This is a genomic window from Paenibacillus sp. B1-35 (assembly GCF_050474385.1).
GTDB classification, from domain to species: Bacteria; Bacillota; Bacilli; order Paenibacillales; family Paenibacillaceae; genus Paenibacillus_B; species Paenibacillus_B alvei.
Window position 1 is genome coordinate 1 of sequence record NZ_JBCHVJ010000009.1, and the last position, 115,343, is coordinate 115,343.

At 46.7% G+C, this 115,343-nt stretch carries 90 protein-coding genes, 2 tRNA genes, 1 other RNA gene and 1 pseudogene (1 of these 94 running past the window's edge); 34 read left to right on the plus strand and 60 right to left on the minus strand.

The window, feature by feature from the left end:
• From ACQ5BJ_RS23835 to ACQ5BJ_RS23845, 3 genes and pseudogenes are all read right to left on the minus strand, one after another.
• On the minus strand, positions 1-11,737 hold an 11,737-nt coding region (locus tag ACQ5BJ_RS23835; RefSeq protein WP_430113421.1), incomplete at its 3' end, for an amino acid adenylation domain-containing protein.
• 431 nt (positions 11,738-12,168) lie between these two features.
• Positions 12,169-12,318, minus strand: a pseudogene (locus tag ACQ5BJ_RS23840) (transposase); the annotation flags it as partial.
• A 1,228-nt stretch (positions 12,319-13,546) separates the two neighbouring features.
• Positions 13,547-16,636, minus strand: coding sequence for an adenosylcobalamin-dependent ribonucleoside-diphosphate reductase (locus tag ACQ5BJ_RS23845; RefSeq protein WP_430112701.1), 3,090 nt, complete (start codon positions 16,634-16,636; stop codon positions 13,547-13,549).
• A 334-nt stretch (positions 16,637-16,970) separates the two neighbouring features.
• Here ACQ5BJ_RS23845 and ACQ5BJ_RS23850 point away from each other — a divergent pair, with 334 nt between their 5' ends.
• The 3 genes from ACQ5BJ_RS23850 (at position 16,971) to ACQ5BJ_RS23860 (ending at position 21,343) form a co-directional block, all read left to right on the plus strand.
• Positions 16,971-18,773 (plus strand): DEAD/DEAH box helicase, encoded by a 1,803-nt coding sequence (locus tag ACQ5BJ_RS23850; protein WP_430112820.1) that lies wholly within the window; start codon positions 16,971-16,973, stop codon positions 18,771-18,773.
• Positions 18,774-18,796: 23 nt separating this feature from the next.
• Positions 18,797-19,936, plus strand: a complete 1,140-nt coding sequence (locus ACQ5BJ_RS23855) for a YqhG family protein (protein ID WP_430112703.1) — start codon at positions 18,797-18,799, stop codon at positions 19,934-19,936.
• Between the two features lie 180 nt (positions 19,937-20,116).
• Entirely contained in the window at positions 20,117-21,343 is a 1,227-nt protein-coding gene (locus ACQ5BJ_RS23860) for a hypothetical protein (RefSeq protein WP_430112705.1), read from the plus strand.
• Between the two features lie 68 nt (positions 21,344-21,411).
• On the opposite strand, the gene ACQ5BJ_RS23865 is transcribed toward ACQ5BJ_RS23860, so the two are convergent.
• Positions 21,412-21,720 carry a YqzE family protein gene (locus tag ACQ5BJ_RS23865; protein WP_005546164.1) on the minus strand — a complete coding sequence of 103 codons (309 nt, stop codon included), beginning with the start codon at positions 21,718-21,720 and terminating at the stop codon, positions 21,412-21,414.
• Positions 21,721-21,906: 186 nt separating this feature from the next.
• Between ACQ5BJ_RS23865 and ACQ5BJ_RS23870 the strand changes: the two genes are divergently transcribed.
• Entirely contained in the window at positions 21,907-22,716 is an 810-nt protein-coding gene (locus tag ACQ5BJ_RS23870) for an N-acetylmuramoyl-L-alanine amidase family protein (RefSeq protein WP_244965984.1), read from the plus strand.
• 317 nt (positions 22,717-23,033) lie between these two features.
• On the opposite strand, the gene ACQ5BJ_RS23875 is transcribed toward ACQ5BJ_RS23870, so the two are convergent.
• A complete protein-coding gene (locus tag ACQ5BJ_RS23875; protein ID WP_005546157.1) occupies positions 23,034-23,441 on the minus strand; it encodes a hypothetical protein in 408 nt (135 codons plus the stop codon).
• A 710-nt stretch (positions 23,442-24,151) separates the two neighbouring features.
• Here ACQ5BJ_RS23875 and ACQ5BJ_RS23880 point away from each other — a divergent pair.
• Positions 24,152-24,388, plus strand: coding sequence for a DUF6953 family protein (locus ACQ5BJ_RS23880; protein ID WP_268598813.1), 237 nt, complete (start codon positions 24,152-24,154; stop codon positions 24,386-24,388).
• Positions 24,389-24,448: 60 nt separating this feature from the next.
• Here the strand turns inward: ACQ5BJ_RS23880 and ACQ5BJ_RS23885 are convergent, their stop codons facing one another.
• Complete coding sequence (locus ACQ5BJ_RS23885) at positions 24,449-25,474, minus strand: hypothetical protein (protein WP_005546154.1); 1,026 nt, start codon at positions 25,472-25,474, stop codon at positions 24,449-24,451.
• Between the two features lie 261 nt (positions 25,475-25,735).
• Here ACQ5BJ_RS23885 and ACQ5BJ_RS23890 point away from each other — a divergent pair, with 261 nt between their 5' ends.
• Positions 25,736-26,917, plus strand: a complete 1,182-nt coding sequence (locus ACQ5BJ_RS23890; protein WP_268639997.1) for a hypothetical protein — start codon at positions 25,736-25,738, stop codon at positions 26,915-26,917.
• Positions 26,918-27,178: 261 nt separating this feature from the next.
• Here the strand turns inward: ACQ5BJ_RS23890 and ACQ5BJ_RS23895 are convergent, their stop codons facing one another.
• On the minus strand, positions 27,179-28,627 hold the full coding sequence (locus tag ACQ5BJ_RS23895; protein WP_268622300.1) for an amidase: 1,449 nt from the start codon (positions 28,625-28,627) through the stop codon (positions 27,179-27,181).
• Between the two features lie 176 nt (positions 28,628-28,803).
• Positions 28,804-28,926: a hypothetical protein gene (locus ACQ5BJ_RS23900; RefSeq protein WP_262866562.1), complete on the minus strand. Its 123-nt coding sequence runs from the start codon at positions 28,924-28,926 to the stop codon at positions 28,804-28,806.
• A 179-nt stretch (positions 28,927-29,105) separates the two neighbouring features.
• Here ACQ5BJ_RS23900 and ACQ5BJ_RS23905 point away from each other — a divergent pair, with 179 nt between their 5' ends.
• Positions 29,106-29,966 carry an EamA family transporter gene (locus ACQ5BJ_RS23905; protein WP_005546150.1) on the plus strand — a complete coding sequence of 287 codons (861 nt, stop codon included), beginning with the start codon at positions 29,106-29,108 and terminating at the stop codon, positions 29,964-29,966.
• 178 nt (positions 29,967-30,144) lie between these two features.
• Here the strand turns inward: ACQ5BJ_RS23905 and ACQ5BJ_RS23910 are convergent.
• The 4 genes from ACQ5BJ_RS23910 to ACQ5BJ_RS23925 all read right to left on the minus strand — a co-directional run bounded on the left by ACQ5BJ_RS23910 (position 30,145) and on the right by ACQ5BJ_RS23925 (position 31,329).
• Positions 30,145-30,231, minus strand: a tRNA-Leu gene (locus tag ACQ5BJ_RS23910).
• 203 nt (positions 30,232-30,434) lie between these two features.
• A tRNA-Leu gene (locus tag ACQ5BJ_RS23915) sits at positions 30,435-30,521 on the minus strand.
• Between the two features lie 187 nt (positions 30,522-30,708).
• Entirely contained in the window at positions 30,709-30,924 is a 216-nt protein-coding gene (locus tag ACQ5BJ_RS23920) for a hypothetical protein (RefSeq protein ID WP_005546148.1), read from the minus strand.
• 78 nt (positions 30,925-31,002) lie between these two features.
• Positions 31,003-31,329, minus strand: a complete 327-nt coding sequence (locus ACQ5BJ_RS23925) for a hypothetical protein (protein ID WP_005546146.1) — start codon at positions 31,327-31,329, stop codon at positions 31,003-31,005.
• A 261-nt stretch (positions 31,330-31,590) separates the two neighbouring features.
• Between ACQ5BJ_RS23925 and ACQ5BJ_RS23930 the strand changes: the two genes are divergently transcribed.
• On the plus strand, positions 31,591-32,238 hold the full coding sequence (locus ACQ5BJ_RS23930; RefSeq protein ID WP_268594390.1) for a DNA uptake lipoprotein: 648 nt from the start codon (positions 31,591-31,593) through the stop codon (positions 32,236-32,238).
• 48 nt (positions 32,239-32,286) lie between these two features.
• On the opposite strand, the gene ACQ5BJ_RS23935 is transcribed toward ACQ5BJ_RS23930, so the two are convergent.
• Entirely contained in the window at positions 32,287-32,901 is a 615-nt protein-coding gene (locus ACQ5BJ_RS23935; RefSeq protein ID WP_005546143.1) for a DedA family protein, read from the minus strand.
• A gap of 124 nt (positions 32,902-33,025) precedes the next feature.
• On the opposite strand from ACQ5BJ_RS23935, the gene ACQ5BJ_RS23940 reads away from it, so the two are divergent.
• Entirely contained in the window at positions 33,026-34,159 is a 1,134-nt protein-coding gene (locus ACQ5BJ_RS23940; RefSeq protein WP_262866561.1) for a YkvI family membrane protein, read from the plus strand.
• An 84-nt stretch (positions 34,160-34,243) separates the two neighbouring features.
• Here the strand turns inward: ACQ5BJ_RS23940 and ACQ5BJ_RS23945 are convergent, their stop codons facing one another.
• Genes ACQ5BJ_RS23945 through ACQ5BJ_RS23955 form a run of 3 tightly spaced genes read right to left on the minus strand, consistent with a single transcriptional unit; the run spans position 34,244 to position 40,105 of the window.
• The gene (locus ACQ5BJ_RS23945) at positions 34,244-37,624 is read right to left on the minus strand and encodes an AAA family ATPase (RefSeq protein WP_430112715.1); all 3,381 of its coding nucleotides are present in this window, start codon (positions 37,622-37,624) and stop codon (positions 34,244-34,246) included.
• The gene (locus tag ACQ5BJ_RS23950) at positions 37,561-38,967 is read right to left on the minus strand and encodes a metallophosphoesterase family protein (protein WP_430112717.1); all 1,407 of its coding nucleotides are present in this window, start codon (positions 38,965-38,967) and stop codon (positions 37,561-37,563) included. The genes ACQ5BJ_RS23945 and ACQ5BJ_RS23950 overlap by 64 nt, the downstream gene beginning before the upstream one ends.
• A gap of 4 nt (positions 38,968-38,971) precedes the next feature.
• Positions 38,972-40,105, minus strand: a complete 1,134-nt coding sequence (locus ACQ5BJ_RS23955; protein WP_005546139.1) for a glycosyltransferase family 4 protein — start codon at positions 40,103-40,105, stop codon at positions 38,972-38,974.
• A gap of 99 nt (positions 40,106-40,204) precedes the next feature.
• On the opposite strand from ACQ5BJ_RS23955, the gene ACQ5BJ_RS23960 reads away from it, so the two are divergent.
• Complete coding sequence (locus tag ACQ5BJ_RS23960) at positions 40,205-41,371, plus strand: GGDEF domain-containing protein (RefSeq protein WP_268622311.1); 1,167 nt, start codon at positions 40,205-40,207, stop codon at positions 41,369-41,371.
• A gap of 67 nt (positions 41,372-41,438) precedes the next feature.
• Here ACQ5BJ_RS23960 and ACQ5BJ_RS23965 read toward each other — a convergent pair whose 3' ends face one another.
• Together ACQ5BJ_RS23965 and ACQ5BJ_RS23970 are read right to left on the minus strand one after the other, a co-directional pair.
• Positions 41,439-42,200: an ABC transporter permease gene (locus ACQ5BJ_RS23965; protein ID WP_005546137.1), complete on the minus strand. Its 762-nt coding sequence runs from the start codon at positions 42,198-42,200 to the stop codon at positions 41,439-41,441.
• A complete protein-coding gene (locus ACQ5BJ_RS23970) occupies positions 42,197-43,126 on the minus strand; it encodes an ABC transporter ATP-binding protein (RefSeq protein WP_040735866.1) in 930 nt (309 codons plus the stop codon). The genes ACQ5BJ_RS23965 and ACQ5BJ_RS23970 overlap by 4 nt, the downstream gene beginning before the upstream one ends.
• Before the next feature lie 333 nt (positions 43,127-43,459).
• On the opposite strand from ACQ5BJ_RS23970, the gene ACQ5BJ_RS23975 reads away from it, so the two are divergent.
• Positions 43,460-44,881, plus strand: a complete 1,422-nt coding sequence (locus ACQ5BJ_RS23975) for an RsmF rRNA methyltransferase first C-terminal domain-containing protein (protein WP_005546135.1) — start codon at positions 43,460-43,462, stop codon at positions 44,879-44,881.
• Between the two features lie 203 nt (positions 44,882-45,084).
• Here the strand turns inward: ACQ5BJ_RS23975 and ACQ5BJ_RS23980 are convergent, their stop codons facing one another.
• Both ACQ5BJ_RS23980 and ACQ5BJ_RS23985 read right to left on the minus strand, forming a co-directional pair.
• Positions 45,085-45,879 carry a Cof-type HAD-IIB family hydrolase gene (locus ACQ5BJ_RS23980; RefSeq protein WP_040735804.1) on the minus strand — a complete coding sequence of 265 codons (795 nt, stop codon included), beginning with the start codon at positions 45,877-45,879 and terminating at the stop codon, positions 45,085-45,087.
• 73 nt (positions 45,880-45,952) lie between these two features.
• Positions 45,953-46,687 (minus strand): pseudouridine synthase, encoded by a 735-nt coding sequence (locus tag ACQ5BJ_RS23985; RefSeq protein ID WP_268598856.1) that lies wholly within the window; start codon positions 46,685-46,687, stop codon positions 45,953-45,955.
• A 297-nt stretch (positions 46,688-46,984) separates the two neighbouring features.
• Here ACQ5BJ_RS23985 and ACQ5BJ_RS23990 point away from each other — a divergent pair, with 297 nt between their 5' ends.
• From ACQ5BJ_RS23990 to ACQ5BJ_RS24000, 3 genes are read left to right on the plus strand one after another with little or no spacing between them, the layout of a single operon-like run.
• Positions 46,985-47,740, plus strand: coding sequence for an ABC transporter ATP-binding protein (locus tag ACQ5BJ_RS23990; protein WP_262866559.1), 756 nt, complete (start codon positions 46,985-46,987; stop codon positions 47,738-47,740).
• Positions 47,737-49,125 (plus strand): ABC transporter permease, encoded by a 1,389-nt coding sequence (locus ACQ5BJ_RS23995; RefSeq protein WP_289356002.1) that lies wholly within the window; start codon positions 47,737-47,739, stop codon positions 49,123-49,125. The genes ACQ5BJ_RS23990 and ACQ5BJ_RS23995 overlap by 4 nt, the downstream gene beginning before the upstream one ends.
• Positions 49,126-49,181: 56 nt before the next feature.
• Complete coding sequence (locus tag ACQ5BJ_RS24000) at positions 49,182-50,261, plus strand: efflux RND transporter periplasmic adaptor subunit (protein WP_430112722.1); 1,080 nt, start codon at positions 49,182-49,184, stop codon at positions 50,259-50,261.
• Between the two features lie 114 nt (positions 50,262-50,375).
• Here the strand turns inward: ACQ5BJ_RS24000 and ACQ5BJ_RS24005 are convergent, their stop codons facing one another.
• A complete protein-coding gene (locus ACQ5BJ_RS24005; protein ID WP_268598821.1) occupies positions 50,376-51,722 on the minus strand; it encodes a hemolysin family protein in 1,347 nt (448 codons plus the stop codon).
• A 289-nt stretch (positions 51,723-52,011) separates the two neighbouring features.
• Between ACQ5BJ_RS24005 and ACQ5BJ_RS24010 the strand changes: the two genes are divergently transcribed.
• Positions 52,012-52,401 carry a hypothetical protein gene (locus tag ACQ5BJ_RS24010; protein ID WP_005546119.1) on the plus strand — a complete coding sequence of 130 codons (390 nt, stop codon included), beginning with the start codon at positions 52,012-52,014 and terminating at the stop codon, positions 52,399-52,401.
• A gap of 93 nt (positions 52,402-52,494) precedes the next feature.
• Here ACQ5BJ_RS24010 and ACQ5BJ_RS24015 read toward each other — a convergent pair whose 3' ends face one another.
• From ACQ5BJ_RS24015 to ACQ5BJ_RS24025, 3 genes are all read right to left on the minus strand, one after another.
• A complete protein-coding gene (locus ACQ5BJ_RS24015) occupies positions 52,495-52,917 on the minus strand; it encodes a DUF309 domain-containing protein (protein WP_005546118.1) in 423 nt (140 codons plus the stop codon).
• Positions 52,914-53,723 (minus strand): GTP pyrophosphokinase, encoded by an 810-nt coding sequence (locus ACQ5BJ_RS24020; RefSeq protein WP_005546116.1) that lies wholly within the window; start codon positions 53,721-53,723, stop codon positions 52,914-52,916. The genes ACQ5BJ_RS24015 and ACQ5BJ_RS24020 overlap by 4 nt, the downstream gene beginning before the upstream one ends.
• Before the next feature lie 69 nt (positions 53,724-53,792).
• Positions 53,793-54,887, minus strand: coding sequence for a quinone-dependent dihydroorotate dehydrogenase (locus tag ACQ5BJ_RS24025; protein ID WP_005546114.1), 1,095 nt, complete (start codon positions 54,885-54,887; stop codon positions 53,793-53,795).
• 277 nt (positions 54,888-55,164) lie between these two features.
• Between ACQ5BJ_RS24025 and ACQ5BJ_RS24030 the strand changes: the two genes are divergently transcribed.
• On the plus strand, positions 55,165-55,302 hold the full coding sequence (locus ACQ5BJ_RS24030; RefSeq protein ID WP_005546113.1) for a hypothetical protein: 138 nt from the start codon (positions 55,165-55,167) through the stop codon (positions 55,300-55,302).
• A gap of 84 nt (positions 55,303-55,386) precedes the next feature.
• Here ACQ5BJ_RS24030 and ACQ5BJ_RS24035 read toward each other — a convergent pair whose 3' ends face one another.
• The 6 genes from ACQ5BJ_RS24035 to ACQ5BJ_RS24060 form a co-directional block, all read right to left on the minus strand.
• On the minus strand, positions 55,387-56,838 hold the full coding sequence (locus ACQ5BJ_RS24035) for a L,D-transpeptidase (protein ID WP_005546111.1): 1,452 nt from the start codon (positions 56,836-56,838) through the stop codon (positions 55,387-55,389).
• Positions 56,839-56,860: 22 nt separating this feature from the next.
• Positions 56,861-58,576 carry a stalk domain-containing protein gene (locus ACQ5BJ_RS24040; protein ID WP_367667918.1) on the minus strand — a complete coding sequence of 572 codons (1,716 nt, stop codon included), beginning with the start codon at positions 58,574-58,576 and terminating at the stop codon, positions 56,861-56,863.
• Between the two features lie 21 nt (positions 58,577-58,597).
• Positions 58,598-60,592 (minus strand): FecR family protein, encoded by a 1,995-nt coding sequence (locus ACQ5BJ_RS24045; protein ID WP_005546107.1) that lies wholly within the window; start codon positions 60,590-60,592, stop codon positions 58,598-58,600.
• Between the two features lie 82 nt (positions 60,593-60,674).
• The gene (locus tag ACQ5BJ_RS24050) at positions 60,675-62,537 is read right to left on the minus strand and encodes a CHASE2 domain-containing protein (RefSeq protein ID WP_005546105.1); all 1,863 of its coding nucleotides are present in this window, start codon (positions 62,535-62,537) and stop codon (positions 60,675-60,677) included.
• A gap of 266 nt (positions 62,538-62,803) precedes the next feature.
• The gene (locus tag ACQ5BJ_RS24055) at positions 62,804-63,037 is read right to left on the minus strand and encodes a ferredoxin (RefSeq protein WP_005546103.1); all 234 of its coding nucleotides are present in this window, start codon (positions 63,035-63,037) and stop codon (positions 62,804-62,806) included.
• A gap of 119 nt (positions 63,038-63,156) precedes the next feature.
• Entirely contained in the window at positions 63,157-64,461 is a 1,305-nt protein-coding gene (locus ACQ5BJ_RS24060) for a DNA polymerase IV (RefSeq protein WP_430112725.1), read from the minus strand.
• A 290-nt stretch (positions 64,462-64,751) separates the two neighbouring features.
• Between ACQ5BJ_RS24060 and cimA the strand changes: the two genes are divergently transcribed.
• Entirely contained in the window at positions 64,752-66,365 is a 1,614-nt protein-coding gene (gene cimA / locus ACQ5BJ_RS24065; RefSeq protein ID WP_430112727.1) for a citramalate synthase, read from the plus strand.
• A gap of 79 nt (positions 66,366-66,444) precedes the next feature.
• On the opposite strand, the gene ACQ5BJ_RS24070 is transcribed toward cimA, so the two are convergent.
• Entirely contained in the window at positions 66,445-66,996 is a 552-nt protein-coding gene (locus ACQ5BJ_RS24070; protein WP_005546097.1) for a TlpA family protein disulfide reductase, read from the minus strand.
• A gap of 175 nt (positions 66,997-67,171) precedes the next feature.
• Here ACQ5BJ_RS24070 and ACQ5BJ_RS24075 point away from each other — a divergent pair, with 175 nt between their 5' ends.
• The 3 genes from ACQ5BJ_RS24075 (at position 67,172) to ACQ5BJ_RS24085 (ending at position 69,770) form a co-directional block, all read left to right on the plus strand.
• The gene (locus tag ACQ5BJ_RS24075) at positions 67,172-68,380 is read left to right on the plus strand and encodes an MFS transporter (RefSeq protein ID WP_005546095.1); all 1,209 of its coding nucleotides are present in this window, start codon (positions 67,172-67,174) and stop codon (positions 68,378-68,380) included.
• Positions 68,381-68,577: 197 nt separating this feature from the next.
• Positions 68,578-69,030 (plus strand): MerR family transcriptional regulator, encoded by a 453-nt coding sequence (locus ACQ5BJ_RS24080; protein WP_005546094.1) that lies wholly within the window; start codon positions 68,578-68,580, stop codon positions 69,028-69,030.
• 53 nt (positions 69,031-69,083) lie between these two features.
• Positions 69,084-69,770, plus strand: coding sequence for a zinc metallopeptidase (locus tag ACQ5BJ_RS24085; protein WP_005546092.1), 687 nt, complete (start codon positions 69,084-69,086; stop codon positions 69,768-69,770).
• A gap of 89 nt (positions 69,771-69,859) precedes the next feature.
• Here the strand turns inward: ACQ5BJ_RS24085 and ACQ5BJ_RS24090 are convergent, their stop codons facing one another.
• Both ACQ5BJ_RS24090 and ACQ5BJ_RS24095 read right to left on the minus strand, forming a co-directional pair.
• The gene (locus ACQ5BJ_RS24090; protein WP_005546090.1) at positions 69,860-70,804 is read right to left on the minus strand and encodes a LysR family transcriptional regulator; all 945 of its coding nucleotides are present in this window, start codon (positions 70,802-70,804) and stop codon (positions 69,860-69,862) included.
• Positions 70,805-70,912: 108 nt separating this feature from the next.
• The gene (locus ACQ5BJ_RS24095) at positions 70,913-71,506 is read right to left on the minus strand and encodes a rhomboid family intramembrane serine protease (RefSeq protein ID WP_268598830.1); all 594 of its coding nucleotides are present in this window, start codon (positions 71,504-71,506) and stop codon (positions 70,913-70,915) included.
• Positions 71,507-71,706: 200 nt separating this feature from the next.
• Between ACQ5BJ_RS24095 and tpx the strand changes: the two genes are divergently transcribed.
• Positions 71,707-72,225, plus strand: a complete 519-nt coding sequence (tpx, locus tag ACQ5BJ_RS24100) for a thiol peroxidase (protein ID WP_005546087.1) — start codon at positions 71,707-71,709, stop codon at positions 72,223-72,225.
• 126 nt (positions 72,226-72,351) lie between these two features.
• Here tpx and ACQ5BJ_RS24105 read toward each other — a convergent pair whose 3' ends face one another.
• The 3 genes from ACQ5BJ_RS24105 to ACQ5BJ_RS24115 form a co-directional block, all read right to left on the minus strand.
• Positions 72,352-72,744: a DUF1499 domain-containing protein gene (locus ACQ5BJ_RS24105; RefSeq protein WP_005546086.1), complete on the minus strand. Its 393-nt coding sequence runs from the start codon at positions 72,742-72,744 to the stop codon at positions 72,352-72,354.
• A gap of 146 nt (positions 72,745-72,890) precedes the next feature.
• A non-coding RNA gene (ssrS, locus tag ACQ5BJ_RS24110) (6S RNA) lies at positions 72,891-73,073 on the minus strand.
• Between the two features lie 159 nt (positions 73,074-73,232).
• A complete protein-coding gene (locus ACQ5BJ_RS24115) occupies positions 73,233-74,054 on the minus strand; it encodes a YesL family protein (protein ID WP_262866558.1) in 822 nt (273 codons plus the stop codon).
• A 171-nt stretch (positions 74,055-74,225) separates the two neighbouring features.
• On the opposite strand from ACQ5BJ_RS24115, the gene ACQ5BJ_RS24120 reads away from it, so the two are divergent.
• Positions 74,226-74,336 (plus strand): YjcZ family sporulation protein, encoded by a 111-nt coding sequence (locus ACQ5BJ_RS24120; protein ID WP_005546083.1) that lies wholly within the window; start codon positions 74,226-74,228, stop codon positions 74,334-74,336.
• Positions 74,337-74,460: 124 nt separating this feature from the next.
• Here the strand turns inward: ACQ5BJ_RS24120 and ACQ5BJ_RS24125 are convergent, their stop codons facing one another.
• Entirely contained in the window at positions 74,461-76,041 is a 1,581-nt protein-coding gene (locus tag ACQ5BJ_RS24125; protein WP_005546081.1) for a DEAD/DEAH box helicase, read from the minus strand.
• Positions 76,042-76,312: 271 nt separating this feature from the next.
• Here ACQ5BJ_RS24125 and ACQ5BJ_RS24130 point away from each other — a divergent pair, with 271 nt between their 5' ends.
• Positions 76,313-77,140, plus strand: a complete 828-nt coding sequence (locus ACQ5BJ_RS24130) for a YitT family protein (protein ID WP_005546080.1) — start codon at positions 76,313-76,315, stop codon at positions 77,138-77,140.
• A 132-nt stretch (positions 77,141-77,272) separates the two neighbouring features.
• Here the strand turns inward: ACQ5BJ_RS24130 and ACQ5BJ_RS24135 are convergent, their stop codons facing one another.
• From ACQ5BJ_RS24135 to ACQ5BJ_RS24155, 5 genes are all read right to left on the minus strand, one after another.
• A complete protein-coding gene (locus ACQ5BJ_RS24135) occupies positions 77,273-78,229 on the minus strand; it encodes an ABC transporter ATP-binding protein (protein ID WP_005546078.1) in 957 nt (318 codons plus the stop codon).
• A 1-nt stretch (position 78,230) separates the two neighbouring features.
• Positions 78,231-79,280, minus strand: coding sequence for an ABC transporter ATP-binding protein (locus tag ACQ5BJ_RS24140; RefSeq protein WP_197266510.1), 1,050 nt, complete (start codon positions 79,278-79,280; stop codon positions 78,231-78,233).
• Positions 79,281-79,304: 24 nt separating this feature from the next.
• On the minus strand, positions 79,305-80,444 hold the full coding sequence (locus ACQ5BJ_RS24145) for an ABC transporter permease (protein WP_430112734.1): 1,140 nt from the start codon (positions 80,442-80,444) through the stop codon (positions 79,305-79,307).
• Entirely contained in the window at positions 80,444-81,391 is a 948-nt protein-coding gene (locus ACQ5BJ_RS24150) for an ABC transporter permease (RefSeq protein WP_262866557.1), read from the minus strand. Before ACQ5BJ_RS24150 ends, ACQ5BJ_RS24145 begins: the two co-directional genes overlap by 1 nt.
• Positions 81,392-81,459: 68 nt before the next feature.
• Positions 81,460-83,244: a peptide ABC transporter substrate-binding protein gene (locus ACQ5BJ_RS24155; RefSeq protein ID WP_005546072.1), complete on the minus strand. Its 1,785-nt coding sequence runs from the start codon at positions 83,242-83,244 to the stop codon at positions 81,460-81,462.
• Positions 83,245-83,741: 497 nt separating this feature from the next.
• Here ACQ5BJ_RS24155 and ACQ5BJ_RS24160 point away from each other — a divergent pair, with 497 nt between their 5' ends.
• Positions 83,742-84,128, plus strand: a complete 387-nt coding sequence (locus ACQ5BJ_RS24160; protein WP_430112737.1) for a DUF3899 domain-containing protein — start codon at positions 83,742-83,744, stop codon at positions 84,126-84,128.
• A gap of 59 nt (positions 84,129-84,187) precedes the next feature.
• On the opposite strand, the gene ACQ5BJ_RS24165 is transcribed toward ACQ5BJ_RS24160, so the two are convergent.
• The 6 genes from ACQ5BJ_RS24165 to ACQ5BJ_RS24190 all read right to left on the minus strand — a co-directional run bounded on the left by ACQ5BJ_RS24165 (position 84,188) and on the right by ACQ5BJ_RS24190 (position 90,550).
• Positions 84,188-86,554: a glycosyl hydrolase family 18 protein gene (locus tag ACQ5BJ_RS24165; protein WP_430112739.1), complete on the minus strand. Its 2,367-nt coding sequence runs from the start codon at positions 86,552-86,554 to the stop codon at positions 84,188-84,190.
• A gap of 504 nt (positions 86,555-87,058) precedes the next feature.
• Entirely contained in the window at positions 87,059-87,598 is a 540-nt protein-coding gene (locus ACQ5BJ_RS24170) for an NADPH-dependent FMN reductase (RefSeq protein ID WP_005546067.1), read from the minus strand.
• Between the two features lie 40 nt (positions 87,599-87,638).
• The gene (locus ACQ5BJ_RS24175; protein WP_197266504.1) at positions 87,639-87,845 is read right to left on the minus strand and encodes a DUF3906 family protein; all 207 of its coding nucleotides are present in this window, start codon (positions 87,843-87,845) and stop codon (positions 87,639-87,641) included.
• Between the two features lie 182 nt (positions 87,846-88,027).
• A complete protein-coding gene (gene pfkA, locus ACQ5BJ_RS24180; protein ID WP_163977954.1) occupies positions 88,028-88,999 on the minus strand; it encodes a 6-phosphofructokinase in 972 nt (323 codons plus the stop codon).
• A 24-nt stretch (positions 89,000-89,023) separates the two neighbouring features.
• The gene (locus ACQ5BJ_RS24185) at positions 89,024-90,106 is read right to left on the minus strand and encodes a tetraprenyl-beta-curcumene synthase family protein (protein ID WP_005546061.1); all 1,083 of its coding nucleotides are present in this window, start codon (positions 90,104-90,106) and stop codon (positions 89,024-89,026) included.
• Between the two features lie 129 nt (positions 90,107-90,235).
• A complete protein-coding gene (locus ACQ5BJ_RS24190; RefSeq protein WP_430112742.1) occupies positions 90,236-90,550 on the minus strand; it encodes a hypothetical protein in 315 nt (104 codons plus the stop codon).
• A 193-nt stretch (positions 90,551-90,743) separates the two neighbouring features.
• Between ACQ5BJ_RS24190 and ACQ5BJ_RS24195 the strand changes: the two genes are divergently transcribed.
• Both ACQ5BJ_RS24195 and ACQ5BJ_RS24200 read left to right on the plus strand, forming a co-directional pair.
• Positions 90,744-91,940, plus strand: coding sequence for an MFS transporter (locus ACQ5BJ_RS24195; protein WP_430112745.1), 1,197 nt, complete (start codon positions 90,744-90,746; stop codon positions 91,938-91,940).
• Positions 91,941-92,033: 93 nt separating this feature from the next.
• A complete protein-coding gene (locus ACQ5BJ_RS24200) occupies positions 92,034-92,687 on the plus strand; it encodes a nitroreductase family protein (protein WP_005546055.1) in 654 nt (217 codons plus the stop codon).
• 493 nt (positions 92,688-93,180) lie between these two features.
• Here ACQ5BJ_RS24200 and ACQ5BJ_RS24205 read toward each other — a convergent pair whose 3' ends face one another.
• On the minus strand, positions 93,181-93,378 hold the full coding sequence (locus ACQ5BJ_RS24205) for a cold shock domain-containing protein (protein WP_005546053.1): 198 nt from the start codon (positions 93,376-93,378) through the stop codon (positions 93,181-93,183).
• Between the two features lie 262 nt (positions 93,379-93,640).
• Here ACQ5BJ_RS24205 and ACQ5BJ_RS24210 point away from each other — a divergent pair, with 262 nt between their 5' ends.
• The 3 genes from ACQ5BJ_RS24210 (at position 93,641) to pepF (ending at position 96,146) form a co-directional block, all read left to right on the plus strand.
• Positions 93,641-93,874, plus strand: coding sequence for a hypothetical protein (locus tag ACQ5BJ_RS24210; protein ID WP_005546051.1), 234 nt, complete (start codon positions 93,641-93,643; stop codon positions 93,872-93,874).
• A 13-nt stretch (positions 93,875-93,887) separates the two neighbouring features.
• Complete coding sequence (locus ACQ5BJ_RS24215) at positions 93,888-94,070, plus strand: hypothetical protein (RefSeq protein ID WP_040735799.1); 183 nt, start codon at positions 93,888-93,890, stop codon at positions 94,068-94,070.
• A gap of 285 nt (positions 94,071-94,355) precedes the next feature.
• Positions 94,356-96,146 (plus strand): oligoendopeptidase F, encoded by a 1,791-nt coding sequence (pepF, locus tag ACQ5BJ_RS24220; protein WP_171418171.1) that lies wholly within the window; start codon positions 94,356-94,358, stop codon positions 96,144-96,146.
• Between the two features lie 114 nt (positions 96,147-96,260).
• On the opposite strand, the gene ACQ5BJ_RS24225 is transcribed toward pepF, so the two are convergent.
• Complete coding sequence (locus tag ACQ5BJ_RS24225) at positions 96,261-97,862, minus strand: FAD-dependent oxidoreductase (protein WP_430112748.1); 1,602 nt, start codon at positions 97,860-97,862, stop codon at positions 96,261-96,263.
• A 186-nt stretch (positions 97,863-98,048) separates the two neighbouring features.
• On the opposite strand from ACQ5BJ_RS24225, the gene ACQ5BJ_RS24230 reads away from it, so the two are divergent.
• From ACQ5BJ_RS24230 to ACQ5BJ_RS24240, 3 genes are all read left to right on the plus strand, one after another.
• A complete protein-coding gene (locus tag ACQ5BJ_RS24230; protein ID WP_005546047.1) occupies positions 98,049-98,429 on the plus strand; it encodes a LapA family protein in 381 nt (126 codons plus the stop codon).
• Positions 98,430-98,495: 66 nt separating this feature from the next.
• The gene (locus tag ACQ5BJ_RS24235) at positions 98,496-99,581 is read left to right on the plus strand and encodes a M42 family metallopeptidase (protein WP_430112750.1); all 1,086 of its coding nucleotides are present in this window, start codon (positions 98,496-98,498) and stop codon (positions 99,579-99,581) included.
• A 122-nt stretch (positions 99,582-99,703) separates the two neighbouring features.
• Entirely contained in the window at positions 99,704-100,717 is a 1,014-nt protein-coding gene (locus tag ACQ5BJ_RS24240) for an acryloyl-CoA reductase (protein WP_430112752.1), read from the plus strand.
• Between the two features lie 172 nt (positions 100,718-100,889).
• Here ACQ5BJ_RS24240 and ACQ5BJ_RS24245 read toward each other — a convergent pair whose 3' ends face one another.
• From ACQ5BJ_RS24245 to hemE, 10 genes are all read right to left on the minus strand, one after another.
• A complete protein-coding gene (locus ACQ5BJ_RS24245; RefSeq protein ID WP_268598833.1) occupies positions 100,890-101,453 on the minus strand; it encodes an STM3941 family protein in 564 nt (187 codons plus the stop codon).
• A gap of 47 nt (positions 101,454-101,500) precedes the next feature.
• Positions 101,501-103,429, minus strand: a complete 1,929-nt coding sequence (locus ACQ5BJ_RS24250) for an ABC-F family ATP-binding cassette domain-containing protein (protein ID WP_289356022.1) — start codon at positions 103,427-103,429, stop codon at positions 101,501-101,503.
• 272 nt (positions 103,430-103,701) lie between these two features.
• Entirely contained in the window at positions 103,702-104,283 is a 582-nt protein-coding gene (locus ACQ5BJ_RS24255; RefSeq protein ID WP_268622341.1) for a TetR/AcrR family transcriptional regulator, read from the minus strand.
• A 119-nt stretch (positions 104,284-104,402) separates the two neighbouring features.
• Positions 104,403-105,272, minus strand: coding sequence for a DUF92 domain-containing protein (locus tag ACQ5BJ_RS24260; RefSeq protein WP_268622343.1), 870 nt, complete (start codon positions 105,270-105,272; stop codon positions 104,403-104,405).
• A gap of 731 nt (positions 105,273-106,003) precedes the next feature.
• Positions 106,004-106,540: an antiterminator LoaP gene (gene loaP, locus ACQ5BJ_RS24265; protein WP_005546035.1), complete on the minus strand. Its 537-nt coding sequence runs from the start codon at positions 106,538-106,540 to the stop codon at positions 106,004-106,006.
• Between the two features lie 465 nt (positions 106,541-107,005).
• Positions 107,006-107,689, minus strand: coding sequence for a fumarylacetoacetate hydrolase family protein (locus ACQ5BJ_RS24270; RefSeq protein WP_430112755.1), 684 nt, complete (start codon positions 107,687-107,689; stop codon positions 107,006-107,008).
• 56 nt (positions 107,690-107,745) lie between these two features.
• The gene (locus ACQ5BJ_RS24275) at positions 107,746-109,002 is read right to left on the minus strand and encodes a CapA family protein (RefSeq protein WP_430112756.1); all 1,257 of its coding nucleotides are present in this window, start codon (positions 109,000-109,002) and stop codon (positions 107,746-107,748) included.
• 239 nt (positions 109,003-109,241) lie between these two features.
• On the minus strand, positions 109,242-110,714 hold the full coding sequence (hemG, locus tag ACQ5BJ_RS24280) for a protoporphyrinogen oxidase (protein WP_005546032.1): 1,473 nt from the start codon (positions 110,712-110,714) through the stop codon (positions 109,242-109,244).
• A gap of 26 nt (positions 110,715-110,740) precedes the next feature.
• A complete protein-coding gene (gene hemH, locus ACQ5BJ_RS24285) occupies positions 110,741-111,685 on the minus strand; it encodes a ferrochelatase (protein ID WP_430112759.1) in 945 nt (314 codons plus the stop codon).
• Positions 111,686-111,717: 32 nt separating this feature from the next.
• Positions 111,718-112,767 carry a uroporphyrinogen decarboxylase gene (gene hemE, locus ACQ5BJ_RS24290; protein WP_268598839.1) on the minus strand — a complete coding sequence of 350 codons (1,050 nt, stop codon included), beginning with the start codon at positions 112,765-112,767 and terminating at the stop codon, positions 111,718-111,720.
• A 278-nt stretch (positions 112,768-113,045) separates the two neighbouring features.
• Here hemE and ACQ5BJ_RS24295 point away from each other — a divergent pair, with 278 nt between their 5' ends.
• Positions 113,046-114,485: a spore germination protein gene (locus ACQ5BJ_RS24295; RefSeq protein WP_430112762.1), complete on the plus strand. Its 1,440-nt coding sequence runs from the start codon at positions 113,046-113,048 to the stop codon at positions 114,483-114,485.
• Positions 114,455-115,343, plus strand: the 5' portion of a protein-coding gene (locus ACQ5BJ_RS24300) for a GerAB/ArcD/ProY family transporter (protein ID WP_430112764.1). It continues 233 nt past the right edge of the window; only the first 889 of its 1,122 coding nucleotides appear in the window; its start codon is at positions 114,455-114,457; its stop codon lies beyond the right edge, outside the window. Before ACQ5BJ_RS24295 ends, ACQ5BJ_RS24300 begins: the two co-directional genes overlap by 31 nt.

Sequence of the window (115,343 nt, forward strand, 5' to 3'; positions counted from 1 at the left end):
CGCCCTGCTCCTGCAAGTAGCGCTGCAGCTCCGGACCGACAATCAGCGCCTCTCCGGCCGTAATCAGATGCTGCACGCACGTTGGCCAACTCGCTTCGTAGGCCGGATCGTTCCAAACGAATTTGACGAACGACGACGGCAGCAGCAAGGTTGGAATGGCTCGTTCCTCCACATAGCGGAAGAGCGCAGTCGGATTTTGACGCATGTCCTCCTCGACGACATGCAGCGTTCCGCCCGCCAGCAAGGTAGAAAAGATTTCCTGATAGCTCACATCAAAGCTGTACGACGCATACTGCAGCACCTGCTTGTCAAATGGAATGGATGTACGCTCGTATTGATGCATGATCAGGTTCACGAGGTTGCCATGCTCCAACATGACGCCTTTCGGCTTCCCGGTCGTACCTGACGTATAGATAACGTAGAGCAATCGGCTGCTTTCATTATTCGGCTCGTAGGAACTATCCGGGCTATCAGAGTTATTAGAGTTATTAGAGTTATCAAAGCTATTAGAGTTATTAGAGCTACTAGAGTTATTAGAGCTATCACGGCTCCACGCACTTTGCTCGCTTGCCGCAAGAAGCTCTTCGATGATGAGCGTCTTACCGCCGTATCCAAGACCTTCTCTCGTTGAAGCGGAAGGGGCATCCGCCAGCAGGCAAGCCACTTTTGAGTCTTCCAGCATGTACGCGATGCGTTCCGCCGGATAGGAAGGGTCGACCGGAAGGAAAGCCGCGCCTGCTTTCAAAATGCCCAGCAAACCAATCATCATGTGGGCGGAACGTCCCGCCATCAGCCCGACAATACGGCCGCTGCCGATCTGTTCCAGGCGCAAGGCACCAGCCAGGCGATCCGACAACCGATCCAGTTCTTCGTACGTAAGCCTTGTATCGGCACATACGACCGCAACAGCTTCCGGTGTTGCCTTCGCCTGCTTGCGGAACAACTGATGCACCGAGGCATCCGGCGTATTCTGTACAGGTCCGTCCATCCAGCCTTGGAGCGTCATTCGGTTCTGTTCGTTTAGCAAGCTCGCTTTGCCAAGGGTGACATCCGGGTCAGCGGCCGTATGCCGCAGCAGCGTGATGAAATGATCTTTCCACCGTGAGATCGTATCCGCCTCGAAGAGCGCTGTCGCGTACTCCAGACTGCCGTGCAGCTCCTCTCCCGCCTCGTGGATAAATAGCGACAAGTCGAATTTCGATGTCGGGTTTTCCAACTCGTACGGTGTGATCTCGACATCGGCCATCTGCAGTTCGGATCGGTTCATATTTTGCAGCGCGAACATCGCATCGAAAATCGGATTGCGGCTCACATCCCGCTGCCGTACGACGTGCTCCACCAGTTCTTCAAACGGGTACTCCGCATGCTCAAACGCCGTTAAAGCCAGTTGTTTCATTTCTTCCAAATAGCTTCGGAATGTTTTGTCAGCAGAAGGCATCGAGCGGATGGCTAAGGTGTTGACGAACATGCCGAGCATGCCGGACAGGTCGGCATGCGGCCGGCCGGCAATCGGCGTTCCCACAATAATTTCGTCCTGACCTGCCAGTTTGCCCAGGAACATGCTGTAAGCTGCGAGCAGTACCATGAATAACGTAGTCCCCGTGTCTTGCGCAAGCTGCTTGATGCTGGCGGTCAATTCCGCATCGATCGTGAAATCCAGTTGGCTGCCCGCAAAGCTTTGGATCGACGGACGGGCGAAATCGGCCGGCAGTTGAAGAACCGGAAGCTCGCCGCCAAGCTGCTGCAGCCAGTACTCTTTTTGTTGAACATACGTATTCGAATGACGGTTTGCCGCCAGCCAGACGGCATAATCCTTATAATGAAGCGATACGGGCTCGAGACGATCGCCGGCATACAGCCTTGTCACCTCTTCTATCAAGATGCTCATGGAAGTTCCGTCGGAAATAATATGATGCATGTCAAACAGGAGCAAATGCTGCGTATCGGTCAGCTTGGTCAACTGAACGCGCAACAGCGGTGCCTGGCTCAGATCGAAAGGACGAATAAACTCCCTAATGAGGTCTTCCGCTCTCCTATCCCCGGCTTCCCGATAAGGCAAATCGAACGCGACCTCAGCGTTAATTCGTTGAACAGGCTCGCCGTCTACCCTTTCAAACCCAGTTCGCAGCACCTCGTGGCGAGCGAGCAGCTCTCTGAAAGCCTGTTCCAATCGGGCAAAGTCCACGCGTCCATGGAATAACAGAGCCGCAGGCATGTTATAGCTTAGTTCCGCGCCTTCAAGCTGCTGCAGCACGAACAGCCTTCTTTGTGCGGATGACAGCGGATAATAATCGCATGGCTCGGCCGGCTGCAATCCCTTAAACAGATCCTTCGATTGCCGTTCGACAAGCGTAGCCAACGCTTCAATAGTTGCAAAGCGGAATATGTCACGAATCGAGATTTGTACATGCAACGCTTGATGGATGCGCGATGCCAACGTCATCGCCTTTAGCGAGTGGCCTCCCAATTCAAAGAAGTTGCTGCTTACTCCTACTTGCGAAATTTGCAGCACGTCTTCCCAAATTGCGGCTAGCTGAGCCTCCGTCCGTGTACGAGGGGCCATGTACGGCGCAACGGCTGCCGTTTCATAGGCAGGTACAGGCAATGCCGATCGATCCAGTTTTCCGTTTTTAGTAAGCGGCAGATCCGCAAGGCGGATGTAATGCTCAGGTACCATATAAGCAGGCAGCGCCAGGCTCATTTCATGTCTTAATGCGGACAGATCTAACGCACTATCGCTGACATAATAAGCGCAGAGCACTGCATGTCCAGGCTTATCTTTTCGAATGACGACGGACGCTTGCCGAATATCGGCATTCAGCAGCAGACGGGCTTCAATTTCACCCGGTTCAATCCGGTATCCTCGAATTTTGACCTGCTGATCGATCCGTCCCATATATTCAAGATTGCCATCTGGCAGCCAGCGGGCCAGATCCCCCGTTGCATACATCGTTTTGCCTTCGTTGAAAGGATCGGGTTTGAATTTCTCTCGCGTAAGCTCAGGCTGATTCCAGTAGACTTTGGCTACTCCAGCGCCGCCGAGATGCAATTCCCCAGGAACGCCAATAGGAAGCACCTGTCCGCCGTCGCCCAGCACATAGGCTGTCGTTCCGCCAATTGGACGGCCGATTGGGATACTTGTCATGCCATCCGTTTCGCTAACCGTGAACACGGTTGAAAACGTCGTATTCTCCGTAGGCCCGTATCCGTTCCATATCTTGATGGAAGGGCATGCTTGCTGAACGGCCCGAACATGCTTTGGCAGCAGCACTTCTCCCCCCATGATCAAATGCTGAATTCCAGTAAAAAGTTCACCATCCGCATCGGCCAAATGGTGGAAAAGAGATGTCGTCAAAAACATAACCGTAATGCCGTTGGTTGCGATAAACTGTCCCAAGCGGCTTGCGTTCAGCAGTACTTCTTTCTCCACAGGGTATAGTTGACCGCCATGCAGAATAGCGCCGAACATTTCAAAAGTCGCCGCATCGAAGCTGACCGAACCTGTCTGTGCGAAGCGATGTCCGTCATGAAACGGTACATATCCGCCGCCTGTCACCAGGTTGACCACATTGCCGTGTGTGACCAGCACGCCTTTCGGCCTTCCCGTTGTGCCGGAGGTATACATGATATAAGCGGGATCATCGGCGCCGACCGTACGCGATTGCTCTTCTGCCACCGGATCCTCATGTAAAAGCCAATCGGCGTTGAGTTTGATGACTGCCCCCTCATACGATTCCGGCGGGCGCAAATTGCCGGCAACCAGCAAAAATTCCGCTCCGCAATCGTCCAGAATATACAGATGACGGTCCTCTGGAGCTTCAGGATCCAGCGGCACATAGGCGCCACCCGCCTTCAAAACTCCCATGACAGCTACAATAAATTCAATGGATCGATCAGCTAAAATCCCGACAGCCGCATGAAGCGGCAGTCCTTCTCTAAGAAGCTTGCCGGCCAGAATGCCTGACTGATGCTGTAGCGCTTCATAGGTAAGGTGACGTTCACCGCATACAACCGCCAATCGTTCCGGGTAATTGCGGGCGACCTCTGCAAAACGATCCGTGATCGAGACATTCGGCATCGGGGAAACAGGTAATCCGCTATAAGTCATAAGCTGTTCAATCTGTTCTTCTTGATTAAGCATTCTTGCTTCAGCAAGCAGCGTATCCGGGTCCGTAATCACATCATGCAGCATGACTGTGAAGTAACGGCACCAACGCTCTACCGTTTCGCGGGCAAATAAAGCCGTAGAAAACTCCATAGAGCAGCGATAGCCATCCGGGTGTTCGTTAACCTGAAGCGTAAGATCAAACTTTGCCGTTGTATCTGCAAACGAATACGTGTCTACACTCAATTCAGGAAGCACAATCGGTAACGAATCGGTATTTTGCAGCACAAATACGGCATCGAATAACGGATTGCGGCCCATATCCCGCTCTCTGACAATTTGATCGACCAAATCTTCCAGCGGGTAATCCCCATGCTCTAAGGCATCCATCGTCGTTTGTTTGATTTCTTGTATAAAATGCAAAAATTTCTTTTGTCCCGAAGGAAACGTACGCAATGGCAATGTATTTACAAACATCCCCATCATGGACGACAAATCTGCATGGGGACGCCCGGCTACCGGGGAGCCGATGATAATCTCGTTTTGGCTGCACAATCGCGATAAAAACATGCTGTACGCCGCCAGCAATACCATGTACACGGTCGCCCCTTCATTCAGCGCCAACCTTTGCACGGACTCCGACAATGCCTTGTCAAGATGAAAATCAACACGTTCTCCGGCAAAACTGCGCAGCATCGGGCGGGAGTAATCGGTCGGGATATGCAGCACAGGCAGCTCGCCACCCAGATGCTGCAGCCAGTAATCCTCATTCTTCTGATAAGCTGCACTATGAGCGTATTGCTGCTGCCATACGGCATAATCTTTGTATTGCAATCGAAGGGGGTCTAGTTGATGGCTGGCGTACAGTTTCGCAAATTCTTCTACAAAAATACTGATGGATACGCCATCGGAGATAATATGGTGCATATCAAGCAGCAAGTAATGCAGCTGTTCTCCCGCACTTAAAACCTCGACACGCAGCAAAGGCGCTTGCTCCAGATCGAATGGACGTACAAACTCCGCTATCCTTGCGTCAAGCTGCTGTTCCTCCGCTGCTCGGTAAACGACGGACGCTTGCACATGCTCGTGCACTTTCTGCATAGGCTGATTGTCGATGAATGTAAAAGATGTTCGCAGAACGTCATGACGCAGAATGATCTGTTGCAGGGCCGACTCGAATCGCGTGGGGTCCAGACTGCCTTCCATCCGGAGAACCGCCGGCATGTTGTAACTGACGTCTATGCCTTCCAACTGCTGCAGCACGTACATCCTTTTTTGGGCCGATGTCAGCGGATAATAATCCATCGGCGCCGCCGGCTCCAGCGTATCGATTGCTTTGACCGATCTGGAAGCGAGCGCCTCCGTCAATGCTTCAACAGTGGAATATTGGAACAGATCCCGGAGCGTCACGTCAGCCTGAAGCTCTTTTTGCATGCGGGAAACGAGTACCGTCGCTTTTAACGAATGGCCGCCTCGTTCAAAGAAATCATCCCTCACTCCGATCGGGCGAACGTCAAGCACTTCTTGCCACAATTCGGCCATTTGTTGTTCCGCATCGGATCTTGGTGCCAAATAACTTCCGCTTTCGGCCAGGTTCCTGCCCTCAGGATACGGCAGGGCACGGCGATCCAATTTTCCGTTGACCGTCAGAGGCATTTGCAGCATGGGAACAAAATAAGACGGGATCATGTAAGAAGGTAACGCAAAGCCAAGCCGTTGTCTCAGTTCCTTCGCCGTATAGTCCCGATCCGCGACAAAATAGGCGCACAGACTTGCACTTCCCTCCGATCCATTGATTACAGTCACAACTGCCTCGCTTATCCCAGGGAGCGTTAGCAGATGTGCTTCAATATCTCCGAGTTCGATCCGATTCCCGCGGATTTTCACCTGATGATCAATGCGTCCCAAGTACTCCAAAGTTCCATCCGGCAGCCACCGGGCCCAATCGCCAGTACGGTACATACGCTCTCCAGGTACGAAAGGATCGGAAACAAACTTCGCTGCCGTCAATTCCGGCTGGTTCGCATACCCTCTTGCCAAACCAAGACCGGCAATACAAAGCTCTCCCGGTACGCCGAATGGAGACAGCCTTCCCTGTGCGTTGACAATATAGACACGAGTATTGGGAATAGGGCGTCCGATGGAAACAGCAGTCTCTTCCGTTAATTCCACAGCCGTCGTTACGACCGTATTTTCGGTTGGGCCGTATTCGTTCATCAATTGCATTTCAGGATTCATTGCTTTCAAACGGCGAATTAAAGGCATGCCTACGGCCTCGCCTGCTACTACCGCACTGCGCACCGAACGCCAATCCTCGCGGCTCATGTTTTCCAGCATGGCGGAGTAGAAGCTCGGCGGGCTCTGCAAATGGGTGATTTGATGATGGATGATAGCTTCACGAATGGCTGCAGCATCCTTGCTGTTCTGATCGCTCAGCATAACAACGGCTGCTCCTGAGACGATAGGCGCAAAAAAGTGAGTCACAAACGAATCGAATATAAAAGGATTCAGCATCAACGCCCTGTCGCTCGGGCCAAACTGATAGTGGCGCTTTTTCCACTGTATGGTGTTCGCAAAGCTCCCGTGTTCGATAATAACGCCTTTGGATCTTCCTGTAGTGCCTGAGGTGTAGATGACGTAGGCCGAGTGCTTCGGACTGATCGAGCATCCTTGCTCTTTCACGGGAACTTCTTGCAGCGGATTGTCTTCAAAATATAGAACGGAAACATCCTGACGAAGCTCGGCAATGAGCGGCTTATACTTGTCGAACGTAAGCAGCGCTTGCGGGCGGCTGTCCTCCAGCATAAATCGAATCCGATCCGCGGGAAATTCCGGATCAATCGGAAGGTAGGCTCCTCCTGCTTTCAAGACCCCAATTATACCTGCCGCCATTTCTAACGAACGGTGAGTCATGACGGCGGCGATCATATCCGTCCCTACGCCGCGCCTGCGGAGTTCGGCACCCAGTTGCTCCGCCCATTCGTTTAGTTGCCGGTAGCTCAGCTCCCCCTCTTCCCCAATAATCGCCGGGAGGTCGGGAGTTAGCGCCGCTTGCTGCTCGAACAATGTCAGTACAGATAATGCAGGATCATACGTTTCTTCTCTACCGGCGAACCGCTCAAGCAAATGTTTTTTATCTTGGGCGGTAACCAAGTCGTAAGCGCCAAGTTTGACGTCCTGGAAATGAACGGCCTGAAGGAGAAGCTCTTGGAAGCAGCCACTCCAGCGTACAATCGTATGTTGCGTAAACAAAGAAGAATCGTATTCCCAACTCAATAAGAAGCTGTCCTCTCGCTCGGTTACAGTGAGCGTCAAGTCAAACTTGGCTGCCGTGTAATCCAACGGATACGGAGTCAGATTGACATTTTCCAGTTTCAGCTCTTCATTTTCCCCATGCTGCAGAACGAGCATTGCGTCGAATAGTGGATTGCGGCTTAGATCGCGCTCCTGAACCATTCGCTGGACCAGTTCCTCAAACGGATATTTCTCATGCTCGAACGCAGATAACGCCGTCTGCTTCACTTCACGGAGATAGTCGGCAAACGTTTTTTCTCCTTCCGGGTACATGCGGAGCGCCAAGGTGTTTACAAACATCCCTAACATGCCTGACAAACCTGCAAGCTGGCGTCCCGCCACCGGCGTGCCGACAACGATCTCGTCTTGTCCGGCTATACGCGACAGAAATGCGCTGTATGCGGCTAGCAGTACCATGTACACGGTGGCGTCGCTCTTGCGAGCCAACTCGCGCACAGCCGTTACAAGCTCGCCGCGCAGCTCGGCGTCCACCCGGCCGCCTATAAAGCTGCGCACAGCAGGCCGCGGATTGTCGGTCGGCAGCCGGAGCGCCGGCACCTCCTCGGCAAACTGAGCCAGCCAATAGGCTTCCTCCTTGGCATAATCCTCCGTATGACTATAGGCTTGCTGCCATACAGCATAGTCTTTATATTGCAGTTTTAGCGGCTCCAGCGTTTCACCGGCATAGGCCGCAGCCAGCTCTTCCGTCAAGATTTGCACAGAAATGCCGTCCGAGATGATATGATGCATGTCAAATAAGAGCAGATGCCGTTGATTCCCGAGATGTACGACTTTGGCCCGCAGCAGTGGTGCCGCGCCCAGGTCGAACGGCTGGATAAACGCCCGAATAGGCGCGTCTGCTTCCCCGTCCTCTGCCTCCTCTTCCGCGATAAAGAAATCAACTTGCTGCTGCACGCGTTGAATAGGTTCTCCATCTACAATAGCAAATGAAGTACGCAAAGCTTCGTGCCGAGCCAAAAGCGCATGGAACGCGGCTTCCAATCGTACCTTGTCCAGCGTTCCTTCCATTAGAAAGGCAGCCGGCATATTGTAGCTTAGCCCTGTTACATCCAATTGCTGCAACATAAATAACCGCTTCTGTGCGGACGATAGTGGGTAATAAAGCTGCTCAGGGGCGGATTCAAGCGACTCGTAATTACGTTTCGCCGCCGAGCCAACCACCTCGGTTAATTCTTTTAGCACTGACGCCTGAAAGATGTCCCGTAAACCCAGTTCGATCTTGAACTCCTCATGAATGCGTGTCAACAGTGTCATCGCTTTCAGCGAATGGCCTCCAAGTTCAAAGAAATTATCTAGGAGTCCGATCTGCTCGTGATCCAGCACTTCTTGCCAAAGCTTTGCCATCCGTTGCTCAGCATCCGTTACCGGGAGCAGGTATGGTTTGGAGGAAATCCTTTCATCCAGCGCAGGCAAGGCTCTTCGGTCCACCTTACCGTTTGTCGTCAAAGGAAGCTGATCCAGCTTCATAAAAACGACAGGAATCATATAGTCCGGCAGCATCGAGGACAAGAATCCTCGCAGCTCATCTGTCTCAAGCTCCCTCTCGCCCGTGTAATAAGCGCAAAGCACCTGCTGACTTTGACGATCTGGCATGACGGCGACAACCGCCTCACGGATTGATGCGATTTGTGTCATGCATGATTCAATCTCGCCTGGCTCTACCCGATAGCCCCTTATACTGAGTTGGTCATCAAGACGCCCAAGAAATTGCAAGTTCCCGTCCGGAAGCCAGTAAGCGCGATCTCCGGTGCGATACATGCGTCCATCCGTCACGAACGGATCTTGAGCGAATCGCTCTGCCGTCAATTCCGGCCTGTTCAGGTAACCCCGAGCTACCCCGGCTCCTCCGATGCACAACTCCCCCGGCACGCCAACGGGTTGCAATGTCCCGCCCTGACCAAGCACATACAGGTTGGCGTGCGGGAGCGGTCTGCCAATCGGCACGCTTCCTTCTTGAGGCTGTATACTGCCATTCATTGCCTCATAATAGGAAGCATCAATGCAAGCTTCCGTCACTCCATAACTGTTGAGAATACGCATGATAGAGCCGAAACGACCGTATACCCTCTGATAATCTTTCGCCGCAAAGCGGTCTGAGCCCATAATTAACAAACGTAAGTGTCCCGTACTTAAACCATTTTCGTAGATATAATCCATGAGCGGCACAAGCAATGCCGGCGTCGATTCCAGCAGTGTAATGCCTTGTTCGACGATGACCGCATGGAGACGAGGCAGGCTGAGACGAGTTTCGTTCGAACATATAACGAGCTGTCCTCCGCTCAGCCATGCTCTGGCCAAATCGCCGGCAAATACGTCAAAAGAAAAGCTGGCCATTTGCAGCAGTCGTACATCCATATCTCCGAGCCTGTATTCATGATGCCATGACCATGCGGTTGAAATCCAACTGCGATGCTCGATCATAACTCCCTTGGGCCTTCCCGTTGTTCCGGAGGTGTAGATAACATACGCAAGTCGCTCAGGTGAACAGCCGTGAAGTAAATTGGTCGAATCGTCGTCGTAGCTTGACGCAAGCCTCAAATCTACAACTCGGCAACCGTCAGGCACGGTCATCAAGTCATCGTCGGCAGTAAGCAGTACTTTGGCTTCGCTATCCCTTACCATATAAGCCAGGCGCTCGGCAGGCAATGAGTTGTCCAACGGAACAAAAGCTCCGCCTGCCTTTAATACGGCAAGAACGGCAGTTACGATAAGCGGAGAACGTTCCCCCAGAATGGCGACAGGTTCTCCACTGCCTATGCCCTGGCTTCGAAGCGTCCGAGCGAGCCTGTTCGCTTGCTCATTTAATTGTCCATAGGTCAGCGATAATCCGCCCGGTTCCGCAACAGCGATTTGATCCGGCATATTTTCTGCATGGGTCTCAAAGATTTCGTGCATAGAACGGTCAAGTCGTTGCTCGATCCGTTGTCCGAAGCTGTAAGTGTGGAGTATATTCTTCTGTTCTTCAGGAGGCAGAATGTCCAATTGCCCTACCGACTGCAAGGGGTTCGACATCGCTTCCCGGATTACATGCAGCAATCTTTGGAACAGACAATCGATGTCTTGGCGCGCAAACAAATCTGTCAAATAATCGATTTGAATGGCCATTTCTCCGGTTCCTACATGTTCGCGGATGTGCACCGTCAATTCGTTATCCTGGTGCCCATTACCCAGAGGCAGTGTCTCGTATTGGAAAGGCGCATCATCAGGCAGCGTGCCCCATTCCATGGGGTGATAATTGAAGAACACAGGCAGCAATGCCTCTGTAAAACCGAAACGGTTGCGAAGGTCCGGGACAATCCGGTTAAACGGGTACTTTTGATGCCGAATCAGCTCGCTTTGCTTGTTCTTTACTTGTTTAATAAAGTCCGCGAACGACCAGGAAGCGTCAATGCGCATGCGAAAAGGCGTCGTGCTGACGAGCATCGCAACCATCGACTTCTGTTCTCGAGATGTCCGGTTGGCGTACATCGTTCCAAGCAAAACTTCTTCTTCTCCGCAAATCCGCGACATATACAGGCAAAGGGCAGATACGAACAAGTTAAATGGAGAGACATGATGTGATTCGCAGAACATACGGATGTCGTTGCATGCAGATGCCGGAATTTCATATTGGGCATAATTCGCCAAGCTGCCGGCCGTCTGTATAGCGTTTTCGGAAGTGCCAAGCCGTGTGATGAAAGGCCGCGTAAGGAACTCGCCCTCCCAAAATGCCTTATCTTTCTGAAACCGGGAAGATTGTAAATACTCCTCCTCATTACGGAGCAGATCCGTGCAAGCAGGCGCCGCTTCTTGAGGCAGCTCTCTATTGCAAAGCAAAGCATGATAGCCCTCAACGAATTCATTACCCAACAAGTTGAGCGAATAGCCGTCGGCAATAATATGATGGATGCTCAAGAACAGTCTGGCTTCCGATTCACCAGTCCGAAACAGCGTAAATTTAAATAAATGAGAGTCAAAAAGGGGAAATGGTTGACATGACAGAAACTCAACTTCTTCTTTCCATGCCTCTGGTTCTCTATCGCATAAATTCACAATATCGATGTCAATTGGTGTAAAAGGAACAATATAACTTAGTGGCTCCTCACCTTCTCTCTGCTGCAATCGCATACGGAGAGCGTCGTGACGGAGAGCGAGGCTTTGCAGCACCTCTACGATTTTATCCTCTTGTATCGTGCCCTTGATAGTAAGCAAACTGTTAAGCGTGGCAACTGTCGTATGCGAATTCAAAAGTTCCATGTACCAAATTCGACGCTGCGCTTCTGTAAGCTCGTAATAAACTATTTCATTTTGTTGCAGATTGGCTTCGCTCATTGACATAAATACCCATCCTTCTCTTTGGAATCCTTGGAATGCTGGTATTGGCAGATGCTTTCCGCTGCGGGTAATTGTAACAAAGTAGCTTTCAATGTAGCTTTAAACTTCCTATACTTTCACCTTAATCTTGCTAATGAATTGAATAATTCTATGTCTGTCAGTTTTAATGAGAATTGTACGGTTCTGGTTGTAAGAAAGAATTTGTTTGAGGTTTTATAAATACAGAGGAGTATCCTTATTTGGGTATCGATCATGATTTCGTATGTTTTTATTGTTTAAGCGATACTAGTCTTCTTGGGCTCTCGTTTTCCTTAAAATTCTGATGTACTAAATTGTAGTCAGTACTTGCTAATATTTTGCACTTTTCGACAGCAGAACTGGTGAATACATTCTCCTTTCCCACCTTTCTCTTTATTTATAACAATAGAGTGATCGTAACCGTCAGCCCCTCGGGGTGAACGGCTTCTCAGCTCTTTCGCGTGAGGACGAAGATCCAAAACGCTAAAAAAGATAGGCTATCAATCTTTTGTATTCATTTTTTGCAGATCTTCAAAGAAAAGTAGACTTTCTTGGAAAATACACAAGGTGAATCCCTCCATTCTTGGGGATTTTTGGTTTGCTATCAAAAAAACTTCGCCAAGTTGGGGTGAAGTCCCTTTTTTATGACTGAAAATTCTTGCATATTAAGGGCTCAGATTAATACAAAATACTCAAATATAAAAGAGCCGCAAGAAAGTCGACCTTTCTTACAGCTCAAAAAAATAAAGCAAACCCAACCCTACGCAGAGTCAGATAAGGATATATTTTGAGTGAACAGAATAAGGTAACTTTCTTGCCAATAAAGAATAAAACAGAACAAATAGAACTTGTTTTATTCTTTAAACACGTAAGCAAGAAATTTTACATTACCCTCTTCAACTCCTATCGTAAGTGTTAGCGCAATATTAACATACCAGATATTTCATTGCAATATCCAAATTGTTAAATAATAACTTTTTTTCTGACTTGAATCGGGTTGGAGGCTACCCATTATTTGAGTAGCCGACCATCCACACCACCATACGTACCGCTTGGTATTCAGCTGTTCCTAAGTTCACACAGTGACTTGACGCTCTACTTTTAGATATGGAAAGAACGATTTTACGCAGGCATTATCATACAGTATCATAATTTAGAGTCTTTTATCCTCAAACCAAACTATTACATCATCTATAGTGTTAGATCTGATTTCTGATTGGAATGTAACCTCGGATAAACTGGAATCTGGATTAATCATTTTAATATCTTCTCCTAAACTCACATACCACTCATACTAATATGGATCTCCAATACTTGGTACCGGCATTCCGCGAGACGAAACTAGGAGACAGTCCTGTGAACATTTTCCCAAGGTTGAGCTAACGGAGATAATAGGATACGAAGTAAGCTTTCGAATCTCGTTCACCAATTAATGAAGTATAAAAGTCTAGATTCTACTGAATACCAAGTTGTTTTGCTTGGCAGGACCTGATATTCTCTAATATCTTGAAGCAAATAAGAAGTAACCAAGACGTCATAAGGCTCCCATTTATATCTGCATGCATCAGGACTGCTTTCTTTCTCTATACCTGACTGACACACAGTCCCATATGGGCAAGCACAAATATAAATATCAATACACTCCACTACATCAATATATATTGATGTAGTGGAGTGTATATCTGCTTATTTTATCGTTTTCTTTAATCCAATTTCATCATCATTTATTTACAAATGATCAACTTTCATGATTCATCACACACACTATACCAATCACATCTGCCCATTTATTCTTTACGAACAACGGCTGTATCCACAGTTCACACAGGTCTTGCATCCCTCCATACTAACAAGCGAAGCTGTACCGCAGGAAGGACATAAGTCTCTGGATTGTCCGCTCATCGGCTTGGATATATTTTTCCGAGCTTGTACGGAATCTTCTGCCGAAATTGTACTTGACGTCTGCCCACCCACATCCTGCTGGTCAGAATTGTTTTGCTGTTCATTACCTATTGCAGCTTGTTGACCGTTGTTGTGTGACTGATGTTCGTTGTTACTCGACTGTTGGCTATCATCATTTTTATAATGGTAAGACTGTTGGCCGTCATCCTTATTGTTATTGTTTCTAGACTGATTATTGTTATGGGCGTCCGATTGCTGGTTGTTATTTTTGCTTGGCTGCTGATCGCCTTTGCTTTCTTTACCAGTGTTCTGGTTCTGTTGTTCCTTGTGATCCGCTTGCTCCTGCATATGCGTCTCCAGTGCCTTCGCGACCGCATCCGCAATGGATTCTACTCGGTTAGCCCCGAAGCCGATAGCGCCTGATCCGCCGATACCCTTCAAATGTTTGATAAGCAGTTCCACCTTGTTCCCATGATCCCCATATCGCAGGAACAGGGAGCATACGCGACCCAATGCTTCTGCCATGGCAAATACATCTGAACCCGCTTTACCAACATTCAAGAAAATCTCTGCCGGAATGTCATTCAGATCATTTATCGTAATGTATGCCATCCCAAATGGCGTATTAATCTTGTATGTGGCGCCACGCAATATTTGTGGTCGACGCTTATACACATTATTTGAGCTTGTTTCAGATTCCTCTGTACCTGCTTGGTTCAAAGCAGACGATACTGAGGCACTGTTATTTCCTTCCTGCTCATTCTTCTTCTTCTGCTGATTTTTATCTTCCTGACCCGAAGCGGCATCCGATGAAGCTTGATCATCTGAATCGGAGTCCCGACGATGAAGCTGCTGTTTATTTGCAGTTCCTTCGTTCTGCGTTGTCTCATCATTAGAGGAGGACTGACATTTTAACGTGCCGCCGTCCCCTAATTGATGACTTTCCTGATTGCTCGCATTGGAATCACCCTGCCCAGACTGCTTCTGCTGCGAATCCGAATGGGAATCAGCTTGCCCCGACTCTGAATGACTACCCTCTTGCTGATTCTTCCCTTTATCCGTCGAAAGTACCTGCACGTCTCGGCTTCCATCGCGATAAATGGTTACCCCTTTGCAGCCGAGATCGAAGGCAAGCTCATATAATTGCTTCGTCTGCTCGATCGTGAAGTCATTCGGACAATTCGCGGTTTTGGATATCGAACTATCTACCCAACGCTGGATCGCTGCCTGTGTGCGGATATGATCCTCTGCGGAGAGATCCATTGCTGTCACGAAGTAATCTGGCAATTCCTCGTTCGGATGTGCGTCCTTCCATTGTTGGGCAATCGGTACGAACTGCTCATCATACCCAAGCCGGCTCTGACGATAATACTTGAAGGCAAAGTATGGCTCAATTCCGGTTGATGTGCCTACCATCGTGCCTGTGCTGCCAGTTGGAGCTTGTGTTATGACGGTGACATTGCGGATTCCTTTCGCCCGAATCGCTGATCCAACTTCAGGATATACGCTGGTCATCTGCTGCATAAACCCACTCTGTAAATAAGGATCTGCTTGGAAAGCAGGGAATGATCCTTTCTCTGCCGCGATCTCTGCAGAGGCTAAATACGCCTCACGAGCAATGAAGCCAAACAGTTTGTCAAGGAACTCAAGCGATTCCGAGCTTCCATATCGGATTCCTAGCTTGATCATCAATTCTGCCAAGCCCATTGATCCAAGTCCGATACGACGTTCCTTTTGCTGATTGTTTTTATTTTCTTCAAAATGATAAGGTGTTTTGTCAATGACGTTATCGAGAAAACGAACCGCATAACGCGTTACCTTCGACAGTTCCTCCCAAGCAACGTCCCGCTTCTCTGCATCATAAAACTTGGACAGATTGAGCGCAGACAAATTACAGACGCCCCACGCTGGCAATCCCTGCTCCCCACAAGGATTCGTACATATAATCGGGTTAAAATACCAGCTGTTCGACATCTGATTATAATGCTCCATGAAGACAACGCCCGGCTCCGCCGACTTCCACGCCGACTCTATAATCGTATGCCAAATGTCGCGAGCCTTCACAGTTTGATACAGGATCACAGCCTTACCTGCCCGCTTCCATTTTTCCAAATCCCCATCCCACTGCTCATCATAGTCCGGATCACTCGTATCCGGGAATACCAACTGCCAGTCCAAATCCTCCTTCACAGCCTTCATAAATCCATTACTTACACAGACGGACAAATTCGCATTTGTCACCTGCCCTGCAGTCTGCTTTACCGTAATAAAATCCATAATGTCCGGGTGCCAGTCATACATCATTAACATCAATGCACCGCGGCGGCTTCCGCCCTGCTCAATAAGCCCTGTAGTATAGCTGAACAGCCCACCCCATGAGACGGCGCCGCTGGAAGTCCCATTGACCCCTCGTACGATCGCTCGTCTCGGACGCAAAGAGGACAAATTGATACCAACTCCACCCCCACGCGCCATAATCTCCGTCATTTCTGACAGCGTCTGCATAATCCCGCCGCGACTGTCCTTCGGTGATGGGATGACATAGCAGTTGAATAAGGTCAACTCTTCACTCGCCCCTGCTCCTGCAGCAATCCGTCCGCCAGGCACTAGCTTCCAGTCATCAAGGACATAGCGGAATTTATCTGTCCATTCGGTTTGCTTTTCTGAAGTCGATTCCACAGAAGCAACGGCGGATGCAAGGCGATCCCACATTTCTTCTGGCGTCTTTTCCACAGCAAGGGTCAACTTTTCAATCGAGGTTTGCACGGCTTCACCCCTGCGCAATGCGACAGATACGTTTTGTCCGTCACGCGCAATTACCTCTCCTACTTCCTTTGTCGGAAACTTCGGATCATCCTTGGTTAGTACCAATACAACATCCCCAACCTTGGTATGGTTCGTATCCACCTCTTTTTTGGCATAACGATCCAAAAATATTTTCTCACTTAATCCTTCCAACCGCTTATTCGATATCTTATTCAAAGAGAACAACCTCCTGCTTACAATCAAATGATGACGCATCCGGGCTTATACTCAAGCTTCCTTCAACGAAACAAACACAATATGTAGTATTCATAATAGATTATAATATACCATATATAGAATTGATGTGATAAATGCCTCATCTAATCCTCATTGTTCCCGGCTCATGTGCAGTTATGAAATGAGGAGAAAGCGTCCATACTACTCGGTAATGATATGATTTGCTTTAGTTAGGGAGGGAGACAACATGTGTGCGTATCAGCCGCCAAAGGAAGAGCCTCGCAAGCCGAACGACACTTTGACAACAGTAGCATGCCCCGGAAACGGAGCTTCTATGGGTACAGCAGGCAGTGATGGTGCAGTGCACCTGTCTTCACCGAAAACTAGTGTTACAGCAATTGGTCGTATACCCGTTACGATTGATCATGGATGGACAGATGAGCTTCTTGGCCGAATAAACAAAAATAGCCCTTGGGATGACTGGACCATGTTCCGACTTGCATATGAGGCCAAACAAGCACAGCGGATTCGCGCATTCGACGAGCTGCAATGCCTAAGTCATATATCGAATGTCGATCCATTACCACACCAGCTAGAAACAGCCCGCAAAGTGCTGCACGATATGCGTGGAAGAGCGATATTGGCCGACGAGGTTGGTCTTGGAAAGACAATCGAAGCTGGTCTTGTTCTCAAGGAATATATGATTCGAGGACTTGTGAAGCGAGCACTCATTCTAGTGCCCGCCTCTCTTGTGCTGCAATGGGTTCGTGAGCTGAACCACAAGTTCGGCATTCCTGCGATCGCACAAAAGAAAGGATATCAGTGGCACAGCGATATTGTAGTCGCCTCCATGGATACCGCTAAACGCGACCCTCATAAGGAAGTTCTTATGGAGCAGGAATATGACATGCTTATCGTTGACGAAGCCCATAAACTGAAAAATCGCAAAACAACCAACTACCAATTCATTCAGCATTTGCGCAAAAAATATTGTCTGTTGCTCACAGCAACACCTGTGCAAAATGATATGAACGAGCTGTACAACCTAATTAATCTATTGAAGCCCGGTCAGCTTGGCGGTCAAGGTGAATTCAGCACGAACTTCGTCGCTGACAAGCGTGTGCCGAAAAATGAAGGCATGCTGCAAGAAGCGCTGTCCAAGGTAATGGTGCGCAATCGCAGGGGAGAAGGCAATGTGCATTTTACGAAGCGCATTGTCAAAAACGTCCCGCTTACCCTATCACCAGAAGAACAAGCACTCTATGATGGCGTCACACGATTTGTAAAGGAGCAATATAAAACAAGCAGCGGCGATGCAGGCAGCATGTTCTCGCTGATTACCTTACAGCGTGAAGTATGCTCCAGCCGGGATGCTGTATTTTTAACATTGGTGAACTTATCGAAAAAACTCGCTGAGGATTCTCCGATTCGCAATTACATTTGGGATCTTGTTGATCTCATTAAGGGGATTCAGGCGAATACCAAGGCTGAGACTGCGATGAACATTATTCGTGACGTCAATGAAAAGGTTATTGTATTTACAGAATACAGAGCCACTCAGGAATATTTGCTGCAATACTTCCGTAATGCAGGGCTAGTAGCAGTTCCATACAGCGGTGGAATGAATCGGGGCAAAAAGGATTGGATGATGGATCTGTTCCGTGGACGCGCCCAGGTAATGATCGCAACAGAGGCTGGAGGCGAAGGAATCAACCTTCAATTCTGTCATCACATGATTAATTTCGATTTGCCATGGAATCCGATGCGTGTAGAGCAGCGAATTGGTCGTGTGCATCGGCTAGGACAAAACAATGATGTGAAAATATATAATTTATCCACAACAGGTACGATTGAGGAATATATTTTGAACCTTCTGCATGAAAAAATCAATATGTTCGAGATGGTTATCGGCAGTCTGGACATGATTCTGGAGCGCTTTGAGAAGCAGGATTCGTTCGAGAAAAGCCTATCTCGAATTTTGCTGGAAGCGGATTCGGAGGAACATATACGCAGTGAAGTAGAGCGGCTCGGCAATTCATTGAATGCCATTCGCGAGGAAATCAATATGGAAGAAGATACACAGGGCGCTGCGCTGCACCAGCTCCTGCAAGGAATGAGTGCTGAAGTAGAAGGCTAACGACAAGGAAAGGAGGCTGCAAAATGAATACGGAGCAAATTCGCAAATATGTGCTCGATTATTTGGAGGCAACAGAATGCCACATCATGGAGCTCTCTCCTGCAAGTGTAACGGTAAAGCTCTCAGAGCGAGCAGATCGCAAGCTGACGAATCGCCCCTATTATTGGGGCTTCGTTGATCGTACTGGAGCGGAACCCGACACGATGCGCTTCACCTTCGTATTCGATCCATCTGCAATGCCTCCTGATCCGCCTCGCGGCCCATATGCGCCACCGCCAGCAGGAGTTGCACCCGCCGCAGGAGTTGCACCTGCCCCGCCAGCGGCAACAGTAAATGCTCCACAGATGGGGTCAGATGCCAATCCAAATGCCGGCGATTCTATTCTGGGCCGCTACTTCGGCGTAGCCCCTGCCTTCACAGGCGGTGGGGGAGGAATTGGACGAATTCCGCGCGAAGATGTCACCTTTGGCAGTCGGCGTTTGTCCAGCATTATGCAAGCAGCTCATGAAGAGGGTCGCTTCATTAGCTTATTCGCAGATCATGCAGGCAATCAAACCGCTGTTCGCTCACCACGGGGCACTAAACGTTCAACCGCTTATGAACCGTGGCTTCTGATGAACCTTAATGTGGAATTCGCCTGTGATTTGAAGCGAGAAGAGATTCACTCTTACGGCATTTCACTAGTATCCGGCCGCATTCGTAGCGATTTCATGGAGCAGTTACTCTCCATATCCTTGTCTCCTAAGCTTCCGTCTAACGTGCATGTCGCACCATGGTCTTTATCGATTGAGCAAGCTCGTGAGGCTGTTGAACAGCAGCTCATCAAACTCATTTCGACCTATGACCATACATGGGCGGTGGAAGCAGCCGAACGCTTGAATGAGGAACTGGTGCGATTGCAATCCTACTATGAGCCACAGCTTCAGCAATCCGGCGCTCAATCCGAAATAGATTCCGGCACATCTGCAAATAAAAAGCGGCAAGAAACGATACCGGCTGCTTCAAACCCAGAATCTGAAGATAGCAGCCAGCGCTCGAAGCAAGAGGTAATCAAGCAGCAGTATGACATGAGATGTCAAGAGATACGCTGGCAGTTCGAACCACGAATTACCGTACATTTGCTAAATGCAGGCTTGATTCATCTTCCTTCGACAATGGCATAAGCCATTCAATCATGAACGACAAGGAACCGCCACATTACGGCAAAAATAGAACGAACGATGGACAAGCTCCTAAACAATGGAACGACACCATTTTTAAAGCTTGTCCCTTACAATAAAGGATATCAACCAACAGCAAGCGATACAGACAGCGTGAAACAACGGAAATTAGAGGTGAATCAGATGAATAATGAACCTTGGTGGACGAAAATGGCTTATATCGCCGCTTCCGCTGCACTGACTTCTATTGTAGCCGGTAGTGTTACCATCGGCATCTTGCTTGCATCCAGTTCTACGAAGCCGCTTCTAGGCAGTGCTACAGAGACCATCGTGAGTGAAGCTCACGCTCCGCAATTACATAAAAATGCCTCCACAGAAATAGTAGAAGCTCAGTTGCTCTCACCTGCAGCAAAAATGAACATTTCCCTACAAACGGTGTCATTTACTGCCCTACCGACCGAGAACCAGAGTAAGCAGATCGATGATTCCGTTTGTTACTATCTGAACCAGCTTGCAAAGGAAGCACCCTTCCAGCAATGGGCACATGCAGAAACGGAACGCTTCCCTCTTGGCCCTGGCATGCATGGATGGTTTATTCGAGTCATGGACAAGCAGAAGCAGATCGGCTATATGATTTTACAATCCGATGAAGAAGGACGGATTCGTCTGGCTGAATACGGGCTCGGGGAGCAGCAGCCCTTCGATGAGTCAACCTTAAAGCAGGCACTAAGCTCTAAACAGCAGTTGAATATGAATACGAATGGGCTTACGAAAAGCCTTCGTGTGACTAGCATTTATCCGTATCAGTTAGCGCCCCTGCTTACGGTATGGAGGGTAGAATGGGACAATCATTCAGTGGATTGGCTTGATGCACAAAGCGGGGAGTGGCTGCCTCTTCCCAAAAACTACGCACCGGCCCCCTCAGTGAAGGATATCAGCAACATCTCTTCATTACAAAGCCAAGCACCTGTTAATAAGTCAGATCGTTTGGGAAGCGGCGATGAACTTTATTCGTTTAGGCTTCTTTCATCGAACAGCTCCTCATCGCAAACCTATCGCGAAACAGCTTCTTCGAGCAATTATATCGCACCATTCAATCCGTATGAGAATCTGAAATGGATCATAAAATCTGCACCGGTTCAGACAGATCTCCCCCTCAATTATGAGGAGCAGAACTGGGTTTACGTACAGCGGATGAACAGCGGTCTTGTAAACCTGCCCTTTTCCTATATCGGGATTCAAAAATGGCTTCCGGCAGTTGCACAGGACGATAGTCCGAACTCATCAAGCAGCAATCACCCCCGCCCAGACAATGTATATGTAATCGTTGGCTCTCAGGACATGAAATCAATGCGCTGGCTCCCTTCTTCAGCTGCATTGCAGGCAGGTTCATTTATTCCGCAATCTTAAGAAACAGGATACGCTCATTCTTGAGCAGCAAATTAGGCACGTCTTCCAAAGACGTGCCTAATTGCTTGTTAAGGCTGAGAAGGAGTACTGGAGCCGGATGAAGGAGAGCTTGAAGATGATTTAACATGCTTGCGCAGCAAACGGAGCAATTTTAACTCACCTGCTTTTTTGAGCAAAGGTTTACTTGCATTTCCCCATTTACCGGCCCACATTTTAACCCCGAACGGCACCATTCCGAACCATTTTGTTTGCCACGGTTCTTTCACGCGATTTTTTCGCTCCAATTGACGCTCTCGACGCGCTTCGACTGGTGTATCCATATATGTAACAACGCGCTGCGTGATGTATTTAATCAAATCTTCTCCCTTAGCTGCCATAACGGTTCACATTCCTCTCGTCGTTGTATCTAGGCTGCTTCGCCCCGTTATTCCTAGGATACCCACATATAAGCCGCACCAACCCATGATTCTAATGAATTGCCAGGAATGAGGTTGACCATTGCGGTGCACGATAAAGATGGAATGTATTACGTTGACCAATTGACAGAAAGAAGGGCTTGATTCATGCTACAACAACCTTCAAGTGCAACCAGATTGCGCCGAATGGTCGCTGGCATTACAGCCATTTTCATCGGGTGTACCGTTTACCTAGGGAATGTGCAAGCCGAGGATGCTGCAGCTGCCTGTGGACAAGCCTCATCTCATGAATCGGTCTTGAATGTAATTCCGGAACCCTATCTCATTTCTATTTCCTCCAATTCATTGCCTATGGATTCCGTTCCAAGCCTACCCTTTACTAAGCTTGTCTTAATTGATGCAGGTCACGGAGGAATTGATGGCGGAACAAGTCATGGCGATATATTGGAGAAGGACATCAACCTAGCTATCGCTCAAAAACTGTACCTCATGCTGAAATCAAAGGGGATTCCGGTTATTGTCAACCGAACAGGAGATTACGCACTGAGTGATGATAATCGTTGGTCCGCGACCCGATCCAGGCATCGTAAAGATCTTGCTCAGCGACGACAGCTTAGCCAAGAGTTGTCGGTTTCAATGTTCATCAGCATTCATGTTAATTGGAGTAAAAACAAAGCTAATCGCGGTCCGATTGTGCTGCATCAGAACGAAGGAAGAAGCCGGATGCTTGCTTGGTTCATACAACAATCGCTTAATCCAGTCTTTCGATCGAATAAGCACCCCGAGCTTGGCCCGACCTACTACTTGCTCAAACGAGTCGAGCAGCCAGCCGTCATTGTGGAAGCAGGATTTATTAGCAATGATCGAGATCGCCGCATGCTAACGGAAACACGTACACAGACATTGATCGCTTCCCGGATCTGCGATGCAATCGTACACTATCAGACCATGTTCTGACATAGGAAGCGCTCATTTCATCTTTCTAACGGAAGCAGGGAGATGATGGGCGCTGATTTTTTATAAGCTGAACTTTGTTAATAATAAATGTAGGGAAGTTTTCAGTGGAGAATTGCCGCGTATACTTTAATAAGTTAATTGGATAAAGTGAGGAGGAATAAAATAAACCTCTTAAGTTTCGATTCTTAAGAGGCTGTTAACGTTCCGAAATCATATGCTCACCCAATCGTTTAAAATGAAATGCTAGATGGACGAAAACTGTCCGTGAGATGACAGTCGATCATTCAATCCTTCTTCGCATCGTACACAACCCAACATTACGCTGTGCGCTGTTGTACAAAGTTCATAATGACATAACCTTCAACTACACGATATTGAATCGCGCCGCATTTCTCCATTACCTGCAAGGCTGCAGTAAGAGCATCAATTGCTTCCGAGATGATACCAGGCTCAATACCACGTTGATTGTTCATATAGCGTGTGTTCAAAGCATCGCGATGCACAGCATCCAGCTTCGAGCAAGCAGCATGGAAAATCATTTCTTGTTCCTTCGCACGTGTAATCGCATGACGCAATTTATCTTGTTCACGGCGTACACCCGCCATGTTCATCTTCATGTCTTGAACATAAGACATCCGATAAGACAATCGACGCTCATTCAACGCACGGCTTGCACGGTAGTCACTCAAGTGGTTCAACCAATTGTTCACTAGTATTGTATTCATTTGTCATACCTCCAACTTCTTAAGAAAAAACCTCCTAGCTCTATTTTCGATGAGTCAGGCTTCTTAAAATTTCTTTCTTTCATTTATTTAAACGCATTACAACATGTTCAAACATCATTCCAACAATTGTGATAGATTACCTTACATCAAATAAGCATGCGAAATGATCAGCAATACTATCAAAGGCAACAGTAAAAACAACATCAAAATTACAACCAATAGGGAAAAAGCCGACTGTGAGTAACGAATTCACGGGAAGACACGGATTGGTAATTGGACGGTGAAATGACGGATGAGGGATTATCTTGCGCTATTAAATAATGATTATACACTCGATAATCAATCATGTCAACACTTTTTATGAAATTTAGATCAATTCCTATCCCATACTCCTTTATCATAGCCAAAATTGAAGATCATTCAAGTTAATTAATTGTATACAACCGGGACAATCCACAATCAAATCAATACCTAACGAATAAGATATAGTAATGGTAATGGATTCTCACCGTCATACATATTATATTTTATTGCTGTAAAGCAACTACGCACTTAAGCGAATAAGCGTTAAATGACAAAAGATTTTCACATTTACATGGCAGGATCGGGTACTTTCTTGTAGTAATATATAAATACGGGAGCAGCCAGAGGACGAAAATACCGGAAACTGACAGCCGTGAATACGCAATTTATGAAGGGAGCAAGTGAAGATGAACGAGCAACACGTTGCACTGTGGTTGTACAACAAAATTAAAAGAGACATCGTCGTTAATTTGGCTGATGCTGTTCAAAGCATTGAAGAGAAATTTGGTAATCGCTACACTTACGCCATTGATCACGGCAACAAAGCAGTCACCAAAACAGTTGCTATGGAATTCGGGAAATTGAACAAAGACAAGAAAATTGAATGGATTCCTACAGAATATAAATGGGTTTTTAAAAACTAAGCATCATTCATAGAAAATGACGAGCCGCTGGCCATTAAGCCAAGCGGCTCTTTTGTATAATCATTCCGACGACACTCCAATTCTTGACAATAGAACCTCCGCTTGGGCATATCCAGCAGGCATACTGAGATATATGCCATAATCATAGTAGGAAGCATCATAGCTTTGAACCGATTTTATCGTTCCATCAGCCTTTACTCCCTTAATGCCTAAGATATGCGCATTCTTCTTGTTCCAGGTTGAATTCGGATAGAATACGTCAGCCGCATGATCTTGATTTAAATTGACGGTAATGGCTTGAGTGAGCGGGACATCATATCCGTGGACTTTCGCGTTCCCGCTGCTCGTTATTTGTACAAGATACTCCCAATTTTCGATCTGGGCAGATCTCCCTCCAGGCAATTTCATAACGACCACTTCTGCTTTGTCCATGTCCGCCTTGTTGGAATTCGAGTTGAACGAGCCATCAGCCTTATCATTGTAGTTGATTGGTGCTGCCAATCCATAGAAAAAAGCGCTCTGTTCCCCGATATCTTTGTTCCACAATCCATGTTGAACATTCCAGCAGGTTCCGTTGTAAGCAAACACATAGTCCTGAACGGGACGTTGCGGGACGTTGCTTCCACCGCTGAATTTGCCTAGTGAAAGCCTGCTGAGCGGAGATATGCCTGAACCGTCAATTTCAATGCCCGATCCTCCGATCGTTACTCCTCCATAAGAGTCACACATAAAAAGATTGTTCCACCCTAGCATAATTCCGAACTCACGCCAGCTTCCATCCGGCTGTAACGCTCCGATATCTTCTCCGGTTTGGTCACGCGCCGGATCCCCTACACTGTATGCCTTTTTCCCGTTAGCCTTCCATAAATTCATTCCCTGATTATCCAAATCTCCGATGTTCTCTTCACCCGGGTACGTGCCGCAAGCCTGCATTTGCCAACCAAAGCTGAAATTGTCGATATTGATCCGCTTAAATCGCTTGGCGGTCTCATCGTATCGCGCGTTGATAAGCAGCCACAACTCGTGCACTTCGACACCGTTGCGAATCGTATGGATCGTTGCTGTATTAAAAAATGGATCGTTCAATCGCATCCCCTCCTATACCATAATATCGATCAAAACAGACGATGTTACGGATGCCGGATTTAAAGAATACAGAAGCAGGGATGTAGATGTACTATTGGGTAAAAAGCCATTTTGATTCGTATTATAGACGCGGCATAGGAGTGTGATGCAACCTGGTTTATCCTTTTTTGTTGGACATAATACCTCGTGATATTCACCTACATAGTATGTAGTAAGTTATACGCTATAATATAATGTTCTGAAAATTGGAGGGATTAAACAGTGAGACAATTAGCTCCACCACCATTTCAAATTAATCCATATGACGAAGTGGCTCCACAAGGTCAATTTCGTGACTTATTGACAATTGACAACATCTCTAATAATAGAAGCATCACAGCAGTATCGAGGATCCCGAACAGCATGGAAGTGTGGTGGATTGGCAGAAACGGCTCCATACAAGGTGCTTTTTGGTATGAAGGAAGCCAGTGGCAACGATATGAGTTAGCTCCGGCAGGCAGTGCCGCTCGGAACGGGAGTATTATCGCTTTATCGAGGATCCCAAACAGTATGGAAGTATGGTGGATTGGGGCAAACGGTTCTGTGCAAGGCGCATTTTGGTATGAAGGATCGCAGTGGCAAAGGTATGAATTAGCTCCGGCAGGCAGCGCTTCCACTGTTGGGAGTATCACGGCGGTATCGAGAATTCCTAATAGTATGGAAGTATGGTGGATTGGGCCAAACGGTTCTGTGCAGAGCGCGTTTTGGTATGAAGGATCGCAGTGGCAAAGGTATGAATTAGCTCCGGCAGGCAGCGCTTCCACTGTTGGGAGTATCACGGCGGTATCGAGAATTCCTAATAGTATGGAAGTATGGTGGATTGGGCCAAACGGCTCCGTGCGAGGTGCATTTTGGTATGAAGGATCACAATGGCAAAGATATGAACTAGCCCCAGCAGGCAGCGCTTCAATCAATGGAAGTATCACAGTTGTATCGAGAATTCCTAACAGTATGGAATTATGGTGGTTAGGAGCAAATGGCTCCGTTCAAGGCGCATTTTGGTATGAAGGATCACAATGGCAAAGATATGAACTAGCCCCAGCAGGCAGCGCTTCTCCATTTGGAAGTATCACATCCGTATCGAGGATTCCAACCAGTATGGAAGTATGGTGGTTAGGACTAAACGGCTCCGTTCAAGGTGCATTTTGGTATGAAGGATCACAATGGCAAAGATATGAACTAGCCCCAATGGGCAGTTCCGCAATTAACGGAAGTATTACAGCTGTATCGAGAATTCCTAACAGTATGGAATTATGGTGGTTGGGAGGGAACCGTTCAATACAAGGTGCTTATTGGTATGAAGGTGGACAATGGCAAAGGTATGAATTAGCGCAGCGGGTGGATTTACGATCAATGGGAGTATACCCTTATCCAGTGTACCAACCTTCATGGAATTATGGTTGATTAGACGTATAGAAGTGGAGAGGAGCTGTCTTTGAGACAACTCCTCAGGTGTAGAGAAACCCTGTCCTACTTGATAGATCACAGGCTTTCTCTGTTTTTAGCCACACTGTATGTAAGAAAGAGTGAGGGATTTCCCCAGGTTGAATCATGTCTGCACGTCTTCTTTTTTCCAGTCAGGGAGCAGCAAGAAACAAGAAACCTAGGTCCGCTTTTTAACAAGTCGACCTAGGTTTCTGTTCGTATGTTCGGGAATGACATCTCTTATTGGGTGTTTGCTGCATGAATGACGGGACGCTTATGACTCCATGGCCGGACGGATTCCATTTGAGCGGCAAGCCTCAGCAATCCGGCTTCGTCGGCGAAACGACCGGCAAACTGCATTCCAATCGGCAGGCCGTCCGCGCTCCAACCGAGCGGCAGCGAAATAGCAGGCTGACCCGTCGTATTAAAGAGACTTGTGAACGGAGCGTGAGTAAACATCTGTTCCGTCCAGCCTTTTATATCGATTTCCTGATTGTTCGCATTCAACAGACCCAGCGGAAACGGCAAAGACGCGATCGTTGGGGAAAGCAGCACATCATACTGTTCAAAAAAACGGCCTACAGAGCGGGATGCTTGCGCACTGATATCCAAGGCAGTCAGCAGATCATTGGCGGACAGAGCAGCGCCGCACTGGTACGTTTTCAGGATGGTTGCTTCCAGGTTATGTTCTGACGGTACCCGATTCAGCACCTTAGCAAGCCGTTCAATGCCATGATAAGTATTAGCCGCCCAAATGTTCATCGTCGCCATGAACAATGGCTCGTAATCCAACTCTGGCTGAGCCTCCACTAATTCATGCCCGAGCTCTTCACATAAGCTGACGGTTTCATGCAAGACACGCAAACATTCTGCATCAACAGCCGTGCCCGAATAAGGATTGCCCGTCCAAGCAATGCGCAGCCGCCCAGGAGCTGAAGAGACTTCTGCCAAGAAGGGACGACTCGGCCGCTCTGCCCAGGCATATGCTCCTGGGTCTGGCCCCGATACTGCATCCAGCAGCGCAGCCGCATCGCGCACGGTCTTGGTTACGGCAAACTGAACGCCAAATCCGCTTAGCGACTCTCCGTTGTCAGGCCCATTTGGCGTTCGTCCGCGTGTCGGCTTCAAGCCGACCAGTCCGCAGCAAGAGGCAGGAATGCGAATAGAACCTCCACCGTCATTGGCATGGGCTACGGGCACAATCCCTGCCGCTACAGCTGCCGCCGAGCCGCCGCTTGAGCCTCCTGGACTCCTCTCCGGATCCCAAGGGTTTCTCGTCGGTCCATATAGAACTGCTTCTGTTGTTGCGTTGAAGCCAAATTCCGGCGCTGTGGCAGATCCCAGCGTCACGAGTCCTGCCCGGCGGAACCGTCTCATCAACTCGGAATCGTACGGGTAAATCATTCCTTCCCCCAACCGGCTGCCGTTGTTGAGAGGCACACCTGCGGCATGCAGTGTTGAATCCTTAATCAAAAATGGAACACCTGCAAACGGTCCATTCGGTAAAGCAGACATGCTCTCCTTTTCTGCTGACTCCTGCATCGAAACGGCCATCACATTTAGCCTAGGATTCAACAGCCGGATAGCTTCGCTAGCTAACGCAGTCAGTTCCTGTGGCGTAACCTCGCCGCGCTTGACCAGCTCGGCTAGCCCCAGACCGTCATAACTCGCATATTCGGATAACTTCATGGTACTCACCTCTTTCTTCGTTATGCGCTTTATCTTAAGAGAAGGTGCTTTCTTGAGATCAAGCATGCAATTATTCTTAATTCCCCCAAAATCAGGAGCCCCCCAATTTCAGTTTATTATTATATAAAGGAAAATATAGAATCTTTCTACATGAAAATTCCTGATGCAATAGATAATCACCCCTTGATACGGGATGCAACCCAGGCTTCAATCAACAAGACGCCAAAATAAGAAGAGATTTGATCAAAGCCCGCTTCTTCAACAATTTCGGTACTTGTGTCGCTCTCCTTCTTTTTCACCGTCAGTCCCCATTTTGTTGTTTTTGTGCGATGTCGGATTCCTTAATTTTCACACCCAACATCCCTGCCTCCCCTTCCCAATTCCGTGCACTTCCACTATAATGATTATCATTATCAATGATAGGGGGATTCAAAAGAACCCAATACATAGCGTTATAAATGTTTGGAGGATTTTATACATGTGGATTATTTATGCTTTTGGCGCAGCACTGTTTGCAGGATTAACATCTATTCTTGCTAAAATCGGAATTCAAAATACAGATTCCAATCTGGCTACCGCCCTTAGAACCGGGATTGTGGTCATTTTCGCATGGGTGATTGTATTTGCAGGAAACTTGCATCATGCTCTGTTTGACATCAGCTCGAAATCTCTTTTCTACCTCATTTTATCTGGGCTGACAACTGGCGCCTCTTGGATTTTCTATTTCCGAGCGCTTCAATTAGGTAATGTGAATGTTGTCGTTCCCATTGATAAATCAAGCACCATTATTACGATGCTGCTTGCAATCATCTTACTGGGAGAACCCGTCACGCTCTTAAAAATCATCTGTATGACGTTGATCGGGATTGGAACGTATATGATGATACAAAAACAAGACGCAGCACAATCCGCAGACAGCAGCATGAAGTGGATTTGGTACGCAGGACTCTCTGCTTTTTTCGCAGCAATCACAGCAATTTTAGGAAAAGTGGGCATAGAGGGGGTTGATTCTAATTTAGGTACTGCCATACGAACGATTGTCGTGCTGATTATGGCTTGGCTGATTGTATTCATGACAAGAAAACAGGGCGACATCAAAAAAATCGACAAAAAGAGTTGGATTTTTATTACATTATCTGGTTTAGCTACCGGTATGTCCTGGCTGCTCTACTTCAAGGCCTTGCAAGAAGGACAGGCGAGCATCGTAGTGCCTATCGATAAATTGAGCATACTTGTGACGATTATTTTCGCTTATATCGTATTTAAGGAAAAATTATCATTGAAAGCTTTTATAGGTCTTATCTTGCTTATTAGTGGAACTCTATTGCTGTTGCTGTAACTGTTTTCTATCCTCCTATTTCGATAGAAGCGGCAATGCACAAGATTGTACATATAGACTCCGGAGAGGCTTAACCGGAGTCTTCGCTATAAGAATATCTTTAAGTCTATAAAAAATCTTGAAACAAAAAAGGTTCCTATTCTGCTGAAAACAGAATAGGAACCTGTAATTGAAAAGGTGGTGCGGTCAAGAGGACTCGAACCTCCACGTCATTGCTGACACTAGAACCTGAATCTAGCGCGTCTGCCAATTCCGCCATGACCGCATATCATAATATGTAACTACCAAATCCGTTAATTTGGAATCAGTAATCATTACTATACACGGTCAATCCAATTGTGTCAAGCGTAGGTAAAGTGGAAAATAAAAACACCCAGTCTGTCGAGAAGCTCGACGACTAGGCGCTTCCATTTGCAAGGATATAAAATAAAAAAGCCTCATAAAAATGAGGATTCGTTGATGAAAGTATGGTGCGGTCGAGAGGACTCGAACCTCCACGATATTGCTACCACTAGAACCTGAATCTAGCGCGTCTGCCAATTCCGCCACGACCGCATATTTAATTGCTTCCATTGAATCGCCAAACTGTTTTCCCAGCGACAAGAAATATAATATCATGGCACCAAGGCAAACGTCAAGGCTTTTTAAAATTTTTTTGAAATCTTGTTTTCCCGCCTAAGCTGCATGGCAGTTGGCAGGTTTCCCCTCCCCGCTGCCCATGCAGTATGTAATATAATCCGGTTCAAACTTCAGGGACGATACGCGGCTCATTAGCCGACTGAATCGCATAGGCACGGCTCAGCTTCACCACACGCCGATTCCGCTTGCGAATCATAACGGATTCATCATCCCAGGCTACCACGTAACCTCTGACGTCGTTGATTTCCAGCATGTCCCGAACGACTCTAACCAGGGTTCCTTCCTGCCGGTAGCTGTCAAGCACAGCTTCTTCCATCATGAAAACTTACACCTCCGATATGTACAACATGCAAGGCCTGCCATCGTCAGCAGGCCCTGCACACACTTATTCTCCATCTCAATAGCCCACATGTTCCTTCGTATCGTTCGTTTCGAACCAGTAGTCAAGCACCTTAGCAGACATTACACGCTTGTTAATATACGCAACCTGTTGTGCCGTAAACTTTCCTGTCCAGCCAACCTGCAGCTGATCGCACAGCTTCACGATCGTCAGCAGTTCTGACCAAGCGACATACCGTTTGTACCAGAAAAATTGAGGGTGTTCAATCATGTACGGGTACAAATCATCAAACTCCGTGTGTTTACAATCAAGTGCCCGTTCAAAATGGTTTTTAGCTTCCGTCACTTTTTCTTCCAAAAAGCGAGCTGTTGGTTCATCCACCATATGCGTCGCCCCCTCTCACCATCTTATACTTTATTATATGCCAAAGAGGTGAATGGAGAAAAGGAGAACAATTCTTTCAATTCGTTGCAACTAAATGGGGTTTTGAAGCGTCTAACTATTATATAAGGGTTATTATGGCTTGATCCATATTATTTACAGTTGATATCTAGTTCATAACGCCCAAATTGGCAAATGATTCATATTCCGACAATAGGGTAATATGTTCTAGGCCCGCCGCGTGGCGGTTAAGGAGGATTTACGATGCAGCGATCTACTTGGCAACGCAGTATTACGGTTGTACTGGCCGCAGTCATGATGACTTGGCTGCTTCAAGGATGTTCATCCCAGAAGCACAATGTCTCCCCAATTGAAACGGATACGCCTTATTCGCATCAGAAAGATACCCGTGTGAATTCTGGTGATCGTAAACCTGAAGGGAAGCAAAATGAAAAAACCGTAATTGCATCTCCTAAGAACCAATCAGCTAATCATAGTGATTCTACATATATTGAGCATGAATTTGACCGAACCCGCCCTCAATTGAAGGGCATCGCGCTCACTTCCAACGATGATGAAATAAAGGAGGTGTGGGGTGAGCCTTCTGATCACTATGTCATGGATGATATCGATCCGATTGATGTGTATCAGTATGATGGCTTCTCATTTGGCTGCAAGCAGGATGGGAGCGTCGTCTTTATCGAAGTATCGGGTGAGGATACCTCGACAGGCATTCAAGGCTTAACGATCGGCGACAATGATGATACTGCCTCGAAAGTGCTCGGTCGTCCTGATCATGATACCGATTATGTGTGGAGCTATGAATTGAAGAACTGCTTGCTGCGGCTCGATATGGATCCAAAAACAAACAAAATTCAGGCAGTAAAGCTATTCTCCCATCAGCGCGCATAAGTAATCACTGAATGATACAAATAAGAAACGCCTTGATTCCGCTTGGAGTCAAGGCGTTCTTTTCGTCCGCAACCGATAGCGGATTACAAAGTATACTATTGTACCACCCACCGCGAGTACCGCGATTCCACCGAATAGTATTGGATTCCCCTTTGAGTGAAGCCAGCGCACTGCCTCACGCCAATGGTTTCCGACGATATGGCCGAGCGTCAGGAAAGTGGTCACCCACACAAGAGCACCCGATCCAGCCGCAAAAAGATAGGTTGTCCACCTCATCCTGGACATACCGGCAAAATAACAAGTCAAATGACGCAGCCCTGGCACAAAATAACCAAAAACGATGCTCCAACCGCCGTATTTCTGAAACCATTCTTCTGTTCGCTCAATCCGCTGCGGCGTCAGCTTTAATTTCTTTCCGTATCGATCCAGCAAAGGCTTGCCCACCTTGCGTCCGACCATATAACTGATGAACATCCCTGTCATGCTCCCTGCTAAACAGACAGCAAAAGCAGGTATGTATTGGAATGGACCATTAACCGTTAAGCTGCCTACAAAAACCATCAGCGTTTCATCTGGTACAGGGATGCCGATGATGCCGAGCGCCAATAACATAAATAAGGCGATGTATCCGTAATGAGACAGCGCCCACATGACTGTATGCACCGCAAGCCCCCCTCCCGTAATTCGATATCTATTTTATCATATCCAGACAGTCATGTCCGGCCCTACTTGCTCATATTTTTATAGTAGAGCGTACAAGCTTGGTAGGCAAGGAGGCGTCTATTCATTGAAAAAATCAGTGTTAGTTATGCAAATTGCATTCACGTATATCGGAACCGTCGTGGGGGCAGGGTTTGCAACCGGACAGGAAATACTGCAATTTTTTACAGCTTACGGGTGGTGGGCTCCCTTTACCATTCTGTTAACAACAGCACTATTCATCTGGCTCGGCACCAAGCTAATGCTGTTGTCTCATGACATTAAGGCGCGTTCCTACGAGGATATTAATCGAATGCTATTCGGCGATCGAGTCGGCGGTATCATCAGTCTATTCACGATGGCTATTATCATTTGTGTGAACAGTGTCATGCTGGCTGGCGCAGGCTCCGTATTCGTAGAGCATCTTCACATGAATTATCAAATCGGACTGCTCATCACGCTACTTGGTTCCTACTGGTTCGTAAGCCGAGGCATGGACGCTATCCTGAAGCTCAACTCCATTGTCGCTCCTACTATGCTTACGTTTACCTTGTTCATTATCATTCATACACTGCAAATGCCCAATGCGTCCCAAGTGCTTGCCTTGAACACGGACAAGTCCTTCTATGCAGCTTGGAGCGCACCGCTCCTATACGGGGCCTTCAATTTGGCTATGGCACAAGCCGTTCTCGTTCCACTTGGAGCCTCGATGCCGAACAAAAGAGTCATTCAGCTTGGAGGTATTATTGGCGGTGTACTTATCGGCGTTCTGCTTCTCTCCGGACATTTCGCTTTGGCTGTACACATGCCAGGCATAACGCAGTTCGACATCCCCATGGGGCATATTGCTACCGGTCTCGGCGTGTTCATTCAACTGATTTATGTCATGCTTATTTTTTCAGAAATCTTTACAACCTACATCGCTGATGTATATGGGATTACACTGCAGCTTCAACAGCGTACCGGAATTCATCAGAAGCTCATTATTTTGATGATTATGTTGTTTTGTTATTTGTTCAGTCAATTCGGCTTCAAACCGCTTGTATCCTTCTTGTATCCGCTCTTTGGTCTATTTAGTCTAGCCTGGCTCTATCTGCTTATTCGATCATCTGGCCCGCCACTGAATGATAACAATCGGCCTCCATCCAATGCTGCTTATCCTACAATGATGCCCCTTCAACCAGTGAGCCGAAAAAGCAATTCGACTCCGCCAAAATCATAAATAATGCTGAAACTCAAGGCTGATAATTGCCACGCAAAAAAGGCGCATTCCCCTTCACAGGGCAACTGCGCCTTTGCTTCTTTATCAACAGTACTCTAATCGTTCCAATTCAATTACATTGGCCGCTTCTGGTTCATGCTGGATCATTCGCGCAATATGAGGATGGCAGGTCGTCATGATGACATGGTGTGAACGAGACAGTTCAGTAAGTGCCTTAATTGCCAGTCCAGCCCGCTCCCGATCGAAATTGACCAAAATATCATCCAGTACGAACGGAACGGATGCTCGATGAGCCAAAGCCTCAGCGAGTGCAAATCGGACAGAAAGATACGCTTGCTCCGCAGTTCCTCTGCTGAAATGATGGCTTCGCACCAGTTGACCATCTCGCCGTTCCAGCGTAATTGTTTTCTCACCGAACGGGATGAGTACCCGGGTATATCGTCCTGCGGTCATTTGAAGCATATAATGAGCAGCGCGTTTGAGTACAAGAGGCTGCTTTTCTTCCTCATACAATTTTCGAGTACGTTGGATTAGCGTTTTGGCGAGCGCGAGAACAGCATATCGTGAAGCCTGCTCGTCCAGTCTCGCTTCCTGAAGCGCAAACTCCTGATGGTGAGAAGCCCCTTCCACCTCTTGCTTCAGCCTCTCGCTTTCCTGCTCTAATCTCCCCTTGCGACCTTCCAGCTCTCGAATGCGCTCGTCTACGAGCTCCAGTTCACATGTAAGCTCAGTGATCCGCTGCTCTAACTCCCGTCCGTCATAGTGGATTAACAGCTCTTCCATTGACTGAAATGCTGCTCGTTTACCACCGCGGTACAGCACTGCTTCCAAGTCTCGTATAAGTCGCTCCAGTTCGATCTTATGATTGTATGCATCAGCACTGCTCAGCAGTTCATAACCTGTGTTTACCCTCGCTTCCAGAAGAAGCTTGTCCATCGCTCCCTGTGTCTGTAAAGCTTGAGCCTGCTGTTCCCTCCACTCTTCTTCCAAAGAGTTGCTGTGAAGCGTCAGCTGGCGATATTCCAGCTCCCGTTCCTGTTCACGCTCAATTCGTTCCAACAAACGGAATAATCCACCTATTGTAGAGCCGGACAGCAGTCCTTCGTCTTCCACTCGAACAGATGTCGCAGCATGTAAAGAAGCAACTGCTCCTCCTTCGTTCGAACCTGTCCGATTCTCTTGTTGCGAACGACTGGAAATAAGCAGCTGTGCTCTGTGCAGCAGACTGCTGCAATCCTGCTCGAACAGCTCCAGCTGCCCAAGCAGACGAGTACGCTTCTCTGCAGAACGGAGACGCTGCTGCTCCACTTCTTCGGCCTGTTCGAACCTTCTGACAAGTTCTTTCACTCCAGCCGGGCTGAGCTGTTCCGGGAGAGATTCCTGTCGCAGCCAGGCAACCCAATCGCGATAGCGCTTCTCCTCTTTCTTCTGAGCAGCACCGAGCTCTGCAGTAAGAAGCCGATAGCGCCGTTCTGCTGAGATTTCCATCTCATGCAAGGAACGGCATGTCTCTTGCAAGCCTTTCCGTTCACGCTGCCACTCCGCAACATCTTGAGACGCCTTCCTGATATCAACAAGCTCGGCTGTATGCGAATTGCGTTTCAAGGAGGAGAAATAGGGCTGCAAAAGCTGACGAAGCGCTTCGGTATGAGCGTATACCGCATGCTCAAATCCGTGTGAAACATTTTCATTCGGATACGCTGTGTCAAAAGAATGCTGTGAGGATGGAGAATACGGAAATGACTGGGAAGATATATATACAAGAATAATTGTCGCGACCAAACCTACCAAAGCAATCACACCAGCCATAAGCCATTGCTGTCCGATCCATCCCAAGCCGGCAGCAAGCAGCATCACACCGAGTCCAAACCCATAAATCGCGCGCGTGTGCGAGACCTTATATGAACGCGATGCATTACGATTCATGCGTGAGTAAGAGGTCATCTGAGGCTGAGCGCGTTCCCCTGTGAGAACATGCAACCCACCGTCAGTTGAAGCGTTCCATACCCGTACAGCATCAGCCAGTGCCTGTTCTGTATGCGCAATATCAGTTGCGCATTCCTCAGATGGTGCAAAGCCGCTGCCATTCACGCCGTTAGTTACATAGCGTTCGAGAAGCTTCTTTGCATCTTCGTATTCCTGAAGTGCGCTCTCGGCCTCACGGGCTGAACGCTCCATTCCAGCTTCCGATTGAGCAACCGCTAAACGGCACGCTTCAGCACGCAGCTCTGCCGCTTGTACCTGTTCCATATAAGAGAAAGCATTGCTGGAAAGCAACCTCTCTGGCGTCCACGATGCATCCGTCTGGCGTGCTAGCCGCCACAGTTCAGCTTCTGCCGCACTGTATTCCAGCTCTGCCTCGCCAGCGGCCTCTCTCCAATGCTGAACCGTATCGGTCAACTGCACAAGGCGTCTTGTCTCAGCCTCCATCTCCAGCAGTTGGCTGAACGGCTCTTGCCCCAGCAAATTCGCAACTGCCGCCTTACGCTTATCCTCGATTCCTCTGCAAGCCGCTTCAATGTCAGAGAGCTTCCGTTCGCATTCCTTCCATTGGGTCGCAAGCTCAGGGAGCCTTGCAATCAAGTCTGCTGGCTGAGCCTCCAACTCCTGCTTGGCAGCTACATAACGAATCCATGTATCTGCCACTCCACTAGCACGCTCTGCCGTCGCCAGCTCCGCACGCAGCCGCGTCCGCTTCTCCACACACCGATTCAGTTCAAGCCGTACAAGGGTTACTTGCTCCGCAAGCTCCCCTAGCTTAGCCGCATGTCGGTGAGCTTCCCGCTGTCCCCGCTCCAGCTTGTCCATAGCATGCAGCGTCTGATTGATATGCTGATTGCGGCCTCTAGGCCTGTACAGCCCATCCATCGATTGCTGCAGCCATCGTTCTGCCTCGGTAATTCCTCTGCCTCCATATAGGCCAGCATCGTATAAATACGCCCCTACCTCATCATCCTGCAGCGTTTGCAACTCCTGCAGCTCATCGAGTGTTATGCCAAATAAGCGGCTATACAACCCCGAACTCAATCCCCCTAGCAATTCATTCTCCAATTGAGTTTGATCGGCTTCTGTCACAATCCCTGCTTCTGTCATCTTGCGAATGCTCGTGTGGGAGACACCCTCCTGCTCCCAGCGCTCTATCGACCATTCGGCGCCACTACGATCGAGAACATTCATACGTCCCCCATACATACTGCCCTCAGACGGCATAAATCGGGAAGGATTGCTTCGGCGCTTCGGAAATCCATACAGCATATCACGAATGAAAGAAGTAATGGTACTCTTACCTGCTTCATTTGGGCCATGAAGCAGCGTAATTCCTGCACCAGATCCCCGTTCGGCAAGCGGGATGACCGTATCACGGAATCCTCCATATCCTATCAAATGTATCCGCAATATTTTCATGAACGCTTCACCTCTCGCTGGAGCCATTCGACTGCCAGCATCATCGCTTCCTCGATCCACTCTTTCTGTATCTCCCCAGATTGGGAAGCAAGCCAATTCCGCATGCGAGGATGCTGCTGAAGCGTCTGCAGGGAATCCTGAATCATGGCCTCGCTTGTATCCTCATGCTGCTGTGCCTGCCTCGCTATCCTGATCATATCTCCCGGGAAGCTATCGGAAGCTTCCCACTGTTCAACATCAATATCTGGCGTGCAGCTTACACGGAGTGCAACTGGCCACAGAAGGCCTGATGCCCCCTCAAATAAGGAGTCGTCAACTTCTTGTGCTTGCCATGCTTCCATCCACTGTGCAGCCAATGCTTCCTGCTGGAGGGATGCGTACAATGCCGTTCGTCCGATTAATTCCAATCGAATGAGCGTCAGCCGCCCTTCCGTACCACTTTTCCAAGCCATCATTTTCTCATCAAGCAGCTGCATAATCGATTGCATGGAGCTGATGCCGTTCACATCGATTTGTTCTTGGCGCCATCGTACCGTATCCAAAGGTTCGAACTGCAAGCTGACATTGCCATGCTCGCTTACATCCACCATGTAACAGCCTTTCGCGCCGATTTCTTTCACATGCCTGCCTTGTGTATTTCCAGGATACACAATATAAGGAGACTCGTTCAGTACTTCTCTCATATGGATATGACCAAGCGCCCAATAATCATAGTTTTTCTCTATTAGCTCTCGCTTCGAGCATGGCGCATAAGGATCGTGTCCGGCTCTTCCATCCACAGTTCCATGCAGCACACCAATTCGGAATAGCCTTGGACTTCCATCTCCCTGGTTCCTATGTAATCTCTTCATCTTGACGTTTACATTTCCATTTGCTTCTAGGGTACATTCATCATGACGAGCTGTATGATCGCTATGCACAGCAGCAGATTCCGGAGAGTCAGGATACATAGCTGCTAAATTCTCATATACTGCGGAATCACCGTAGGACATGCCGCACACTACCGCCACCATAGCTCCATCCTTATTGGGAACGAGAACAGCTTGCGGAGCATTTGTAGGGAATATAGTGACATTGTCCGGCCACTCCCACTTCACCTCGCGGTGAAGTGGATCATGATTGCCATGAATGAGGTATACTGGAATCCGCTGCTCGTAAAGCTGCTCCATTCCTCGTTGAAGCCGCCACTGAGCCTTAAGTGATCGCTCCTTGCCATCATATAAATCACCGCTAATGACCACGAAGTCCACCTTTTCACGAATCGCAAGACGAACTAAATTGTCCCAGGCAGCAAAGGTTGATTCCAGAACTTCCTCTTTTAATTTATCCGGCAAGGCCTGTAGGCCTCGGAAGGGACTGTCGACATGCATATCTGCTGCATGGATAAAACGAAACGGAATCAATGCTTCACCCCCGCTTCGGTTGATAATGTACATATTTACGTTTAAGCTCATTGACGATGCGTGTCAGCGAATAGATTTGCTTCGCCTTCGCCCACGCTGCCCGCGCAAGTTCATATCGGAACGATCCATCCATCATTGCCCGCTCCAGCGCATTACAGAGTGCAATTGGATCATCTGGCGGTACAAGCAGTCCATTGACTCCATCTTCGATCTGTTCTGCAATCCCGCCCACATTCGTTCCGATGAGCGATAACCAGCACAGTGCCGCCTCCGCAAACACAGAACCGAACGCTTCCGCCCGTGAAGGCAGTACAAAAATATCAAAAAACGGCATAAATTCTTCCGGATGAAGCATATAGCCGTAAAATATCGTGTCATCATAAATTGACAGCTCTTGTGCAAGCTGCTCAAGTTCCTTGCGAATCGGCCCATCACCAATAATATGAAGTACATAAGCATGGCCCCGCCGCTTTAATTCTGCACACGCATGAAGCAGTACATCGAGCCCCTTTGCAGGAACTAAGCGGCACATCGTAATCAGTTGAGGGACAACATTATCGTGTGCGATCGGCTTGAATCGCTTTTCATCAAAGCCATTCGGCAGTACCTCTATTCGCTCTGCATGACGGACATAAGGCTCCAAATAGGTTCTAAATGAATATGACACCGTCATCATTTCATCCACCTGATGCTCAAGTTCGCCATAAAGAGACGTAAGAAACTTGTGCTCCGGCCCATTCGGCTCAATCTTGCCGTTTAAAATGAGCTCCTGCTCAAAGCTGGAGTGAATCGTCATGATGACCGGCGTATCAGGGTACAACTGCTTCATAACAAGACCCGCAATCGGATGATGGGCATGGATCAGGTCGTAGTGCCTGCTCAGCCGCAGCTTCGTCCACCAGATATAGTCACGGTATGTCTGAATATACTTCTGTACGATTGGGCTTTCTCCGTACTGGTTCCAATCGAATGTTTGAAAATGGACTTCCTCCTGTCCCTTGCCCCGTAATCGCTTCGGCAGCGAAAAAATCTCCATCTCCCAATGAGGAGGCTGGAATCGATCCAGTATATATGGAACCATGGAGGATACTCCTCCCGGTTGTTCAGGCGGGAAAAACAAGGCTTGCAAAATATTCATGCGAGGCCTCCTTCTTGTTCGCGCTTTTCGCCGTTCAACCTTTATGATATATTAGAACATATGTTTCAGTAAAGAACCTTCCTAATGGAGCTGTCACTCATGACTCATTCGGCTAATTCCCTTTCTTACGTGAATAACGTGATCGGACTAGCATCTTCCTGTATCCTTTACATTACCTTCATCATGATTTTGATGGCCATTCGCCTCTATATCCGGCAGCGTTCTCCAGCATATATCTTATTAGTTGTATCTCTGCTCCTCATGGCTGCAGAACGGTTTACAGATGTGATCAGCCTGCCATGGCTGCAATGGAACCTCCAGGTCTATCAATGGTTTGTCGTCGGAACCACCTTGCAAGCGTTTTCCTTCATTCTCATGAATATGGCGATATATCGGCTCTATAAAAGGCCAACGCGTGGTTATCGAATCCGCTTCTATGGCATGCTGTTGATTATCCCAATTGCAGCAATGCTGTCCATCCCTTTTGATAGGAACATTACACCAACCATCGGAAGCGCATGGCCACTGCTTCTATATCTTATGATTGCGGCTTTATTTTGTTATGTGTGGGTAGCCCCAAGAATCGGACAGCGTATCACTTATATATGCAGCTTAGCGGCATACTTTGCCACCATATCACTAACAACTATAAATGCCTTACTGTTTGCGTACAATAACAAGCAGTTGTTCCTGCTGGAACGACTTCTCCCACTTGCTTATTACACCCTATTGTTCTTCATCCTGTTCGAGCGCGTGGTCGAGCTGTTGCACATGACCTATCGAACCTCCATTACAGACGGGCTGACCGGACTATTCAACCGTAGACATATCATGAAAGTGATGCAGCAATATATCCGTAATGAGTATAAAATTTCATTTATCTTTTGCGACATCGACAATTTCAAAAAGGTAAACGATACCTACGGTCATGATCAAGCGGACGAAATTTTGAAGCAGGTCTCTCTTATTATACGCGAGGAAGTAGAGGAATACGGTATACCTGGACGTTTCGGCGGCGAGGAATTAGTCGCTCTTCTTACGCACCGTAATGCCCGGGTAGAACAAATCGCAGAAAAGATTCGGCATCGCGTGGAACAAGAGACAACCGTAACGATTAGTATCGGGCATAGCACTCTTCGCAAATATATGACTTCAGACGATATTGTACGTGAAGCCGACCAGGCTATGTACTATTCTAAAACTCACGGTAAAAATCAGGTTACGAGTTATATGCACATCCAGAAAGCTTCAAGAGATATGTCGTAATAAATAAGTAACGCCTTCTCCTGCATCTTCATGTAAGGGAAGGCGTTACTGTTATTTCAAATATAAACTATTGCACATCTCTTTTGTTAAAAATGATGAGCGATGCGCCGAGAAGCACGATCATGTACACCGCATAGATCGTAACACTGAATCCGAAGCTCGCTTCCTTGAATGGAAGGTTATCCCCACCATTGAAGTATGGCTGCCAGTTCAAGTTCGGGAAAATTAAAAACTTGTACCAAGGCTTGCCGGCAAAGAAGTACATTCCTGCTCCAACGACAGACTTAATGACAATCGGAACGGTAATCGCCAGACCCAGGCTGCGTGTAAGCACAGCAGCTGTCATGGCAAGCACCGCGTAGAACAGGACATCTGGTATCCGGAATAGGATATCTTTCAATATTACCACTAATGTAACATCTGCGGACATGAAGCTGAAGAATATCATTCCGAATACTATACTGCAGATGACAGTAAATACATAGACCGACAACAAGATGAGGACAACAGTAACCATCTTAGATGCAAGCACCATAGTGCGGCTCGCTGGTCTAATTAACAGCTGCTTAATCGTTCCATCTCGATACTCATCGGTAACAATTTGCGCAGAGACGACCATAATAAAGATGCCAATGAGCGAGCTGAACAAAAAGTTAATGTCACTTGCAAAGGCCATATACGGATATGGATCACTTTTAAAAATGAAGAACCGCATTGCGACAGCTACCATCAAAGTAATAACCGCAATAAACGCATAAAAATATGGAACCTGGCGCTTGCTGTTCGCCTTCATCCATTCATTTTGCACAAGGGATACAAAGTATCTCATTCAATGCGTCCCCCTTTCGTCATGGACAAGAACGTCTCTTCCAATGTCGGTGCAACTGCACGCACTTCATAAATGAGAACGCCCGCTTGAACGAGCTTCTGTACCGCTGCCGGAATCTCGTCATGTAGTAATTCAATCTTAATTGCGCTGTCTGCCTCTACAATTGTCTTCCATTCTGCAGATGCCAGTACTTCCGCTGCTTTAGCAGCATTGTCTACCTCAAAGCGGATCGCCACAGCAGCAGATTGTTGTCCTTCTTCATTCGGATCAAGTGATCGTTCTCCGACGAACTTGCCGTTCTGAATAATCAGGACACGATCACACATCAGTTCAATTTCCGACAGCAAGTGACTAGACACGAGAATCGAGATATTTTCCTTTTTGGCAAGATGGCGCAAATAATCCCGCAGCTCACGAATCCCGGCCGGATCAAGTCCATTCGTAGGCTCATCCAAAATCAATATCGAAGGATTATGAAGCAAAGCCTGCGCCACACCTAGACGCTGACGCATTCCAAGGGAATATGTCTTTACCTTCTTGTCCAGCGCATTCTCCAAATCAACAAGCTTGACGATCTCCTTGATGCGTTCCTCTGTAATCGGCTTGCCGCTCATCCGAACGAAATGCTGGAGATTTTTGCGCCCGGTCATAAATTTATAAAGCTCTGGATTCTCTACGATTGCTCCCACATGGGCCATAGCCTTGGAGCGATCTGTTCGTATATTATGCCCCTCAATCATAATATTTCCGGACGTCATGGACATCAGGCCGACCATCATCCGTATTGTTGTTGTCTTCCCCGCTCCATTCGGTCCAAGGAACCCATACACTTCCCCGCGTCGTACGCTGAATGACAAATTATCGATAATGGTTTTTCCTTTTATCTTTTTCGTAACATTTTGTAGTTCTACAACGACATCATTCACCATTCATCCGCTCCTTTCTCCTATTGTACACGGCGCTCTCGCAGCCTGTCCCCTAACTTCTAGATCCCCTAGTCAAATTGTATCCATGAGTTGATCATACCAATCACCAATCCTGCCACCTACTCCATACGTACAAGCTTACATTAACGTTTCGCAAAAGAGTCTTACATTATTGTAACCTGATCCGAATATATCCATAAATGAATATCTGCCTAGTAAATGAGCGGTTGGCTGGACTACGTTTCCTGTCATTCATCGTTGCATCGAAGCCTAGCAGTCCGGTAAACTATACAATGCTGATTATTTTATACCCATTCAGAAAGGAGCTGTAACATGTCCCTAGATGCAACAACTTTGTCATTGCCACAAGCCTATATCGAACAAATGAAGCAAATGCTCCCAAAGGATGGGGATGCATTTTTGCTCAGTTATAAGGATCCGCGCACCTTCGGACTTCGTGCCAACCCCACAAAATGGATTACTCATGCTGATGCACGCTTGAATGCAGAGCAGCTATTTCATCTGCGGCCTGTCCCTTGGTGTGAAGAGGGATACTACTATGATGAAGCCTCTCGACCAGGGAAGCATCCGTATCATGCAGCAGGCTTTTATTATATTCAGGAACCATCGGCAATGTCGGCCGTCGCCCTGCTTGATCCTCAGCCAGGCGAATTCATTCTGGATCTTGCTGCTGCTCCTGGAGGAAAATCCACCCACATTGCAGGGCGTATGCGCGGCGAAGGCGTCCTGATCGCAAATGAGATCCATCCTCAACGCGCTAAAATATTGGCTGAAAATATTGAGCGAATGGGAATCGGCAACACAATTGTCACCCAGTCCGATCCGCACGCACTGGCGTCGAAATTCCCGCACGCATTCGATCGCATTATGCTCGATGCGCCTTGCTCTGGTGAGGGCATGTTCCGCAAGGATGAGGATGCAATACGCGAATGGTCGCCCGAGCATGTTGCAATGTGTGCAGCACGGCAGTGGGACATCATTCAGGCAGCGGTAGCCATGTTGAAGCCAGGCGGGACAATCGCCTATTCCACTTGCACCTTCAATCGCCAGGAAAATGAAGAGATTATTGATCATTGGCTCCGACACTTCGATCAGTTCAAGCTACTCCGCATGGAGCGCATTTGGCCGCATCAAGCGGAAGGAGAGGGTCATTTCGTCGCCGTATTACAGTGGCAAGCAGACCATTCTGCTTCTACGGAAGCATCCAACACCAACATGCGAAGCCGTAAGCAGGGACGTAAAAGCAGCGGCTCACGAGTCAGCGATCCCCAAGCTGCTTATTCACAGTTCGAAGCGTGGAAACGCGAGTACCTTCCTGGACTTCACCTGCCACAAGGCATACCGTTGCTGTTTGGTGAAGAATTGTATTGGCTACCGCAAGGCAATGTTTCCGCTATACATGCACTGCAAGGCGGCGAAACGCTGCGAGGACTTCGCGTACCTCGTGCCGGTCTGCATCTGGCACATCTGCGCAAAAATCGCATCGAACCTGCCCATGCGCTGGCGTTGTATTGCCGCTCTGCGAAGGAGGCAGCTCAATCCATCTCATTCGCTGCAACAGATTCCGCTGCTGAGGCATACTTGCGTGGAGAAGCACTTCCGTTAGAAGGTGACAATGCCCAACTTAAGGGCTGGACACTCGTTTCTATTGACGGTCTGCCTATTGGCTTCGGCAAAGCATCAGGCGGTCAGCTAAAAAACCATTATCCGAAGGGATTGCGCACAACCGGATAGAAAGCAAAAGCTCCTGTATACGCAGGAAAAAGCCACTGATCTTGCACAATGAGATGCTTCAAGCTGAAGCTTCGATTGTGCAAGGACAGCGGCTTATTATTCATCGATCATGCTATTGCAATCGGATGGATGAAAGAGCCGGTAGCACCCCTTTACCTTGAACGGGGTTACGCCCCCCTATCTCCCAAAGACAGAACCAGCCACTAGCAATACTTCAGCAAGGTAGCAGCCACTCCATCCTCGTTGTTCGACAACGTGACTTCCTGTGCTGCAGCCTTCACCTCAAGCGGGGAATTATCCATGGCTACGCCCATGCCTGCAAATTGGATCATTGTCATATCGTTATAATAGTTGCCGATGGCGAGCACCTGTTCACGCGGTACGCCGCGCATCGCAGCAAGCTGCTTGAGCGCATTTCCCTTCGTTGCATCCTTATGCATAATATCGATAAAGTAGTCCCCTGAGCGAATAAAATTGTGCTCATGTGTCCATTCATTCAATTCATGCTCTACTTGATCTATCTCTTCCTTATGTCCGCTCATTGTCAGCTTCACAGGCGCATGCGGCAAGCCCGTCCAACCTGGAAACTGCTTCGGCTCAATTAGGAATTGGCGGTATAAATGCAGCATCTCCGGGGTCAGTTCATTCAGCTTGTCCACATATAATTCGAAAGCGGTATTAATATCAAAGTGAACCCCATTCTCACGACAGTATTGAATATAAGGCTCCAATCCTGCACTTGGAATATCGAAGCGATGAAGCAGTTTGCGTCCTTCTGAAGCGACGGTGGCAGCGCCATTGTGGGTAATTACCACACCATCAAGACCAAGCTCTTCTAAGTATGGAAGTGTACTAATTGGGCTTCTTCCCGTGCACAATACAATCTCCACGCCTTGAGCAGCGACCTTGCGAATCGCCTCCGCATTCGCGTTGGACAGCGTATGATCATCATGCAGCAGTGTTCCATCCATATCTAACGCTACAATGCGATAATTCATCATTGATCTCTCCCTTTTCTCTCTAGCCTTTATATGTTGTCAGCCATATGAATTTTCAATCATTAAACCTTCCTTATTGCTGATGCTGCTGAAGTGCTTCTAGCTCTTCTGCTGTACACTCTCTCCATTCACCAAGCTTGAGTACGGGATCCAAATCTAGCGTTCCCATTCGGATACGTTTCAAATAAATTACTTGCTTCCCTACCGACTCGAACATTCGCTTCACTTGATGGAACTTCCCCTCCGTAATTGTCAGTTCGATAAAGGAATGCACCGTTCCATCTGCTTGCTCCTCATGACCGGAGATTACAAGATGCGCTGGCTTTGTCACATACCCATCATCAAGTTCGACACCTTGACGAAACGCCGCTCCATCATCATTGTCGACCCGTCCTCTAACGGTCGCTACATATGTTTTTGGAACATGCTTCTTCGGAGATAACAGATCATGTGCCAGCTTGCCGTCATTCGTAAGCAACAGCAAGCCTTCGGTATCCTTGTCCAGCCGTCCTACCGGGAAGGGTTCAAAATGACGAAGCTCATCTGGCAGCAGATCAATGACCGTACGCTCTCGCAAATCCTCTGTTGCTGAAATGACGCCCTGCGGCTTATTCAGCATAATGTACACAAATTCACGATATCGAATCTGTTCACCGTCAAGCATCACTTCATCTATATCAGGATCTACCTGTACACCGCTGTCCTTAATTAACCGCCCATTGACTTGAATCAAGCCGCTTTTTGCCCACTTTTTAATTTCTGAGCGACTGCCGCAGCCCATATGTCCTAATAGTTTGTCCAACCTCATTTTTTTTGCCACTGCATGCTCACCTCCATGCTGCACGGGTTGATGTGCTTCTTCGATCCAGGTTTTATGTCAAAATGTACACATGCCTTCTTAAGCCATGCCATTACAGCATACCATGCCGACATCGCGAATAACAACGAATCCTCAATTTGCGTGACAATTCTCGAGTTCTCCTTACAATATTGTCACAATGCAACTTAGGAAGAAACTTTCACGTTTATCCACCGTATGGAACACTGTCATTTCCTAGATCAATACATACCTACATCGAAGTAATAGAAAGAAAGGAGGAGCCGAATGCTACGTGTCGAAGGTCTGTCACACTCATTTAAGAACGGCCCCGAAACAACCCAAGTACTGCATTCCATTAATTTTGAAGTTAAGCGCGGCGAGATGGTTGCACTGCTAGGCAGCTCAGGTTCTGGTAAATCCACATTGCTCAACTTAATGGCGGGCTTAATGAAGCCAACTGAAGGGAGCATTTATATTGCAGATCAGGATATTGTAAAGCTGAACGAGAACTCACTTGCTGAATTTCGACGCAAGCATATTGGTTTCATATTTCAAGCGTATGAGCTAATAGCCAATTTAACTGTACGTGAAAATGTAGAGCTCCCACTTATTTTCCAAGGCATACGTCCAGCCGAACGAAAGCAAAAGGCGATCCGTCTGCTTGAACAGGTTGGTATTCCTGACAAGGCTGAACTGTTCCCATCTCAATTGTCTGGTGGGCAGCAGCAGCGTGTCAGTATCGCACGCTCGCTTATTACCGAGCCATCGGTTGTTTTTGCGGACGAGCCTACCGGTAATCTGGATACACGAACAGAAGAAGAAATCATCGCAATCCTAAAAAACTTAAACGAAACCGTAGACACCACCTTCATTATCGTCACACATGAAATGGAAGTGGCCGAACAAACAAAACGCATTATTACTTTAAAGGATGGCATATTGATCGAGGACGGATTGCACACGCACGTAAGTCCAATGTTGACGACAGAAGCTGTTCAGGACGAAAAAGTTCTTCATCCCGTTGGAGGTGAGCAGTCGTGAGAGTACGAGACTACCTCCATCTATCATGGGATCAATTGAAGAGACGTAAGGTTGTTACTGGCTTATGTGCGGCTGGAATTTCGATTGGCTGTGCCGCAATTATTATTGCGATGAGCGTCGGGGAATCTGCACAAATGTTTGCAGAAAAACAATTGAACTCCTTTTTAAAGATGGACGAAATTACGGTTACTCCGAATACGGGGGTCAGCCAAGGCGGAAATCAAGGCAAAAACGGCGGACAGCAGGCCAAAGGTGCAGATAACGAGAACGTAGAACGCGGAAAGATTACAGCGCAAAAGATTGAGGTCATCCGCAACATCCCTCATGTAAAGGCAGTGGCGCCATTCCAGCAATTCGGTTATTTGGAAATGAGCACATTGGATGACCGCCGTACTGGAATTGAAGTATTTGCAACAGATCTCAATTCGTTAACTCAATTTGACAACAAATTTATGCAGGGTTCTCCTTCCGACCTCGATGGTACCGTCATCTTAAACTATGGAGGAACCCTAGGACTTGTTGATCAAGAAACGATGGATAACCTGATCGAACAGTTGTCTAACAATCCGTATGACGATTCACTAATGGAGCAGTACAACAATCTTAATCGCATCCCTACTGCGATGTATCAGCGACAAATACGTCTCAAAACGATGCTGGGTAATGGCGACAGCAAGACCTACACGAGCTCTCCGCTTCGGGTATCTGGCATACTTAAGAAGCCGGCCGGTGTCAGTGAGAATCAGGTAGCATACGATAAGAAACTTTACGTATCTCTTGAAACCGGCAAAATGCTGATGCAAGAGCTGCGCTTGAATAACGGCAATGAAGAACAAGGTACATATAACAATGTCATCGTGAAAGTAGACGATCAAGCGAATGTAGGACAAGTCGAGAAGCAAATTAAGAAGCTAACGCTGAACACACAAACAAACCTGCACCAGAAGGATCGTTTGCAGGAGAACTTCGCCATTATTAAAACGATTGCACTGGGCATTGGCCTATTTGTTCTTTTCATCGCTTCCATTTCGATTGTGGTCGCGATGACCATGTCAACCTATCAGCGGCGCCGACAGATCGGCATCATGAAGGTACTCGGGGCGAACCTGAGACAAATTCGCAATATGTTCATCATTGAGGCGGCACTGCTTGGATTGGTTGGCGGATTGATTGGAGTTATGCTGTCTTACTGGATCGTATGGGCCATTAACGGGGTGACAGCAAGTACAATGTCAGAGAGTACAGGAGATGCGATTATCTTCATCTCCTTATCCAATATTCCAATCGGAATTATTTTTGCGATCGTGACAGGCATTCTGTCTGGTATATATCCAGCCATCAGCGCCTCTCGTACCGATGCTCTAACCGCTATTAAGCGAGACTAAGTGCCATCGTTCAATTGCAGTCCGCAGTTGTTCCACATAGAGGAGGACATAACCATATGAAATCGATATTAAAATGGTCAATTATCATACTTATTTTAGGCGGTATCAGCTTTGGATTGTACCGATTCGCCAACCCTGCGCAGCCGGAAGTTCCAATGGATAATGCAGGTGCTATCACCTTCCCCGTTACGAAGGAAACACTTGTCAAACATATCGAGGTAAAGGGAAAATCGACATACGAGAAGGAAACAATCGTATATGCTCCATTCGGTGCCGAGGTGAAGCAATGGGCAGTGAAAGACGGACAGCAGGTGAAAAAGGGCGACCTCATTTTCCGCCTCGATCCAAGTACGCTAACGAATGAAATCGCACAAGCGGAAGCTGCCATCAAGAAGCAGCAGTTGGAAACACAGCTTGCGAAATACCAATCCGCCCTCGGGGAAGAAGATCAAGCCCTTCCTTCCACGGAGGCCGAAATGAAGAAAAAATTCGTCGAAAAAGAAACGACCAAGCTGCAGCAAGAGCTTAACAATGTGACGGTCGATATTCAACGCAAGGAAATTGCTCAGAAGCAGAAAAAGGTGGATGCATCCGAATACATCGCCCCTTCGCCTGGCATTTTCCTGTATGATGACCCGAACAAAATTCCGAAAGCATTAAAGGAAAATGATCGCGTCGGTAAAATCGTAGATTTGAAGAAATTGCAGCTCGTCACTCTTGTTGGCGAACAAGATGTATTCCGGATTAAGCCTGGCATGGCTGTTGAGGTAAAGATGAACGCCATGAAGAATGTCAAGCTTCAAGGTAAAGTTCTAAAGGTGTCCAAGTTCGCTAAGGCTGTATCCGAAGAACAAAGCAATCAGCCTGCACAATTCGAAGTCATCATCGGACTCGATGCCAATGAGAACCTGATTGCCGGCCTTAGCCTTACTGGCCAAATCGAGACGCAGCGTAAAGAGAATGCGATTGTCGTTCCTACTGTTGCGGTAATGCGTGAGAAGGACAGCGTCTACGTCATGCTGGATAAAGGAAATGGTCAAGTAGAGCGTAAAGATATCAAGGTTGGCTTGGAGACAAGTGAAAAGACCGAGGTGCTGGAAGGACTTAAAGAAGGCGATACGGTCGTACTGCAATAATTCGTACTTTCTTTGAAATTAGCGGTATAGAGCATAATGCGGTTCAGTTTGATTAGATGAAAAGAAGAAGCACCCTGCAAAACCTAAATGGTTCTGAGGGTGCTTCTTTTTACATTAGAGCGAAGATTGCTCAGCTTCTATGTCATCGAACTCCAGCATCGTAACAGGTTGACCTGTCGCAATCTGAACTTTGCGAATTCGATGTTTTTCCCGCTCAAGCACGGTGAATTGAACGCCATTCCATTCCAACTGAGAACCCTTTTTGCAGTCCGGCATTCGATCATACAACCATCCTCCGATTGTATCGATATCTTCATGCTCAAGATCAGTGGAGAGCAAGTTATTCACGTCGGTAAGCAGCACCTTGCCATCGAAAATGAAGGTGTGCTCATTCACTCGTTCAATCTCAGGACGCTCTTCCTTATCGAATTCATCGCGTATGTCGCCAACGATTTCTTCCAATATATCTTCAATCGTGATCATGCCTGATGTTCCGCCATACTCGTCAATCAGGATCGCCATATGCGTGCTTTCTTTCTGCATGCGCTTCAGGAGTTGATTGATCGGTGTAGATTCAGAGACGGTAAGAACAGGAAGCATGATGTCAGACAATTTCTTATCAGCCGCTTCATCATACTGCAGGAACAACTGCTTTGTGTTGATCATGCCCACAATAAAGTCCTTGCTTCCACGGATAATGGGATATCGGGTATACTGCTCTCGCTTCATTACGGGGATGCTCTCTACGACAGGCAAGTCTTCCGACAAGCAGATCATATCGGTTCGAGGCACCATAATTTCCTTAGCCAGCAATTCGTCAAATGCAAATATGCGGCTTACATATCCAAACTCGGTTTTATTGATTTTACCGCTTTCATAGCTCTCATTCAAAATAATTTGGAGCTCTTCCTCGGAATGAGCTTCTTCCTGTTCTTTCGCAGGCTTCAATCCAAATAAGCGGATAAATCCATTTGCAGAGCTGTTCAACAACCAGATGAACGGATACATCACCTTGTGAAACCAGATAATCGGTCTTGCAAACAGCAAGCTGATCTTCTCCGACTTCTGAATCGCCAGTGTCTTCGGGGCAAGCTCACCTACCACCACATGAAGGAACGTTATGACGATAAATGCAATCACAAAGGAAAGAATAGACCCTGCCTGCTGTGGAACAGATAACCATACAAATACGGGATGAAGCACCTTCTCAACCGAAGGTTCTCCCAGCCAACCAAGTCCCAGCGCTGTAATCGTAATGCCTAATTGACACGCTGACAAATAGCCATCAAGATTGCTCGTCACTTGTTTCACCGCAAGCGCATTTTTGCGTCCTTCCAGAACCAATTGATCAACACGGCTGGAGCGGATTTTAATGATTGCGAACTCTGTGGCTACAAAAAAGCCGGTAAGGATAATCAGTATTGCTACTAAAATGAAGCTGATACTCGGGGGTAAATCCATTATTCGTCTCCTTTAGATACAAAATATGAAGCTTATTTCCACATATTATACAGGTTCCAGGTAAGGAAAACAAAAGCCTCTACAGTCGGAAAATGACTTCTATCGTTATTGATATTCCAGTCCTCCAGAAAAATAACATCATCACGCGTCATTGCACGAGCGCATGCTCTCCTATACGCTGTAGAACCAATTTTGTATGAAATCATCGCATCCGGTGTAACCATACAAGCCACCTCATTCTACCGCTCATATAATAATTTTGCAGACCGGCAAGATTGGGGGTGAAGTGATGGCTATTTTGTTTAATAGAACACTAATATTCGATAATTTGTCTGAATTGCTCGTAGGTAGAAATAAGTTTGAGCTTGTGCTTCAAAATGGCATAAATCAAAGTCTATGCGACCTTCACATTGCTACTAAGAATAACCTTGGCATCCCGCCACAGCTCGCCTCATTGAAAGTGCAGACAACTTTCGAATCAAAAACATTGGTATTGAGCCCGCCTGTAATATCACTTGATGTAGACTTCCTGACTCTCTTTAATAGCAAACAATGCGTTCCGTTTGGAACACTGAACAGTATCTTCTTACTGACATTGACATTTACAAGAACGTTTTTGCCGGGTGACACTCTGGTGATCGCTCCAACTAACAGTCTCGGAACCCTTGTCATTGCCTAATTCGTAAAAACTGTAGATATTACAGCAGAACACCATTTCCGACCTCGTCATGAAATGGTGTTCTGTATCTCCGTTTATTCGAATATGACATGTTTAGTCATGCAAGGATGGCAACTCACAGCTCGAAATAAGGAAATGAAGTTCTTGGTCGACAATCCGAATCGTAATGTCTTGAAATGGCGGCAAATTATCCTCATGCTGCTGCAAGGCGTCCAACACTTCTTCTGCATCGGTGCGCAGTTGATGTAAGTCAATCCCCAGCACAAGATTAGGATAGGCGTGCAGCTTTTGAAGCGCGGCCACAAGAAGCTTGACCGCTCCGGAACGGTTGCCGTTCTGAAAATGATGCAGTCCAACCGCTACTTGCAGCAGGCCTTGGAGAAGAGGCTTCCGCCCCTCCTCAAGCCATAACTCTTCCATGACATCATGACATTGATAGTAGTCCCGCTCCTCATTGAACAGCTTGATGAACTGAACATACAGCCTATCATAAGGGAGAGCCTGTTCGGCATTCATAGCTGAATGTCCCCGTTCTTCTTCGCACTCTCCAGCTCCCTCGTGATCTCTTCCTCTAAATTTTTCAGTTCTGTAATATCATCCTTCTCCCATACTTCATTGAAGCGATTCTGGAATTGAATGGCTTCAGAAATACGGTGATAATAATACAGTTCTTGAATAAAGGACAGGCATTTCTGCACAATCTTCGACTTATCTTCGAAGCTCTGTTGTGCGACGAGAATTTCCTGACGGATGCTGGACATTTCGTTATCCAATACAAATGCCGCTTCCGCTGCCGTCTTCAGCCGCTGGCGAACTTCCTCAGGAAGGCTGTCCTTGTATTTATAATTCAATGAATGTTCAATCGTCGCCCAAAAATTCATCGCCAGGGTACGAATTTGGATTTCTCCCAAAATCATTTTCTGGCCAAGCGCCGTTTGAACCGGATATTCGATAATCATATGGAAACTGCGATAACCGCTTTCCTTATAATTGGTAATGTAGTCCTTCTCATATACGACCTTCATGTCCTGGCGATTGCGAATTAAGTCTGCCACTCGATGAATATCATCGACGAACTGGCACATAATCCGAATGCCTGCGATATCCTCAATTCCCCGCTCCAGTTGATCAAGGGGCACCTCAAGGCGCTTCGATTTTTCTAGTATGCTGGAAATTCTCTTCACCCGGCCCGTTACAAACTCGATAGGTGAATATTCTTCTCGCTTCTTCAATTCAGTTCGCAACGTTTTGAACTTGACCTTCAGCTCTTCGACGGCCTGTGCATAAGGCAGCAAAAAATTTCCCCAATCTCTTCCGTCCATTTGTATGCCTCCTGTCCATTCCAACCATTCGTTCAGTGAACCTGTGGTGTATCACGATACGACCATTTCTTATCGATGATCAGCCCCAATAGCTTCTGAAATATGCTTGAATCCATCCTGCTTCATTAGTCGCTTCAAGCCTGAAGCCAGCTCACGGTTAATTCCAGGCCCCTTATAAATGAGACCCGTATATATTTCGACCAGACTCGCACCGGCACGAATTTTTTGATACGCATCTTCTGCAGTGAATATGCCACCCGACCCAACAATTGGGATGGCCCCTTTGGTCATACGATATACTTGCGACACAACTTCAGTCGAGCGTTCTGTCAGCGGCTTTCCACTTAATCCCCCATTTTCCAACCGATGGACATGGGTTGCTCCCATGCGAGACAGCGTAGTATTTGTAGCAATGATCCCCGATACTCCACTCTGTACAATCGTCTCGGTCATGCTTTCCAATTCGCTATCCGATACATCCGGAGCGATTTTGACGAGAATAGATTTATTTTGGCCATGAGCCGCATTTTGGCGATTCATTTCATCTACGACTAAGTTCAATAGTGCCCTCAACTCGTCACCATGCTGTAAATTCCGCAGATTGGGCGTATTTGGTGAACTGATATTGACTACGAACAGATCTGCCACATCATACATCGTTTGTATGCATTTCAAGTAGTCTTCATACGCCTTATCATTCGGGGTAGCTTTATTTTTACCGATATTGACCCATACCGGAATTGGTCGCTCCTTTATCGCTGTCAATCGCTCGTGCATAGCTTCCGTTCCTTCATTATTGAAGCCCATTCGATTGATTAACGCTTCGTCTGGAGGAAGCCGGAACATGCGCGGCTTATCATTGCCAGGCTGTCCTTTGGGCGTGACAGTACCCACTTCCATAAATCCGAAGCCAATGGAAGAGAATCCGCGGACGGCCTCCGCATTTTTATCTAGTCCTGCCGCAAGTCCAATCGGACTATGGAATGTGAGACCGAACAGTGAAGTCGTCATGGCGGGATCTGCCTTGACTCCATACATTCCACGCATCATGGCAAGCGCACCGGGCACCTTCGCTGCTTGCGCCATGCCACCTATAACGAGGTGATGCGCTTTTTCAGGATCTAATTTGAAAAATATCGGTTTAGCTATGTTGCGATATAACAAAGGTTCCACTCCGTTCATTGTGCCATACATGTAAGCCATGATTACTGACAACATCGTATAGTTACCGTACCGCGCAAGACTTATACTTAAATCCTAACAATATGCTATGTAACATCCTTGGCGGGCATAAAAAAGGCTCCATGTCATAGTTTAAAGGTTTCTAGCACAAAAGAAAAGTACATATGTCATCCAACCCTGACTGGTCAAACATTTAGAAAACGATTACAATAGGCATATAGAGGTTTTATAGAAGATTTATAAAGAAAGGTGATGACCTATGGCAGTGAAACGCAAATCCCCAACAATACCGGCTAAGCATGCAGAAGAAGTGAACAAAAAGGCGATCTTATGGGTCGGAGGGGTTCTCTTGCTATTTGTCATAATCGTATCTACACTGCTTATTGTAAATGGATAGCATTTCCCATTATTTACGAAGAAGAGCCAGAACTCAAGTCACACTTGAGAATTCCGGCTCTTCTTCTTGATAAGAGCATCATATTTACAGCCAGCGATATCTCTTGTTCGGATTGTCCTGCTTCGGGCTCAAGTTAAGTCGATAGCGGCTGTCCTTATCCGGCACAAGCAGCTCCTCTGGCAATATATCAGAACCTATCACGACTTCTGTTCCGATCGGCACCATATCAAACAATTCCTCAACATCTTCCTTCGACATCCGTACACAGCCAAGCGACTTATCCAATCCAATGCTATCCGGCTCATTCGTGCCATGAATGGCATACAACGTATCTGACAAAGTCATCCCCCGACTGCCAAAGTCGCCAATTGACGACCCGTTCGGATCCACTACCTTTTCGGTAATTCGAAACGAGCCCAATGGAGTTCGTTTGCCACCAAGACCAACTTTGTAATTTCTCAGCATAATTTTACCACTTACGACCGCAAGTCGATGATGCTTCCTATCGACCAAAATACGCATTGGCTCTCTGAACGGATCTGATTCATCGCTCCATATATTTTGAAGTGCCTGCTGTTTCGCCTTCTTAGGGGCTATCTGCTTCGCCTTTTTCATATGAGACATATACGATGCAGCTATCTCGTCATAGGCTTGGGCGATTTGAGGAGTAATGCCTGACACTACATTGTTCGGGTATTTACTTGCTAGTTTCGACCATTGCTTAGGCGCTTGATCATTCATTTGCAATACAGCCGTAAGTGCAGACTTGGCTACCAGCCGCTCCACACTTCTTGGCATCCATTGCTGTACAAATGAACTTGCCTGTACACGGTCAGCGTCACACTTGCACTGCTTGCCTTGCAGCGGAGTCACAACGATGTTTTGCCCGTTTGAATCTGCAGACAGCCGGTAGTCGGGACGCAGTGGAGCCTTCCACATCCACCATTGCTGATGAGTGCGAATATGAAGCAGATAGTGAACATGATTCACTTTGGAGGCAATGTGTTTGGCATCCTTCAACGCATGGCCGAATGCAGCATCGTCTTGTTCCGGAACGAGTATGCCTGCTTGAGATGGAATCGATAAAGCACCATTCGGTAGATGCACATCCTTTTTTTTAGAAATCGCATCGTCTTTTGCTTCCCCAGCTTCACTCTCAACAGAAGCAGGATACATTCGAGAAGGAGCTTTCACTTCACCAGCTATCGAGCCGAGCAGCAGAAAGAGCAGAATAGCAATGCCAATTCGCTTCTTCCCATTTCGGGAGATGTGTGATGCTGCTTGCTGCCGCTCGGTGTTCTCTGCCAATTCCTCAATCTCCTCAGATAGACGAGGCACATTCTCAAAGGCATGATAGATGTCCCCTGCTTCCTTGAAGCAATAATTCGCCTTGCCTTGCTCACCATTTCGCTCATATTGCTTGCCTAGCAGATACCAGGCCATCCGATTATCCGGATGCGACTCAATATACTCCTTTATATATGCTTGGTCTTTCTTCGATCCGAGTGGATGTTTTCCATCCGATGAAGAAGTCAATTACATTCCTCCCTCCGGCACATTATTTAGCTGTTATTCGCTGAGGCGGGAAGCACGTTCCCGTTGCCGCATAGCGCAGGAAAATTCGGTCTCTTACTACGACTGCCCTTGCTTGTGCAACCCACTGGACATCGAAGCCGAATTGTTCAGCCACAAAGCGGACAGGCACTAATATTCTGCCGTTCTGTATGAAGGGAGCTGTAGGAAGCTTCAATACAGATGATGTACCGTTATCTTCCACATTCACTTGGTTGCTTCCTGGACGCAGTTCGATGCTGCTCTCCCCAAGTTGAAGAACCACTCGCTTACCTGCTCGCCACTCCGTCTTATAACCCAAGGTTTCTGCCAGAACCCTTAATGGCAAAAAGGTTCTGTCGCCCTGAATAATCGGCGCCGTATCCGTATACAAAGGCATACGATTGTATACTAACTGAACCTGAGATGCGCGCGATTGATCCAAAGGTCCCATAACGCATTCAGGAAGCTCATAACGGCGAATAAGTCGGATTGCATTATTAAATCCTTCTGCCACCGCTATTGACCCATTCGCGAGCACAGCAACGGCTGTCGGCTCATGCAGCTTAGCATAAGAAGTAATTCCGTCCAAATCACCGCTTTTGCCAGCTTGTCCGCTTAGTGTAACAACCTCTCCCTTATATATATATCGGACAACATGATTCCATCTGTCTGCGACTACAATCCCATTTTCATTCGTAATTGCAATTCCTGTAGGGCTATTGAATATCGAATTCGAAGCAGCGCCATCGCGATATCCTCCTGGCGCATACAGTACTCGCTGGACACCTGGTAAGGTATACCCGGCAGTAGAACTGCTCCCTGCAATCGTTGATACACTTCCCTGTTTCAAATCAATGAGACGAATACGCTGGTTGCCCGTATCTGCAACAGCTAGTTTGCCATCATTCATCAAGGCAATCCCGCTCGGTTCATTGAACATCGCTTCTGTCAGGTTGCCGTCTTTAAAATCACCTGCTCCTGTTACTGACCCCGGTGAATATTCCACGATACGGGAAGAACGGGCAGTTAATGTAGTGACCATCCCCATTGCATCAATTCGTCGAATAACGTGATTCAATGAATCGGCAACATATATCGCTCCATCATCCGCTACGGCTATGGCTCGCGGCGTATGGAAGCGCGCTGTCCCTGCTGCACCATCCTTCCAGCCAGGAATACCATCGCCGGCTACTGTGGTCACTTTTCCAGCCCCATCTATTTTACGAATGACATGGTTTCCTGCATCCGCCACGTATAGATTTCCTTTTTTATCTGCTGCAAGTCCTGTCGGCTGATCGAATTGTACCTGAGCCTGCTCTCCATCCTCCCAGCCCTGCTTATTGATCATTCCTATAGTTGCCGTTATGCGTCCCTCAGCATCCAAGCGACGAAGTACATGATTACGCGTATCGGTAACAATAATCGATTGATTTTCCCCTGCTGCAATTCCTGTGGGGAATTGCAGGCGCTCCACTTGCTTATTGGCCATTGCTTTGCCAGATAGGTGCACCGTTTCATACCAATGTGATGCGGCCTTCCAGGCAGTCATCTCGATTGCAGGGGAAGTAAAGTGTTCAAAGGCTTGAGCCTGTTCAGACTTCTTGTTCAACGATGGGGCTGCTGCATATACCTCGACAGAGGATGCCATCGCTGCAGTACCAGCTATTAATATGAAGACGATGACAAGATGCATTTTTCCCGTGATTTGTCCGACTTTCATTTCCAATATCTCCTTCAACCGTTACGGAATAAGCTTGATTTCGAGCGGTTTCTCCATCGTATTAACTTGCAGCAGCAAACCTTTTTCATCATAAAAACGAACATTCGTCAATTTTAATGACACTGGATTATTGCTTCCATTTGTTTTAAACGGCAGCTTGACGAGCGTATCGTCGCTGTTGAGTGCTACATATCCAGATGTAGTCATCATAATGCGATATGTGATTAATGACTGGGTTGCGGTCACCACGGAATCGACACTATTGCTCTTTGCATAATCTCCAGGTTGGTGTGCAATTTGAAATTTGCCACCGCCATCTCGATATTTCTCTTTATTTGCTTGCAATTCCCCTGTGTCTAGTTCAGCTCCCTTTTCTATCTCAATGGTGAACTGCAATGAAGCTGCGTTTACAGGGGCGGTTAGGCGCTTCAGTATCGCCGTCACAATGAATTGATCACCTGACTTGACTTCATCCTTATCAGCGGCCAGTTCAAGAACGTGTTCTTGTGGCTTTGGATCCGGCTTTGGATCCGGTTTCGGATCTGGCTTTGGATCTGGTTTCTCTGGATCCGGACGACTTGGATCAGGGGAACTCGGATTGACCGCTCCGCCTTGAAAATCCTTATCTTTGTTAGATTCCTGACATACTCGATTTTCGTATGCATTTTCACATACTTCCAGTTGAGCTTTTTTTAAATTTTCTATAAATTGCTGCTTCATAAGTTCCGAGCTCAGTGAGGCCTCATAATTCTTCTCTACTTGTCCCTGTTCTTGAAGCTCCGCAGCCTTTCGCTGCTGCTCAAGGGCTCCTTCCTTTTTCAGCCCATCATTTGCTTCTAGCTCTCCCAACCCCGCCTGTTCCTCTACATGCTTATGTATGAAGGTCTGCTGCTGAGATTCTTCCTTTGTCAATAATAGCGTTGCTGTTTTCCATGGTAACCCGCTCAGGTTCGCTTCCTGCTCTGTCAGCTTTCCATACTCTACAGCAGTTCGAACCACATAAGCAATGAAGCTGCTCATATTATGAGCGACCCGTTTCTCAAGTGGTTCCGCCTTGCCGCTATTCGCAATATTCTCGATAAGTTGATCAGAGCCTCCGCGCAGTATCCCGCTAAATTTCCCCTGCAACATCCCATAAGATTGAAGAACCTCACATGCACGCAACTGTAGACTGGCTCCTTCACATTTTCCCTCTGACCACTGTTTCATGGTCGTCTTATTCTCCTCTTCTGCATCTGCCGCACCAGCAATCATCGCTTTCACAACTGCCATATCCCATTGTGTAAGCAGTGTCCCTGCATCCGCATACCCATATTTATAGTCAGTTCCTAACCCTGATAAAGTAAACGCAGCCGTTTGTGCAGGAAATACATCTTGATGGCCGATTGTCACGACCTTACTTTTACCGAATGATGTATCCTTTTTTTGCGGCTGGCTGCCTGATAAATCAGAACTGCTGCTGACCTTGATTGGGAATTCCGTTCTTACAATCCCCGCTGTAACATACAACTGTGTCAGTCCATTTAAGGGATAGACCTTGACCCCGAATTGCGTGCCGCGAACCGCCATAACCGTTGTTGGCGTCTCCAGCACAAATCGATCATCGATTCCTGCAATAGACTTTACCTTGGTAAAGACCGAACCTGCCCATACACCGATGCGAGTCTTCACACCGCCGTCCTTTTTTAACTCGGTAAAGCTAACATCTGCATCTGCGCCAATCGTCAGTTCATCCTCTTTATCTCCCCCGACCAATTGAATGACAATTCGGGATTTATCTCCGGTACGAAGGCGATCTCCTTGATTAATACTCATTTTTTTAAATACTTGAATCGGCTTATCTCCTCCGGCCTTGGTAACCGACACACTGCCTTTCCATTCCTTCACAATACCCACTCGTACGGCTTTGGCTGCACCCTCTGCACCATATGCAGTTCCCCATGATCCAGCTCCAAACAGTGTAAAAAACACCACCATAAAGGCGAGACTGCTTTGCAACAAGCGTTTCTTTCGCATTCTTCCATGCTCTCCTCATTTCTCAGACATAAGATTCATTTCTAGAACCGCTATCATGAACATGTTGGCGAATCTATCCAACTCAGTTTCCTTCCCGCTCAGCACGAACTTCATAAGCTAATACTTGTTCCGATTTCCCTTTTAATTGAAGTGCTCCAATACTTGTCACTTCAAAACGATTGCAAATTCTCAAATAGGTTTCCTTTCCAACAACAATTTGCCCCGGCAAGGCTCGTGATTCCAATCGCGAAGCTACATTGACGGTATCTCCGATGGCCGTATAGTCCAAGCGCAGTTGCTCAGAACCGACATTTCCAACTATCGCTTCCCCACTCTGAATACCGATACCGATTCCAAATCGGTCACTCAGCTCAATTTCCTGCAATAATTGAGTACGCAATTGCTCAGCACAGCGTTGAAGCTCTAATGCGGCTCGTACTGCGTGTTCAGCATGATTATCAAGATGCTGCGGCGCTCCAAAGATTGCCATAACGCCATCGCCCATAAATTTATCCAAGGTTCCATTATGCTTAAATATCGTGTTTGCACACAAATGCAAGTATTGATTCAGAAGTTGGATCGTTACTTCAGGAGCGAGCCTTTCAGACAATGGAGTAAATCCTCTTACATCTATGAACATAACCGAAATGTCAGTACGTACTCCTCCTGCCTTAACAGGTGCTTGTGATTCCAGCAGCTTCATCACAACCGCAGGTGATACATACCTGCCAAATAAATCTTCAACATGCTGTCTTGCTCTGCGTTCTTCTCGGCCCCGATAGGCAACGATGAGAACAAAAGAAGCCCCCATTCCGCAAAGCTCAGTAAAGTAGGGAATGAAGACAGAGCCACTCTCGTAAATACCAATCCATACGATTGTAAATACAAAGACGATACCTATTGCTGCAGCAACACCTTGAACGCCTCGAATTCGCGATGCGCTCCAACCTACAATGCTAATTCCTAGAAGTAATGCAATCACATTCCAAAAAAACGGAGCTTCCTTATAAAAGCGACCTTCCACTAGCGATTGAACCATATTCGCGTGAATCTCCACGCCATAAAGTGTCATTGATCGACTAAGCGGCGTCATGTGCCGGTCGCTTAATGAGGCTGCATAGGGGCCTATTAAGACGACGGAGTTCTTGTAATAGGAAGGATCAACAGTACCATTCCATACATCTGCAAACGACTGACGATCATAGCCGTACAGATTGTCCGTGCTATCGCCATAAATGGAAGAGAAATAATCGAATGCGACTTGATCCCGATTCTCTGTCGGAATCACCTTCTCCCCCCGATACCAACGGCCGCTTAACCCATCCCACCGAATTTGCTTATCTTCTGGCAATAACTGATTCGCGGCTAGAACATCTATAGAAGGAATCATCTTTCCATGTTCATCCGGAATGCCTAAACTAATTTTTCGAATAACGCCGTCACCGTCTGGAATTACATTCACATGTCCGAGTTGACTATCAGCAACTCGAATGGAAGATGGAGGCCGCTCAACACCAGACGCTTCGAGAGAATGGGCATTCTCTTGTAAAGGAAGAAGTGAAACCTGCACCGGCAAGTATATTGACGGGTATGTACTCAATTGTTCAGATAAGCGTTCGTCCTCCTCTTCATGCATAGAGGGATCAAGCATCAGTAAATCGATGACGACCGCCCGGGCACCGGCATGCATCAACCTTGCACTTAATTCGGCATAATAGGAGCGAGACCATGGAAAAGAGCCGAGCTGTGCTAATGAAGGCTCGTCAATCGCTATCATCTTGATTCGATCATCGGGCTGCCGCTGTTCAATACTCTTCGTTCGCAAAGCATCACGAAATGCCTGCTCCGCCATATGAAACACGCCACCAGCTCCATGAGTGTACACATATACCATAATCATGGTCAGCAGCGATACGATCAATGCCGGGACAACGAATTTTCTCATCTCGAAATCACCTACTTCACCTTGGCAGCATGAACCAGTTTATTGCTACAATCAAGAATGATATATTCTGCTATATTTAATCTATCATATTGTATGAGCGTATACGATGATATTGGTTATTTCAAGCTGAATTTTGTCGAATTTTGCGAATTGTTGCTTTGATGCAGTAATTAGTTGAGGTGAGCAGATATAATAAAATCCCCGCGGGAGGCGCGGGGATCGTGTAGGTATTTCTCTCTCTATGTGTGTAGTATGCTTCCAGTAGATTAGTTAAATGGTGCGTCCGCAATCTTAATAGAATCTGTTGGGCAGCCGTCTGCAGCATCTTGCAGATCGTCAAACAGATCGTCTGGGATAGCGGTTACCCCTTGGTTGTTGTCACCTTCAAAAATAACTTCTGCGATACCCTCATCATCGTAGTCATAAATGTCAGGTGCAGTAGCGCCACATGCTCCACAAGCGATGCATGTGTCTTTATCAACCCAAGTATATTTTGCCATTGGTCAGTTCCCTCCTGTAATCGTACAGATCTTCTTGGTTCCTCCGTTATCAATATAATACAAACAAGCTTGGAATTCAAACGATTTCCAACTTTTTTAAATGATTTGAAAATTATTAATTACTCGTCTGATCCATGCAGTGTATCGGTTTGAAGGGAAGTACCCCGAACACGGTGATTGCGAAGCAATGTAGAAGGATTATCTCCAAGCATTCCTAACGTAACAATCGCATTTTCTCCATATTTATCTCGTATCCGATCCATCGTCTCTATCAATTGCTCTCGCTTCGGCTGACGCTCGAAATCAAACAAATCCAACTGTACGGCCGCTTCTTGCTTTGCTACTAGATTTTGGCCCGTAATCCCTAGAAGCCGAATCGGCCTGCCTGACGTCCAGTGCTTCTCATAAAGCTTCCAGGCCTCATCCAACAAGCATCCAGCATCGTCTGTGGGTCCCTGGAGTGTGCTTGACCGCGTTATCGTCTTCATATCCGGAGTACGAATAGTAAGCTGTACAGTTTGTGCCATCAGTTTTTGCTTTCGTATCCGGCGCGCCACCTGATCTGCCAAGTTCAACAAAACTCTTCTTACTTCTTCCTTCGACTCCACATCCTTCGGCAAGGTCGTCGTATGGCCGATTGATTTGTTCTGTTCACGCTCTGCTTTCACTGGCGAATCGTCGATGCCATTGGCTGCCTGCTTCATCCAATGCCCCTGTATGCCGAACAATGACACGAGCCGCCCTTCATCGGTATGCGCCAGTTCTCCAATAGTGCGTATTCCCGCGCGGGACAGCTTATCAGCAGTTTTGCGACCAATCCCGAACAACTCGCCGCACGGTTTATGCCACAATTGCTTCGACATATCCCGAATTCGCAGGATGGTAATCCCATTTGGCTTTTTCATATCAGACGCCATTTTTGCAAGCAGCTTATTCGGTGCTATGCCAACTGAGCAAGGTAAGCTCAATTCCTCTCGAATCCTCGTCTGCAGTTCATTAGCAATGTCGAGCGGTGTGCCAAATATTTTGGATCCTGTAATATCCATGTAACACTCATCGATCGAAACGACCTCAACTAGCGGGGTATAGCTGCGCGCGATTTCGATAAAGGCTCTTGAATATTTGCGATATAAATAAAAATCAGGCCGAATGACAATCAAGTGGGGACACAGCCGCATCGCCTCCTTCACATGCATTCCTGTGCGAATGCCAAGCTTGCGGGCAGCATAAGAACAAGTAACAATGATACCCTTGCGCAATTCCATGCTGCCAGCCACCGCCGTTGGCTGGCCTTGATATTTTTCAGGTTCTTCTGCTGCATGTACAGAGCAATAAAAAGCATTCATGTCGAGATGCAATATGACTCGACCCTTGGTCGGATAATATTGTTGTATGTAGTTGCGCGAAGTTTCGTTCTCATTCATAATACTGCCCCCTTCCTAACAGCTTCATTGTATTCATACAGCCTAATTAACTACGCAAGACAACGATCCCTTTATTTCTATATATTACCAAGTTATCTCGAACAATTGTTCTATTCTCTTATCAGCTTACTGATTACTACAATCCGTTGCAAGCATGAATACCAACTTCCTTTGCTAAAAAATCAAGTATACGATTATGATTTTCGACTATACAAGCAAGAAAGCAGTGCTATAATAGGGAAATAGTTATTTCCATATTCATCCTTGCATAACTTAAGGAGGTTCCTAGAATGTCAAAATTCATCTCTATCTTTGACACAACACTTCGCGATGGCACCCAAGGCGAAGGAATTAGCTTGTCCGCGGACGATAAAATCAAAATCGCGCGCAAACTTGATGCGATTGGCGTCACATACATTGAAGGCGGCATTCCGGGAAGCAACGGCAAGGATATTGAATTTTTCAAAAGAGTAGCTGCTTATTCATGGAATGCGAAACTAACGGCATTCGGCAGTACCCGACGCAAAGATTCACTCGCCGAACAGGACGCCAACCTAAATCGCATTATTGAAGCGAACGTTCCTGCTGCAACGCTTGTAGGAAAGTCATGGGACTTCCACGTCCATACCGCCCTACAAACGACGCTGGATGAAAATTTAGCCATGATCTATGATTCTATCGCCTATCTGAAGCAAGCAGGACTTGAGGTGATGCTCGACGCAGAGCATTTCTTTGACGGCTACAAAAACAACACGGAATATGCGATTGCAGTACTGCGCAAGGCGCAAGAAGCCGGCGCTGACTGGGTCGTCATGTGCGATACCAATGGAGGCACACTGCCTAACGAAATCGGTACCATCATTCGAGATGTTCGCAACCATGTGCAAGTGAAGCTTGGCATTCATACACACAACGATTGTGAGCTCGCTGTTGCGAATACACTTGCAGCGGTAGAAGCAGGCGTCACACAAGTACAAGGCACAATCAACGGATATGGTGAAAGATGCGGCAACGCCAATCTATGCTCCATCATTCCGACACTTCAATTGAAGATGGGATACTCCTGTGTTGAAGATAGCCAGCTCCAAGCGCTAACACCGGCTGCTCGATATATAAGCGAGATCGCCAACGTAGCTATGCCTGTCAATCAGCCTTATGTAGGCAACGCAGCCTTTGCACATAAGGGAGGCATCCATGTCTCTGCGATCATGAAGGATCCTCGTACCTATGAGCATATCGTCCCTGAATTGGTTGGCAACAAACAACGGATACTTGTATCTGAATTAGCAGGCCAGAGCAACGTTCTTTCAAAGGCACAGCAATTAGGGTACGAACTTGATGCTACGAAGCCTGAAACGAGAGCAATTATGGATCGAATCAAGGAGCTTGAGCATCAGGGCTATCAATTCGAAGGTGCGGACGCTTCTCTGGAGCTCTTATTGCGTCAGGCTACAGGGCAAGCCGAGGATCCTTTCACATTTGAGTCGTTTAAAATACTGGTAGAAAAATCATCACAGCAATCCGTTGTATCTGAAGCAATCGTCAAGCTGCAAATAGATGACGAGTCCATTTATATGGCCGCTGAGGGCAACGGCCCTGTGAACGCATTAGACAGTGCGCTGCGCAAAGCACTTAGTCGCCATTACCCTTCTATCGCAGACATGCATCTCACCGATTATAAAGTTCGTGTACTCGATGAGAACAATACGACAGCAGCCAAGGTACGAGTGCTGATCGAATCAACAGACTCCAACAATACGTGGAGTACAGTCGGAGTCTCCAGCAACGTTATTGAGGCCAGTTGGGAAGCACTTATCGACAGTATTCGTTACGCGTTAATAGGTCAAGAGAAGGTGGCTACGTCCACCGAGCGCAAAGAGCAGGTTGGACTCGTCAATCACTAACGTAATGCAAATATTCTTTCATAGAGATAGAGCCATGACCTCCTTGATAAGTGGTCATGGCTCTATTTACTTCAGTTCGTTATTCTGCAATGACTTGTTGAATGGCCTGTTCTAATTCAGCAGGTGGCCTGATACCATCATAACGCTGACGAATTACTCCGTTCTTATCCAGCAGTACATTCGTAGGGAAGCCAATTCCATTATACGCTTTGAACGCCTGCCCTCTACTATCCAGAAGAACCGGATTCGTTAAACCATAGGCCGCAACGAATTCCTTGGCTCCTTCTTCTGTATCGTGAGCGGTTACATTAATCGATACCATTAACAGCTTATCCTTATACTTCTCGTGCAGCTTCACCAAATCAGGCGCTTCAGCCTTGCACGGATCACACCAGGAAGCCCAAAAGTTAACAAAGATCGGCTTGTCTTGCTTCCCGCCTACCGTAATAGGTTTCAACTCAGACCCTAGCACATTCAATGAAATCGATGGCGCCAAGTCCCCAACCTGCCCGCCAATTTTGGTCGGAGCTCCATTATTGCTGACTGTAGATGTCGACTTATCTTGATTGTTCCATATCGCAATTCCAATGAGCAGCACACTCACTACAAGCAATAGTAAACTTTTTTTCATCCTATATTCTCCTTGTTCGCATCTTGTTCCGTGTTCATATTGTACCCTTTTTCCAGTAAAAATACGATTCCCTTCCGACAATCACCTTTCCTAACCTGCTCACGTATGCCAACCGAGTTATGCGGGTACAGTAACGACGAACTGACTCAAAGACTACACGAAGGAAAGGTAATGTATGTCATCACAACAATCTCGGCCACTATGGCTTGAATATGCAGCTCTGGCAACCGTCCCCCTTGTTATGGTACTGGGAAATTCCATGCTTGTCCCGATTTTGCCCGAAGTCAAGCGACATCTTGGATTGACTTCCCTTCAGACGAGCCTCATTATTACTTTGTTCTCGCTATCTGCCGCCATTATTATCCCGGTCGCAGGATATTTGTCCGACCGATTTGGGCGCAAAAAAATTATTATCCCGGGACTTATTATTTACGGAGCAGCCGGGGTATTTACCGGGCTGGGCGCACTGTGGAATTCGTACCCGCTGCTTATTAGCTCCCGGGCTATCCAAGGCTTAGGTGCTGCAGGAACTGCTCCAATTGCCATGGCTCTCGTCGGTGATTTATATAAGGAAGCAGAAGAGAGTCAAGCCATGGGACTAATTGAAGCATCGAATGGAGCCGGCAAAGTCATTAGTCCAATCCTTGGAGCCGCGCTTGCGCTGTGGACATGGACAGCCCCATTTTTTGCTTTTCCTTGCTTTTGCGCTTTGTCGCTAGTAGCGATTATTTGGCTAATCAAGGAACCTCGACGCAAGCAGGAGCCTACTCCGTTGAAAACGTACTTGCACAATGTTGCCGAAATATTCAAAAAAATGGGGCGTTGGCTAATACCCGCTTTTTTTGCAGGCTCGCTCGCCTTATTCATTTTGTTCGGCATTTTGATTTATTTATCCGATATATTAGAGGAAAAGCCATATTCCATTAAAGGTGTCGTGAAAGGTCTCGTGCTCGCGATTCCGCTGCTTGGCATTGTAACCACCGCCTTCATTACAGGTAGCTTAATTAAGAAAAACGGTATTCTCATTCGGCGTATGATGATAATCGGACTTGTCTGCATGTCACTATCACTCGGTCTTACGATCATGTTCCACAAGCAGATCGTGTGGTTCATTGCCTTAATTACGATTAGCAGCATCGGAACGGGAATGCTTCTTCCTTGCCTCAATACGATGATTACGGGAAGTGTGGAAAAAGCAGAGCGTGGGATGATAACGTCTTTGTACAGCAGTCTGCGCTTCTTCGGAGTTGCACTTGGGCCGCCACTGTTCACCTGGATGATGGAGAAGTCACATCAAATTATTTTTATTAGTGTGACGGCTTTATCTATTATTGCGCTTATACTCGTCTGCCTGTTCATTAAGCCAGATGCAAAGGTGCAATAGTGAAGATCCTATACAAATTATTTCCGACCTGGGAGCAGACAGCATCATTGTCCGCTCCTTTAATCCATTTAACCCCTAATACATAAAGGTTGTAAAAGTCATATAAATGTCATGTTTGGACTGATTATTCAGAACCATAACGTTTGACTGTATGGTTTGCTATCTAGTATCATAGATGAATAAGTGAGGTGATGACGATGGGGGCTACTAACAAGTTAATACGAATCGGAGAGCTGGCTCGCGCCGCGAATGTAAGTCAACGAACAATTGACTATTACACGACGATAGGCCTGATTGAACCGGTGAAGCGCACAAATACAAACTATCGTCTGTACAGTCATGAAACGATTGAACGAATCGAACGTATTAATCAATTAAAACAAGAAAAGTATAGTCTCGATGAAATCAAGCTTTACTTCTCGCAATTGAACAGTGTTACTGCCGAGCGTGAATTGGAAGAACGACTAACTGATTTGCAAATTCATCTGCAAAAACTAGAACGTGAAGCAAAAGAGCTTAGTCCAATGCTGGATAAGTTAAAACCAACACAAGCACAGTCATTGTTCAATCGTCTTGCTGCTCAGAGTGCAGCTTGTGTGGAGGTATTGCTCAATTTAATCGATAAGGGCAACAATCACTTTATGATGTAATACAACAATTGCCGCTAGACCGTACTCTTGATGTCTAAATGGGAGGTTTGAACATGCTATTTTTTCACCCGATGGATTTCTTGATTCTAATCGCTTTTGGATTATCAATTTGGGCGCAGTTCCGTGTTAAAGGAACCTTCCAACGATTTGCTCAAGTAAGAGCTATGAGTGGCTTGACCGGCTATGAAGCAGCACGTCGAATGCTGGATGCAAACGGCCTTCATGATGTTCCAATCGAACCGATTCAAGGTGCGCTTACCGACCATTACGATCCAATCAACCGTGTCGTACGGTTGTCAGAGCCTGTTTATTATGAAAATTCAATCTCAGCAATCTCAGTTGCCTGCCATGAAATTGGCCATGCGATTCAGCACCAGCAGTCGTATCCGATGCTCGTTCTGCGCCACCGCATGTTTCCGATAGTTAACTTTTCGTCCGGTATCGCACCATTCATGTTGATTGCAGGATTTCTTTTCCAATGGAGCAACCTGATTCTGTTAGGGATTATTTTCTTCTCTGCAGCCGTATTGTTCCAGCTTGTTACCTTGCCAGTTGAGTTCGATGCAAGTAGACGCGCACGCGATCTGATGATTGCTGAAGGGTACGTAACGAATGAGGAAGAGCGCGGTGTAGCGAAAGTACTTAATGCAGCAGCATTAACATACGTTGCAGCGGCAGCCATTTCTGTGCTGGAGCTTTTGAAGTACATTATGATATTTACAAATAATCGCAACGAATAAAAATGAATTAGCTTTCACGCACCGTAATTCAAAGAACCCCATTCCGATGCTTTCCCGCATGGATGGGGTTCTTCTGTGAACAGACTTAATCATGATAAGGTAGCAGAAGATGAAGCCTTCGTAGACTTAGCAAGCTGCTGCAAATCGTGCTGGGCAAAATATTGAAGTAAAAATGCATGAAATGTATGAGCAACTAACGGTAATTTCTCACCTGAACGATAAATGATGCCGATTGTCCTCGTTACTTCCGGGTTCACAACCCGCACTCGCGCAGGCTGCAGCTCTGAGGTATGCTGGAGGGCCATATCAGGCAACAAACTTACTCCCATGCCAGCAGCGACAAGTCCCCTTATTGTTTCTGTTTCCTCACCTTCGAAGCCAATACGCGGTGTAAAGCCAGCTTCGATACAGGCATCCCATACAATTGGCCGCAGGGAATACCCTTGACTAAACAGTACAAAAGCATCCTCCTTCAACTGAGTCAAAGAGATCTCCTCTTCAGTCGATAACGGGTGATGCGGAGGCAAAATTGCATATAATTCTTCGGTCAGTACAATTTCCCCCGTTACATGCTCACATTCCTTTGGGAATGGAGAAATGAACGCAAGATCCACTTCGCCGGAAATGACATCCCGAATAAGCGACGGATACATGCCCTGCTTGAATCGAAATTTCACATTCGGATGACGCTTACGGAATTCTGCTACAATACTCGGAATTAAATGCACGCCTAGGCTGTGAGGGAACGCAATTCGAACTTCCCCCAGCTCAGGATCCATAAACTCTTGTACTTCTTGAATCGCACGATCAAGATCCTTCAAAATCTCCTCCGCTCGCTTGCAGAACAACTGACCTACCGGTGTAAGCTGGAGGTTCCGACCCTTCTGTAGGAATAACTTAACACCAAGCTCTTCTTCCAACTGATGAATTTGCCGGCTAACGGCGGATTGCGCCACATGCAATTCTTCAGCGGCTTGCGTGACATGCTCTTTTTGCGCTACTTTCACAAAGTAGTGCAATTGCCTAAGTTCCACGACTTCTCGCTCCGTTCTGTCAATTATGCTATTTCATTTTCACTTGCAATCATGCCCTTCTATAAAAAGGGTTGATTTTACTTCCTAATCATCATATGCAAGCATCATTCAACGGATAAGCCGTAATATACCATATACTGCAAATCCTGCAGCCAATCCGCCTAAATGGGCGCTCCAGCTTATTCCTTGAATGACGAAAGATTGTACAATACCAATCCCTAATATAATTAACAATGTGCGTCGGGATGCCTCATCAAGGGTTTGGCGACGGAACAAAGCAATAAACAAATATGCACCGTATATGCCATAGATCGCACCTGAAGCCCCAACCGCAAGCGTCCCCCATTCAGACAGCCACAGCGCAGCAGCATTCCCTAACAAACCGCTGCATATATAGAGAACGGCATATTTGAACGATCCCATCATCTTTTCAAGTGGTGGTGCAAACACAAATAGGGCGAACATATTAAATAGCAAATGCTCGAATCCACCGTGAAGGAACATAGCAGAGGCCATGCGCCATGTTTCCTGAATATAGGGTGTTTCCTTATAGATCGCTCCATGCCGAAACAAATTTTCGCTATTCGTACCGCCGCTAATCAACAACACGATAAACATAATCACATTAGCGATGATAAGCAATGTGGTTATGGGGTAGCTTTTGACATAGGTCCGCCAATTTTCATACCGAATAAAAATCATTAGGTCTCCTCACTTTCATCTGCTGGCTTACATACATAGGCGTACTGTTTTGTACCCATATTATCGCATACTTGAAATCATTCTCAATTATGAAGTGAATTCATCACGAAGCGACATTGGACAACCTTATATGCAAACCGTATAATGGACAATAGGTTTACCAATTATGTGCATGATATGTAAGAAGGAGGCTACCAACCATGTCCGCAGAACGTACAGGTGTGGCAACATTAAAGGGAAATCCTATCACATTGATCGGCCCCGAACTTAAAGTAGGCGATAAAGCGCCTGAATTTCAATTGAATAAATCGCTCGTTGATGTCGTTGGACTTGAACAATTCGCTGGCAAAGTAAAGCTGATCAGTGTTATTCCGTCTATCGATACTGGTGTATGCGATGCACAAACACGTCGCTTTAACGAGGAAGCTTCCAAGTTTGGCGAACAAGCCGCAATGATTACTGTTAGTGTTGATCTTCCAATGGCACAAGCTCGCTGGTGCGGAGCAGCCGGTGTAGACAATGTCGTGATGCTGTCTGACTATAAGGACAACAACTTCGGTAAATCTTACGGTGTACTTATTAAGGAATTGCATTTGGATATGCGCTCTATCTTCGTAGTAGATGCCGATAATACGATTCGTTACGTTGAATATGTTAGCGAGATGACAGAACACCCTAATTATGAGCAAGCATTGGCAGCTGTAAAAGCGCTTCTGTAACACCACGATACCAATCAACTAGAGTAAAAGCGAGAGAAGAGTGAAGGCTCCTCTCTCGCTTCTTGATTTCATTAACGAGTATTCTATTTCCGCACGGCACCCGCTACTACCTTCGCTCCAAGTTCGTTAGCTATTCATTTTATAAGATGCCAACTTCTTGTCCAATATGGCATACAGATCGAGAATAACTCGGTAGTTCGCGCCAAAATCACCAAGTCCGCCACGAGAAGCAGAATAGATATCGATTGCAGTCTTATTTGGCCCTACATTAATAACGGAGACGGTTATATCCATCGTCCGTCCTGTCATTGTTCTCTTCTCTAGCGTAATCTCGCCTACAGAAGACACCTCATGCAGCACTTTGTACCCTTGAATTTTCTTTAGTGTGGATGTGACTTCTCCCCAAGCTTTCTCTCGGGACATTTGATAATAATGCGTTTTCAATTTAGGGTCCTTTGCACGATCGCCGCTCGATTCAAAACTGCGAACGATACCGACCAGTACACGTTTCAGTGACAAGAGTGTGTTCCTCCTTTTTCTAGACAGCCGATGCTCACTTATCTATAGTGTATCATTGTTCGTGATCGAACGAAAGAGAATTTACATAGAAAAAGAAAACACCTCCTCCCATGAAGTCATTCATGAAAGAAGGTGATTCGCTAAGAAGAAAACCCGCCTATGCCGTTCAGCTCCTATGCTTCTGAACCCGCTCTCGCAGGTGGGTGTCCGCATAAGCACATTTGACGTCCCTTCGGAGAGGGCTTGCCAGCAATGCTTAGATGTTGAACTCCCTAGAAACAAACATTGGTTCAAAACAACGTAAGCCTACACGTACATCGCAGGATGTATTGCTTATTATACTGTGTTGTTCACGCAAAGTAAACCATGCAAATTGCCTACTTATAATGGTCAAATGAAAGGCTACGATACGCAACCGTTAACTACGCTTCATTTGTTAGGAACAACATCATATCATATTTTCCTAAAGCAGTGCAAGTCTGATTGAGCTATCGTGTAAAGGAATTATCTTCCGATTGTTGTTCGCCCGATTTCCCAGATTCCGATGCTTCAACTTTATCTTTGACTTCTGCTTCTTCTCCGTCACCCTCTTGGGCGGCTACCATACGCTGGTACTTGTCCTGAATTTTTTGGAATGCGTTATTGAAATTGAAATAAGATAAGTATGCGATTAATGAACCTGAGAAGAAGAACAATAGAACCGGCCACTTCGTTAAGCTAAAGTATAAGATAATGCAGCTTAACACAATTGTAACTACACTGCTAACTGGAGTAAAAATCGTCAACAGTACGCTGTTCTTCATAATATGTGTTGTCTTCGCTTGCAAATGAGCCACCATAGAGAAAAAGTTGAACAAAGAAACAAACAACAAAATCAGCAAGCCGAGCATCGCGTATCCGATGAATTGCATCGACTTCAATTCTGTCATATACACGTAGTAGTCGATATACATAATGGCGAACAGCAGCGTGTAAAAGATTCCACCTACCATCGCCTGCTTATAATTGTCTTTGTAGGATTTGAAGAATGTGCGCAGCAGTTTGACATCTGTATCCCCCATAATCCATTTTCGCGTTACGGAGAACATCGCGGCTGTCGCTGGGAACAATGTAAACGGTGCCACAAGTCCCATTGCCCAATTCATCGTAATGGATTCATTTACAAAGTTCTGTTGATCGACTAGTAATTTCACGAACAAAAAGATAAAAAAAGGCGACGAACAGATCAGCCATAATATGTTCGTAACCGAAAAACGCATTATCCATTCTGAAATGCGATAAAAGCCGCCCATAATCCCTCGAAATTCCAAAGGTCATTCCTCCTCATCATCCTGTCTCTTCTACTATAATACAAATTGCCACCTTAGTGCCAGTGCCTATTTTGGCGCGGATTAGGTTGGTGTCCACAGCGATATAAGGTTTTTCGCATAGGATATTAACGTGACAACACCAAACAATGCAGCGTTAAAGGAGGTCCCTGTATGGGTCAATTAGGTTTCGGAGGTAGCTGTGGTGGATTTGGATTTACATCCACAGGAGTGATTCTTGTCTTGTTCATTTTGTTAGTTATTGTTGGTCGTGCTTGGATCTAACCTTTTGGTATAGAAAGCCATCCTCACCCCTGAATTGTCTATGTACAAGCAAAAAGAGACCGCTCCATTCGGGGCGGTCTCTACGATCAACGAAACACATTCACCATTCCATTCATTGCCTTACCTATTCGTCGCGCTTGTTACGGTTTTCCTCATTGTTAAAGCGTCTTGGGCGGCGATCTCCACCACTGTAGTTACGCTCACGGGAATCGCTGCGTCCAGAGCGCTCACCGCGTCCGTCACGATTGTAACCGCCACGGTTGCCATCTCGGCCACCATCGCGTCCGCCACGATAGTCGCGTCCGCCACCGGAACGTCCATTGCGGTTGTAAGGCGCAGACATCTTGCGTCCGCTGGAACGAAGATCCGGCTTGCGACGCTTCACGCGGATTGGATCTTCCGGTGTCAAGGAAATCGCTACATCCTTCTTATCGCCTGTCAGCATCTTGAATGCTGCAGACAACAATTGTACGGAGTCATACTGCTCCAACAATTCGATGGAGATGCTTTTGTACTCATTCAGTTCTCCATCCTTGAGTACATCAAGAATGCGATCTGCAATGATGCGCTGCTTTCCTTCAATCGCTTCTGCAAGGCTAGGAATCGGCTTGCGAGGAATGCGATGACGAGTAACGCGCTCGATGAAGTGCAAATGATCAATCTCACGAGGCGTTACAAAGGACCATGCACTACCCTCTTTACCTGCACGGCCAGTACGACCAATGCGGTGTACATAAGATTCCGGATCTTGCGGCAAATCAAAGTTAATAACATGTGTTACACCTGATACGTCCAATCCGCGCGCAGCTACGTCAGTTGCAACGAGAACATCAATGCTGCCATCGCGGAACTTGCGCATAACTGTATCACGTTGATTCTGGGACAAATCACCATGCAGCCCGTCAGCAGAATATCCACGTTTTTGCAATGCTTCAGACAATTCATCTACACGACGCTTCGTACGTCCAAATACGATAGCAAGCTCTGGAGATTCCATGTCTAGCAAGCGGCTTAATGCGTCGAATTTCACACGCTCAGGGACTTCAATGTATGCTTGATCAATGAGTGGTGCACTCACATGTTTAGGCATTACCGATACATGTTCTGGCTCGCGCAGAAATTGATTAGCAAGCTTTTGGATGTTCGGTGGCATTGTTGCGGAGAAAAGCATGGTTTGGCGTTGTTCAGGTACGAGGCTCAAAATGGAAGTAATATCTTCCATGAAGCCCATGTCAAGCATTTCATCTGCTTCATCCAATACAACGGTTGCTACATCATCAAGACGAATTGTCTTGCGGTTGATGTGATCAAGCAAACGACCGGGTGTACCGATAATAATTTGCGGATGTTTTTTCAAAGCACGAATTTGTCGTCCAATATCTTGTCCGCCATAAATCGGCAATGAACGCACACCCTTGAAGCGAGTCAATTTGCCGATTTCATCAGCAACCTGAATCGCCAATTCGCGAGTTGGTGTCATAATCAAAGCTTTTACACGTTCTTCAGTTGGATCAATCTTCGAGATCAACGGGATACCGAAAGCAGCCGTCTTCCCCGTACCCGTCTGCGCTTGTCCGATAAGGTCTCGTCCGGTCATCGCTACAGGTATCGCTTTCTCTTGGATTGGAGTCGATTCTTCAAACCCTAATTCCGTAATCGCCTGAAGCACTTTCGGCTCCAAGCCAAATTCTGCAAATGTCTTCAAAATATTCATACTCCTTCATTGTGGACAATCCACAGCCTTATCTGTATTCTTAAGTAGCGCGACAATGGTGACGAATGGCACTTTCAGTCAACCGTCTTCTCATATACAATGCGGAGGGACACTCTTATTGTGTAGCGTGAGCTCCGCGTCAAATTCATGTACATCGTTGGTAACTAAAGCCTACTCAAGAATATCCAGCATATTATAACACATAAATATTGAAGAATACCAGATGCGAACTAACTTATACTACGTTTTGAGGTGACATTGCTTGAAACGCATATTGGATATTATCTTGTTAATTGCCGGGGCAGCGCTCATCGCTGCATCATTCAATTTGTTCTTAATGCCCCACCATTTGCTTAGTGGCGGCGTATCTGGATTGTCGCTCGTTACAAATTATTTAACGAAGTGGAATCCGAGCTTTTTGTATTTCGCCTATAATTTACCGCTTATCATATGGGGCTGGTTCGTCCTTGGCAAGCGCTTTATCAGTTACAGTTTGATAAGTGTTGTCGCGACAACCTACTTCATTTCTATATTTCCGGTAAAAGCTGTTGCCAACGAACCGCTTTTATCCGCGGTCTTTGGGGGAACATTAGTCGGAATAGGAAGTGGAATATCACTACGAGTAGGCGGCTCATCAGGTGGATTCGACATTATCGGTTCTATTGTAACCAGATATCGCGATTTCTCAATTTCGAACATTTTGGTTGGAATGAACGCAACTGTAATCGTAACTCATGGATATTTATCGAATGGATGGGAACTGGCACTTTACTCCATGGTCTCTATTTTCACAACCGGAAAAGTGATTGGAACCATCTATATTAACCACTATAAGGTAACGGTATTCATAATTACGCGAAATAAAGAGGCTCTGATCAACAAGCTGCTGTCCTTGCCGCACGGAGTTACCGTCATTAAAACCACAGGTGCATTTACGGATATTGAGAAGGATATGCTAATGACAGTGACCACACGCTATGAATTGACGGAATTGAAACGGGTTATACGCGAAAATGACCCAAAGGCTTTTGTTAATATTGTTGAAACTGTCGGGGTCATTGGCAATTTCCGAAGGCCAAAGAATAGATAGGCTATTGAGTTACCAGCTGTACAAGCCGTACATATGCATATGAATCGTTGTCAGCAATACAACAAAGCCCGTCCGCGTAAATGGACGGGCTTTGTTGTGCGATGCGAATGAGAGCAAACACGATGCAGAGCCTTACTTTCCAGCTTCCTGCTTATACTTTTTGACTTCAGATGGAGAGGCATATACATAATGTTCTGGCATAATTTCAACCAAGCTTGGATTCTCTGCACTATAATTATGTACGCCTGGATTATAATAGATTCGTTTGCGATTCCGTTCGTGATGAGGGTCTGGATGCGGAATGGCAGAAAGCAAAGACTTCGTATAAGGATGAATTGGCTGTCGATATAAATCATCTGCCTTGGCCAACTCCACAATCTTGCCATTGTACATCACGCCAATCCGGTCAGAGAAATATTTAACGACGGACAGATCATGTGCAATGAATAGAATCGTAAGTCCAAGCTTCTTACGAAGCCGATTGAGCAAATTCAATACCTGCGCCTGAATCGATACATCGAGTGCGGATATTGGCTCATCTGCAATTACCAGATCAGGGCTTGTAATTAACGCACGAGCAATTCCGATGCGCTGCCGCTGTCCTCCTGAGAATTCATGCGGATATCGACTTGCATGCTCCCGGGTCAATCCAACTGTCTCTAGGATGTCATAGACCATATCTACACTTTCCTGCTCACTGCGGCAAAGCTTATTAATTTTTAAGCCCTCCGCAATTATTTCCTTCACGGTCATTCGAGGATTCAGTGATGCGATTGGATCTTGAAAAATCATTTGCATGCCGCGCGTCACTTCTTTTCTGAGCTCCTTGGTCAAGGCTCCTGAAATGAGCGTGCCATTAAAATAAATTTCTCCGTCCGTTGGCTCATACAGACGGATAATCGTTCTGCCCGTTGTTGTCTTGCCGCAGCCGGATTCACCTACAAGCCCAAACGTTTCGCCGCGATACACCGTAAAACTAATGTCATCGACTGCTTTGACCACCGTTTTCTTTCTGCCAAAACCGCTGCTGAAATATTGCTTTAAATGCTTAACTTCCAACACCGGATCGCGAGTGATTACATTCGTCATCTTATCGCACCAGCCTTTCCGTTTGCTGCTCAATTCGTCTCTTCAATACATCCGGAAGCTCCACCTTCGGTGCATTCGGATGGAGAAGCCACGTCGCGGCATAATGCGTGTCGCTTATTCTGTACATGGGCGGCTCTTCTTCAAAGTCAATATTCATCGCATATCGGTTGCGCGGAGCAAAGGCGTCTCCTTTGGGCGGATGCAGCATATTAGGAGGCGTGCCCGGTATAACGAGCAATTCGTCGGATGCGCTCGTCCCCAGATCGGGCATGGACACAAGCAAGCTCCAAGTATAAGGATGCTTCGGGTTGTAGAAAATCTCGTCCACCGTTCCATGCTCGACGATTTTGCCCGCATACATCACGGCCACACGATCCGCAACGTTAGCCACCACCCCAAGATCGTGCGTAATGAATATGACGGACAACTGCCGTTCCTTCTGGATCTCCTTAATCAAATCGAGAATCTGCGCCTGAATCGTAACATCAAGCGCCGTCGTCGGCTCATCGCATATCAATACCTCCGGGTCGCATGCAAGGGCAATCGCGATAACGATACGCTGACGCATTCCTCCTGAGAACTGGAACGGATATTGATGGAATCGCTTCTCCGCATTCGGAATGCCTACAGCCTCCATCAGCTCCAGCGCCTTGGCTTTGGCATCCGCTTTGCTTAGCTGCTGTGCACGAAGTGCCTCCATAATCTGTTTGCCGATCTTCATAACCGGATTTAGAGAAGAGAGCGGATCCTGAAAAATCATGGAAATTTTAGAGCCCCGGATTTCCGTATATTGCTTCTCTGTATACTTCGTCACATCTTGCCCATGATACTTGATACTGCCGCGTTCGATAACAGCATTCTTTGATAAAATCCCGACAATCGCTTTGTTCGTTACGGATTTTCCCGAGCCTGATTCACCGACGATAGCCAGTGTCTCGCCTTTGCGTAATTCAAAGTCGACCCCGCGGACAGCCTGCACCTTTCCCGCAAATGTATTGAATGAGATATGCAGATCATTTACTTGAAGAATCATATCGTTGTGTGTCGTCATCCTAACTCCCCCCGCTATTCGCTATTATTCTTGGCCTCTTAAAGTCGGATCGAATGCATCCCGCAAGCCGTTTCCGAACATATTGAACGACAACATTAAGATCGAAATGATAATTGCAGGAAATAGCGTTAGGTGAGGATGTTCGAGCAACACCTTCTGACCTTCCGACAGCAAGACGCCGATGGAGGGTTCAGGGGCTGCGATGCCGAGTCCCAAATAAGAAAGAAATGATTCCGTAAAAATAGCACCTGGAATTGCGAGCGTCGCTTGTGTAATGATCGGACCGATTGCGTTCGGCATAATGTGCCGGAATATCAAGAGACGATCCCGCGCTCCCATCGTACGGGATGCCAATACATATTCTTGACCTTTATATTTATAGAATTGTGCCCGAATCATGCGGCTCATGCCAATCCAGCCCGTAACAACCATCGCTAATATAAACGGCGTTATGCCTGCACCCATGAGCATAACAAACAGGATTACGACGACTAAGCCAGGTACACCGCTCAATATCTCTATAATTCGCTGCATGATCATATCGACCGCACCGCCATAGTAACCGGAGATCGAACCATACGTGACGCCAACCAGCATATTAATGAGTACAGCCATAAATCCTATTAAGAGAGAGATGCGGGTACCTTTCCACAAACGCGTCCATTGATCGCGCCCCAATGCATCAGTGCCCATCCAGAAATATTTATCCTTCGCCTCTTTTAACTGATAAATATCTACTTTGGCCTGTACCATCGGAATTTTATTACCGCGGTAATCAAGTTCGTATTCTTTAAGCACTTTCACGATCGAACCTTTATATTTTTCTTCCATACTCGTTTTTTTCACGTCCATAACTTTCGTTCCATCCCATATTCCCAGCTTCTCCAGCACCGGGACGCGCGGGGGCAGCAAGCTCCATTCTATATGCTGTTCCCGATAGGAATAAGAACTGATCATCGGAGCAATTATAGCAAGCAGTACGATAATGCCAATCACAATTGCCGCTATGGTGGAAGCTTTATTCCGGCGGAATCGCAGCATCGCATCCTGTAGAAATCCAATCGCCTTTCCTTCAAATTTCTCATCCGCGATTGGCTTGTCCAGTTGGACGAATTCGAATGGGTTCCGCTCCGTGTTGTTATCTGTATTCCGGCTTATCTTCATTATTTCTTCCCTCCCATTCGAATGCGCGGGTCAATAATTCCGTATGATAAATCCACGATCAGAATACTGATTAAAGCAATTAAAGAATAGAAGAACATGACGGCAATCGTAAGCGGATGATCCAATGAGTTAATGGAGTTCACAGACAGAGAGCCAAGCCCAGGCACACTGAAAATATTCTCGATTACGATCGCTCCCGACAATATGGAAAAAATCATCGGAATAATAATATTCGAGAGCGGAATGAACGAATTGCGAATCGCGTGGCGCACGGTGGCCTGCATATGCGATAGGCCCTTCATTCTTGCCAACAGCATATAATCAGAATTAATTGTTTCGCATAATTCAGCCCGCAAATACCGTGTTATAATCGCAATTTCGCCAAAGGACAACGCCAGCACCGGCAAAATCATGGATTTAAACTTGTCCCAGGTAATCCCTTGATCCGTCGATAGCAAGATCGGCAGCAAATCCCACTTGTAAGCCACTACATATTGCAATAATGCTGCAAATACGAAGGAAGGAACGGATATGAACAGCACGACCATCATGTTGATCCCGTGATCGGTCATCGTATTCTTTTTCAATGCTGCTATAATTCCGCACATAATACCTATTGGCAGCGTAAATAGAAGCGCCATAACATTTAACTGGATCGTGATTGGAAGTTTTTCCTTAATAATATTGAATACTGGTACTTTCGGCTGCACTTTAAGCGAATCCCCGAATTCAAATGTCAGGAAATCCCCTAGGAAATATCCATATTGGACAATGAGCGGCTTGTCCAAATGATATTTGGCTTCGATCCGTTCCCGAACGTCCGTAGGCAGCAGCGGATCATTTACGATGCTGCCAGGCATGGCATGAATTAAAAAAAACAATAGGCTAATGATCAGAAATAGAGTAATAGCCATGGCAATCAGTCTTTGCGATATGTATCGTAACATAAGCCTGGGACTCCTTTTCCGCAAGGTAGGAGACCTTGCGTTACCACAAGGTCTCCTTAGTTCTGGTATTAGTCCACAATGTCAGCTTGCAGGATGGCAAACTTGACTCCCGGGAGGTATTTTCCTTTTGTGGCCAAATGAATTCGATCTTGATAGATCACTGCATTGTTGTTTTGGAAGAGCGGAATTTGTGGCACATAATCAGCCAGCATTTTCTCCATTTCGCCTAATGCCTTTAACCGTTCTTCCGGCTTCAACAGCAAATCGCCTGTCGTAGTCCGTTTCTGCAATGCATCGAATGCGTCACTGGCGAAGCGATGGCTACGGTTCGGGAAGTCCTCCCTCCATACCTTCATGCTGCTCCACGGATTGAACGCATTTTGGGTCATGGAGCCAATGCCCAATTCGTATTTCCCTTCTTTGTAAGCGTCATAAGCAGAGCTCGGCGGCATCGCTCTAAGCTTAACGGCAAGCTTATCCTTACCGAACAGGTTTTCGTACATTTCCTGCGTCACTTCTGCTGTGCGTTTCATCGTTTCCTGCGCATCGAAGTATGTGATTTCAACCGTGATTTTCTTGTTGCCGTTCGCCTGATACGCTTTTTCAAAATATTCCTTCGCTCTATCTGGCTCATATCCCATTCCTGGAGCTACTGCTAACTTTGCTTCTTCAGAATCGCGATAGCGCTTGCCCTCTTTGTAATCTCCAACTATGCAAACTGAAGAAATGTAATAAGGTGCCGATTTGAACGTTTTAAAAATGCCTTTGGCAATTTTATCGCGATCGATTCCATAGTATAGCGCTTTGCGGAAATCGTTGTTTTTCAAGATCGGGTTGCTGTCCGATTCGGAGTTCACATAGAAGCCCCAAACTCCATCTGCTTCTGTATAGACGACCCGCGGATCCTCGCCGTATTTATCGAATTGTTCGCCGCTAATCGATACGGAGTCAATTTCACCTTTTTCCCACAATTGAACACGGGTCGAGCTTTCCGTTACAACGCGGGTTTCGATGCGGTCAGGCTTATAAATTGCAGCCAATGGCGAATCCGGGTTCTTTTCAAACGTGTGATGCTGATCGCGAACCCATTCGGTCAAGCGATACGTCCCGGAAGAAGGCACCAGTTCTTTCGTAGTCCCATACGTCGTTTCACTACGATCAGACTTCATGCCGCCCTCGTACAATTTCTCGTGAACGGGGGATGTCGATCCACCGCCCGCAAAGACAGTTAAGATATCGATGTCCGGCATTTCGGATTCCAACGTAATTTCCAGCGTGGCATCGTCTTTGGCCTTAATTCCGACATCTTCCCATTTTGCCTCGCCCTTAAAATATTTGTTAGCGCTTACAACGGGGATGTTGTCAAACAATATGAAAGCATTTCTATTGGCTAGCTTCGGATCGAGCAGCATTTTATAGGAGTATTCATAAGTTTTCGCAGTAATCGGCGTGCCGTCCGTCCACTTCAATCCTTCTTTTAACTTGAATGTCCATACTTTATGATCTGTTGTGGTTGGCAGATCAACCGCATGATTGCCAACAAATTTAATATTGTCCGTTGCTTCGTCATAGATAAGCTCCAATAAATTTCCGTAAATATACTCCATCATATCCGAGTTTGTGGCATTTTCGGATGTATGCTGGTTGAACGTATCCGCACCCATAGTTGCAAGACGTAAGACTTTCGGCTTATCGCTTGCAGTGCCTTTCGAATCGGTCGCAACCTTACCTTCATTCTCCTTGCTCCCCTGATTCTCTTGTCCGGCATTCCCGCTCCCGCCCGAGCAACCCGCGAACGTTAGCATCATCATGATAGCCAAAACAACCAAGAACGGTTTTTTTGGCAGCTTCATACAATCCCCTCCTGATTTCTCATTTTTTCAATTCATTATGTAAAGTATGTGGGTAACAAGGTAGAAAGAACGTTGGGCCGCATGCGCCAATAAAATTGACACCTTGTGAAATAATGGGCCTTTGGATTGGATGAATGCGTTGACATTGTTGTAGGCTTGAAACTAGACAGAGAGCCGATTCATTGAGGAAGATCATTACACGTCGGTAACTGGATATGCATATATACCACGAATCGACAACGATCAAATGCATACTTATGAGGTAAATTATGTAATAGTTTTTTATAAATGCTATCAAACTAAATACCTATAGTCAAGAAATAAATCATAGAATATTCCTTAGAATACTCGAGAAAATGCGGAAATAGGAGGAAATATGATAGATTATGACGAATCTATCATATTCATTACACCAAAATATCTTCTCACTCGTCATCGCCAGAAAGCCTCCAATACAGCTAGACACCGAGCGAGTTCACAAAGAAAGGAGTTTCGCCATGAATCGACTGCTGCTTCTTGTAACCCTCTTATTTACAGCTGGTTATTCCATCTTGAACGGTCACAATTCCCTGCTTATCAACCTGTCCAATTCGTTCTTCATCATTGGTCTTATCTACCTATTAATCGCCTTGCTCACTTACGTGCGGAACATCGGCTTCTTTAAATCATTAAGTTATCACCTCCATCGCAAGCAGAAGGAAAAGGAACAGGCGCTTCATTACGATTCTGGCGACGCATCGCTGGCTGGGCAGCCCCAAAAGAGAATGGCCTTGCATGAATATGCTGACTTGATTCGTTCAAACCAATGGTCCAGTAAAATATTATATCTGTTTTCAATTCCGCTGCTGCTGTGCTCCTGCATACTGGCAATCTTCGCAACATAACAATCCCCGTTCCATAACAGAACGGGGATTAACTCCCCTTCTTTAGTCACTTTGAACGCTCATTTCCATGTGACCACGATATTGGATGGCTGTAAGCTGTTTCCTCCCGGACTTCCGCCACCGCCAAAAGATATGCTCCCCTTCGATGGTATACTGTCATTCCAGCCTGCCGATTCAATAATATAGTGATTGCCATTGCGGCTTACAATTCTGGCATCCCATATCTGGGATATAGAGCCGCTGTAGTCAAATTCCAGGTGCCAATTCGAGATTGCCGCGGAACCATTATTGGTCAATGTCCCCTGAAAATTATACCCACTCCCCCAATCGCTCGTAACAGTAAAGATAAAACTTACATCCGGCTTCGTAGACTTATCTGTCATGACCGTTACCGGTTGACTTGGCTCGGATCGATAGCCCAACGTGTCAACGGCGGTTATCGTAAATGAATAAGAAGTCTCAGGAGTCAGACCTGTAACGGTTACCGATGTCCCCTTCGCTTGAGCAACCGTCCCTCCAGACAGCCATACCTCGTACCTATCCACGCTCGTTTTTCCCGTCGAAGGCAACCAGGATAGGGACACTGTCGTATCCGTCTTGCCGGTTACCACAACTTGAGTTGGAGCACTTGGAGGATCCGTATCTACAGGAGGCTTGTTGGCTGTACGCACTAGCAGCGGAGCACTCGCCTCGGATCGATTGCCTAACGTATCCTTCGCCTTCACCGTAAAACGGTATTCCGTATTGTCCGTTAATCCCGTAATCGTCGCTTCTGTTTTTGATGTGGACAGTGCAAGGTTTCCATCCTTGTATGCTTCATATCCGGAAATCCCCACATTGCTTATTGATGGATTCCACTTGAACGTCACTGAGCTATACGTTGCCTGCACAACCGATAGTCCTTGCGGCACTGTAGGCGGTTCATTGCCAGGGTTAGTGCCGGATATCCCCAAATCCGCTGCCACTTTATCTACAATCTTTTGCCCTGAGCACGTATATTTGGAGCTAGTGCGGCAATCCGAGCTTAAATCCCAGTACATAGCACCGCCAAGCCCCTTGGATTTGATGTAGCTCGTCTTATACCCTATAGATTGGTTATCGTCATAGGACAGGAATACGCCCGTTGCTGCATTGAACAGGTACGGCACTTTCGCGGAATCATTCCAATAGCGCTGATATCCGTTTTTATTTACATAGTTGGCCGCTACATCGCCGTAATCAAACACTCCTGAAGCTCCAGACTCCCAGTTGTCCCATGTGCCGTTAGGACGCACATTGCCATCCCAACCCCCTTTGCAAGCTTGATACAGGCCGTCGTTGTTCGGTCCCGGATCGCATCCTTTCCAACCGACACCGTAAACCGCCAGCCCCATTACGACTTTGCTCAAATCCACCCCTGCGCGTTCATAGACTTGAATCGCTCCGTCAACATAGAATTTGGTTGCCGCTGCCGGGTCACGTGGATCTTCATATAAGCCAGTAGTATGATTCGTCGCTTTTTCCCAACCTCCGTGGAAATCGTACGTCATAATGTTGATGAAGTCGACAAGCTGCATCACCTTATCCATCTCTGCATTATCAATATACCGCTGCGAGGCACCAGTAGCCAAGGTGAGCAAATATTGCTTGCCATCCTGTGCTCCTGCTGCATCAAGCTGCTTGCGCACCTCTGCGAGCAACTTTGTAAAGTTAAATTTGTCATTTGGACTGTAGCTGTTGCCTTTAATTCCTTCCACGCCTGGATACTCCCAGTCAATATCGATACCGTCAAAGCCGTATTCGCGAATGGCATCGACTGCAGACTTAGCAAAATTGATGCGATACTGTTCATTTGCCGCCACATCCGAGAAGCGATTGGACCAGGTCCACCCGCCTACTGAAAAAAGTGTTTTCAAGTGCGGATTCTTAGACTTTAATTGTTTTAAACGAGCGATATTTCCGCACTTCCCTTTTTGGCAATCTTCATAAGGAAGATTGAGAGCGCCTCCAAAATTTGTATTCACATCTGCCCACGGTTCCCCTAATACAATTGCTCCAGTAGGGACATTCCCCTTTTGCAGCGGAACCCCAGAATCTGTGCATGACCAAGTTTTCTTATTTGGATTATCCGAAGAGGTCGAAGGGTTGCCATGCTTACCATTCCAGCAAATATCAAAAAAAGCATAGTTCAAATGCGTCAACTTTGAAGCATCAATATCCGTAACCTGATAATTCCGGCCATAGATTCCCCATGATGTAAAATAGGCCACCGATTTATAAGACGATGACGCCTTTGTGTCTGGGAGATCAGAAGAAAAGGCTGACACCAATCCGGAGCCTCCTCCCGGCCAGAATAAGGCACTCATCATAACAAGCAGTACGACAAATAAAAGAAAAATCCGCATCGCATGTTTTCTTATGCCGATCGGCGACTTCGTTTTGTACATTCTTTCATCCCTTTCACTTTGAGATTCACAGCAAGCTGATTGCTGATGGAAAAATTAAGGACAAATACCTTGCCTCACCTCCTCAAGAGCAAAATAGAACGGAGAATCTAAAAGATAAACGATTAAACGGTTCATTTTATGTAAAAATAAGGATGCTAAGAACTAAAGGCTAACTCTTCAGAAAAATGGGGATCCATAAGTAGGTTGTTTACTGCCTGTGAGGCGTTTTTAAATATGAAAAGGGTCGAGTCAGGGGCTGATTACAATCCACCTAGAACTCGACCTTTTTCCTTGCGTTATTTGCAAACTTATGTACTTGTCAGGCAACGCTACTTCATAAAACCGTATTTAAGCGGATTTAATGAATGAAAGACTTAATCTAACCAGGGAGCCGTGATCAGAAGCGATCCTTGCGTTCACTTGCTCCCCGACATAACGAAAAGACGAATTCTCTTCCTGTAAAGCTGGACTGTTATAGTTGCCCCTTAACAATATCGGTATCGGTTATGCCAGATCACGTGTATGCTTAGACAGTTTCAGGAAATAGTCCAATGTCTTCTGTACACGCTGAATCACCTGTTCTTGTACAGGCTGTCCCTCTTCAGTGAACTGTCTAGCATCTCCGCCGATAGAAATCCATTCTGGGCAGTTAATACCGTGTACATTTCGAATAATCGTCTGCAGGTGCGTTAAAGAATTGACGCCAACCGCACCGCCGGCTGAGCTCATCGACAAGACAACCTTATTGTTGAAATAATCAAAGCTCAAATAGTCGATTGCATTTTTCAGTACGCCAGACAAGCTGCCATGATATTCTGGCGTAGCCAGAACGACAGCATCAGCTTCTCGAACGGACTCTCTCAGCAGCTTCACATTCTCATGCTCCTCTGCATCATCCGGGCAATAGAGAGGAAGCGGAAGCTCATATAAGTCAATGACTTTCGCCTCATGTCCTCTTTCTTGTAAACTTGCCGCTACATAACGGACAAGCTGCGCACTTGTCGCTTCCTTGCGATTGCTGCCTGCTATACATACGATACGCATGATCGCACTCCCCTTCTATCATAATTCGGCTGCCAAGCATCTATGAATCTCGAGCGGGGATGATATAACCGCTGCCATTGACGCAGCGCTTCTTCTCAAGCAAGGTCAATTCTTCCCATTTCAGCCCAGGAAGCTCCCGCTCGAAATGTGCTTCCGCATGCAGAAACGCTTGCTCCTCTGTATCCGCCGTGAGCACACATACGAACGTCCCTTGCATCGATGACGCTTCCAACCGATATATGTACATTTTTCCATCCCCTTCCCTATCGCACATCATACAAAAAACCGGAATAAGGCGTCAAGATCTGTACAATCTTCGAACGCGATCTTAATCCAAACCCGAGTCGATAAATGACATGCCAAAAAGCCCGGCCGACCGCATGATGCGGCAAGCCGGGCTTATCCAAATCTGCTTGAACAAGCAGCGTCTTATTGAGACAGACGCGTAGCCAATTCGTACAGCTCCATGTTGAATTCCTTTTTCGTGTTCACAACAAGATCGATATCGGTTGCCACCAGCTCGCCTTTGATCATACCACAAGCCTTGCCGGATTCCCCTTCCATCAGCTTGCGAACCGCAAAGTCGCCAAGACGGCTTGCGAGGATACGGTCGAATGCAGTTGGCGCGCCACCGCGTTGAATATGACCAAGAACCGTAACGCGCGGCTCAACAGTAGGGCAGCGTTCGATAATGGCATTCGCTACATCTTCTCCGCGTCCAACGCCTTCCGCTACGATAACGATACTGTGACGCTTGCCGCATTCGAAGTTTTCTCTCATACGGGCTGCAACTTCATCAATGTTATGATCAACTTCAGGAACAAGAATCGATTCCGCACCGCTTGCAAGACCTGCATACAGCGCGATATCTCCACAATGGCGGCCCATCACTTCTACGACAGAAGAACGTTCGTGGGAGCTCATCGTATCGCGAAGCTTGTTAACCGCGTCAACTACAATGCTGACAGCTGTGTCGAAGCCGATTGTATGATCGGTAAAGGAAATATCGTTATCAATTGTTCCTGGCAGACCCATTGTCTTGATGCCAAGCTTGCTCAATTTGTTCGCACCTTGATAAGAACCGTCGCCACCGATCACGATCAAGCCATCGATGCCATGCTTGCGCAAAATGTCCGCACCCTTTTGCTGGCCTTCTGGCGTTCTGAACTCTTGACAGCGAGCAGATTGCAAAATCGTACCGCCACGTTGAATGATATCACCAACACTGCGGATGTCCATCGGACGAATATCTTCATTCAAAAGCCCTTGATATCCGCGTTGAATTCCGTAAACCTCAATTCCATTAAATATAGCTGCACGCACTACTGATCGGATTGCAGCGTTCATACCTTGAGAGTCCCCGCCGCTAGTCAATACGGCAATCTTTTTTACAGCAGTCATGATTTGTTTCCTCCCTCATTATCCTCAATACATATGTTTGCGTATCCAGAGGCTGTTCATCCAGAAAAATAACCGCATAAGCGGACTATTTCGCATGAGACGCTTGGATACTTGTTGAACCGCGGCCTGTTCCCTTACTTTCGGATCTGATAAATATAGAGCTAGCAGCCCTTCTATAATCATACGATGAAATCGTCCATCCGGCAGCGAGCTAACTCGTTCCGTTGCAAGGTCTGCAAAGTGGCCAATCCGGTTCACGACCAAGCTCTGATCGTCGTAATAATTGCAGAAATTCAAGTCTCCGCCGCTACGATCTTCTTCCTGGTCAATTAAATAATCTAACATAATATGCAGCCCACATACATAAGGAAAATATGCCTCTAGAATGCGGTCTGCCTCAGCATGCGTCAGTCTCTCGTCTGCCGCAGCCAAAAACAACTGGAACACACCTAGCGTAGAGCCGGTCGCCGCAGCGAATTCATTCCAGCCCAGCTCCGAAAAAGCCGATTCATGCAAACTCCACCAATCCAGCAGTGCCTGCTCCCGAGAATCCGGGTGAATATGCTTGTACACTTGCAGGTCTGTATACAGTCCGACAAGACGAACAATATGCGGCTGCACAACCTTATATGCCGGCAGTGAAGCGATACACTCCCTGCACGTCAATACTAGATCACGCAAATAGCCCCCGTCCTCTCGATCGTCACGGAGCGCATAGTAATCTTTCAGAGGTTCGTCCGGTTGGACCGCATCCAGCATGGCCTGATGAAGCAGGCGAAAATCATCCGCATCCATCGAGGTGCTTCGGTCGCACAGGTTATCCAAGTAGTCACTGATCGTTTGAAAAGCAACAATGAGCGGGATCAATATATGGCGCACATCTAACCTAGCCGCAGCGTACACCGCACCGCCCTCGCAATGAAACTGCTTGCTAGCGATGCTCGCGAGCGCCTGCTTGCGCAGCTCCTCGTTCGGAATACGCTCAGCCCGCGCCTGCCAATTTGCCAATGATTGACGAACCTCCGGCAATATGTACTTATACACGCGGTACATGAGTCCGAGCGGCTCTTTCGGAGCTCGCGTACGGCGTTGCCTCACCTGATTCAAGAAAATCCTCCGTCCTCTGTGTAGGTCAACTTCTACGGGATGTTACTGACACTTATTGCGTACTCATTTTAACCACACCTATTATATTACGAAGTGACTAATTGCACAAACGATTGCATGCGATAATCACTAGTGGTGATTTTTGGCATCTACGTCCTGATGAATCCGGTACCATAAATTCAGATCGATAATCTGGGAAGCCAGTTCTGCGATCTCGCTATTCAGCCGGCAGGAAGCCTCAAATTGCTCCTCCTCGTTCAGCGCATTCTGCTTCCTAATAATCGTACGTTCCAGTTCTTTAATACGGTCGGGAATCCTACCTCGAGTGTGTTCCCACTTTTCCATAATAAGCACTTGATCGTCCCAGCTCAGTCCGTCCCACGAATCTTCTACTATAGGCACCTCTATACCCAGCCGTTCATCGAATTCGAACCAATCATTCATAATGCTGCCACACCTCCGGTAAATAGGATGCATCATTAATGCTGTTAATGTACCATGCCGCTTAAGAGGATGTAAATGACGAAACCGTCCCATTCCAGAAGAAGCATGCTATACTAGGGATTATGCCATTTATACTTGCTCAGTTGACAACTCCGCTTTACATACATTCATCTACTTCATGGAGGGAACACACATGGCGCATCCGGCACCCCGGAACACAGAAGCGCATTGGCTGCGCGCCTTTACATTTATGATTTTCATGACCTCTTCGGTCGTTGTTTCGTATTTGCCGCTTTATTACAAATCACTGCACTTCACAAGTGTGCAAATCGGACTTCTTTATTCCATTGGCCCGCTCATTTCGATTGTATCCAATCTGTTTTGGGGTGTAATGAGCGACAAGCTTGGCACGTTAAAAAAGGTACTCATCTCACTGCTAATTGCCCAAATTATTCTGTCCGTGACGCTTGCTCAAGCTTCATCGTACGGAGTCGTCGCACTGCTTCTCGTTTGTTTTTATTTCTTTTACTTTCCGATCTATCCGTTGAACGACAGTTTCTCGATCATGACCGCCCAATCGCAAGGCAAAAGCTTCATCGGCATTCGTGTATTCGGCTCTATCGGATTTGCGGTATCTGCGCTTCTATTCGGCTTTGTCCTGCGCTCAATAGGAGCCTCATATAGCATTTGGATCATTGTTCTATTAGGCGTGCTGTCACTAGGACTTGCCTTCCCGCTCACAGATAAGCGAGCTTTTATGAAAAAGATGGAGCTATCCGGTCTATGGGGTGTTCTGCGGCAGCGGGAAGTGCTGTTGTTCTTCTTGTTCGTATTGCTGCTTGCGATTGGACATCGGCTGAATGAAGCCTTCCTTGGACTATCATTGTCCCAAATTGGGGCAGATGAATCATTGGTTGGCTGGGCCTGGATGCTCTCTGCGCTGAGTGAAATCCCGATCTTCTTCCTATTGAATGCCTATGGGGAGAAATTCAGGGAGCTTCCGCTATTAGCTTTCTCTGGATTAACCTATACCATTCGACTTTTGCTTATAGCCGTGCTGCAAGATCCCGCATGGATCGTATCCACTCAGCTTTTGCACAGCGTTTCGTTCGGTATTTTTTATTTCGTTGCAGTTCGATATATAAGCCGCGTCATCCCAGATGAATATCGTTCTACCGGGCTTGCGCTGTACACAATCGTGTGGTCAAGTATTGCCGGACTTATTAGCGGTACTTTTGGCGGGATCTTAATGCAATCCTTCGGCAAGGATGTGCTCTATGACGTTGCGGCTGGCTTTTCCTTCGTTGCCTGTCTCGGCTTTCTGACCATGGCCGTAATCGCTCGCCAGAATGAAACTGGTTCAAGACGGACTTTACGCAAAGGAAGCTAATTGCTTTTTTTGAAGTGTACCGTATAATAGTAGTAGGTCCTAATACAAGGTCTTAAAGGAATCATACTACTCGTTCGGTGGAGGGTCACCAATATGACAACTACGTATGAGACGATAAAGGAAGTCATTCATGGGCGCCGCAGTGTTCGACGCTACGATGAGCGTCCCGTGTCTGTGGACGACATTAAGGAGCTTATTGATTGTGCTCGCTATGCTCCAAGCGATACGAACTCGCAAACGTGGGAATTTATTGCGATTGTAAATCGTTCCATCATTCAGCAAATTGAACAGCTTACTTGGGATGCGCTGCATGCCAGGGCACAAACTGCAGAGGAGCAAGGATTGAACAAGGAAGCGAGAATGCTCCTCAAATCCTTCGGGCCTTATGCAACAGCCTTTTCTGACGCACCAGCACTCATTGTATGCTTAGCAACACCTTATACCTCGAAATTCCGTGAGCGCATCTTCGATCCGATTCAACTGGTGCCAAATACAGTGTGGGAAGAAGAAGGAATTAAGAGCAGCTGCTTGGCCATTCAAAATCTAATGCTAGCCGCACATGCGCAAGGATTGGCTAGTTGTCCGATGACCGGCCCTGTTCTATTGGCAGCTGATGCAATCAAGTCTTTACTGGAAATTCCTGAAGATCGTCAGGTGAACATGGTGCTTGCCTTAGGCTATCCGCACGAAACGCCGGCCAAGCTGCCGCGCAAGCCTGTCGAGGACATCCTGCGAATCGTCGACTAAAAAAGCACGATAATGTACGAATGTACGTTTATCAGATCTAACCAAGCAAGCCCCTTGCACTTCTCCATCGAATGAGAAGCATAAGGGGCTTTTCCTTTTACTATGCGTCAATCGTTGTATAGCATGTGATGGGCAAGCTCGACTTCATCAATTGAAGGACGCAGTATATAGTTCTCAGTTGATTCTTCATTTGCATTGCAAGGAACCGTCTATGATCATGACCTCATTCCGCTTAGGTGCACCTGTCTCCATGTGGGGTATTACCTGCGAACAGGATGACACTCCGCGGGAACGGATTTGTCTTCCTGCATATCCTTGCGCATCCAGAAGGAAATCAGCACAGAGTTTCTGTCACCATACAGCTCGCTCGACTCGTACGATATGGAGTATTGACCTGACTTACTAAAAAAGCAGCCATGCTCATCATGGAGCATGGCTGCTTGGCATTGCTAGTGCACTATTTATAAATGACAGCCCTTAACGGGACAACTCATTATAATTTAATGACATTAGCTGCTTGCGCACCGCGATTGCCTTCAGTGATATCGAACTCTACTTCTTGGCCTTCGTCAAGTGTTTTGAAACCGTCGCCTTGGATTGCGGAAAAGTGAACGAATACATCTTCGCCGTTTTCCACTTGGATAAATCCATAGCCTTTTTCTGCGTTAAACCATTTTACAGTACCTTTCAAGGTCAAAACCTCCTCACTTCTTCGCCCTTACAGGCGAATAGTAACATTATACTTAAGCAAAAAGTCAAACGCAACTTTTCCCACAAAAAAAGATTTCTTAAGATCTTGCAAATAAAGTCGTCTATATTGCGGTTTTTGGGGAAATCAGATTTGATTTCATCTAGTTGCTAAGGTATCATGATCGGTAAGACGAACTGCTTGGCAATACCGTATACAACTTAGATTGACGGTGCCCTGCACCAAGAAACGAGGTAGCTTTGAAATGATGAAAAAACACATTATTTATAAAAAGGATAACTGGAATATGCTGACGGTTGAAGTACAGGGCCGTTATATCGTATTGCGTGAAATATCCGAACAATGGGGAGAGGAATGTCATAACTTCCTAAGCCGTCCGGCGTTGATGCACTGGGCGGAACAACGCTTCCCTAAAGAGGAATTCGTGGGCAAGGAAGAGGAATGGAACGAGCTGATGCTCAGATTTAAGCAAGTGTAAAGGCAGGATGCATATGAATTTTTCATCAACGAACCTTATTTTCATTTTGCTCGCATTCTCATTAGGAGTCATACTGATTTGGAAGAGGGATACGCTGCCTGATAAGCTGCAAAGGCCTTTGGCGATTACTGCATTGTGCATGATCGTTTTTGCCTTCTTCCTGATCGTATATTCCTTCTTAGCGCTCGGAACTTAGTCTGCGACTTGTTTTCAGAACAAACGTAGCCGATCGCAGCAGATAGTTTGGCGCTGCTCTGGTCATACTACCCTACAGATTTATTGGCAGCTCTCCCAATAGGAGAGCCACTATGAGTGCCTACGGAGGGGTAATATGGCCACAACACGCCAATTGGTGATCGGACTGGTTACAACCGCCATCACGGCGACCAGCCTGCTTCCCGCTTCTACAACTACTGCCTCAAGTCATAAGCATGCAGTAGCTAAGCCATTATCGCAGCATCAACACATGAGGAGGGTACATATGCAACAAGTATTGAAACGTTCAGAAGTTCCACAAGATGTGCGCTGGAAATTGGAAGACTTATTCGGTTCACAAGCTGAATGGGATAAAGAGTATTCGTTAGTTAACCAGCTTTTGGATAAGATGAAGCAATATCAAGGCAAGCTGTCTGAGGCCGATGCACTGAAGAGCTGCTTCGAGCTTGAAGATGACATTTCCCTACATACCGAGCGCCTGTACGTGTATGCAAGCATGCGCCATCATGAAGATACGGCAGAGCCTAAATATCAAGCCTTGTCAGAGAAGGCAAAGCAGTTGAGTGTAACGGTTGGGGAGGCGCTCTCTTTCATTACACCCGAAGTGCTGTCCTTGTCCGACGAACAGTTGAATGCTTTCATCGAGGATCCGAAGCTCTCTGCATACCGCTTCACCTTGACGGAAATGAAGCGTCAAAAAGCACACGTTCTGACGAAGCAAGAAGAAGCCTTGCTCGCGCAAGTCGGAAGCATGTCCAAGGCACCTGAGACCATTTACAGCATGTTGAATAATGCGGATATGAAATTCCCGACCATTAAAGATGAAAAGGGCAACGATGTGGAGCTGACACATGGCCGTTACATTCAATTCCTTGAAAGCCGCAACAGCGAGGTTCGCAAGGCTGCATTTGAAGGTGTATACGGCACTTATCGCAAGCAACGCAATACAATTGCTTCTACACTGAATGCAAATGTGCAGAAGAACTTGTTCTATTCGCGTGCACGCAAATACCCTTCTACATTGGAAATGTATTTGTACGGCGATAACATTCCGAAGGAAGTCTACACGAACCTGATTGATACGATTCACAAGCATTTGCCGCTTATGCACCGTTATATGAAGCTCCGCAAGCAGCTTCTTGGCGTGAAGGAACTGCATATGTATGACTTGTTCGCTCCGGTCGTCGAAGAGTTCGATATGAATATTACTTTCGAGGAAGCTAAGGCTACTGTGAAAGAAAGCTTGAAACCGCTTGGCGAATCTTATCTGAAAGTGCTTCAAGAAGGATTCGATAACGCATGGATTGATGTTTACGAAAATGAAGGCAAACGCACAGGTGCATACAGCTGGGGCGCATACGGCACTCACCCTTATGTGCTGTTGAACCACAAAGACAATTTGAACAGCATGTTCACATTGACTCATGAAATGGGTCATGCATTGCATTCGTATCATTCAGACAATAATTTGCCATACCGCGATGCACAATACACGATCTTCCTCGCTGAAGTTGCGTCTACGCTGAATGAAGCACTGCTTATGGACTACATGTTGAAGAAGACTACGGACAAGAAAGAAAAGATGTACCTGCTTGCATACTACATCGATCAGTTCCGTACAACGGTATTCCGTCAGACGATGTTTGCCGAATTCGAAATGATCATCCATGATCGTGCAGAAAAAGGCGAAGCGTTAACACCACAGTTGCTCTGTGACGTGTACTATGACTTGAACAAAAAGTACTATGGCGATGATATGGTTATTGATAAGGATATCGAAATGGAATGGGCGCGTATTCCTCATTTCTATACGAGCTTCTACGTATTCAAATATGCAACAGGCTTCTCGGCAGCGCAAAGCTTCGCGAAGCAAATTCTCGAAGAAGGACAACCGGCAGTCGAACGCTATACAGGCTTCCTGAAGAGCGGCGGCAGCGACTTCTCTATTAATATCTTGAAGAAGGCCGGCGTTGATATGTCCACACCTAAGCCAATCGAGGAAGGCATGAGCTTGCTTGAATCCCTCATTGAAGAGATGGAGCAGCTTGCAAAATAAATGTAAAAAGACGCTCGACAGTCTGCTTTCTTGACTGCCGAGCGTCTTTTTAGTCTTGCAAAGTCGATTGATGAGCATCCATAAAAGTGGCATCATCACTATTCTTCACTCTAGTTACTCCACCCCGTCAAACGGCCAGCAACGCTGCACACCCGCCGCATCCAGCTCAGATTGATATGCCTTCAAATGCTGCTTATCTTCATAGACGCTGCGTGGAATGACACCCTGTGCGATGGAATAAGCGATCAGATGGCCGACTGCCTCTCCTATATTCCATTCGGTTGGATGGAGACGATAACATCCATTGGTAAGCTGGGTCGTACCGATATTTTTGCAGGCAGGCAGAACATTGATTACCCGCTTAGGGATCAAGGCACTAAGTGGTATTTCATAAGGCATTGTTGGAATGTAGCAGCTTCTTCCAGTCTTTGTTGTTGTGTGTAAATCCATGGAGTAGTGCCCCACTCCCACACTGTCCTCATATCGGCGTATGCCCAAGCCCTGCGCTTTGCGAAGCTCTTTACTGACATCCTGCTCCGTAATCGTATACATCGCTTGGATTCTTCTCGATTCACGAATATAGGCCGACTTGGCGAGACCATCCTCTGTACCGACAGATGGACCGTATAAGCGAAATTCAGGGTAACCTGCTCCCCCATCCTCACGAGGCGCCTCTGTCTGAAGCCAATAGAGCAGAGACAAGCTCAACTGCCTTGCTTCCGCGATGAGCGCATCCCGTTCCTCATAGCTCATTTCAACGGGAGATGCAATCGTGTAGTCATTTTGCGGCCAGTTGATTAAAGACAAATCTCCAGAATACATTCCACCCTGGAACTGCGAGGCATCAATTGTACGGCGATAAGTCCATAGGGGCATTGGGTCTACATCGTTAGGCAAGCAGATGAACTTGCGAAATTCATGAGTCGCATTTGGCTTCGTATCCCACCAGCTAAGCAGTGGATAAGGCGATCCCTCATGATGAAAGCTCCTCCATCGTTCGTAACTGTCCGGTCTAGGGATCGGCTTATTGTTCGCAGCAGCCTCCGCATCCAGCTTCTCTAGGGACATCACAACCGTAAACGCTTGCAAATCAGTTGGATCCGCTTCCTCCAACGCGTGAGGCTCCCCTGTCACTGCACGTGACTCTGCCCCAACCACGTATTCAATTCCTGCCAATGGCAGCACATCTCCGCATTCGGTTGCATCCACATAATAAGCGCCTGTAAGTACCGACTTCTCAAGCGTAATCCGATTTTGAACCACAATCTTCGTTACCGCATCCCCATGTGTATCCGCATGAATGGGTACCGTATGATACAGAATCTGCAATCGCCCTTCTTCTACATGCGGACGAAGCCATGACAGCAATAAATGATGTGCTACATTCGGCTCATGGCATAGCCGGCTCACCCATCCATTGCCTGGATTGAATGTATTGTCATAGGCGTATCGATCCTGCAGCAGCTCCGGCTTCACTAATGAAGCATAGTGACTGCGGATTTGATTGCGGAATGTTCGGTAAGCAGCAGTACAGCCTGTTTGTTCAATCCATGGATGCTCATCTGGTGGAACAGCCTGACTTGTAAGCTGTCCGCCTATCCAGTCCGTCTCCTCTGTCATGATTACTCGCAGGCCGCGATTAATCAATGTCCACGCTGCCAGTGTTCCCCCAAGTCCGCCGCCGATAATCACAACGTCTGACTTCATCGTATTCATGAATATCCCTCCCTTACCATTTCCAAATAACCCCTTTCCATGATCATACCATGGCAACCCTCTATTATGAATATTAATTCCACAATAAAGAATTTAAAATGGAGAAACCATTCAACTTGTGGCGAATGAAGTCGAACATTATACTGAGATTAGATACATAAAATAAAGGTAAGGAGGCTACCTGCAATGCGAATTCAATGGTCCTTGCTGGCAGGGCTCATTTTTGCGCTGATTACAGCGATATTTGCCGTTATCAATGTAAATCCAGTTCAAGTTAACCTGCTGTTCGGCACATTCGACGTACCGCTTATTCTACTTATTTTGGGCTGCACGCTGCTAGGCGCAGTAATTGTAGGCTCATACAGCATTTACTTACAGTTCCGTTCCCAGAAGAAGATTAAGCAATTGGAGCTTCAGCTTGCGCAGCTTACTGGGGAGGGCTCATCTATGCTAGAGAGCCATGAATCTCTAAGTGACCAAGAAGGTTTACTTCCTAACGGAGAACCTTCAACTGAAGATCTCACCGGCTTCACAACAACATCCAGCGTTAATAAGACTGAGCATTAAGCAAGATGGCACCAACACATGCACGATACATATACGGACAAACGATTTTGAGGAGGAACGTAACCTATGACCACATCTGCATATCCAACAATCGCACCTGAACCATTTCATGCAATAATTGACGAAACCTATGTAACAGCCTTCCTGCTGGAACTGCTATCAAGTCCAAGTCCGACAGGCTATACCCACCATATTATGAACCGGATTGGACAAGAAGCAGAACAGCTAGGATATTCATTTGAGCTGACGCAAAAAGGCTGTGGCGTCATTAAGGTAGCCGGTACGAATCGCAGCTCGAAAAAAGTCATTGGATTATCCGCCCATGTAGACACACTCGGAGCTATGGTACGTTCGATACATACTGACGGAACATTGCGCTTAACTTCCCTTGGCGGGTATATGTCTGGCTCGATGGAAAACGAATACTGCCAAATTCATACTCGCAGCGGTCATACATATACAGGTACAATTATGACGAATCATCCTTCTGTTCACGTATACAGCGATGCAAGAGAATACGCACGCGAAGAGAAAAATATGATTGTACGAATTGATGAGCTTGTGCACTCTAAGAAGGATACCGAAGCGCTTGGCATCCGTACAGGAGATTACGTTTCCTTCGATGCGCGTCCCGTACACCTGCCAAACGGTTTAATTAAGTCTCGCCACCTAGATGATAAGGCTAGTGTAGCTGCATTATTCGGATTGCTGGAAAGCATGAAACGCCATGCTTGGCAGCCAATGCATGATATTGTCATTTTTATTACAAATTATGAAGAAATCGGACATGGAGCGTCATTCATTCCCCAGGAAATAACGGAATTGCTTGCCGTTGATATGGGTGCTATGGGGGATGATTTGTCATGTAAAGAAACAGATGTGTCGATTTGTGCGAAAGATTCATCCGGTCCGTATGATTATATGATGACAGGCCAACTGATTGCACTTGCAGAACGTGAAGGGATCGAACACGCAATCGATATTTACCCACACTACGGTTCAGATGCATCTGCGGCACTTCGCGGAGGCAACAACATTCGAGCTGCGTTAATTGGTCCAGGTGTTCATGCCTCACATGCGATGGAACGCACTCATCAACGTGCAGTTATGAACACAGCACGCTTGATTGCAGCATACATCACAGAGGATTAAGAGCAAGAACAGATATAATTAATGCTGTTAATCACTTTAATCCCTAATGGGAGTGATTTTGTCCTATCTTCCACATATCTTAGCTTGTGCAACAGTGAATAAGAAGGGAGGCTCGAAGGTAGATGCTACAGCAACAGCAATTTTCAGCGTTATGGATTCAACAACAGTCAGACGGAGCATTAGATATACATGTTCAGCCATGTACACCGGATCAACTATCAGCGGGCACAGTAACAATTCGCACTGCTTATTCAGGTTTAAACTACAAAGATGCACTTGCCTGCTCGCCTACAGGAAACATCGTTAAGTCATTTCCCTTCATTCCAGGGATTGATATGTCTGGTGTCGTTATGCAGTCTGAGGATGAACGATACTCGCCAGGCCAGCGTGTGCTTGTAACGGGTTATGGGTTGGGAGTGACCCATACGGGAGGGCTCAGTGAAATTGTCCGTGTCCCTGCCGAGTGGATCGTTCCGCTACCAGATTCGCTCAGTCTGCGGGAAGCCATGATTTTCGGTACAGCAGGTCTAACGGCTGCACTCGCCGTTGAACGCTTGGAACGCCACGGAATAACACCTGAGCAAGGGCCTATTCTCGTAACCGGCGCAACGGGAGGCGTAGGTTCTATTGCCGTATCCATGCTTGCCAATCTGGGGTATGAGGTTGTCGCCTCAACAGGCAAGGCACAATATGAAGAACTGCTTTATACGCTTGGCGCCAAGCACATTGTCGCACGCAGAGAGCTTCTGCCTGAGCGGCCAAGGCCGCTCGATAAGCAGCGCTGGGCAGGTGCAATCGACGTATGCGGCGGGGCTATCCTTGCCTCTGTCCTGTCTTCTCTGCATTATGGCGGAGCTGTAGCTGCAGCCGGGATGACCGCAGGCGGGGCATTACCTGCTTCTGTCTTTCCTTTCATTTTGAGAGGTGCAACCTTGTACGGCATCGATTCGGTATTCGTCTCGAATGAGGATCGTATGCGTTTATGGTCGCGAATCGGAAAACAGTGGAAGTCATTCATCGATACCCCGAATTGGATATGTGAATTGCAGTTGTCAGAAGTCCCTGCCTATGTCACTGAGCTTCTTCATGGCAAATCGCATGGTCGTGCCATCGTAAAGATAGGTGACAATGAGTAGAATGGTATTGGCTTTGGATAGATATATAGATAGCAAGCACTTTCGTCATTCATGATTTGATAAGCAGCAAATCATAGAAAAAGAGCAGGAACCAAGTTGAACTGCCCCCCAATTGTTAGACACCATCTAGCGATTGGAGGTACAGTTCAAGTAAGATTTCCTGCTCTTTATATTAGTGCTGATTCAGTTTCTCTTGCTCCCAGCGCACATGCATATCCTGTGCAAGCTGCTCAATCGAGCCACGTATTCCAATCTTAGGAATGTTAATCTGTGTATCCACAAATGCCTGATTTGCTGACATAGCTGAACGCTTCCATCCTGGGCAGCGAGCTAGGAACTGATCTGGATTCACTACCCTCACACCAAGAAAAGTCTGCCCCATCATCTCATAAATCTTAATCTCCTCAACTTCCGACCAAAACACTTTCCCCGCCGCCCCAAGCGAAGCTTGATCATAGAATCCTTCCACTGTCAGGATTACTGCAGGTTTAGGAATGAGCATGCGGTACATGCTGTACAGACAGCCAAGTCCAAAAAATGCAATGCTTATCGCTCCAAGGATTACATATATCCCTTTATCCGTTCCTAACAGTACTGCTCCAATTGCAATGAAAATGAGAGAACATAGACATAATAAGATTAATTTTCGCTTACTAGGATAAATAACAATATCTTGTGATTCCGGTTCATACTTCCCCATCATACGAACGCTTCCCTTCACATCGCTGTTATTCATTAGCAGTATCGTTCATACCTTTCACGTCAACTCATATGTCATTAATGTTACTTTGATTTCTCCGCCTCGATTTGCTCGGCAAGCTCACTTAAATAGGTCCATCGCTCCATCAAATGCTCTAACAGCTTCTGAGCTTCGGCATCTTCCTTCATCAGCTCCTGCAAGCGTACAGAATCATTGAACGCCTGCTCCATATCCTGCTGGATTCGTTCAATATTGCTCTCGGCTTCCATAATGCGTTCTTCAATCTGTTCATACTCACGTTCTTCTTTGTATGACATTTTGAGCTTAGGCTTGCGTTCTGGTTTGCCGCCAGGCTCTGTGGCAACAGTCGCTACCTTGGATTGCGTTACGCTGCTTTCCGAATTTGTCGAATTTCCATGCTTGGATTGCCACTCCATATATTCTGAATAATTGCCGACATGCTGGTTGACATGACCATTTTCAAATGACCAGATACGTTCTGCTACACGATCCAAGAAGTAACGATCATGAGATACCGTGATGACAACGCCAGGGAAATCATCCAAATACTGCTCCAGCACTGCAAGCGTCTGTACATCCAGATCATTGGTTGGCTCATCAAGCAGCAAAACATTTGGGGCTTCCATCAAGATTCGAAGCAACTGAAGCCGCCGTTTCTCTCCGCCTGACAGCTTGCCAATCAAAGTCCACTGCATCGTTGGGCTGAACATGAAGCGCTCCAGCATTTGTGCAGCCGTTACTGTATGCCCTTCAGCAGTCTGAACGGTTTCTGCTCCCTCGCGTATATACTCAATGACACGGAGCGACTCATCCATTTCTTCATGTTCCTGTGTGAAAAATCCAATGCGAACCGTTGGCCCTAACACGATGGTTCCTTGTTGCGGCTCGCGCATGCCTGCAATGACACGAAGCAGTGTCGATTTTCCGCTCCCGTTCGGCCCAATGATGCCTATGCGATCCTCCGGTACAGTAATATAGCTAAGATCCCTGAACAGCTCACGACCATCAATCGAGCATCCAAGAGCGTCCAGTTCCATAATTTTCTTTCCTAGGCGTGCAGACATTGCGGAGATTTCCACTTGTCCATTTTTTGCAAGCGGGTTATTTGCCTGCAATTCCTCGAAGCGTTGAATCCGCGCCTTTTGTTTCGTTGATCTTGCTTGTGCCCCGCGCCGAATCCAAGCCAGCTCATTTCGCAGCAAATTCTGACGCTTATCCTCTGACGCAGCTTCACGCGCCTCCCGATCTGCTTTTAACTCTAAGAAGCGCGTATAATTGGCTTCATAGAAGTAAGCGCGACCTTGATCCAGCTCGATCATACGATTGGCTACGCGATCCAGGAAGTAGCGATCGTGCGTAATCATGATTAATGCACCACTGCGCTTTTGGAGCAATGTCTCCAGCCATGCTACAGTATCATTATCGATATGGTTCGTCGGTTCATCCAACATCAGCAAATCCGAAGGGTGAATCAGTGCTGAGGCAAGCGCTACACGCTTGCGCTGACCGCCTGACAAATCACCCATACGGGCGTCAAAGCGATGAATGCCAAGTTTGGACAGAATTGTCTTGGCATCGCTCTCGAGCTGCCAAGCCTGAAGACGATCCATATCATCGCTAGCTCGTACAAGTCTTTGCTGGACTTGCTCATCATCGGGATGAGCTGCGGCCGATTCCAAGCTCTCGGTATATGTTCGAATGGCAACCATTTCAGGAGCATCCCCGCCCATCACCTGATCCAAAACAGTAGCGTTAGGATCATATTCCGGCTCCTGCGGCACATATTGCACGCGAACGCGGTTTCCAACCATAATCTTGCCTTCTTCTATTGGCTCCAAGCCCATAATCGTACGAAGGAACGTAGATTTTCCTGTACCATTCACGCCTACGATACCGAAACGATCTCCCTCTTCGATGCCAAATGATACATCTTTAAACAGCGTTTTATCCCCATAACTTTTACCTAATTGTTCGATCGTCATTACATGCATGATTTCCGTTCCTCCAATCAAGCTCAACCCATCTATAACGAAGTTGCAGCGCAATCCAACTGCATCTCCAATCTACTTCATTACCTATTCCTTATCATAACATTTCATTGACAATAGACGATAGCTTATATGCACAGTTCTTGTCCATTCAGGTGAAGACAAACTGCAAAAGAACGAAGGGGCCACTATTGTGCCCCCTAGTTTCCACCTCCCATCATCGAAAAAGGAGAACCATTGTATCGGTTCCCCTTCTGAATAAAACATTCATGCAGCTAAGAGAGCGGCATGCCGTGCTTACATCCATTCTGAAATAATTCGGATGCGAATTGAATTCGCCGCCGCAAATCATGAATGGAGAATGTCGGATCAAATAAAATGTCCATCTTGAGCATATCAAGCATCCCGATAAAGGATTTGGCGTGAAGTAGGGGATCTGGTAGATCAAAGTTCTCCATTGTACTTGCAATCCGCTGCACATAGCTTTGCATGAAATTGCACAGCGCTCCCATCATTTCCGGATCCTTATTCGGCGCCTTGAAGAACAGCTTCGTATATTCCCTGCGCTTGTAATAATGCTCCAAATGATGTTCAGCTATGAAGGTAAGACTTCCTTCGAAGGTGTCACGCTCAAGAAGCCCTTGATCCAGCTCCTGCAGAAACTGCTCGAAGCTGCGCATAATTATAGCCGCAAATAGCTGCTCTTTGCTCTCGAAATATAAATATAGCGTTCCTTTGGCTATGCCAGCCTTGTCAGCTATTTCCGACATTTTCGTTTCATAAAAACCATTAGAACCGAAGAGTTCATAAGCTGCGTTCATAATTAGCTGCTGCTTGTCACTCTGTCCATAACTCACTCGGTTCACCTCCTTGTACACTGCTGCCCAACAAATAGACTAACATTCTGCTTCGACTATAACATGAGTCAGGAATGTTGTCGATTTCAATTGCGTGACAATTCAAGCTCTCTTTCCGACTACAGAAGCAGAGCGACAAGAAGTGAGACAATTCCGCCGATACATGAAGCAAGCAAGTTGACACGATCATTATTTAACCAAGCGAGGCCGCGAATATGATTCGTCGCTGCTGCACAGTGCAACAACCGCTCTGTGGATACTCCACAAGTTCTGCATTGATACCCTGCCTGCACAGTGGCGCCCAACAGGGAATCAAACAATGCTCCCGCTGTTCCGCCAATTGTCGCAGCAACGATCACAATAAGGAGAGTGGTCCAGTTCAATCCGTCACCTGCCGGATGAGTTGCTACTAAATCCTGCAGCACCATCAAACCGACTGCCGCAAAGCCTATCGTAAGTGCACCTGCCACTGAAGCGGACGTGCCAAGCGGCGATATCGCCCCTGACGTACCAGCCGCTACCTGCTTCCCGTTCAGCAGTGAGCGAGGCAGCCGCTTGCTCAAACTGCCAATTTCCGTTGCCCATGTATCCGCATTGACTGTCGCCATCACCCCGATGAACAGCCACAGCCATACAGAGCTTGGCCATATTGCATTCGCCATACAAAGCAGCATGCCAATCCCGCCATTTGCAAATACCTGACCTGCATCGCGTTCACCTGTTTTTTCATAAATATGATCAAGGTGGGATTTTTTCCGTTTTTTCCATTTCGACCAGAAGGTCGACGTGATGAAAAAGGCAAGCAGCAACCCAAACCAGACTAAGTTGCCGCTTCCATAATAAATCGTTCCCATGACCACAGCGGCTGCTGCCCCGGATCGTGTCAAGGCACGCTTCCAAAGTGCAGCTCCCGCAACGACAGCACTTCCTACAAAGCCAATCAGCCACGGATTTAAGCTATCTATCATTTCTATCCACCTTGCAAGCATTGTGGCTCTCCTCCTTTCGTCCGTGCCCAATTTTACCACAACGAACCTAATAATATTCCTTATTTTGCAAATCCCCGATAAGCTAGAAGCTAGGTAATAAATCTATGTAAAAATAGTATATAGTAGTACTCTAAGTGAATAAAGTATATGTTAGGAGGAGTGCATGCCAATGAACAATGCTTGGGAGACCTATTAAAGAAAGCGAAGCAGCTCGATAATAGTTTTGAGCCTTTTCCCCTGGTAGCAGGAAATGAGAAGGCGTACCTCGGTCAAATATGACGAGGATCGCAAATCTTGGGGTATTTTCTTATACGAGGATGTAAAAATGATAGTAGAGAATAGAGAGTATTTTTTGCTTCACCGTATCGAGAACAACGGTAGTCCCGCCAACTTGGAGAAACATGCCCAGATGCGATCCGCTTCACGACATTGATGAGAGATCCAGAGGGGCTTAGATCTAAATAAGATGCTCTCCTTCTCGTTCCAAATTACGTATGGCATCTGGAAACAAAAGGGGATCACGGACTGCCCTTTTTCAACAATTCTTTGCTTTCATAGATTGACAAATATATAAAATATTATGCTGATCTTCACGCGTATAAAATGTCATTCCCCAATTGAAGGGGGAATGACATTTTCCATATTTATATAATGTCTATAAATTTACGATATAAACATATTATTTTAAAAAAAACAGAAATGACATTACCCTTTGATTAAAAATCGACCTATTATTGAAGTATTTCTATTCCTACATCGATAAGCTTTTCACATCCAAGAAAACTTAATGAGATTTTAGCACGATTTTTCCGTTTGTCCACTTTCCGAATAATTCCTTCCATCCCCTTTAGTGGGCCACATTTTACTTGAACTCGTGAATTTATGACGATTGCACCCGATAAATTGATAATATGATTTCTATCAAGCAATTGAAATAACATAGAGACTTCTTCTTCAGGAATGTTAGAAATAGAAACAATATCATCGTTTTTATATATCTTATGTTGTATTTGAAAATTATTAAGAATACTGTAGACCTTCGGTACCTCTCGAAGCTTGTAGTAGGTTTTTGTATTCATCGTAGTTCGTATGAGAAGATAACCGGGAAACATCGTTTTGACAACATAATGAATATGGCCTTGTTTTTTTTCACATAATCTTCGCTTAGGTACAATCGCATGTAATATGGACGGATCAAAATCACGCCGTATAATTGATCGAACAGTCTCTTCACAGCCCGTTTCAACACTTAATGCATACCATTTCATTTTTAGCCCCCTCACAACATATGAAATCCTAAATTTATCATGACGGTATTTGCACGAATCTCCTCCAAAATGAAGGACACAGATAAGACGTTCTATTTGCGAAATCGATAACTCAACACATATGATATCTAGATGTCTAGTTCGTAAGAGAGCTCATTAGTGAAGTTTGTTGATATTATTCTGCGGTGTCGTTGCTGGAAATTACTCGAGGCGTAGTTAATGTAACTACATCTTTATGTATTCATTTGCTCTTCAATCTTGCAAACATTCATGCAATCTCCTCCTTTTCTATATAAATTAAATATTATCCAAGATATTGTCGAATCCTTCTTTTAATCGTAAAAAAATATCATGTTTTTCTCCCAAATATAATAAAAAAGCCCGAAAACGGGCTTAAAGAAATGAAACTAAATATGGTTTTTGTCCATGCTATTTTCAACAAATCGAGGTAACATCCACAATCGTTTAAATGACCTTTTCCATAGCACATATGCGGCATCTGCCAAGCATTTCACCATCCATTATGAGCGACAGCTCGTCATTAACCTGTACAGCTCCCACACCTGCAGGCGTTCCAGTAAACACCAGATCTCCTACCCCAAGCCCATAATGATCGGCAATATAGGTAATAAGCGTATCAAATGAGAAGATCATATCATGCGCCGAACCTGATTGCACTTCCTTGCCATTGTTAAGCAGGCTAAATGGTGAATGCAACAATGCCTCTGTTCCCGGAAAAGGACGGAAAGACGTAATCGGCGCAGAATTCAAGACTCCTTTTGCAGCCATCCAAGGATGCCCCTTACGCTTGAGCATATCCTGTACATCACGCAGCGTAAAATCAATTCCTAAGGCGTAGGCATCAACAACCTCGTCAGCGGTCATTCCCTTCTGAACAGGCTTCCCGATTCGAAGCACAAGCTCGATTTCATGATGTACGGATCCAAGATGAAGCGGAAGCGGCAGATCGATCATCTCTGAAATATGCGCAACCGCGTGAGAGGGCTTCATGAAAACCATCGGCTCCTGAGGAACTTCGTTGCCAAGCTCAGCAGCGTGCAGACGATAATTGCGGCCTATGCAATATACATTTCGAATGAAGGAATGATTACTTTTATCCAAGCTTTGCGTTCTCAAATGTGGATTCATACCTTTCTCCCCCATCAATTGTTCGGTGTCTTCCTGTCAGTATGATTACGTATGAATTATTGCTTTTTGCTTATGTTTCCGTTTTGATCAATGTGGATGCCTGACGATATTTCCTGTAGTCGCTTCATTACTTTTTGTCCTCGCTCACCTTCTAACGGGATTGCTTGTCCTACATCTGTGAAGTACGGTGTCATTTTAAGCTCACACTTGCCGTCCTTCTTACATTCTGCTTGAAGCGCCATTGTCTCCCACGTTTTCGGATTTTCCGCTTGCGTGAAAATAAAGTTGCCCATACTGTAAGCAATCCAACTGTCCTGCTGCTGTTCAAAACCTTGTACGACATGTGGATGTCCGCCAACGATGAGATCGGCGCCGGAATCCACGAACAGCTTCGCCAGCTCCTTCTGCTTCGCATTTGGTTCATCTGTCCGTTCTTCTCCCCAGTGCGCAATGACGACAACAATATCAGCTTCCTTCTTCGCTGCCTTAATCGCTTCTGCCGCCCGCTCCTTCGTTCCTTCATAGGTAGTCGCTACTCCAGGCTTGTTTTTCCACGCATACCAGCTATCATCGGGAATAACCCGACTCAAACCTAAAAATGCCAGCTTAATCCCATTGCGCTCTACGATTAACGGCGTATAAGCTTCCTTTGAATTCTTCCCGGCTCCTATGTAGCTGACATTTGCTGCTTTCAATGCTTGGAATGTATCCAAAAGCCCTTCTTCACCTTGATCCATCGAGTGGTTGTTCGCCAAGTTGACGATGTCGATTCCAGCATCAGCCATTACCTGGGCCATCTTCGGGGAGGACTTATACACGAACAGCTTATTGTCTGCTGGCTTTCCGCCTATAGTCAAGGGCGTCTCCAGATTCCCAATCGCAAGATCCGCATCCTGTAGCAGAGACTTCGCATAATAATAAGGGAAATCATATCCCTTCTCCTTGACTACATCCTCGACTCGACCTGACATCATCATATCGCCGACGAACGTCAAGCGAACCGTGGCCCCCTTCTTGTTTTCTGGAACAGTTGTCCCGTCATTTGCATCCGTTGCATCTTTAGTACCCTTAGAGTCGTTCGCGCCCTCTCCGTTCTGTTCTTGATCTCCTACGGCTGACTTATCTCCTGCAGGAGCCGTTATTCCATCCTTGGCTTCTGTCCCGCCTAAATCAAACAACTTCCCCTGCCAAGCAAATAACGCTGCTGAAATAACGATAATTCCGAATACAACGTATATCCATACTGCTTTGCGTTTCCGCTGCTGTTGCTGCTCGCGCCGCTGCTTGTGTCGTTCCGTTCTCGATAACTCCATAGGCTCTCCTTCTTATCATTATTTTGGTATGCTTGCTCGAAAGAAATATACGCTGCTTCCATTATAACAAGTGAACAATAACGTGGGCAAAGAAGCTTTTGCACAATTTTCCAAACAAGTTCATACAAAAAAGAGGCCGTGTCCGAGCACGGCCTCTTCTTCAAGTCATTGAATTCAACATCACGGTTTGCCTCAACTCATCATGATGCTTCACTTTATCTGCAAGAAATGGTAGGGGATTATCCTGCGAATGTTCCACTTTTATCTTCTTCTGCCGAACACATGTCTGCCAAAAATGCAATGGACTGTTCGCCAGCAATTCGACCGCTGCGGATACAATCCGGCATGCCAACCCCTTCATACGGCTGACCTGCGAGATATATACCCGGAAGCTCCTTGCCGACTTGCTCACGCAGTCGCTGAATAGCCTGCACATGACCAATAGGATACTGCGGCATCGAGCGCTTCAGTCTCGTGATCTCTACGAACTCAGGCTCAGCGGTAACGCCCATAAGATCCCGCAATTCATTGCGAACCGTGCGCTTAAGCGCCTCATCCGGCCATTCGACCCGCTCCTCATCGCCTGCGCGCCCAATATAGCAGCGGACGATAAGCTTGTCCCCTCTTGACGTATGCGGCCACTTGATCGATGTCCACGTACATGCCGTAATGGCCCGCTTCTCTTTCCGCGAGATAAGGAAGCCCGTTCCATCTAGCGGCTTCGTCACTACGCTCCTCTCAAACACACTGACTACATTGGCAACCGACACATGCTCGATCGCTTCCAATCCAGAGGTGTCCACATGATCATTCAAGAAAGTGGAGGCGTGATAAGAAGGCGTGGTCACCACAATGGATGGCGTCTCCATCGTATTGCCATTATCGAGATAAATACGATACCCTCCATCTGCCAGCTTCTCGAATCGTTCTGCTCCAACACCTAGTTCAATGTCTACATTCGCTTCTCGCAGTACATCGTCCAAACGTTCAACAAGAGAGGTCAAACCGCTGCGGAAAGTCAAAAAGGTTGAACCCCGCGCAACGTCCGGCAATCCGGGCAAAGACTGCCCCGCCTTGCGGTTTGCAATCATCCCTTTTATCAAGCTTCCATATTTTCGTTCCACTTCTGCAAATTGCGGAAATGTTTGCTGCAGGCTTAGCTTGCTCATATCCCCTGCGTAAATCCCAGCCAGCAGCGGCTCAGCAATATGCTCCATAACTTCATGACCTAATCGCCGTTCTAAAAATGAGCCCAGCGATTCATCCTCGGTCGACATGCGCGGCTTCTTGAATAAATCCATTAATGCACGCAGCTTGCCCATGACCGAAATAAGCCCTGTCTTCGCGAATGGAGCCAGCTCGGTAGGAATTCCGAGAATCAGTCCCGGAGGCATGCGATGCATGACACCTCTTCTTACAATGTATGTCTTCTTGGCATGTGGATTCGTTGCTACAAGCTCCGATTCCAGTCCGAGATCGCGCGCTAAATCGATCATCGGCATCTTGCGGGCGAGAAAGGAATCAGGCCCCTTCTCGATGACGCACCCGTCTTTGCGCAAGGTTTCAATCTTGCCGCCTAGCCGAGAGGTTTGCTCAATGATAGCAATCCTCAGCGTCTGTCCGTTCTCCTCCGCTTTCTTCGCTGCATAGTAAGCGGCGGACAACCCCGTTATCCCCCCGCCGATGATGACCAGATCCCGCGAACAGTTCATGTTACGCCCCTTCTTTCTCTAGCTCCCTATTGATCCAACTTCATAATCGTGTCGGCCAACACCAACATATATTGTGGATCGTCATTCAACATCCGTATACGCTTGAAGCCGATTTGCAATTGCTCTGCAGTGCGAAGTGCTTCAATGTCCAAGTCATATAAAACCTCCAAATGATCCGACACGAACCCGATTGGAGCAGACAGTACCCATTTCGCGCCTTCTTCTGCAACTGCAGCTAATGTATCTAAAATATCTGGGCCGAGCCATGGCATTGCTGTTTGGCCCGCACTTTGCCAAGTGAAGCGCCATTGTCCGCCCTTTAACCCGCACTGCTTGGCTACAGCTGCTGCCGTAGCATTCAGTTCGTCCGGATAAGGATCATTCAATTCCAATATGCGCGCCGGCAAGCTATGTGCACTAAATAGCACCTCAACCTTACCACGCACCGCTCCCTCAGTCACGAAGGCTTCCAGCTGCTCATTTACACGCTTAGCTAGCGCATCTATAAGCTCCGGATGCAGGTGATAGCTGTTGACGCATTTCATCTGAATGCCATGCTTAGCCGCTTCTTCCTGAGCACGCTTATTATAGCCGCCAACGCTCATCACAGAATAATGCGGAGCGAGCACAATGCTGACTGCTTCCGTTATTCCATCCTTCGCCATTGCCGCCACGCCGTCTTCAATATATGGCTGAGCATGCTTCAGACCTTGGTAACACACATACTGCACATCCATACCTGCGGTTAAACGATCCAAGGTATGCTGCAGCCCTGCAACTTGACGATCTGTATTTTCGCGAAGTGGAAATACTCCACCTACAATCGCTTCATAGCGCTCTTTTAATTCCGCCAATTGCTCGGCAGAAGGAGGGTTCCCTCTGCGAATATGCGTGTAGTACGGCTCGATTTCTTCCATACTGCATGGTGTCCCATAGGACATGACGAGAACGCCTACTTTTCTCTTACTCATGCGCCACCTCCATCAAGATTGCTGCTAAGCCTTTATTTGCGGGAAGCAATTGCCTCTGATGAATAGGCATGAACGAATTCCGTCAACTGCTTCAATTTATCCAGCGATGCCTCTGGGAATAGTCCATGTCCTAGATTGAAAATATATCCAGGCTCCTTCACACCTTCATCTATAATATGAGCCGCTTCACGTTGGATAATGTCCATAGGACCAGTAAGTACAAATGGATCAAGATTGCCCTGAACTGCATATTTGCCCTCTAGGCGCTTCCGTCCTTCTGCGATAGACACCCGCCAATCCAGTCCTATCACATCGGCCTTCAAGACATGCAGATACGGAAGCAGCTCGCCTGAGCTAACCCCTGGGAAGTAAATGCTCGGCACACCGAGATCAGACAGCTCATCATAAATCCGCTCGATCACAGGGAGAACATATCTTACGTAATCACGTGGAGACAGCGATCCAACCCAGCTATCGAACAATTGGAACGCTTTCCCGCCGTTCGCAATTTGAGCGCGAACATAACGGATGACCATATCGCCGAGCTTGTCCATAAGTGCGAACCATACCTCTGGCGCTTCGTACATCATCGTTTTCGTACGTATATAAGATTTCGATGGACGCCCCTCAATCAGATAGCTGGCAATCGTAAATGGAGCTCCCGCAAACGTAATCAGCGGTACGTTTAATTCAGAATCCAGTATCCGAATGGTTTCTAGAATATGTCCTAAATCCCCTTCTGGATCAACCGGCTTCAAGCGTTCAACATCCTTAGCCGTGCGGATTGGATTATGAATCACTGGGCCAACCTGAGCGACAATATCAAAGTCGATTCCAATCGACGCAACAGGATTCATGATGTCTGAATATAAAATAGCTGCATCGACGCCCAGCTTCTTCACCGGCATCATCGTCACTTCCGCAGCCAATTCAGGCTGACGGCATATTTCAAGCAAGCTGTATTTCTCTTTAATCTTGCGATATTCCGGATCATAGCGCCCCGCCTGGCGCATGTACCATACCGGAAGCCGATCGACCGGCTCCTTGCGGCATGCACGTATAAAACGATCATTATAAGTCATATATACCCTCCAAACGAACGGTATTGTGCAATTTGTTACAACCTAACGCTTCCATTATGCCCGTTTTCCAGAACGACCACAACCAGACCATCTGCAGAAGCTATGACAATCTGTTGACAATCCAAGTCCAAAAATGAGCAGACTTTGACATTTTATCATACAACCCGCTTCTTTGCCGATAATGCAACCCTTATATTGTTCAAACCCCATCATAAAATTTATGATGTTGCGCATCATATGCTCATGGATTAGGGACAAACAGGAGGATTTCGCGCATCATGGATTTGCAACAGCAGCTTACACATTCATTTCGCGAATGCGATGACTTAACCGTACGCTCCTATGCTGACGGAGAGGTGACCCTTTATTATTTCGATCACCTGTTGGACGGAGCCCAATTCCAACAAATTGTCACGTCATTCTTCGAAGATAACCCGACTGATGTGAGCATAATGCGCATGCTATCCACTTGGCAAGCTATCCAGGAGCCTAGTCCAGCCGCGAGTGAACGCAGCTTCATTACTGATATCTTGAAAGGCCGCATCGGCGCAGTGTATCGTTCGAAACTGTATACCGTGTCATCTGGGAGCGGATCCACCAGATCAGTAGAAGCAACTGAAAAAGAAACGTTAATAACCGGACCGCATGACGCCTTCACAGAAGGCTGGAGCACCAATGTGTCACTCTTGCGCCGGCGACTTCGAACCACGGATCTTAAAGTAAAAAAAGTAGATGTAGGAGACAGCTACTCTCAATTTGTGTACCTCGTTTACTTAGAAGAAAAAGTGGATGCATCTGCACTTGATGAGATTAACCGTCGGATTCAGCTTCTCCATATCGATGAAGTGCTGGACGGAAATACAGTAGCAAAATATTTGGAGAATTCGCCGTTCTCCATCTTTCCACAGTGGTATGACACAGAACGGCCTGACGCAGTTGTTCACCTTCTTACACTGGGCAAAATAGCGCTTATTACAGATAACAGCCCTTCTGCAATGGTTGCCCCTGCCCGTTTTTTGGAGTTTTTCGCTTCAACAGGGGATATTTATGAAAGATGGCATTTCAGTATTTTTATCCGCTTGCTTCGATTAGCAGCCTTTATGCTTTCTATTATGTTCAGTGCATTTTACGTAGCCGTCACTACGTATCACTATCAATTCATTCCGGCCACCTTGCTGAAAACCATTGTGAGCTCTCGTTCCTCTGTTCCATTCGATCCCATGATCGAAGCGCTGCTGATGGAGTTCGTCATTGAGTTGCTGCGCGAGGCAGGGGTTCGGCTTCCAACGAAGATTGGACAAACGATCGGCATCGTAGGCGGTCTCGTCATCGGACAAGCAGTCGTACAGGCTGGATTAGCAGGGAATGTGCTCATCGTATCTGTAGCTGCAGGAGCGCTTTCCTCCTTTATCGTGCCGAACTATACCATGGAAACTTCATTGCGCCTGCTTCGCTTCATGTCGATATTGTTAGCCGGATTTCTCGGTTACTTTGGGCTCATGTTGTTTTTGATTGTATTTATTATGCATTTATGCCATTTACGAAGTATCAATCGGGAGTATATCTACATCGATGATGTGCCTTTTTATCTGTTTTTAAAACAAAACCGAGTGCCTCAATCGGTAACGCATCCGTCGACAAATATAACCGTCGGAACCCATCAAGAGATGACATCGGAGGTGCGGCCTTGTCACCAACATACAAAGCTTGGGGAGTAGGTATCCTCATTTATATGACACAACGGGGAGCTTTGTTTTTTCAATTGCCCAATGTTATGGCACAGCAATTTGGCACCAACAGTTGGGTTATGATCCCTGTTTTTTATATTCTTTCACTGCTCCACATTATTGTGATGTATTACGGGATGCGAAGACATGGATTTCAGTCTATTCCACAACTCATATCGGAGAGACTTCCGGCATATGCAGCTGTTCCTCTCCTCAGCTTCATTGGCATTCAGTTCATCGGGATTGTATATACCGTGATACATTCCTATACGCTGGTGTTTCAGTATACAAATGATACCTCAGTAAACATTCATACGCTGAGCATTATCATTTTAGGAACAGCTTTGTACTGTGCATGGCTAGGCCCCTACACAATGGCGAAGTCCTCTATCGTTTTTTTGTTTTTGACATTCTGGTCAATTGGCCTTGAGCTGCTGCAATTCAATGATTTCCAATTCACTCGGCTTACACCCTTTTTCTTTTATCAAGCCCATCCAACGGCAGCCGGCATCTCAGAAATCATGAGCTCTTTTTTTGGTTTTGAGCTATTGATGATGTTGGCTCCGCTATTGGACAAAAAGACGAAATGGTTCCGCACTGTACTCTTGTTCAACGGAATCGCTGCCGCCTACTACTTGATGTACTGTTTGCTTGTTCAAGGCATGCTTCCGATTCATCAGTCCAGCACGATCCTTTACCCGGTTCTGCGGCTGTACGGAGGCTCCAGATTGACAGCGCTTGAGAATATTACCGACCTGCTGTTCATCTTCATGATGTTCTCTGCCGTTATCTCTGCTTCCTTGTACATATGGAGTGCTTCGCAAGCTGTCATGCATATTCGGCATCAAG

What these genes read in the sequence shown, in the direction of transcription:
- ACQ5BJ_RS23990 (WP_262866559.1), top strand. Translation starts at nt 46,985, where the DNA reads ATGCTACGTGTCGAAGGTCTGTCACACTCATTTAAGAACGGCCCCGAA.
- ACQ5BJ_RS24275 (WP_430112756.1), bottom strand. Translation starts at nt 109,002, where the DNA reads ATGGAGTTATCGAGAACGGAACGACACAAGCAGCGGCGCGAGCAGCAA.
- ACQ5BJ_RS24240 (WP_430112752.1), top strand. Translation starts at nt 99,704, where the DNA reads ATGCTACAGCAACAGCAATTTTCAGCGTTATGGATTCAACAACAGTCA.
- ACQ5BJ_RS24235 (WP_430112750.1), top strand. Translation starts at nt 98,496, where the DNA reads ATGACCACATCTGCATATCCAACAATCGCACCTGAACCATTTCATGCA.
- ACQ5BJ_RS24095 (WP_268598830.1), bottom strand. Translation starts at nt 71,506, where the DNA reads ATGATTTTTATTCGGTATGAAAATTGGCGGACCTATGTCAAAAGCTAC.
- ACQ5BJ_RS24225 (WP_430112748.1), bottom strand. Translation starts at nt 97,862, where the DNA reads ATGAATACGATGAAGTCAGACGTTGTGATTATCGGCGGCGGACTTGGG.
- ACQ5BJ_RS24020 (WP_005546116.1), bottom strand. Translation starts at nt 53,723, where the DNA reads ATGGACGGAAGAGATTGGGGAAATTTTTTGCTGCCTTATGCACAGGCC.
- ACQ5BJ_RS24080 (WP_005546094.1), top strand. Translation starts at nt 68,578, where the DNA reads ATGGGGGCTACTAACAAGTTAATACGAATCGGAGAGCTGGCTCGCGCC.
- pepF (WP_171418171.1), top strand. Translation starts at nt 94,356, where the DNA reads ATGCAACAAGTATTGAAACGTTCAGAAGTTCCACAAGATGTGCGCTGG.
- ACQ5BJ_RS24215 (WP_040735799.1), top strand. Translation starts at nt 93,888, where the DNA reads ATGAATTTTTCATCAACGAACCTTATTTTCATTTTGCTCGCATTCTCA.
- hemG (WP_005546032.1), bottom strand. Translation starts at nt 110,714, where the DNA reads ATGAACTGTTCGCGGGATCTGGTCATCATCGGCGGGGGGATAACGGGG.
- ACQ5BJ_RS24015 (WP_005546118.1), bottom strand. Translation starts at nt 52,917, where the DNA reads ATGAATGCCGAACAGGCTCTCCCTTATGATAGGCTGTATGTTCAGTTC.
- ACQ5BJ_RS23870 (WP_244965984.1), top strand. Translation starts at nt 21,907, where the DNA reads ATGCTACAACAACCTTCAAGTGCAACCAGATTGCGCCGAATGGTCGCT.
- loaP (WP_005546035.1), bottom strand. Translation starts at nt 106,540, where the DNA reads ATGAAATGGTATGCATTAAGTGTTGAAACGGGCTGTGAAGAGACTGTT.
- ACQ5BJ_RS23920 (WP_005546148.1), bottom strand. Translation starts at nt 30,924, where the DNA reads ATGATGGAAGAAGCTGTGCTTGACAGCTACCGGCAGGAAGGAACCCTG.
- ACQ5BJ_RS24270 (WP_430112755.1), bottom strand. Translation starts at nt 107,689, where the DNA reads ATGAATCCACATTTGAGAACGCAAAGCTTGGATAAAAGTAATCATTCC.
- ACQ5BJ_RS23875 (WP_005546157.1), bottom strand. Translation starts at nt 23,441, where the DNA reads ATGAATACAATACTAGTGAACAATTGGTTGAACCACTTGAGTGACTAC.
- ACQ5BJ_RS24045 (WP_005546107.1), bottom strand. Translation starts at nt 60,592, where the DNA reads ATGCGAAAGAAACGCTTGTTGCAAAGCAGTCTCGCCTTTATGGTGGTG.
- tpx (WP_005546087.1), top strand. Translation starts at nt 71,707, where the DNA reads ATGTCCGCAGAACGTACAGGTGTGGCAACATTAAAGGGAAATCCTATC.
- hemE (WP_268598839.1), bottom strand. Translation starts at nt 112,767, where the DNA reads ATGACTTATAATGATCGTTTTATACGTGCATGCCGCAAGGAGCCGGTC.
- ACQ5BJ_RS24160 (WP_430112737.1), top strand. Translation starts at nt 83,742, where the DNA reads ATGAATCGACTGCTGCTTCTTGTAACCCTCTTATTTACAGCTGGTTAT.
- ACQ5BJ_RS24085 (WP_005546092.1), top strand. Translation starts at nt 69,084, where the DNA reads ATGCTATTTTTTCACCCGATGGATTTCTTGATTCTAATCGCTTTTGGA.
- ACQ5BJ_RS23880 (WP_268598813.1), top strand. Translation starts at nt 24,152, where the DNA reads ATGAACGAGCAACACGTTGCACTGTGGTTGTACAACAAAATTAAAAGA.
- ACQ5BJ_RS24190 (WP_430112742.1), bottom strand. Translation starts at nt 90,550, where the DNA reads ATGAATGATTGGTTCGAATTCGATGAACGGCTGGGTATAGAGGTGCCT.
- ACQ5BJ_RS23960 (WP_268622311.1), top strand. Translation starts at nt 40,205, where the DNA reads ATGACTCATTCGGCTAATTCCCTTTCTTACGTGAATAACGTGATCGGA.
- ACQ5BJ_RS24260 (WP_268622343.1), bottom strand. Translation starts at nt 105,272, where the DNA reads ATGCTTGCAAGGTGGATAGAAATGATAGATAGCTTAAATCCGTGGCTG.
- ACQ5BJ_RS23980 (WP_040735804.1), bottom strand. Translation starts at nt 45,879, where the DNA reads ATGAATTATCGCATTGTAGCGTTAGATATGGATGGAACACTGCTGCAT.
- ACQ5BJ_RS24040 (WP_367667918.1), bottom strand. Translation starts at nt 58,576, where the DNA reads ATGAAAGTCGGACAAATCACGGGAAAAATGCATCTTGTCATCGTCTTC.
- ACQ5BJ_RS24170 (WP_005546067.1), bottom strand. Translation starts at nt 87,598, where the DNA reads ATGCGTATCGTATGTATAGCAGGCAGCAATCGCAAGGAAGCGACAAGT.
- pfkA (WP_163977954.1), bottom strand. Translation starts at nt 88,999, where the DNA reads ATGACTGCTGTAAAAAAGATTGCCGTATTGACTAGCGGCGGGGACTCT.
- ACQ5BJ_RS24050 (WP_005546105.1), bottom strand. Translation starts at nt 62,537, where the DNA reads ATGAGAAAATTCGTTGTCCCGGCATTGATCGTATCGCTGCTGACCATG.
- ACQ5BJ_RS23895 (WP_268622300.1), bottom strand. Translation starts at nt 28,627, where the DNA reads ATGAAGTTATCCGAATATGCGAGTTATGACGGTCTGGGGCTAGCCGAG.
- ACQ5BJ_RS24075 (WP_005546095.1), top strand. Translation starts at nt 67,172, where the DNA reads ATGTCATCACAACAATCTCGGCCACTATGGCTTGAATATGCAGCTCTG.
- ACQ5BJ_RS24245 (WP_268598833.1), bottom strand. Translation starts at nt 101,453, where the DNA reads ATGAATAACAGCGATGTGAAGGGAAGCGTTCGTATGATGGGGAAGTAT.
- ACQ5BJ_RS23985 (WP_268598856.1), bottom strand. Translation starts at nt 46,687, where the DNA reads ATGAGGTTGGACAAACTATTAGGACATATGGGCTGCGGCAGTCGCTCA.
- ACQ5BJ_RS23975 (WP_005546135.1), top strand. Translation starts at nt 43,460, where the DNA reads ATGTCCCTAGATGCAACAACTTTGTCATTGCCACAAGCCTATATCGAA.
- cimA (WP_430112727.1), top strand. Translation starts at nt 64,752, where the DNA reads ATGTCAAAATTCATCTCTATCTTTGACACAACACTTCGCGATGGCACC.
- ACQ5BJ_RS24165 (WP_430112739.1), bottom strand. Translation starts at nt 86,554, where the DNA reads ATGTACAAAACGAAGTCGCCGATCGGCATAAGAAAACATGCGATGCGG.
- ACQ5BJ_RS23855 (WP_430112703.1), top strand. Translation starts at nt 18,797, where the DNA reads ATGAATACGGAGCAAATTCGCAAATATGTGCTCGATTATTTGGAGGCA.
- ACQ5BJ_RS24055 (WP_005546103.1), bottom strand. Translation starts at nt 63,037, where the DNA reads ATGGCAAAATATACTTGGGTTGATAAAGACACATGCATCGCTTGTGGA.
- ACQ5BJ_RS24060 (WP_430112725.1), bottom strand. Translation starts at nt 64,461, where the DNA reads ATGAATGAGAACGAAACTTCGCGCAACTACATACAACAATATTATCCG.
- ACQ5BJ_RS23850 (WP_430112820.1), top strand. Translation starts at nt 16,971, where the DNA reads ATGGGTACAGCAGGCAGTGATGGTGCAGTGCACCTGTCTTCACCGAAA.
- ACQ5BJ_RS24145 (WP_430112734.1), bottom strand. Translation starts at nt 80,444, where the DNA reads ATGAAGATAAGCCGGAATACAGATAACAACACGGAGCGGAACCCATTC.
- ACQ5BJ_RS23865 (WP_005546164.1), bottom strand. Translation starts at nt 21,720, where the DNA reads ATGGCAGCTAAGGGAGAAGATTTGATTAAATACATCACGCAGCGCGTT.
- ACQ5BJ_RS23905 (WP_005546150.1), top strand. Translation starts at nt 29,106, where the DNA reads ATGTGGATTATTTATGCTTTTGGCGCAGCACTGTTTGCAGGATTAACA.
- ACQ5BJ_RS23925 (WP_005546146.1), bottom strand. Translation starts at nt 31,329, where the DNA reads ATGGTGGATGAACCAACAGCTCGCTTTTTGGAAGAAAAAGTGACGGAA.
- ACQ5BJ_RS24150 (WP_262866557.1), bottom strand. Translation starts at nt 81,391, where the DNA reads ATGTTACGATACATATCGCAAAGACTGATTGCCATGGCTATTACTCTA.
- ACQ5BJ_RS24195 (WP_430112745.1), top strand. Translation starts at nt 90,744, where the DNA reads ATGGCGCATCCGGCACCCCGGAACACAGAAGCGCATTGGCTGCGCGCC.
- ACQ5BJ_RS24135 (WP_005546078.1), bottom strand. Translation starts at nt 78,229, where the DNA reads ATGACGAATGTAATCACTCGCGATCCGGTGTTGGAAGTTAAGCATTTA.
- ACQ5BJ_RS24155 (WP_005546072.1), bottom strand. Translation starts at nt 83,244, where the DNA reads ATGAAGCTGCCAAAAAAACCGTTCTTGGTTGTTTTGGCTATCATGATG.
- ACQ5BJ_RS23955 (WP_005546139.1), bottom strand. Translation starts at nt 40,105, where the DNA reads ATGAATATTTTGCAAGCCTTGTTTTTCCCGCCTGAACAACCGGGAGGA.
- ACQ5BJ_RS24010 (WP_005546119.1), top strand. Translation starts at nt 52,012, where the DNA reads ATGGCTATTTTGTTTAATAGAACACTAATATTCGATAATTTGTCTGAA.
- ACQ5BJ_RS24210 (WP_005546051.1), top strand. Translation starts at nt 93,641, where the DNA reads ATGATGAAAAAACACATTATTTATAAAAAGGATAACTGGAATATGCTG.
- ACQ5BJ_RS24175 (WP_197266504.1), bottom strand. Translation starts at nt 87,845, where the DNA reads ATGTACATATATCGGTTGGAAGCGTCATCGATGCAAGGGACGTTCGTA.
- ACQ5BJ_RS24070 (WP_005546097.1), bottom strand. Translation starts at nt 66,996, where the DNA reads ATGAAAAAAAGTTTACTATTGCTTGTAGTGAGTGTGCTGCTCATTGGA.
- ACQ5BJ_RS24120 (WP_005546083.1), top strand. Translation starts at nt 74,226, where the DNA reads ATGGGTCAATTAGGTTTCGGAGGTAGCTGTGGTGGATTTGGATTTACA.
- ACQ5BJ_RS23965 (WP_005546137.1), bottom strand. Translation starts at nt 42,200, where the DNA reads ATGAGATACTTTGTATCCCTTGTGCAAAATGAATGGATGAAGGCGAAC.
- hemH (WP_430112759.1), bottom strand. Translation starts at nt 111,685, where the DNA reads ATGAGTAAGAGAAAAGTAGGCGTTCTCGTCATGTCCTATGGGACACCA.
- ACQ5BJ_RS24295 (WP_430112762.1), top strand. Translation starts at nt 113,046, where the DNA reads ATGGATTTGCAACAGCAGCTTACACATTCATTTCGCGAATGCGATGAC.
- ACQ5BJ_RS23860 (WP_430112705.1), top strand. Translation starts at nt 20,117, where the DNA reads ATGAATAATGAACCTTGGTGGACGAAAATGGCTTATATCGCCGCTTCC.
- ACQ5BJ_RS24200 (WP_005546055.1), top strand. Translation starts at nt 92,034, where the DNA reads ATGACAACTACGTATGAGACGATAAAGGAAGTCATTCATGGGCGCCGC.
- ACQ5BJ_RS24140 (WP_197266510.1), bottom strand. Translation starts at nt 79,280, where the DNA reads ATGACGACACACAACGATATGATTCTTCAAGTAAATGATCTGCATATC.
- ACQ5BJ_RS24000 (WP_430112722.1), top strand. Translation starts at nt 49,182, where the DNA reads ATGAAATCGATATTAAAATGGTCAATTATCATACTTATTTTAGGCGGT.
- ACQ5BJ_RS24250 (WP_289356022.1), bottom strand. Translation starts at nt 103,429, where the DNA reads ATGCATGTAATGACGATCGAACAATTAGGTAAAAGTTATGGGGATAAA.
- ACQ5BJ_RS23930 (WP_268594390.1), top strand. Translation starts at nt 31,591, where the DNA reads ATGCAGCGATCTACTTGGCAACGCAGTATTACGGTTGTACTGGCCGCA.
- ACQ5BJ_RS24030 (WP_005546113.1), top strand. Translation starts at nt 55,165, where the DNA reads ATGGCAGTGAAACGCAAATCCCCAACAATACCGGCTAAGCATGCAGAA.
- ACQ5BJ_RS24005 (WP_268598821.1), bottom strand. Translation starts at nt 51,722, where the DNA reads ATGGATTTACCCCCGAGTATCAGCTTCATTTTAGTAGCAATACTGATT.
- ACQ5BJ_RS24230 (WP_005546047.1), top strand. Translation starts at nt 98,049, where the DNA reads ATGCGAATTCAATGGTCCTTGCTGGCAGGGCTCATTTTTGCGCTGATT.